81 protein-coding genes and 1 other annotated feature are annotated in these 92,067 nt (G+C 31.4%); of the genes, 54 read left to right on the top strand and 27 right to left on the bottom strand.

Features of this window, described 5'->3' with window-relative positions; all coding sequences use genetic code 11:
* Positions 1-259: 259 nt before the first annotated feature.
* From HKO22_RS08150 to ftsH, 3 genes are all read left to right on the top strand, one after another.
* A complete protein-coding gene (locus HKO22_RS08150) occupies positions 260-2,788 on the top strand; it encodes a ribonucleoside-diphosphate reductase subunit alpha (protein ID WP_169969936.1) in 2,529 nt (842 codons plus the stop codon).
* Between the two features lie 20 nt (positions 2,789-2,808).
* Positions 2,809-3,849, top strand: a complete 1,041-nt coding sequence (locus HKO22_RS08145; RefSeq protein WP_075659695.1) for a ribonucleotide-diphosphate reductase subunit beta — start codon at positions 2,809-2,811, stop codon at positions 3,847-3,849.
* Positions 3,850-3,934: 85 nt separating this feature from the next.
* A complete protein-coding gene (ftsH, locus tag HKO22_RS08140) occupies positions 3,935-5,782 on the top strand; it encodes an ATP-dependent zinc metalloprotease FtsH (RefSeq protein ID WP_169969940.1) in 1,848 nt (615 codons plus the stop codon).
* A 70-nt stretch (positions 5,783-5,852) separates the two neighbouring features.
* Here ftsH and HKO22_RS08135 read toward each other — a convergent pair whose 3' ends face one another.
* The 5 genes from HKO22_RS08135 to HKO22_RS08115 all read right to left on the bottom strand — a co-directional run bounded on the left by HKO22_RS08135 (position 5,853) and on the right by HKO22_RS08115 (position 11,559).
* Positions 5,853-7,856: a C69 family dipeptidase gene (locus tag HKO22_RS08135; RefSeq protein ID WP_169969935.1), complete on the bottom strand. Its 2,004-nt coding sequence runs from the start codon at positions 7,854-7,856 to the stop codon at positions 5,853-5,855.
* 190 nt (positions 7,857-8,046) lie between these two features.
* Entirely contained in the window at positions 8,047-8,892 is an 846-nt protein-coding gene (locus HKO22_RS08130) for a metal ABC transporter permease (protein WP_075659688.1), read from the bottom strand.
* On the bottom strand, positions 8,879-9,553 hold the full coding sequence (locus tag HKO22_RS08125) for a metal ABC transporter ATP-binding protein (protein ID WP_169969933.1): 675 nt from the start codon (positions 9,551-9,553) through the stop codon (positions 8,879-8,881). The genes HKO22_RS08130 and HKO22_RS08125 overlap by 14 nt, the downstream gene beginning before the upstream one ends.
* A gap of 3 nt (positions 9,554-9,556) precedes the next feature.
* Complete coding sequence (locus tag HKO22_RS08120; protein WP_169969931.1) at positions 9,557-10,852, bottom strand: metal ABC transporter substrate-binding protein; 1,296 nt, start codon at positions 10,850-10,852, stop codon at positions 9,557-9,559.
* A gap of 59 nt (positions 10,853-10,911) precedes the next feature.
* Positions 10,912-11,559, bottom strand: coding sequence for a ZinT/AdcA family metal-binding protein (locus tag HKO22_RS08115; RefSeq protein ID WP_169969924.1), 648 nt, complete (start codon positions 11,557-11,559; stop codon positions 10,912-10,914).
* 332 nt (positions 11,560-11,891) lie between these two features.
* Here HKO22_RS08115 and msrB point away from each other — a divergent pair, with 332 nt between their 5' ends.
* The 5 genes from msrB (at position 11,892) to HKO22_RS08090 (ending at position 16,835) form a co-directional block, all read left to right on the top strand.
* On the top strand, positions 11,892-12,833 hold the full coding sequence (msrB, locus tag HKO22_RS08110; protein ID WP_169969915.1) for a peptide-methionine (R)-S-oxide reductase MsrB: 942 nt from the start codon (positions 11,892-11,894) through the stop codon (positions 12,831-12,833).
* A 178-nt stretch (positions 12,834-13,011) separates the two neighbouring features.
* Positions 13,012-13,935, top strand: a complete 924-nt coding sequence (glsA, locus tag HKO22_RS08105; protein WP_169969905.1) for a glutaminase A — start codon at positions 13,012-13,014, stop codon at positions 13,933-13,935.
* A 385-nt stretch (positions 13,936-14,320) separates the two neighbouring features.
* Complete coding sequence (locus HKO22_RS10885; protein WP_235860797.1) at positions 14,321-14,515, top strand: helix-turn-helix domain-containing protein; 195 nt, start codon at positions 14,321-14,323, stop codon at positions 14,513-14,515.
* 563 nt (positions 14,516-15,078) lie between these two features.
* Entirely contained in the window at positions 15,079-16,401 is a 1,323-nt protein-coding gene (mgtE, locus tag HKO22_RS08095) for a magnesium transporter (protein WP_075659681.1), read from the top strand.
* A gap of 203 nt (positions 16,402-16,604) precedes the next feature.
* Entirely contained in the window at positions 16,605-16,835 is a 231-nt protein-coding gene (locus HKO22_RS08090; RefSeq protein ID WP_075659680.1) for a hypothetical protein, read from the top strand.
* 102 nt (positions 16,836-16,937) lie between these two features.
* On the opposite strand, the gene HKO22_RS08085 is transcribed toward HKO22_RS08090, so the two are convergent.
* The 8 genes from HKO22_RS08085 to HKO22_RS08050 all read right to left on the bottom strand — a co-directional run bounded on the left by HKO22_RS08085 (position 16,938) and on the right by HKO22_RS08050 (position 24,303).
* Positions 16,938-17,378 carry a DUF4825 domain-containing protein gene (locus HKO22_RS08085; protein ID WP_169969903.1) on the bottom strand — a complete coding sequence of 147 codons (441 nt, stop codon included), beginning with the start codon at positions 17,376-17,378 and terminating at the stop codon, positions 16,938-16,940.
* Positions 17,379-17,536: 158 nt separating this feature from the next.
* Positions 17,537-18,283, bottom strand: a complete 747-nt coding sequence (gene surE / locus HKO22_RS08080; RefSeq protein ID WP_169969901.1) for a 5'/3'-nucleotidase SurE — start codon at positions 18,281-18,283, stop codon at positions 17,537-17,539.
* Between the two features lie 12 nt (positions 18,284-18,295).
* Complete coding sequence (locus tag HKO22_RS08075; RefSeq protein WP_169969892.1) at positions 18,296-19,081, bottom strand: MBL fold metallo-hydrolase; 786 nt, start codon at positions 19,079-19,081, stop codon at positions 18,296-18,298.
* A gap of 47 nt (positions 19,082-19,128) precedes the next feature.
* A complete protein-coding gene (locus tag HKO22_RS08070; protein WP_169969890.1) occupies positions 19,129-19,977 on the bottom strand; it encodes a two-component system regulatory protein YycI in 849 nt (282 codons plus the stop codon).
* Between the two features lie 4 nt (positions 19,978-19,981).
* Positions 19,982-21,319 (bottom strand): hypothetical protein, encoded by a 1,338-nt coding sequence (locus HKO22_RS08065; RefSeq protein WP_083635536.1) that lies wholly within the window; start codon positions 21,317-21,319, stop codon positions 19,982-19,984.
* Positions 21,303-23,102, bottom strand: coding sequence for a HAMP domain-containing sensor histidine kinase (locus HKO22_RS08060; RefSeq protein ID WP_083635535.1), 1,800 nt, complete (start codon positions 23,100-23,102; stop codon positions 21,303-21,305). The genes HKO22_RS08065 and HKO22_RS08060 overlap by 17 nt, the downstream gene beginning before the upstream one ends.
* Complete coding sequence (locus HKO22_RS08055) at positions 23,102-23,806, bottom strand: response regulator transcription factor (protein ID WP_169969888.1); 705 nt, start codon at positions 23,804-23,806, stop codon at positions 23,102-23,104. The genes HKO22_RS08060 and HKO22_RS08055 overlap by 1 nt, the downstream gene beginning before the upstream one ends.
* 11 nt (positions 23,807-23,817) lie before the next feature.
* Positions 23,818-24,303, bottom strand: coding sequence for an Lrp/AsnC family transcriptional regulator (locus HKO22_RS08050; RefSeq protein WP_075659673.1), 486 nt, complete (start codon positions 24,301-24,303; stop codon positions 23,818-23,820).
* Between the two features lie 185 nt (positions 24,304-24,488).
* Between HKO22_RS08050 and HKO22_RS08045 the strand changes: the two genes are divergently transcribed.
* The 8 genes from HKO22_RS08045 to HKO22_RS08010 all read left to right on the top strand — a co-directional run bounded on the left by HKO22_RS08045 (position 24,489) and on the right by HKO22_RS08010 (position 32,038).
* Positions 24,489-25,061, top strand: coding sequence for a GNAT family N-acetyltransferase (locus HKO22_RS08045; RefSeq protein WP_075659672.1), 573 nt, complete (start codon positions 24,489-24,491; stop codon positions 25,059-25,061).
* A gap of 3 nt (positions 25,062-25,064) precedes the next feature.
* A complete protein-coding gene (locus HKO22_RS08040; RefSeq protein ID WP_075659671.1) occupies positions 25,065-26,075 on the top strand; it encodes a DnaD domain protein in 1,011 nt (336 codons plus the stop codon).
* A complete protein-coding gene (locus HKO22_RS08035) occupies positions 26,050-27,006 on the top strand; it encodes an ATP-binding protein (RefSeq protein ID WP_075659670.1) in 957 nt (318 codons plus the stop codon). Before HKO22_RS08040 ends, HKO22_RS08035 begins: the two co-directional genes overlap by 26 nt.
* An 11-nt stretch (positions 27,007-27,017) precedes the next feature.
* A complete protein-coding gene (locus HKO22_RS08030) occupies positions 27,018-28,214 on the top strand; it encodes a pyridoxal phosphate-dependent aminotransferase (RefSeq protein WP_075660383.1) in 1,197 nt (398 codons plus the stop codon).
* A complete protein-coding gene (locus HKO22_RS08025; protein ID WP_169969886.1) occupies positions 28,207-28,488 on the top strand; it encodes a hypothetical protein in 282 nt (93 codons plus the stop codon). Before HKO22_RS08030 ends, HKO22_RS08025 begins: the two co-directional genes overlap by 8 nt.
* A 94-nt stretch (positions 28,489-28,582) precedes the next feature.
* Positions 28,583-30,184, top strand: a complete 1,602-nt coding sequence (locus HKO22_RS08020) for a potassium/proton antiporter (protein WP_169969884.1) — start codon at positions 28,583-28,585, stop codon at positions 30,182-30,184.
* A gap of 9 nt (positions 30,185-30,193) precedes the next feature.
* Positions 30,194-30,598, top strand: coding sequence for a hypothetical protein (locus HKO22_RS08015; protein ID WP_169969882.1), 405 nt, complete (start codon positions 30,194-30,196; stop codon positions 30,596-30,598).
* A 46-nt stretch (positions 30,599-30,644) separates the two neighbouring features.
* Positions 30,645-30,862: a binding site (T-box leader), on the top strand.
* 63 nt (positions 30,863-30,925) lie between these two features.
* Entirely contained in the window at positions 30,926-32,038 is a 1,113-nt protein-coding gene (locus tag HKO22_RS08010) for a 5-methyltetrahydropteroyltriglutamate--homocysteine S-methyltransferase (RefSeq protein ID WP_169969880.1), read from the top strand.
* A 210-nt stretch (positions 32,039-32,248) separates the two neighbouring features.
* Here the strand turns inward: HKO22_RS08010 and HKO22_RS08005 are convergent, their stop codons facing one another.
* Positions 32,249-33,172 (bottom strand): LysR family transcriptional regulator, encoded by a 924-nt coding sequence (locus tag HKO22_RS08005; protein ID WP_169969878.1) that lies wholly within the window; start codon positions 33,170-33,172, stop codon positions 32,249-32,251.
* A gap of 192 nt (positions 33,173-33,364) precedes the next feature.
* On the opposite strand from HKO22_RS08005, the gene HKO22_RS08000 reads away from it, so the two are divergent.
* From HKO22_RS08000 to HKO22_RS07915, 18 genes are all read left to right on the top strand, one after another.
* Positions 33,365-34,162 (top strand): HpcH/HpaI aldolase family protein, encoded by a 798-nt coding sequence (locus HKO22_RS08000; protein WP_169969876.1) that lies wholly within the window; start codon positions 33,365-33,367, stop codon positions 34,160-34,162.
* Positions 34,163-34,196: 34 nt separating this feature from the next.
* A complete protein-coding gene (locus tag HKO22_RS07995; RefSeq protein ID WP_169969874.1) occupies positions 34,197-35,321 on the top strand; it encodes a hypothetical protein in 1,125 nt (374 codons plus the stop codon).
* 474 nt (positions 35,322-35,795) lie between these two features.
* Positions 35,796-37,232, top strand: a complete 1,437-nt coding sequence (locus HKO22_RS07990; RefSeq protein ID WP_169969872.1) for an APC family permease — start codon at positions 35,796-35,798, stop codon at positions 37,230-37,232.
* A gap of 18 nt (positions 37,233-37,250) precedes the next feature.
* Positions 37,251-38,573: a M18 family aminopeptidase gene (locus HKO22_RS07985; protein WP_169969870.1), complete on the top strand. Its 1,323-nt coding sequence runs from the start codon at positions 37,251-37,253 to the stop codon at positions 38,571-38,573.
* 198 nt (positions 38,574-38,771) lie between these two features.
* The gene (locus HKO22_RS07980) at positions 38,772-41,417 is read left to right on the top strand and encodes an S-layer homology domain-containing protein (RefSeq protein ID WP_169969868.1); all 2,646 of its coding nucleotides are present in this window, start codon (positions 38,772-38,774) and stop codon (positions 41,415-41,417) included.
* Positions 41,418-41,715: 298 nt separating this feature from the next.
* Positions 41,716-43,470 carry a urocanate hydratase gene (locus tag HKO22_RS07975; RefSeq protein WP_169969848.1) on the top strand — a complete coding sequence of 585 codons (1,755 nt, stop codon included), beginning with the start codon at positions 41,716-41,718 and terminating at the stop codon, positions 43,468-43,470.
* A gap of 255 nt (positions 43,471-43,725) precedes the next feature.
* Positions 43,726-45,015 carry a YjiH family protein gene (locus HKO22_RS07970; protein WP_169969845.1) on the top strand — a complete coding sequence of 430 codons (1,290 nt, stop codon included), beginning with the start codon at positions 43,726-43,728 and terminating at the stop codon, positions 45,013-45,015.
* 170 nt (positions 45,016-45,185) lie between these two features.
* On the top strand, positions 45,186-46,487 hold the full coding sequence (locus HKO22_RS07965) for a Na+/H+ antiporter family protein (RefSeq protein WP_169969843.1): 1,302 nt from the start codon (positions 45,186-45,188) through the stop codon (positions 46,485-46,487).
* A 9-nt stretch (positions 46,488-46,496) separates the two neighbouring features.
* A complete protein-coding gene (gene hutI / locus HKO22_RS07960) occupies positions 46,497-47,714 on the top strand; it encodes an imidazolonepropionase (RefSeq protein WP_169969841.1) in 1,218 nt (405 codons plus the stop codon).
* A gap of 24 nt (positions 47,715-47,738) precedes the next feature.
* Positions 47,739-49,121, top strand: a complete 1,383-nt coding sequence (locus tag HKO22_RS07955) for a YfcC family protein (protein ID WP_169969839.1) — start codon at positions 47,739-47,741, stop codon at positions 49,119-49,121.
* 10 nt (positions 49,122-49,131) lie between these two features.
* The gene (locus HKO22_RS07950) at positions 49,132-50,310 is read left to right on the top strand and encodes an amidohydrolase (RefSeq protein WP_169969837.1); all 1,179 of its coding nucleotides are present in this window, start codon (positions 49,132-49,134) and stop codon (positions 50,308-50,310) included.
* Positions 50,300-50,857, top strand: coding sequence for a cyclodeaminase/cyclohydrolase family protein (locus HKO22_RS07945; protein WP_169969835.1), 558 nt, complete (start codon positions 50,300-50,302; stop codon positions 50,855-50,857). The genes HKO22_RS07950 and HKO22_RS07945 overlap by 11 nt, the downstream gene beginning before the upstream one ends.
* Before the next feature lie 19 nt (positions 50,858-50,876).
* Positions 50,877-52,214: an aminotransferase class III-fold pyridoxal phosphate-dependent enzyme gene (locus tag HKO22_RS07940; protein WP_169969833.1), complete on the top strand. Its 1,338-nt coding sequence runs from the start codon at positions 50,877-50,879 to the stop codon at positions 52,212-52,214.
* 2 nt (positions 52,215-52,216) lie between these two features.
* Positions 52,217-53,752 (top strand): histidine ammonia-lyase, encoded by a 1,536-nt coding sequence (hutH, locus tag HKO22_RS07935; RefSeq protein ID WP_169969831.1) that lies wholly within the window; start codon positions 52,217-52,219, stop codon positions 53,750-53,752.
* 11 nt (positions 53,753-53,763) lie between these two features.
* Entirely contained in the window at positions 53,764-54,645 is an 882-nt protein-coding gene (gene ftcD / locus HKO22_RS07930; RefSeq protein ID WP_169969829.1) for a glutamate formimidoyltransferase, read from the top strand.
* Positions 54,646-54,669: 24 nt separating this feature from the next.
* The gene (locus HKO22_RS07925) at positions 54,670-56,349 is read left to right on the top strand and encodes a formate--tetrahydrofolate ligase (RefSeq protein WP_169969827.1); all 1,680 of its coding nucleotides are present in this window, start codon (positions 54,670-54,672) and stop codon (positions 56,347-56,349) included.
* A 750-nt stretch (positions 56,350-57,099) separates the two neighbouring features.
* Positions 57,100-58,671, top strand: coding sequence for an AbgT family transporter (locus HKO22_RS07920; RefSeq protein ID WP_169969825.1), 1,572 nt, complete (start codon positions 57,100-57,102; stop codon positions 58,669-58,671).
* Between the two features lie 12 nt (positions 58,672-58,683).
* Entirely contained in the window at positions 58,684-59,871 is a 1,188-nt protein-coding gene (locus HKO22_RS07915) for a M20 metallopeptidase family protein (protein ID WP_169969823.1), read from the top strand.
* Positions 59,872-60,167: 296 nt separating this feature from the next.
* Here HKO22_RS07915 and HKO22_RS07910 read toward each other — a convergent pair whose 3' ends face one another.
* Together HKO22_RS07910 and HKO22_RS07905 are read right to left on the bottom strand one after the other, a co-directional pair.
* Positions 60,168-62,012, bottom strand: coding sequence for an ABC transporter ATP-binding protein (locus HKO22_RS07910; protein WP_169969821.1), 1,845 nt, complete (start codon positions 62,010-62,012; stop codon positions 60,168-60,170).
* Complete coding sequence (locus HKO22_RS07905) at positions 62,002-63,735, bottom strand: ABC transporter ATP-binding protein (protein ID WP_075659767.1); 1,734 nt, start codon at positions 63,733-63,735, stop codon at positions 62,002-62,004. Before HKO22_RS07905 ends, HKO22_RS07910 begins: the two co-directional genes overlap by 11 nt.
* A gap of 144 nt (positions 63,736-63,879) precedes the next feature.
* On the opposite strand from HKO22_RS07905, the gene HKO22_RS07900 reads away from it, so the two are divergent.
* Positions 63,880-64,119, top strand: a complete 240-nt coding sequence (locus HKO22_RS07900) for a CDIF630_02480 family spore surface protein (RefSeq protein ID WP_169969819.1) — start codon at positions 63,880-63,882, stop codon at positions 64,117-64,119.
* A 41-nt stretch (positions 64,120-64,160) separates the two neighbouring features.
* Positions 64,161-64,712 carry a phosphatase PAP2 family protein gene (locus tag HKO22_RS07895; RefSeq protein ID WP_169969818.1) on the top strand — a complete coding sequence of 184 codons (552 nt, stop codon included), beginning with the start codon at positions 64,161-64,163 and terminating at the stop codon, positions 64,710-64,712.
* Here HKO22_RS07895 and HKO22_RS07890 read toward each other — a convergent pair.
* A complete protein-coding gene (locus HKO22_RS07890) occupies positions 64,686-65,123 on the bottom strand; it encodes a nucleoside deaminase (RefSeq protein ID WP_169969816.1) in 438 nt (145 codons plus the stop codon). The two genes, HKO22_RS07895 and HKO22_RS07890, sit on opposite strands and share 27 nt — an antisense overlap.
* Before the next feature lie 119 nt (positions 65,124-65,242).
* On the opposite strand from HKO22_RS07890, the gene selD reads away from it, so the two are divergent.
* The 5 genes from selD to HKO22_RS07865 are packed head-to-tail and all read left to right on the top strand — an operon-like array spanning position 65,243 to position 69,119.
* Positions 65,243-66,262: a selenide, water dikinase SelD gene (selD, locus tag HKO22_RS07885; RefSeq protein ID WP_169969814.1), complete on the top strand. Its 1,020-nt coding sequence runs from the start codon at positions 65,243-65,245 to the stop codon at positions 66,260-66,262.
* Complete coding sequence (gene yedF, locus HKO22_RS07880; protein ID WP_169969812.1) at positions 66,263-66,838, top strand: sulfurtransferase-like selenium metabolism protein YedF; 576 nt, start codon at positions 66,263-66,265, stop codon at positions 66,836-66,838. It begins immediately after the preceding gene.
* Positions 66,832-67,092 (top strand): DUF3343 domain-containing protein, encoded by a 261-nt coding sequence (locus HKO22_RS07875; RefSeq protein ID WP_169969810.1) that lies wholly within the window; start codon positions 66,832-66,834, stop codon positions 67,090-67,092. Before yedF ends, HKO22_RS07875 begins: the two co-directional genes overlap by 7 nt.
* Positions 67,089-68,231 carry an aminotransferase class V-fold PLP-dependent enzyme gene (locus HKO22_RS07870; RefSeq protein WP_169969808.1) on the top strand — a complete coding sequence of 381 codons (1,143 nt, stop codon included), beginning with the start codon at positions 67,089-67,091 and terminating at the stop codon, positions 68,229-68,231. The genes HKO22_RS07875 and HKO22_RS07870 overlap by 4 nt, the downstream gene beginning before the upstream one ends.
* 9 nt (positions 68,232-68,240) lie before the next feature.
* Positions 68,241-69,119, top strand: coding sequence for a DegV family protein (locus HKO22_RS07865; RefSeq protein WP_169969806.1), 879 nt, complete (start codon positions 68,241-68,243; stop codon positions 69,117-69,119).
* A gap of 66 nt (positions 69,120-69,185) precedes the next feature.
* On the opposite strand, the gene HKO22_RS07860 is transcribed toward HKO22_RS07865, so the two are convergent.
* Positions 69,186-70,493, bottom strand: coding sequence for an MATE family efflux transporter (locus HKO22_RS07860; RefSeq protein WP_169969804.1), 1,308 nt, complete (start codon positions 70,491-70,493; stop codon positions 69,186-69,188).
* A gap of 129 nt (positions 70,494-70,622) precedes the next feature.
* Between HKO22_RS07860 and HKO22_RS07855 the strand changes: the two genes are divergently transcribed.
* Positions 70,623-71,357, top strand: a complete 735-nt coding sequence (locus HKO22_RS07855) for a gamma-glutamyl-gamma-aminobutyrate hydrolase family protein (protein ID WP_075659777.1) — start codon at positions 70,623-70,625, stop codon at positions 71,355-71,357.
* Positions 71,358-71,404: 47 nt separating this feature from the next.
* On the opposite strand, the gene HKO22_RS07850 is transcribed toward HKO22_RS07855, so the two are convergent.
* Positions 71,405-72,499, bottom strand: a complete 1,095-nt coding sequence (locus HKO22_RS07850; RefSeq protein ID WP_169969802.1) for a hypothetical protein — start codon at positions 72,497-72,499, stop codon at positions 71,405-71,407.
* Between the two features lie 116 nt (positions 72,500-72,615).
* Between HKO22_RS07850 and HKO22_RS07845 the strand changes: the two genes are divergently transcribed.
* From HKO22_RS07845 to HKO22_RS07825, 5 genes are read left to right on the top strand one after another with little or no spacing between them, the layout of a single operon-like run.
* Positions 72,616-72,885, top strand: a complete 270-nt coding sequence (locus tag HKO22_RS07845) for an ACT domain-containing protein (RefSeq protein WP_169969800.1) — start codon at positions 72,616-72,618, stop codon at positions 72,883-72,885.
* A 10-nt stretch (positions 72,886-72,895) separates the two neighbouring features.
* Entirely contained in the window at positions 72,896-74,251 is a 1,356-nt protein-coding gene (locus tag HKO22_RS07840) for a PFL family protein (RefSeq protein ID WP_075659780.1), read from the top strand.
* A 23-nt stretch (positions 74,252-74,274) separates the two neighbouring features.
* Positions 74,275-75,669: an APC family permease gene (locus tag HKO22_RS07835; protein WP_075659781.1), complete on the top strand. Its 1,395-nt coding sequence runs from the start codon at positions 74,275-74,277 to the stop codon at positions 75,667-75,669.
* A gap of 1 nt (position 75,670) precedes the next feature.
* Positions 75,671-77,290: an amidohydrolase gene (locus tag HKO22_RS07830; protein WP_169969798.1), complete on the top strand. Its 1,620-nt coding sequence runs from the start codon at positions 75,671-75,673 to the stop codon at positions 77,288-77,290.
* Positions 77,291-77,301: 11 nt separating this feature from the next.
* Positions 77,302-77,790 carry a GAF domain-containing protein gene (locus HKO22_RS07825; protein ID WP_211660227.1) on the top strand — a complete coding sequence of 163 codons (489 nt, stop codon included), beginning with the start codon at positions 77,302-77,304 and terminating at the stop codon, positions 77,788-77,790.
* A 63-nt stretch (positions 77,791-77,853) separates the two neighbouring features.
* Here the strand turns inward: HKO22_RS07825 and HKO22_RS07820 are convergent, their stop codons facing one another.
* Positions 77,854-78,399, bottom strand: a complete 546-nt coding sequence (locus tag HKO22_RS07820; protein WP_075659784.1) for a nitroreductase family protein — start codon at positions 78,397-78,399, stop codon at positions 77,854-77,856.
* 1 nt (position 78,400) lies between these two features.
* Positions 78,401-79,090, bottom strand: a complete 690-nt coding sequence (locus HKO22_RS07815) for a DUF188 domain-containing protein (protein WP_075659785.1) — start codon at positions 79,088-79,090, stop codon at positions 78,401-78,403.
* Positions 79,091-79,187: 97 nt separating this feature from the next.
* On the opposite strand from HKO22_RS07815, the gene HKO22_RS07810 reads away from it, so the two are divergent.
* Entirely contained in the window at positions 79,188-80,300 is a 1,113-nt protein-coding gene (locus HKO22_RS07810; RefSeq protein WP_075659786.1) for an LCP family protein, read from the top strand.
* 264 nt (positions 80,301-80,564) lie between these two features.
* On the opposite strand, the gene pepT is transcribed toward HKO22_RS07810, so the two are convergent.
* Positions 80,565-81,773 (bottom strand): peptidase T, encoded by a 1,209-nt coding sequence (pepT, locus tag HKO22_RS07805; RefSeq protein ID WP_169969796.1) that lies wholly within the window; start codon positions 81,771-81,773, stop codon positions 80,565-80,567.
* A 230-nt stretch (positions 81,774-82,003) separates the two neighbouring features.
* Between pepT and HKO22_RS07800 the strand changes: the two genes are divergently transcribed.
* Both HKO22_RS07800 and HKO22_RS07795 read left to right on the top strand, forming a co-directional pair.
* Positions 82,004-83,215 (top strand): hypothetical protein, encoded by a 1,212-nt coding sequence (locus HKO22_RS07800; RefSeq protein ID WP_169969794.1) that lies wholly within the window; start codon positions 82,004-82,006, stop codon positions 83,213-83,215.
* Positions 83,216-83,246: 31 nt separating this feature from the next.
* A complete protein-coding gene (locus HKO22_RS07795; RefSeq protein ID WP_075659789.1) occupies positions 83,247-84,428 on the top strand; it encodes an amidohydrolase in 1,182 nt (393 codons plus the stop codon).
* 57 nt (positions 84,429-84,485) lie between these two features.
* On the opposite strand, the gene HKO22_RS07790 is transcribed toward HKO22_RS07795, so the two are convergent.
* Both HKO22_RS07790 and HKO22_RS07785 read right to left on the bottom strand, forming a co-directional pair.
* Positions 84,486-84,908, bottom strand: a complete 423-nt coding sequence (locus HKO22_RS07790; RefSeq protein WP_075659790.1) for a PPC domain-containing DNA-binding protein — start codon at positions 84,906-84,908, stop codon at positions 84,486-84,488.
* Positions 84,909-85,100: 192 nt separating this feature from the next.
* The gene (locus HKO22_RS07785) at positions 85,101-85,574 is read right to left on the bottom strand and encodes a methylglyoxal synthase (RefSeq protein ID WP_075659791.1); all 474 of its coding nucleotides are present in this window, start codon (positions 85,572-85,574) and stop codon (positions 85,101-85,103) included.
* A 117-nt stretch (positions 85,575-85,691) separates the two neighbouring features.
* Between HKO22_RS07785 and rpsF the strand changes: the two genes are divergently transcribed.
* From rpsF to rpsR, 3 genes are read left to right on the top strand one after another with little or no spacing between them, the layout of a single operon-like run.
* A complete protein-coding gene (rpsF, locus tag HKO22_RS07780) occupies positions 85,692-85,976 on the top strand; it encodes a 30S ribosomal protein S6 (protein ID WP_075659792.1) in 285 nt (94 codons plus the stop codon).
* A 9-nt stretch (positions 85,977-85,985) separates the two neighbouring features.
* Positions 85,986-86,501, top strand: a complete 516-nt coding sequence (locus HKO22_RS07775; protein ID WP_075659793.1) for a single-stranded DNA-binding protein — start codon at positions 85,986-85,988, stop codon at positions 86,499-86,501.
* 11 nt (positions 86,502-86,512) lie between these two features.
* Positions 86,513-86,737, top strand: a complete 225-nt coding sequence (rpsR, locus tag HKO22_RS07770) for a 30S ribosomal protein S18 (RefSeq protein ID WP_075659794.1) — start codon at positions 86,513-86,515, stop codon at positions 86,735-86,737.
* A 162-nt stretch (positions 86,738-86,899) separates the two neighbouring features.
* Here the strand turns inward: rpsR and HKO22_RS07765 are convergent, their stop codons facing one another.
* The 3 genes from HKO22_RS07765 to HKO22_RS07755 all read right to left on the bottom strand — a co-directional run bounded on the left by HKO22_RS07765 (position 86,900) and on the right by HKO22_RS07755 (position 91,106).
* Positions 86,900-88,204: a YjiH family protein gene (locus HKO22_RS07765; protein ID WP_075659795.1), complete on the bottom strand. Its 1,305-nt coding sequence runs from the start codon at positions 88,202-88,204 to the stop codon at positions 86,900-86,902.
* A gap of 266 nt (positions 88,205-88,470) precedes the next feature.
* The gene (locus tag HKO22_RS07760) at positions 88,471-90,195 is read right to left on the bottom strand and encodes a hypothetical protein (RefSeq protein ID WP_169969792.1); all 1,725 of its coding nucleotides are present in this window, start codon (positions 90,193-90,195) and stop codon (positions 88,471-88,473) included.
* 8 nt (positions 90,196-90,203) lie between these two features.
* Positions 90,204-91,106, bottom strand: a complete 903-nt coding sequence (locus tag HKO22_RS07755; protein WP_169969790.1) for an FUSC family protein — start codon at positions 91,104-91,106, stop codon at positions 90,204-90,206.
* Positions 91,107-91,254: 148 nt separating this feature from the next.
* On the opposite strand from HKO22_RS07755, the gene hpf reads away from it, so the two are divergent.
* Positions 91,255-91,779 carry a ribosome hibernation-promoting factor, HPF/YfiA family gene (gene hpf / locus HKO22_RS07750; protein ID WP_169969788.1) on the top strand — a complete coding sequence of 175 codons (525 nt, stop codon included), beginning with the start codon at positions 91,255-91,257 and terminating at the stop codon, positions 91,777-91,779.
* Positions 91,780-92,067: the final 288 nt, after the last annotated feature.

The raw sequence follows: 92,067 nt of genomic DNA, 5'->3' as shown, positions 1-92,067 counted from the left end.
GAATCACTCCTTGGTATTTGGTTGCAACTATATTTTATAGGAATGTGATTTCTATGTCTATTTTTTATACATTTCCATACAAAAATAGTGCTGATGATTTCTCACCAACACTATTTATTATAGAACCAAAAAATTTATATGAACAAAAATCTAAAGTTATTTTTATTTAATAAAGGGTCTACTTATAATATTTGGTTTGTGATAATATATAGTAGTATTTAAAAAGAAATATTAAAATAATATACTATATGGGGGATTCATGAAAATATTAAAAAGAGACAAGAGAGAGGTAACTTTCGATCATTTGAAGATTAAAAATGCAATAGAAAAAGCCTTTGATTCTGTCGGTAAAAAGTATGACGACAATGTTATAAATAATTATGCTCTTGATATTAAGGATAAACTTATAAGAAACTATGATCCAAAGAATCCACCCACTGTTGAGGAAATTCAGGATTTAGTTGAGTTAAAGCTAATTGATGAAAAGGAAATCGAAGTTGTTAAGGCATACATTCTTTATAGAAATAGACACTCTGAAGAAAGACAAATTTTAGAAAAATTTGGAAATTTCATAAAAGATGAAAAAGTCCTAAAGATTTTAAAATTCGTGAGAAAAAATTATGACCAAAAAAAATATGAACTTGAAAACTTGTACAATAAGTTCGAATCTTTTGTAAAGAAAGGCCAAAGTGAAGATGCCTATCTTTCTGAAATTATAAAAGCTGCAAGTGAGTTAACAGACAAAGATTCACCAAAGTGGGAATTTATCGCAGCCTTATTTTTAAATTACGATTTGGAAAAGAAAATAGAAAGAAATTTAAAGGATTTTAATATAAATAATTTTTACGAAAAAATTGTATTTTTAAGTGAAAAGAACCTCTATGGAAAATACATTTTAGAAAATTATACTCGGGATGAAATTTTAGAGTTAGAGAATTATATAGATAATTCTAGGAATAGGCTTTTAAATTATTCTGGTCTTGATCTTCTCATAAAGAGATATGTAATAAGAAGTCACGACGGAAGGTTTGTAGAAAGTATACAAGAAATGTTTATGGGAATTGCAATGCACCTTGCAGTACCTGAAAAAAACAAAATTTATTGGGCGAAGAAGTTTTATGACATTTATTCCACTTTAAAAGTAACAGTTGCAACTCCAACTATGTCCAATGCTAGAAAGCCTTACAATCAGCTTTCATCTTGCTTTATAGATACAGTTCCTGATACTTTAAAGGGAATTTATCGCTCAATTGATAATTTTGCACAAATTTCTAAACACGGTGGCGGAATGGGTCTTTATTTTGGAAAGGTTCGTGCAACGGGTTCTGACATAAGAGGATTTAAGGGTGTTGCTGGAGGAGTTATTAGGTGGATTAAACTTGCAAATGACACAGCTGTTGCAGTTGATCAGCTTGGTGTTCGACAAGGCTCGGTGTCATGTTATCTTGATGCTTGGCACAAAGACATCCCAGAATTTTTGCAACTTCGAACAAATAATGGCGATGATAGAATGAAGGCTCACGATATTTTCCCTGCTATCTGCTATCCAAATTTATTTTTTGAATTAGCAGAAAAAGACATTGATGCAACTTGGTATATGTTCGATCCTCACGAAATTCTTGAGAAGAAGGGTTATTCTCTCGAAGATTACTATGGAAAAGAGTGGGAAGAAAAATATAGAGAGTGCATTTCTGACAAAAATATTTCAAGACGTGAAATGAGCGTCAAGGATTTAGTTAGACTTATTATTAAATCTCTAACAGAAACAGGAACACCCTTTGCCTTTTATAGGGATAATGTAAATGAAATGAATCCAAATAAGCATGTGGGAATGATTTATTCTTCAAATCTTTGCACAGAGATTATGCAAAATATGTCAGCAATAGAAACTCTTGAAACTAAAATAGAGACTGAAGCTGGCGATGAAATAATAGTTACAAAAACTAAACCAGGAGATTTTGTGGTATGTAATCTTGCATCTCTTGTACTTGGAAATATCGACTTACAAGATGATGAAGAGTTAAAGGACATTGTAAAAACTACAGTTAGAGCACTTGATAATGTAATAGATTTAAATTATTATCCAGTTCCCTACGCAAAAGTAACAAATAGAAAGTATAGATCTATTGGACTTGGAACAAGTGGTTACCATCATGCTCTTGTAAAAGCAGGTATAGCTTTTTCTGACATTGAAGATCATTTAAAGTGGGCTGATGATGTCTATGAAAGGATAAATTATCATGCAATCACTGCTTCCATGGAACTTGCAAAGGAAAAGGGATCCTATGATTTCTTTGAAGGTTCAGATTGGCAAAATGGAAATTATTTTGATTTGAGAGGTTATAAGGACGACAAGTGGCAAAAACTTCGTAAAGATGTAAATAAAAATGGACTTAGAAATGGATATATAATGGCAATTGCACCAACGGGTTCCACTTCTATTATTTCTGCAACTACTGCAGGTGTAGATCCTGTAATGAACAGGTATTTCTTGGAGGAAAAAAAGGGTTCAATTTTACCTAGAGTTGCACCAGATTTAACGCCACAAAGTTTTTGGCTATACGAAAATGCTCATGAGCTAGATCAAAATCTTGTAATTGAAGCTGCCGCAATAAGACAAAGACATATTGACCAAGGTCAGTCAATTAATTTTTATATTACTACGGACTTTACTATGAGAAAAATTTTAAATCTTTATATCAAGGCTGCAAAGGAAAAAATAAAGTCAGTTTATTATGTTAGAAGTAAGTCTTTAGAAGTTGAAGACTGCGATTATTGTGCGTCATAATTTAAAATTAGGAGGAAATTATGAAACTTTCAAAAAGAGGTCTCTTTAACGAAAAGGGAGACATTGAAACATATAAGAGAAGAATTATTAATGGCAACACTACAAATCTAAATGATTTTAACAATTTGAAGTATAGCTGGACTAGCGACTGGTATCGCCAAGCCATGAATAATTTTTGGATTCCAGAAGAAATAAATCTTTCTCAAGATGTAAAAGATTATAGGATTTTAGATGTGCACGAAAAGACTGCCTATGACAAAATTTTGTCTTTTTTGATATATTTAGATTCTCTTCAAACTGCACAAATTCCTAAGCTTCAATCCTATGTAACTGCAAATGAAATAAATTTATGCCTTTCAATCCAAGGTTATCAAGAGTCTATTCACTCTCAATCATATTCTTATATTTTGGATACAATTTGCTCTCCAGAAGAGAGAGAGAAAATTTTGTATCAATATAAAGACGATGAAGTTCTTTTAAAGAGAAATAAATTTATTGGCGACCAATATCAAGATTTTTACGAAGATGAAAATTTAGATAATTTTATGAAAGCTCTAATTGCAAATTATATTTTGGAAGGAATTTATTTTTATTCAGGATTTTCTTTCTTTTACAATCTTGGGAGAATGGGGAAAATGCCTGGCACAGTTTCTGAAATTAGATACATCAACAGAGATGAAAATACACATCTTTGGCTCTTTAGAAGTATTATTTTGGAAATGAAAAAGGAAAATCCAGAAATATTCACTGATGAAAACATAAAAAATTATAAAGCAATGCTTAAAAAAGGTGTTGAAGAAGAAATATCTTGGGGTAAATATGTAATAGGCGATGAAATTAGAGGTCTAAATGAAAAAATGATTGAAGATTATATAATGTATCTTGGAAATTTGCGTTCAAGAAATTTAGGTTTTGGAAATCTTTTTGATGAAAACATTGAAGAACCTAAATCAATGAAGTGGGTCAGCGAATATTCAGATCCAAACCAAATAAAAACAGATTTTTTTGAAGCAAAACCATCTGCTTATTCTAAATCTTCTGTAATCGAAGATGATCTTTAATAAGAAATAAATTTTAGCCGGATCTTGTGTCCGGTTTTTTAATTAAAAATTTTCTACATATCGCAATAAATAGGAGGTTAAAATGATGAATGATAAAGACGATAAAAATAAAAGACCCCAGTATAATTTACTTAGATATTATTTAATTGCTATCCTCGCAGTTTTTGCACTTAATTGGCTGATTATTCCCATGCTTTCGCAGAATAGTATAGAGAATGCAGCTTATTCTGATTTTAGAAAAAATTTAAGCGAAGGAAAAGTAGATGAAGTTAGATTTAAACAGGACCAAATTCTTTTCACTTTAAAGGAAGATAAAAAGGTTTATAAAACTGGAAAAATGGAAGATCCAAATATAGTGAAGGATCTTGAAGAAAAAAATGTAGATTACTCTTCAGAAATTCCTGAAAAACCAAGTTTATTTATGTCCTTTATAATGACTTGGGGAATTCCAATTTTATTATTTTTCTTTTTACAGAGAGCTTTTGCAAAGAGAATACAAGGCATGGCTGGAGGAAATAGTGGAATTTTTGGGGGAGGAAAGAAAATTGAAAAGTACGAACCTAATGGCGAAACTGTAAATTTTGACGATGTTGCAGGTCAGGAAGAAGCAGAGGAATCTCTTGTAGAAATTGTGGACTACTTAAAAAATCCGGGCAAGTATACAAAGATTGGTGCAAAATGTCCTAAGGGAGCACTTTTAGTTGGGCCTCCTGGAACTGGAAAGACACTACTTGCAAGAGCAGTTGCTGGCGAAAGCCATGTACCTTTTTTCTCCATAGCAGGTTCAGAATTTGTAGAAATGTTCGTAGGTCGTGGAGCTGCAAAGGTTAGAGAACTTTTTGATGAAGCAAAGAAAAACGCACCATGTATTATTTTTATTGACGAAATCGACACAATTGGAAAAAAGAGAGATTCTGCTGGAATTTCTGGAAACGATGAAAGAGAGCAAACTCTTAACCAACTTTTGACTGAAATGGATGGTTTTGATGGCAATATTGGAATTGTAATGCTTGCTGCAACTAATAGACCTGAAATTTTAGATCCCGCACTTTTAAGACCAGGCAGATTTGATAGACAAATTCGAGTTGAACTTCCTACTCTTAAAGATAGAATTGAAATTTTAAAGGTTCACGCAAAGAGCTACCAAATGGAAGAGGATATAGACTATTCATTAATTGCTAGATCAACTGCAGGTGCATCTGGAGCTCAACTTGCAAATATTTTAAATGAAGCTGCTCTTCGTGCAGTTAGAATGGGTTGCGACAAAGTTAGACAAGAAGACATCCAAGAATCCATTGAGGTTGTAATTGCAGGTGCACAAAGAAAGCAAGATATACTGTCTCCAGAAGAAAAGAAGAGAGTATCCTATCACGAAATTGGTCACGCACTTGTAGCTGCACTTCAAACAGGATCCGAACCTGTAGAAAAAATTACAATTATTCCAAGGACATCTGGTGCACTTGGCTATACAATGCAAGTTCCAAAGGACGAGAAGAATCTTTACACGAGAGAAGATCTTATAAATCATATAACAACTTTATGTGGTGGTCGTGCGGCAGAAGAAGTAATCTTTAATGAAGTATCAACTGGTGCTGCAAATGACATTGAAAAGGCGACAGACACAGCAAGAGCAATGATCACTCAATATGGCATGGCTGAGGAATTTGGAATGGTTAAGTTCCAAGAAAATGGTTCTAGATACATGGGTGATTCAGGGAATATGAATTGTTCTGAAGAAACTCGTAAGGAAATAGACGATTTAATTGTAAAAATTGTAAAAGGTGCACAAGAAGAAGCAAGAAAACTAATTGCCGACAACAGAGATGCAATGAAGGAGCTTGCTGAGTACTTGCTTGAAGAAGAAACTATTACTGGTAAGCAGTTTATGGAAATTTTATTAAAGTATAAAAATTTTGATGAAAAGAATGAATAAATAATAAAGGTGATGTTGTAAAATAGATAATTCTATTTTGTAACATCACCTTTTTGAATTAAGTTTTAAATTATTTTGAAAGTTTAGAAATAATTTGAGCAACTTCTGCTCTTGTAAGATTTGCCTTTGGAGAGAATTTATTTTCTGAAGTTCCCATTAAAATTCCCTTATTTACTAAGAATTGAATATCTTCATAAGCCCAATCAGAAATTTCCTTTTCGTCAGCGAAATTAACTAATTTAAGAGTTGAAGTGTCGTCGCCTATTAATTTTAAATAAGATGCTAAAATATGTGCCATTTCTTCACGAGTGATTTTTTCGGAAGCTATTGCCTTTGAAGTTTTTGGAAGAAGTTTATTATAAACTGCCCAATTCATGTATTCAGTGTAGAATTTTCCTGATTCAATATTTTCATCTTTAACTTCAGCATATTTTTTTGTGTCAATTTTGCCAAATCTACCTAAAATTGTAACAAATTCTCCACGAGAAATTTTTTCATTTGGAGAGAAGTAAAGATCAGATGTACCAACCATTAATTTTTTGTTTATAGCTTCAATTATTGGTTTTCTTGCCCAGTGATCGATTAAGTCAGCCTTTGAAACTTTAGAAAGTTCACTTTGAAGTGATTTTTCAAGCTCAAACACTTCTTTTTCCCATTGCATTGTCTTTGCAGTAGAAAATTCAGCTGCTTTTTCTTTATCCTTTGCGTAAAGAGCAATCCATTCCCTTTCAACTTCTGGAAGTTCCTTTTTAACTTTTTCTTCAAATTCATTTATTTTCTTGCGAGTAGGTTCGCCAAGCTCTTCCCTATTTCCTGAAACTAAATCATTTACAGATGAGCCAACCCAGTAATATGAATTTGCATCATAAGTTGCAGAATTATTTTTAGCTTCATCAGTTGAATCATTTATGTCAGGGAAAATTGGAATCCAAGGGATATTTAAAGGGCTTCCAAGAGTCATCCACATAATTCCAGGTGCATCCTTTGGATAACCCTCCTTGATTTGGAAGATGTGAGCTTGCATTGTATTGATGCTACCAATTGGCCTCTTGTGAGTCTTTGGGTTTGCTTTCCTTTCAGCTTTATTATCTGATGGAATATAATCTGTTCCTTCAAATCTATTTCTAAATACATTTAGAGCATGATCAATCGTAATTTTTTCTGAATCTTTAGAAAGATCATTTAATAGGTCAAATCTCTTAGCATCGTAGGGAATTTTAGAGTTTGGATCTAAGTCGTGAATACCAGACCAAATTCTTGAACGGCTAGTATCAGAAATTTCCTTTGGACCATAAGATCCAGCCATGTCCATTAAACCATCTTCAGTTTCTTTATAAGTTTTTGCATCCTTTGCAACTTTTACAATATCTTTAGAAGCAATTACATTTTCCTTGTCTTTAAGGTCAACTCCACCTAGCCAAAAATCGTTAGGGAAAATGCTGAATTTGTCTTCAGGGTATTTAATTGCAACATATTGATGTCCAGAATAAATTTCCATGTACCAAACTTCATTTTGGTCACCAAAAGCAACTATATCTCCCATGGAAGCACCTTGTTTGTCAATTGTATCAGCTAAAAGTTCAATTGCTCCCTTAGCAGATTTTGCGTGTGCAAGTAAAAATGTAGTCATACTTGCTTCGTTTACGCCATTTTTAACAAAGGGATCGGCTTTTTCAATTTCTTCTGATGGATCAGCAGAAACTGTACAGAAAATGCCAACGCCAGCTTCGTTGTAACCAGCAGCATCGTATACCCCTTGTTCCATATCCTTTGGCTTAACACTTGAATCTGGAGTAGAGAAAAATTTTAATGAATCCTCAGGGTGTATGTATTCAAATCCGTTGTTTACGTCAACTAATTTGCTGCCTTTTTTAAATTCTCCACGCGGATGAGTTACAAGCCTCATAGTTCTATTTCTTTGGTAATCTTCAGTTCTACCAAAGATAAAAGATCCGTCAGCTGTAAGGTCCTTTCCTACAATAATTCCTGTACAGGCAAAAGTTGGTATTGCCATAGACATAATTAGTGTAGAGGCAAGACCTGCCACTAATAATTTTTTCTTACTATTTTTCATAGTAACCTCCTCATAAAAATTTCTCTTTATAAAATTGTTTTCCTTATGTATAAATACAAATTTAAAGAGTATTCTTAAATATAAATTAACACTAGACTGTAATAGTGTCAATGTTTTAATAAAGTACAATGATTTTGGTAAATAAAACTTAAAATCGATGCAATAAAGTTCATAAAAAATATCTGCAAAGTTAAACTTTACAGATATCACTATTTTGTATTTTTGAAAAATTTTTAGAATTATTTTTACGATTAATTTTTGAAATAAGTAGACATACTAACATTCCTAGAGATGCAATTATTACAATTGAACCACCTGGTTTCACATCAAAGTAATAAGAGAGAGTTACGCCTAAAAGTGTGTAGACAACTCCCAAGAATATAGTATTAAAAAAAGTTTTTTTGTAGCTTCTACTTATTAAAAGTGAAGATGCCACAGGCAAAACTATTAGAGATGTTACCATAAGTGCGCCAATTATCTTTGATGAAAGTGCAATAGTAATTGCAGAAAGAAAGGTGAAAATTGCATTTATTCTTTCCACATTAACTCCACTCATCTTTGCAAGTTGTTTATCTACAGCTATGCTCAAAAGTCCAAAATAATAAATAAAAGATATTGCAACTACAAAAATAAAGGTTACAAGCACTATTATTACATCAATATTAGAAACAGATGCAATGCTTCCAAATAAATAAGCATCAAAGCTATTGCCCCCTGGAGAAAAATCGGAAAGTACTGCCGCAAGGCCAAGGCCTACTGAAGTAATAATAGCGGTTGCCATATCTCCAAACTGAGGAAATTTTTTTCTTATTTTTTCAATTGAAAAGGCACCTATAATACAAGCTATTATTGCACCTATTAATGGATTAACAGAAAAAATAAGACCAATGGCAACTCCAGCTAGGGACACGTGGGAAAGGGCATCTCCGATCATGGCAGTTCCACGATTTACTATTACTATCCCAATAAGTGGTATTATTATGGAAATCATAACTGATACTAAAAGAGTTCTAATCATAAAACTATATTGAAACATTTACAAGACCTCCCTTTTTTAGTTCATAAATAGAATCCATTTTTAAATTATTCATTACCCAGTCCAACTCATGTGTTATTAAAATTATTGAAACTTCAAATTTTTCATTTAATTCTTCAATAGTTTTTGCAAACTGTGCTTTAGAATTTTCATCGACGCCAGAAGTTGGTTCGTCAAAGATCAAAATATCGGGCTCATTTACAAGAGCACGAGTGATGACTACCCTTTGTCTAAGGCCACCTGATAACTCTCTTATGGGATAGTCGGCATATTTTTCTAAGTTCATCTCTTTTAACAAAACCATAGTCTTGTGGTAATGCTCTTTTCTAGGTATTTTAAACTTGCCAAGACTGTCGTATAACTGCAAGGTGACAAGTTCCTTAACGGTAATTGGAAAAGTATATAAATTTTCCTTTTGTGATTGTGGCACATAGCCAATTTTTTTAAGTATATTTTTATTAAAATCTTCTTCAAAAATTTTAATGCTGCCACTATCAAGTTTAAGTTCACCCACAATTATTTTTATTAAAGTTGTTTTTCCAACGCCATTTCCTCCAATGATAGTGATTTTTTCTTTATTTTTAACAGTTAAATTCAAATCTCTCAAGATAGGATCTCTATCATAGGAAAAATAGGCATTTTTTATTTCGATTGCCTTCATAAATCACCTCAATGAATCGTAAATAGTTTTTAGATTGTATTCAATCATGTCAATATAATCTTTGCCAACCTGATTTTCAATATCCTTATTTATATATTCCATAGAAATAAGCCCCTTTAGATCAGCACCAATTTCTTCAGCAATAATATCCGCACCATTTTTAGGCATCCCATATTCATAGAAAATTGTATTAATATGTCTGGCCTTAGAATCTTCAATAACCTTTATAAGTTTTTTAATGCTTGGAGAATCTGTGCTTGTAAGGCCTTGTAGCGGATACTGAATTAAATCAAAGTCCTTTGCCAAGTACGCAAAGGCAAAATGACTCACTATAAATTCTTTTCTCTTTGTATTTTTAAAGAGATCTCTATACTTATAGTCTAAAGCTGTGAGCTCTCTCAGAGTTTTAGAAGCATTTTTTCTATAAATATTTTTATTTTCAGGATATAATTGGCTCATTTTGTATTCAATATCATTTACATATCTCTTTGCATTTCTAATACTCATCCATGAATGAGGATCATAGGTTATTTTGTCCTCATTAGTAGTGGAGGTATCTCGCAAAACTTTTAAATTAAGGTCATTACCATCAAGGTCAAGCATTTTATAAGAAAGCAAGTCTGTGGAAACTCTGTCACTAAACAATATCCACTTGCCTTTTTTAGGTAGCTTATAATAAATTTCACCATGTTCATGACCCATCTCCAGCTTATAGACTTTTTTATCTACGACATTAATTAAATGCTTTTGTGGAATATCTTCGCCAGTATCTTCCATTAATTTTCTTCCAATTTTAATAAGCTCCTTATTGGAATACTCTCTGTCACAATATAAAAAAGCAATTCTCATATTGTCTTCGTGAGTGTGTCCAAAATCAAAGGAGTAAGTCTCTTTGCCGAAATTACCCATAACCATGTATTGGAAGTCGCCAATTGCTGCAGCACCTTTATAAGAAATAAGATTTACACCACTTGCCAAGTTAAGAATATCTAAATTTGGAAGAGTTTTTGAAATGGCATCGGACCAATGTTCTAAATTTGCTCCATTTATTATCAAAAGATCTGCCTTTGATAATTCTTTAATTTTTTTGGGAGTAGGCTCCCACAAATGAGGATCTTGATTTTTTGGCATAAACATTCTAAGGTCAACAGTATCGCCAACTACACTTTTAGCAAGACTATAAACTGGATAAAAAGAAGTGTAGACTACAGGTTTATCTATTGTATTTTTTTCTTTTTTACAAGAAATTAAAGAAGATGCCAATAGAATTACCAACATAATTTTTATTATTTTTGACATATTACTCCTCTCAGAAAAATATCCCCGATAAAAATCGAGGATAAGAAAAAGAAAAAATATTATTCAGCAACTTCTTCGTAAACTTGATCTATTGTAACTGTTGGACTTACAAAAGTAGGATACCAATTGTCCTTTGCTAACATTTCTTCTGCAGATTCGCCTACTCTCAAGTGGAAGTGTGGCATGTGTTCTTCTCCATGGACAGGCATCATTAAAATTGTAGGATATTTTCCATCGGAAGAAAATTCATACCAATATAAAGTTTTCCCACCATGTTCCATAGGATGTTTGTCAACATATTTGAAATTAGCTTTTTCTAACTCTTCTCCACCTGGTTTAGAGAAGAATGTAATGCTATCATCATCAACTTTAATTGCACCAAAATCAACAGCAGTACGGTCGGCAAAATTTTGCTTAGCTTGCTCCGCTGTAATATTATCTCTCTTAGCAACTTCGTCGTAGGCTCCCTTTAAAGCATCGTCGTCGATAAAATTAGCAATATTATTCCATTCTCCTGACCAATCAGAAAGAGCAACATCTTGAGATTTTTCTTCAGTCTTTGCAGCTATATTTTGTTCCACCTTAGTGTGGTTTTCCTTTGAACTTGCATGATTTGTTGAATGGCTTGAATTATTTTTATTGCAAGCAACAAGTAAAGTTGAAGACATGAGAACAACTGCCAAGGACATTTTAAAATTTTTCTTCATAATTCCTCCTAATTATTAAGTTTTGCTTTTGTTTAAGATTAAAATATGAAAATAGCTAAATTTATAATTAAAAAATAGTAAAATTATATATTATAAAAGAGTTTACAAGATTTATTATTTGAAAATATGTCAAAGATTTTTATCAAAGCTTAAAATTCCATAAAATAAATAAAACAAAGCATAAATTGATATTAATTATCACTTAACACATAGTTTATCAATTTTTTTAAAAATATATTAAGGAATTTACTAAAATTTATTTAATAAACAATAATAATTATTGTTTAGAAATTGATTTTACAAAAAATGGGTATAGTATTACTGGTGATTGTATGAAAAATATTAAAGTTATATATTTAGCTGGCGGATGTTTTTGGGGAACAGAAGCCTATTTTAAAAAATTAAAGGGAATTGTTAAGACTTTAGTAGGATATGCAAATGGCGACAGCGATGAAACTAATTATGAAATTGTATCAAGGACAGATCATGCAGAAACTGTAAAAATTTATTATGATTTTTCCAAAATTTCTTTAACTGAGATCCTTCTACATTATTTTAGAATTATAAATCCAAAATCTATAAATAGACAAGGTAATGACATTGGAAGACAATATCGTACGGGAATTTATTGGGAAGAAAGGGATATTAATTCTGAAAAAATTGTGAAAGACTTTATAGAATATGAGGAAGAAAAAATAGGAAAAGTTGCTGTTGAAGTTTCTCCTATTAAAAATTTTGTTAAAGCAGAGGAATATCATCAAGATTATTTAGATAAAAATCCTAATGGATATTGTCATATAAATTTAAATTCAGCTGAAGACCCAATAATTGACGATGACAGAAAATTTGTAGAGAAAAACAAAAGAGAGTTTTTAGATGATATCTCCTACGATGTAATGGAAAGGGCAGGCACTGAAAGACCTTTTACTAGTGAACTTAATAAAGAATATAGAAGGGGAATTTATGTCGACAAACTTTCAAAGAAACCTCTTTTTTCATCAAGGGATAAATTTGACGCAGGTTGTGGCTGGCCGTCTTTTTCTCGTCCCATTGTTTCAAATTATTTAGAAGAGAGAAAAGATACTTCCCTTGGAATGCTTCGCACTGAAGTTAAATCAAAATCTTCTGATTCACATCTTGGCCATGTATTTGAAGACGGTCCAGTAGATAGGGGTGGACTTAGATATTGCATAAATGGTGCGGCACTTGAATTTATCCCCTATGAAGAAATGGATGATAGAGGATATTGCGAATATAAAATTTTTGTTAAATAAAATTTTGCAATGATTTTAGGACCTAAAGTGTATTAGGTCCTTTTAGTAGCTTTTATAAATGTAGTAGTTTGTAATTTTATGGTTATAGTTTTAGAAATAGATTGAAAAAGATTTTGTGATATGATAACCTATTATGACTGGGAAAACAATCCCAAATAAAAACAAAGGTGTGATAACAATGATTTTTACAGAAGAAGTTTTAGAGGAAGCTCTTAATATAGGCAGAAAATACCTACATGAAGGGGCTGTTGCAAATTACATTCCTGAACTCGCAAAAGTTGATCCAAATAAGATTGCAATTTCAAAAATTGAAGATGGAGATCTTTATAGTGTAGGCGATTCAAAAGTCAAATATTCAATCCAATCTATTGTAAAAGTAATTTTATACGCCCTTGCAATGAAAAACTATAGAGTATCAGAACTTAAAAGATATGTTGGCGTAAGACCATCTGCAAAACCTTTTAATTCTGTTATAGAGCTAGAGCTTTCAGAAAAAAAGATTCCCGTTAACCCCTTTATAAATGCTGGTGCAATTATTATAGTAGCTATACTATATAATGTGTATAGAGAAAAAACCTTTGATGTAATACTTGAAAAAGCAGGAGAATTTCTAGGAGAAGAAGTTGATTATAGCAGAAAAATTGCACAATCAGAAAAGGAATCTTCCTTTACAAATAGGACGCTAATTTATTTAATGTTAGCTAAGGAAATTTTGCCAAGCGATACAAAAGTCGAAGAAGTATTAGATACATATTTTAAAGCATGTTCAATTCTTGTAAGTACGGAAAACTTAGCACATATGTCTTATGTAATTTCTAACAATGGAGTAGATCTTAAAGGTAGAGAAATTATTACCAAAAAGGAATCAGAAGTTTTAAGAGCACTTATGGCAACTTGCGGAACTTATGACTATTCAGGAGATTTTGCAATAAGAGTTGGACTACCTGCTAAATCTGGGGTGGGCGGAGGTATAGTTACCGCATCAAGAAATAAAACTGGACTTGCAGTATATGCACCAAGGCTAGACAAACATGGCAACTCTTACAGTGGCGTTAGAATGTTAGAATACTTATCAGAAAAACTAGATTTGTCTATTTATTAAAATTATTAATAAAATTATAGTATTAGACCTAAGCAATTAGGTCTTTTTTGATTAAAAACAACGTGGTATTAAACAAACTAGGATTTATAATTTCTTTGCATAAAAATTAAATTATTTTCTTTCTATCTCCATTTCTCATGAGTAAAAATTTGTTTAATTACTTCAAGTTAGCACTAATTTTTTGAGTTATATTAATTTTACAAACTTTATAGAAGAGAAATTGAAAAATGCTTATGCAACCAAAAGTTGCGGCATATTTTCTTGTGATGATTTTACAATTTTGTTTTTTTGTTAAAAAACATAAATTTTTTAGGAAATTTACAGATTGAAAACTTATAATCTAGATGTAAATTTAGAAGCTAGAAAGTGAAAGTAAGTGATTTTTATGTATGGACGAAAAATTAAAGACAAAAGAAGAGAATTAAATTTATCACAAGAAGATTTAGCTAATAAGCTTTTTGTAACTAGACAAGCAATTTTAAAATGGAAAAAGACAGGCATCGCCGACTATGGAAAATTTATGGAGTTAATATGTCATATTTTATTGAGGAAGGAGAAAAAGAATCAAAAAATAAATTAAGCAATAAGAAAATAATAAAAAAAGAAGGTGCTAGTTTATTTTTTTATATAGTCTTATATTTTCTGGGAATAATATTTTTTGCAGCCTATTATTTGTTTATGAAAGAATTTTTAAAACCTGATCTAAAGATTTGCCTCAAATAAATTTGACAATTTATATGACAATTGGAACAATCGCCTTTCCTCAATCCTATAAGTTTGTGGAAAAGAAAATAGAAAACATTGAGTACAATTTATTTTCAAAGGTGGTGCTGCTTTTAGTTTATATTTTTGCTCTCATAATTGTTTTATACTTCATTCTAAAGAATAAAGAATCTAGTTTATAATATATTTTTTGTAAAAATTTCTCTAAAAATGGACTTAAAATGCCCTTTATGTTAAAATGATATCTATATGGAGGTGTTTACATGGATACCAGTCGACCCTGGAAAAATGTATTAGTCTATGCGATAAAGGAGAAATCTATAAGGCTTATAAATTCATAAGTCTATTTAATCATGCCTCTTTACCGCTTAGACAGCGGCTTTTTTTATGCAAAAAAGTCATAAAAATTAAGGAGGCTTTATGAAAAAATATAATAGAGAAGAATTATTAAAGACACAAGAGACCATTAATAGAATGGATCCAGTTGATATCGCAGAACAACTAGAGGAACTTCCAAAGGAAGATGTTGCCATTTGGATAAAGCTTTTGAACAAAGACCTCTTGGCAGATGCTTTTTCCCTTTTGCCTGGAGATAAAAAAGTTGAAATAATAGGTTCACTTTCCCAAGATAAAATATTATCTCTTATGAAAGATTTGGAAGAAGATGAACTTGTAGACACTTTGCAAGAGCTGCCAGCCAATATGGTTAGAAAGCTCATGAACCACTTTATAGAAGAAGAGAGAAGACCAGTTATAAATGAACTTTTGGGCTATCCTCAAGAATCTGTTGGTTCAATTATGTCTGTTGGATTTATTTTTGTAAAAAAGACAGCAACGCCAACTCAGACACTAGAAAAAATCATTCATTCAGACTTAGACGCAGACAGATTGGAACAAGTTTGGGTTACAAACGAGTCCCTTGTGCTAATTGGTTATGTAAACTTGGCAGACCTACTTCGCAACAAAAATAAAAATATCGAAGAATTTATGCACCCAATAAACTCCAGCGTCTATGCAACAGATGATCAAGAAGTTGTGGCAAAACTTGCACATAAATACGATCTATCAGAAATTCCAGTGACGGACTCTGAAGGAAGGCTTGTAGGTATTGTACCAGTTGAATGGGCAATTGACGTAATGCACGATGAATATGAAGAGGACTTGGGAAATATCCACGGTATTAGCGAATCATCACCAGAACATTATTGGGACAAATCTGTATTTAGGCTTGCAAAGGATAGAACTATGTGGCTTATAATTTGTCTTGTAACAGCAACTTTTACAAGTTTTATAATAAAAAGGTATGAAACACTTTTAGCATCAAGCGTAGCACTCGCAGCCTATATTCCAATGCTAATGGACTCTGGCGGAAACGCAGGAACACAATCCTCCACGACAATAATTCGTGGAATTTACACAGGCGAAGTTGAATTTAAAGAATTTTTACAGGTAATGTTTAAAGAATTTCGCATTGGAATTATTGTTGGATTAATTCTAGTAGTAGTAAATATAATTAGAATGTCAATTTTAGACACTGTGGACATTGGCGTAACTCTAACAGTATCAGCTACACTACTTACTACCATAGTTTTGTCAAAGATGATTGGCGGAATACTTCCATTAATTGCAGAGAAACTAAAAATCGATCCAACTATTATGGCGGGACCGCTTATCACAACAATAGTAGATACTTTAGTATTATTTGTATATTTTGAAATAGCAACAGTTTTAATAAGCATTTAAATTAATAGATGAAAAAGTTAGAGGAAGACTTAAAAGTTTTCCTCTTTTTAAATGGAAAATAAAAATTGACACTTGACACAAAGGAGGTAACAGTATATATTCAAAGTGAAAATATTAAGCATGAAAAAGTATGAAAAATTGTCAATTTTGTTCAGAGATTTAAAAATATTACCAGTGTTAGAATTCCATGAGGGGGTGAAATTTTGAAAAAAGGTTTAATTATTCTTCTTGTATGTCTATCATTTTTTGCAGGTTTTTTTACAAATAAGACTATTGCAAAAGAAGACCAAGGATTGACAAAAACTCAAATGGAAAAATTGCTCAATAGAAAGATTTCCGAAGATGAGTGGAAAGAAATGACTCGTGATGGAGATTTAAAAATGATTGGTGGAGCAGATGGGCCTACACAAATTTTTACAAATTCAGATAAATAAAAATTAGAAGACAAAAAATTATGTAAAAAAACTATGCCAAATATTTTGGGGCATAGCTTTGGTAAATCTTAAAGAAGGGGAAACTAATTGTAGTCTCCCCTTTTAATTATTTATAAAATTTTCTAAGTTTTCCTTGTTTTCTGATATTTTTTCTAAACTTGTATTTTCTTTTTCTAGCTTTTCTTCTACTTCTTTTCGATTATATATAAAGATTTCTTTTTCATTTTCATCTACATAATATAAATTATCTAAGTTTTTTATTAGGGAAAGAGTTGTGACTGCATTTTTAAACAAATCTTTTTTCTCTAAATTTTTATAATTTTTACAGAAGACTTTTAAACCATAGGGTTCTTTTTCTGATAAAATTTTTATTTCGCTAGTTTGAAAATTTTCTGGGTATTCTTGCTTATTAATTATTTGGGAAACTTTTGAGTTGTCGCCGACAAAATCGGTTTTAAAATCGTATAATGTCTTTTCCTTTTTTTGACAAGCTGAAAAAACAAGAATAAAAGTGATTAAAAGTACTAGGCAAAATTTTTTCATTTCAATCCACCTCTTTGTTAAAGTATAATAAAAAAAATAAAAAGTCGCAAGGACTTTTTAAGTTCAAAGTTTACATTATAGTTCTTAAAAATATTCCAAAAATTAAAATTATTAAAAATAATAGGGTAAATTTGTAGTTCACGCTTTTCTCCTCAAATTTATTTTAAAATTTCCTTTAATTCATTTATTAGAGTTAAGTTTGTAACATCGTATAAAAGTGGACTCACTGTCGCATACTTTTGTCCAAGAAAATATACATCTGAATCATTGGCACTATTTTCCTTTGGAAAGCCCCTTAGCTTCATGTTGTAACTTTCGCCGTCTTCTGATATGTCGTATATACTCATGACATCGGCACCAACTTTGCATACCTCTATCCCCTTTAATTCTTCGTAATCTAGATAGGGAACATTAATATTTAAAACTTGCAACTTTTTAAAATCTTCAAGTTTATTAAAAACATCCATGGCAACTTTTGCTGCTGTTTCAAATTTTGAATGACCCTTAACCCATTGAGCTGATACTGCAATTGATGGTATGTTAAATAGATTTGCTTCGATGGCTGCAGAAACTGTGCCAGAGTAGAGTACATTTGTGGCGGTGTTAAATCCAGAGTTAATCCCTGAGAAACAGTAGTCAAATTTTTCGTCTAAGAGATGTACTGCTGCTCTTACACAATCAGCTGGCGTGCCATATACGCAAAGGCTTCTTACATTTTCAAGACCTTCTAATTTTGTATCTTGTACAATTAAGGGGCTTTTAAAGGTTATTGCGTGAGATTTTCCCGAGTTTTCGACATTTGGTGCTGCAATTGTAATTTCGTGGCCTTCTTTAATAAGTGCCTTTGCTAGGATCTCTATGCCCTCGGCGTTAATTCCGTCATCATTAGTAACTAGTATATTCAAATTTTCCTCCCTTTAAAGTTCAAACACTTTCGATGGCAAAAATCTTGGGGCAACATCTATTGTGTAGTCTATATTATCTTCTTTATGTTCCACTGAGAGCAAATCTTTGACAGTCTTTAGTGCTACTTCTGGTAAATTGTTGTCTGATGAAAGATGTCCCAACAAAATTTTTTCCTTTTTCTTCTTTAACAGCATTGATAGGACTTCTGCTGCATTTTCATTAGAAAGATGTCCCTTTGTAGATAAAATTCTTTGCTTTGTGGGATAAGGATAACTTCCATTTATTAGCATGTCGACATCGTGATTTGATTCGAGATAAAAAAGTTCTGAATCGTCCATTTTTTCCATTGCATCTGCGTTTACCCATCCTGTGTCTGTGAGAAGTGAAATTTTTTTGTCGCCAGTTACTACAAAGCCACAACCACTTGCACAGTCGTGAAAAGTAGAAATGGGCATAATTTCTAAATCTTTAAAGGTAAAGCTCTTCCCATTTTCAAAGATAAAAGTGTTTTTTGGGTCAAGCTTTTTCACAACAGGAAGCATACCTTCAAGGGTCATCATATTAGAAAAAACTTTTATATTATGTCTTCTCGATAAAACTCCCACAGATTTTATATGGTCAATATGCTCGTGAGTTACTAAAATTGCATCGATCTCATTTGCCTTTACTCCAATTTTTTCCAAGTTGTCCTCGATTTTTTTGCCTGAAAGTCCAGCGTCTATAATGATTTTTGTATCTTTATATTCGATATATTGGCAGTTGCCACTAGAGCCACTTGCCAATGAGCAAAATTTCATAAAAAACCTCCAAGCCTATTCTAACACAGTGCCAATTTTTTGTTAAGCTAGTAATTGGATAGGACTGTGTATTCTCCGTCAGTAAATTTTACCTTCCAAGCTGGAATTGCACGACCATTTACTGCACGAGTTATGTCTTCGATATAACCCTGGTCTTCGGGATTAAAATAAAAACAGGGCATGATTTTTTCAATGGTCTTGTTATAGTAATCTGTTTTGTCTAATAGTGTCAAGAGTGCACGTGACGCAGGTACTAGGTATATTTTTTGGTCGGACTTCTCCATGACATTTAGCCAAAGCCTATCCATTGACATTACGCCTCTTGAGTCAATGACAAAATTTGTGTAAGAACTTTCTACTGGTGTGCTATCGAAAATTTTTGTGTAGTTTAAAATGTATTTATCGCCATCAATTTTGTAATAACTTAGATAAATATCCCTTGTGTCGTATTTCTTATCTAATAAAAACTTTTGGGCAATGTTTTGTGCTTCTTCTAAACTGTCAATTTTATATTTATTTTCCTTAATTCTATTTTCGTAAAAGGCTCGCCTTCCATTAACAAGGTTTATATATTCGCTGCCGCAAGAAATCTCTGCAAGGTCAGTGCTAGGTCTTTCAATTTGACCCTTTCCCTTAAAGTATCTGTCGTTTATATCTTCTTCTGTTGAAGTTTCAAAGGAAACTAAAACAGAGGGAAGTTTTTTAATTTTTCTTGGAATTTTTGTGTCTAATTTAATATTTTTTTCAGATAAGAGTTCTGTTACTTTATTTACAAAATCCCTTGTCGTAGATTCATTTCTGAGTCTGAAGTTAGTGTAATTTGTGTAGAAAAATAAAATTGCATTGGCAACTAATAATGCTATTATTAAAATTTTTTTAATTTTTTTCCAATCCATAATACTACCTTACCATCATTAAGTTTCCAGTTTCTGTGTCAAAATAATAAATATTACCCATGTAGAGAATTTCGTAGGCAAGCGTTGGTTCAGCTGCCTTGACATCGCTAAAGATTAGATAGACTAAATTTAAATTTTCTATTGAATTTAAAATATCCATGGTTGAATTATTTTTAAATAAATCTTTATTTTTATTTATAATTTTGTGAATTTTTTTAAGATAAATTTTTTCTTTTTTGTAAATTGGGTTGTCGTCTTTCCTAATGTAATATTCCCTATAATTTTTTACAAATTCAGAATACACATCAATTTCGATAAAACTATGTTCCTTTGAAGGAAGTACAAGGGGAATTTGTCCATCTTTTAGGTTAAAATAAAACCTATAGCCAAGATTTTCGTTGTAATTGCAGGGTTCAATTTTTTCAAGATAAATTCCACTGCTAATTCCAGTTTTTTGTGCAATAAATTCCACTGCTCTATTGAGGGATTTATTTAAATCTCTCGCTTTTACATCAAAAAGTGATTCTAGAGAATATTCTATCATACCATCGTAGGAAAGTGATAGGTACTCATTTTCATAGATATAAGTATTTTTACCATCTACGGTGATTTCTCTAATGTAATCGATGGGAACGTTTAAAAATCTTTCGGCAAGAGTAGACTTTTTATCTTCTTCAAGATTATAAAGTCCAGATATATAAGAAACTTTTTGAAGAGAAATATAGTCTTCGTCAGGAATGTAAATATCCTTTTTAATCCCATAGGCTTCATAAAAATTTATGGAGCGAATCCCCTTCTCCTTTACTTCATCTATTATATCGTCAATGGGAAAATCAACTTTAATGTCCATTAGTTTATAAAAATTTTTGATCCCAGATATGTAGATTTCTCCAAGATCAGATATATATATGGAGTCTACACTAAGATTTATATCGTTGCTATTTCTATTGTCGCCAATTAAATTTACAAAAACTGATCCTGATAATGGCGAACTAAATTTAAATACAATGGATTTTTTCTTTTGTAGATTCAAATATTCTTCAGTGTCAATTAATTTTAAATTATCAGAAGTTGCTTTTTGTAGTTTTTCAGAAATATCTTGGGCAGTTTTTTTCCAATATTCAGAAAGATCTGTAGTCATATAATGCTCTCTATCGCCTAAATTTGCGACAATTCTTTGAGGAGTTAAAATTTCCTTTAAAAATTCATTTACATCTTCAACTGTTTTTGTATTTTTGTCTTTTGTGTCAAAGGAGAGCCAAAGATTTTTTGATTGGAAAACTAATAGGAGTATTAAAAATATTATTGACAAAGTAGATAAATATCTACGAAATTTTTTCATCTTTATCACCTGTTTTAAAGAGTAGAGTAATTGTTGTGCCTTCTCCTAAAACTGAATCTACCTTTAAATTTCCACCAAGGGATTTTATCATTTCGTTGGCAATAGAAAGGCCAAGTCCTGTGCCGCCCATTTCTCTACTTCTACCCTTTTCCACGCGGTAAAATCTCTCGGTAATTCGTGGAAGATCTTCTCTTGGTATACCAATACCATTGTCGGAAACTTTTATTTCAACAAAATCTCCAACATTTTTTGCAAATATTGAAATTTTTCCAAAGTCTGGGGTGTACTTGCAGGCGTTGGAAATAATATTTGTAAGAATTTGGTCAGCACCATTTCTGTCAGCGTAAATGTCCTTTATATCCATTGCAATGTCAAATTCGATTTTGTGATTTTTTTGCATGATAAGTAATGATTGAGATTCAATAGCCTCGTCAATAAATTCATAGGTATCAAATTTTACAAAATTAAAATTGTCCTTGTTGTAATCTATATTTGATAGAGACAAGAGATCTGTAACAATCCTAGACATCCTCGAATTTTCTCTGTCGATTACTTTTAAAAACTTCCTTTCAGAATCAGTGTCTAGGTCGCTATCTAAAAGAGTTTCTGTGTAAGATTTAATTGTAGTAATGGGAGTTTTTAGTTCATGACTTACATTTGCCACAAATTCCTTGCGCATAATATCGAGCAAGTGTTCCTTATTTACATCTTGAAGCACAATTATTAGTCCAGAATTTATAAAGGCATCGGATTTATAAGGGGCATACTTAATTTTGTAGAAAGTGTCGGAAATTTTTGTAAGCTCTTCTCCCTTTAAAGTATCTTCGTTTTTGTAGTCGATATTGTAAAGATTTATACTTTTTAAATTTATTTCACGGTTGAAGTCCTTCTCAGAAATATTTAAAATTTTCTTGGCAATGGAGTTTGCGTGGATTAATTTATTATTTCTGTCAATGGCAATTACACCTTCAGCCATGTAATTAAAAATTGTGTTTAGCTTTGACTTTTCAAGGTCCATTTTTTCTATAGTCTCGCGAAGTTCCTTTGTTAAAAAGTTAAACATCAAACCTAATTCACCAATTTCATCGTCGCTTTTTACTTCAACGCTTTGGTTAAAATTACCCTTTGCCATGGCACTTGCCTTTTTTGTAAGGGCACGAATTGGGTTTGTAATGGAATTTGCTATAAAATATCCCAAAATTGATGTAGTAACAAGAGAAATAATAGTTGCATAAGTAATTATTACTTTTGAGTCCTCTATTACAGAATAAATAGAATTTAAATTTCTAGTCATATAAATAATTGCAAGAATTTTTCCGTCGCCAGATAAAATTGGTCTTGCAATATGTTTTTCAATGCTGCCTTCGTTTTTATATTCAACTATTTTTTCACGAGTTTTGCCTCTTAATGCATCCATTACAAGTTTTGGCTCAATGAGTTTAAGGGTATAGGCATCCCTAAAATTTTCTGATGAAATATTTTTTGTGCTTGCAAGTATCCTTGGAGCTTTTTCTGGGGAAATGATGTAAGCGGATTCCTCACTGGAAATACCCCAGTCTTTTAGAGTCGCATCAAGCTGGGGTAGTGTTTCATAATTATTATCTTTAAAAAAAGCTGAAGTTGTTGTTGCAAGTGTGTCCATGGTTTTTACCATGGAAGTAGTTGCAGTTTCTATCTGCACATTTTCAAGTCTATCTATTATAAATGTAGAGGCGATGAACATGGAGATTAAAACAAGTACTACGTAAATTAAAATAAATCTCGATTTAATAGAATGGCTCATTAGGATTCTCCACTATCTGATGAAAATAAATATCCAACTCCTCTTTTAGTTTTGATGTATTTAAAATCTTTGTTTTCATCCTCAATTTTTTCACGGAGTCTTCTTACAGTTACATCAACTGTTCTTATATCGCCATAATATTCATATTCCCAAACTTCTTCAAGGAGTTCTTCTCTTGAAAAAACTATACCAGGGTGTGAAGCTAAATATTTTAAAAGTTCAAACTCACGGAGAGTGAGTTTGATGTTTTCGCCCTTTCTCTTAACTTGATATTTATTTAAGTCGATTTCAAGATCCATAACCTTTAAGACTTTTGTATCTTCTTCCTTTTTTTCCTGTGAATCAAAGCGTCTTAGGACTGCCTTTACTCTTGCAAGGAGCTCTCTCATAGAAAAGGGTTTGACCACATAATCATCTGCACCAAGCTCAAGTCCAAGGACTTTATCAACTTCGTCTTCTCTAGCTGTTAGCATAATAACAGGTACATCAGAAAATTTTCTTATTTCTCTAAGGGCTTCAAAACCATTTAACTTTGGCATCATAATGTCTAGTAGAATTAAACCATAATTGTTTTCGCCTGCAAGTTCAATTGCACTTTTGCCGTTGTCGGCAGTGTCAATTACATATCCCTCTTTTTCAAAATTAAATTTTATAATTTCAGAAATTGCAGATTCGTCGTCTACTACGAGTATCTTCTCTTCCATAAAACCATCCTTTATTTTTTATCAATTTTTGTGAAAATTTCGTCATTTCCCTTTTCTGAATATAGAATTAACAGAGTTTTTGTGTCGATTACTCCTTCTATTTTTAAAATAATATCATAAAACCTTGTAAGGTCTGAAGTGTTTACAGTTTTTATTCTCAACATAATGCAGTGTTCACCTGTAACTCTAAAACATTCAAAAATTTTAAATTTTTCATCCTTTATTTCCATGATTTTAGAAATTAGATTTTCAAAATTATTTGTATTAACTTTTACAAGGACATAAGTATCTATATTGTAGCCGATTTTTTGCCAATCAACTAAGACTTTATAGCCCTTGATAAACCCAGCATCTTCCATTTTGTATATTCTTCTATGGATAGCAGGTCTTGTAAGATTTAACTGCTTTGAAATATCTTCATGACTCATTCTTCCATTTTTTCTCAAAAGCTCTAAAATTTCGATATCTATTTCATCTAAATTTTCATTTTTCCGCATAAAGACTCTCCTCGTTACGAATTGTATAATTTTTTACTATCCTACTTTATTTTAACATAAATTAAAAAAAATTATATATATTTAAACTTCGTAGAATTATATAAACTCCAAAAATATTATTTAATAAATGATAAATCTTTATAGAGATTATAAAATAGTATATAATAATTTATACGGAGGAGTTTATGGAAAATTTTTCAGCTCTTAGTTTTAGAAAAATGGAAGTAGAGGATGTTTTTACTTTTAGAAACTGGGGTAAACATAATTCAATTTTATTTTTAGAATACAATTTTATTGAAGAGGGAGAAGAAAATATTATAGATTGGTACAATTGGAAGACCAAGCGACCCTTTTCAGAGTATTATGTAATTCTTTTAGAAGAGAAAATAATTGGCTACCTATCCTTAAAAAACATCAATATTTTTTTAAAAAGAGGAGAACTTGGAATAGTGCTTGATCCAAATTATATAAATAAGGGCATTGGCAAAAAAATCCTAAAAATTTTTTTAGATTATCTAAAAAATAGAAATTTTAAAAAGATAATTTTACTTGTAGCAGATTACAATAAAAGAGCAAGAAAAGTTTACAAAAGCCTTGGGTTTACAAAAAAGTATAAGTTTCTTATGCGCTTTACCAATGGAGAATATGACGAAAATAATTTGGATTTTAAAAATAATAGTGAATCTTTTAAAATTATTTTTAATAAAACTTTTTATTACTCCGTAAAAATGGAACTAGACCTTGAAAGGGATTGGTGATATATGTTTTTACTTGAAAAAAATAAATACGACCTTGGAGAGACTTCCATAGAAAATATTTTTATAAATGATTTTATGCCTGGAGCCAATGGTGAATTTGTTAAAGTCTATATACTAGGCTACAAATTTGCAAAGGAAAATAGAGAAGACTTGACTAATGAAAAGCTCGCCGACTACCTTGGCATACTGGAATCTGATGTCAATAGAGCGTGGCAATATTGGCAAAAGATGGGCATAGTTGAAATAGAAAATGAAAAGATAAAGTTTGTGAATTTAAAAGAACTCTACATCAACAATGTTTACAACTTGAAAGAAGAGAAGAAGAAGGAAAAGGGTTATTCAGAAATCGTAGAGAATCCAACTTATGCGAATTTACTCACTAGAGTAGAATTTTTGATGAGAGAGCCCATTGCTCCAATGAAAAAAATTGATATTATTAATTGGATTACATCTTACAATATGCCAGCTGATTTAATCGAAGAGGCATTTTTTTATACAACGGAAATTAAGGGAATTTACAATATTTCCTATGCTGAGCAAGTCGTAAGAAATTGGTCTCGCGATAATATTAGGACCATGGAGGATGTTGAAAAATCTTATATTGAACACGATGTAAAATATTATAGATATAAAAAGGTCATGCGATATATTGGAGTGGACAAAAAATTCTCACAAGTTGATTTTAATATTATTAATTCATGGTTTGATGAATTTAATTTTTCCAAGGACTTGATCCTAGCTGCTTGCAACAGGACTTCAAAAATTTCTAAGCCCAATGTAAATTATGTCGATGCTATTTTGAGGAAATGGAAGGAACTTAATATTAATTCAGTTGAAGAAATTGAAGAAAAGGACCAGAAGAAAAAGAAAAGAAAACCAACGGCTTTCCATAATTTTAAGCAAATTACAGATAAATATTCAGAAGATGAATTAGTTGATGTTGCAATGCGAAAACAGCGTGAAGGTTTTAAAAAATTAGGTGTTGATTATGGAACTCACGGCAAAGATAAGTAATTATTACGAAAACTTGAGAAAGAAAAACATTGAGACTCATGAAAAAAGAGTGGAAGAAATTTACAAAAAAATCCCAGAAGTAAGGGAAATCGATGGGCTTATTAGAGATATTGCTCTAAGGGCTTCCATTGAACAGATAAAAAATCCAAATCAAGATAAATCCATAGAGCAGTCGGAAAAAATTTATACATTAAAACTTAAAAAGATGGAATTTTTAGAAAAGGAAGGTTATCCTAGAGATTATCTTGAAGAGATATATACTTGCAAAGATTGTCTAGATACAGGGATCAATGAAGATAACGAGAAATGCCACTGTTTAAAGAAACTAATTGTATCTGAATTATACGACATGAGCTCAATTTCCTATATGCTTGACAAAGAAAATTTCGATAAATTTGATTTAAATGTTTTTTCTGAAAAAGTTTATGAAGAATTCAATATGTCGCCAAGGGAAAATATGAAAAACATCCTTGCAATTTCAAAAAGCTTTATAAATAATTTCGATGAAAAAAATGATGTGAATTTACTTTTATGGGGACCAACAGGACAGGGCAAGACCTTTTTACTTAATTGCATAGCCTCTGAACTCATAAAAAAAGACATAATAGTTATTTATCAGACTGCCTATGAAATTCTAAAGACAATTGAAGATAGAAAGTTTAAGAATATAGATGACGATAAGTACAATTTGTACTTTGAGTCCGATCTTTTAATCGTAGATGACCTTGGGATTGAACTTGTAAACTCTTTTACAACTTCAGAGATTTTTAACATTATTAACACAAGACTTTTGCGAGGGAAAAAAACTTTAATTTCTACAAATTTATCGCCTAAAGAACTTTCGGAAACCTATACTGATAGAGTTTTTTCACGAGTTTTTCAAAAATTTGTGCCAATTAGGTTTTTTGGACCAGACCTTAGATGGCAATGAAGGGAGAAAAGATGAAATTATCAAAGAGAATTGAAGGTGTAGAGTATTCTGCAATAAGGAAGCTTACACCCTATGTTGATAGGGCTAAAAAAGATGGAAAAAAACTTTATGAACTTAATATTGGCGCACCAGATATTGACGTGCCAGATATTTATTATGACACTTTTCAAAAAATTAAAAAGGGTCCGCTCCCTTACGCTTATGCACAGGGAATTAGCGAATTAAGAGAGGCAACTGCAAATTATTATAAAAAAAGAAATATAAATTTTGATGCAGATGATATTTACATCACAAATGGAGCAAGTGAAGCTATTTTATTTACATTTCAAGTTATTGCCGATGAAGGAGATGCAGTTCTCACAACGGATCCCTTCTATACAAATTACATGACAGTATTCGAGCAACTTGGAGTTGAATTAAATGTTTTTAAAACTGATCCAGATAAGGGTTTTGCCCTTCCTGAGGAGAAAGAAATTGAAAAGCATATTACAGACAAGACAGTTGCAATTTTACTTTCAAACCCAACTAATCCAACAGGAGCACTTTATTCTGAAGGAGAAATTATTAGAATAGTCAATCTCGCAAAAAAATACGACTTATTCATTATAGCAGATGAAGTGTATAGAGAATTTGTCTACGATGGCAACAATTATAAATCCTTTGGAGAGGTGGGAGGAATCGAAGAAAACTTAATTTTAATCGATTCAATTTCAAAGAGATTTGGTGCTTGTGGTGCAAGAATTGGCTCAGTTGCATCAAAAAACAAAGCCTTTAATGATGGAATAAATAAACTTTGCAATTGTAGACTTGCTGCACCAACTATTGAACAAATGGCTGCTGCAAAACTGTATGAAATAGACAAAAGTTATTTTGAAGAGGTAAACAAAGAATATCAAAAAAGACGCGATGTAATTTATGAAGAATTAATTAGCATTCCAGGCGTGAAAGTAAAAAAACCAAAGGGAGCTTTTTATGTAATGCCAAAACTTCCTGTCGACGATACAGAAAAATTTGCAATATGGATGATTGAAAACTTTGATATTGACGGAGAAACTCTTGTATTTGCACCAGCAAAGGGATTTTTTAAAAACAAAGAAGAAGGAAAGCAAATGATAAGACTTGCTTTTATATTAAATACAGATGCTCTTAAAAAAAGCATGAAAATTTTAAAAGAAGGAATTAAGGCTTATGTGAGTGAAAATGAATAGAGATAAGATTTTAAAAATTTTAGAAAAAATTTTAATTTTTATAGCAACACTTATAATGATTTCAGTTTTAGCAAATCAATATATAAAGACAAGTGCAGGTGCAATAAATGAGACTCTAAGAAGGGTACAAATTATTCTAGCAATTGTCATAGTATTACTAACTCTTTTAATGGCAGCGATAAATAAAAATAGGGCATTGTTTTTTATTTTAATTGGATTTTACGCTTTGACGGGAATTTTGTTCTATGTATTTAAATCTGCAAATAAAATTTAAATTTGATTATTTTGCAACTTTAATTAATTAAATATGTTATAATTAAAATATATGGAACTGTCATAGGCAGTTCCTTTTAAAAAATAGGAGAATTATGAATCTATTACTTATAACATTAGTATTATTATTGGCGATTATCGCCACAAAAATTTCAAACAGATCAGGCCTTCCCGCACTGCTTTTGTTCTTGGCACTGGGAGTTTTATTTTCAGCACTAGGGTATGATTTTAATAATTATAAAGTTGCAGAAAACATTGCCTCAATTTCACTTATGATAATAATTTTTTACGGTGGATTTGGAACGAACTGGACAATGGGTCGTCCTACTGCCAAAGAGTCTATAAGTCTTGCTACTTTAGGTGTTTTTGCAACTGCAATATTAACTGGACTTTTTTGCCATTACATTTTAAAAATTAATTTTTTGGAATCAATGCTACTTGGCTCAGTTGTTGCTTCAACAGATTATGCTTCTGTATCCAATATTTTAGTTTCAAAAAACTTAAACTTAAAATATTCCACAGCATCACTTCTTGAAATCGAAAGCGGTTCTAATGACCCTACGGCATATACAATGACAATGGTGTTTTTGTCAATTTTATCTGGTTATAGTGTTTCAGTTCCAGTAATTATTTTGCAACAAGTTGTCCTTGGAGTTCTCGGTGGATTTTTACTTGGATTTATTTTTATAAAAATTATAAAGATATTATCCCTTGACGAAGAAGGACTCTTCTCAGTTTTTATAGCAACGATGATGTTGGGAACTTATTCTCTAACATCACTTGTTGGTGGCAACGGATATTTAGCATTATATATCCTTGGAATTTACATTGGAAATCACGAGTTTAGAAAAAAAAGAGATGTAGTATTTTTCTATGACGGGCTTTCAACAATTTTTCAGATTGCAATGTTTTTCTTATTGGGACTTTTGTCTGACATACACTTGATAATAAAGGCAATTCCAATTGGATTTATAATTACAATATTTATGTTAATTATAGCAAGACCACTTTCGGTTTTTGGATTAATGGCACCCTTTAAGATGAAAAAAAATCAGTTGACATTAATTTCCATTGCAGGACTTAGAGGAGCAGCAGCCATTGCCTTCGCTATAATGGTTGTAAACTCTGGAGTAAACATCTCCATTGATATTTTCCACATAGTTTTTGTAATTTGTATATTTTCACTGTTAATACAGGGAACAGCACTGCCCTTTGCCACAAAAAAGTTGGACATGTATGACCCCGATGACTCAGTTTTAAGGACCTTTAACTATTATTCAGACAAGACAGATCTTGAATTTATAAAAACTTATGTTGCAAAAAATTCTCCGTGGGTAAATAAAAAAATATCTGAGATAGAATTAGCCTTTAATATAATAATTGCAAAAATCGAAAGAGATAAAAAGAGCATCGTACCAAGGGGCAACACCTACCTTAAAGACGGAGATATAGTTGTACTAGGTGGCGAAGCTTACTTCGATTCAACAGGTCAAGATCTATTAGAAATAAAAATTTCCGATACTCACAAATGGGCAGGCAAAAAAGTAAAAGACCTTCACATTGATAAACATGAACTTATAATTATGGTGCAAACTCCAAGTGGAGACATAATTGTGCCAAGGGGCGATACTGTTTTAAATCCTGGGGATAGAGCAGTTATTTCAAAAGAAGCAAATGAAATAGAAGACCCAGAATAGGAGTAAAATATGCTAGATTCTAAAGAAGTAAGGGAAGCAAAGGATGCCCTTTTAGATTTAAGAAATGAAATTGATGAAGTTATAAAAAACACAGAGAGTGCACGCAATTGGAGCATAGCTGACATTTTTGCAGGCTCTAGCATAGTGGGATTTGTAAAAAGATCGAAAATAAAGGACATCAATAAAGATTTAGAAGTTATTCGAGAAAAATTAGCAATTGCCAAAAAAGAACTTGGCGATTTGAAGTTAAATTTAGACGAGGAAATAAGCAACACAAATTACGATTTTTTTGTAGATGTAATTTTTGACAACATATTCACAGACCTTCGAGTGGATAGAGAAATAAAAGATGTAAGAGAAAATTTATACAATCTTCGCAAAAGAGTTGAAGAAATTTTAAAAAAATTAAATTAAATCTTGACAGAAAAAATTAAAGATGTTAACATAGTTAAAAATAAAATTAAACCATTTGAAGAGAAGAGTAATCTTACTTGGAATTTTACAGAGAACCCCGTTTGGTGAAAGGGGCAAAGGAAAAGAAAGATGAACATGGCCTCTGATGGGATTAGTCGATATTAGACTTTTACGGGAGCTCCCGTTACAGAGATAGAGTATGTTGGTACTTGAGAGTGGCATTTATGCAAAATAGGTGGTAACGCGGAAAATTTCGTCCTTATTGTTTTTAAAACAGTAAGGACTTTTTTTATACATTCTCAAGATGAATTGAAAAGGAGAAAGAAAATGACAAAAATTTTAGCACCAAGTAAGTATGACGTAGTAGGATCTTTTTTAAGACCTGTGGAACTTAAAATTGCGAGAGAGAAATTTAAAAAGGGAGAAATAGACTCCAAAGAACTTAAAGAAGTTGAAGACAGAGAAATTGAAAAATTAGTTAAAAAAGAAAAAGAAGCAGGATTAAAAATCATATCTGATGGAGAATTTAGAAGAAGCTGGTGGCACTACGACTTTTTTTGGGGACTAGAAGGAATTGAAAAATATATTTTAAAAGAAGATGAACTAATTCACTTCCATGGTGAAACATTAAGACCTGAAGGAGTAAAAATTGTAGGGAAAATTGGCGGAAAAAATCACCCCTTTTTAGAGCACTATAAATTCATAAAAAAGTTTGAAGATGAAAATACTGTAGCAAAACAAACAATTCCATCACCAGCACAACTTTTAAGAACTGTCTATAAGCAAATAGGCAGCGGAGAAGTTTACCAAGATGAAAATAAGTTTATAGAAGATGTGGCAGGAGCTTATGGAGAATTTTTTCACGAAATTTATGAATTGGGCTGCAGAAATTTACAAATTGACGATTGTACATGGGGAGCATTAGTAGACGAAGATGCCACGAAAATTTATGAATCTGACGGCAAGAATATTGAAGACTTAAAGAAAATTTATCTAGAAATAAATAATAGAGCAATAGAAAAGGCACCAGATGGATTAAATATCACAACACATATTTGCAAGGGAAATTACAAATCATCCTATCACTTTAAAGGAGCCTATGATGCAGTAGCTGATTATGTATTTGCAAAAGAAAAGGTATCGGCTTTCTACCTTGAATACGATGACGAAAGAAGTGGCGATTTCAAAGCACTTTCTAAAATTCCAGAGGGCAAGAAGGTAGTCCTTGGCATAATAACAAGCAAAAGGCCAGAACTTGAAGATAAGGAAAAACTAAAGGAAAGAATAAAAGAAGCCTCACAATATATCTCTCTAGAAAATATATGCATCTCACCACAATGTGGATTTTCATCAACAGAAGAAGGAAATACATTGACAGAAGAAGATCAATGGAAAAAAATTGCATTACTAAAAGAGGTCGCAGAAGAAGTTTTAGAATAAATAAAAAATAAAAACAATCCTCATATTATTTCAAAGACCAAAATTTTGAATATATTTTGGTATTAAATAATTGAGGATTATTTTTGTTTGATTTATGAATGTGTGAATATATTACTTAATAGATATTTGAAATATAAATTTATAAAATTAAGATAGTTCAAAAACTTAAAAAAAGAATAGTCAATTGTTTTGAATATTAAAACAACAAAATTAGACAATTTTATTAGATAGAGCCATTACCATTGAATAATAAAATTTATTAATTAATTCTGCATTAAAGTCCTTATGGTATATAAACCCAATTGACATTAAATCTTGATAATTTTTGACTTTAAAAAAGACTATATCTTTTTTTATAGGTACATAAAATAGAGAGGATTCAGTAATAAAAGTTGCTGAACTTTGATCAAGCATAGAAACTGATGATAATATATTAGGAACATATTTTATCGACTTAGGTGTAAAATTATTTTGAATTAATATATCCTTTGATATTTTACCAATATTTTCTAAAGGATCTACTAAATAAAAAGTTTTATTTCTGAAGTCTTCGAAATCTATAGGTATTGGATTTTTAATTGAATTATTCTTTAAATTATATTTGAAATTTATAGCATTATTTGATTTACAAATTATATAAATATTATCTTTATTTACAAATTTATAAAGTAAATTCTTATGTTTTGGTTTAGAATTAGTTATAAAAATATCTATTAAATTATTTAATATTAGATATTCATTATTTTTCTCATTATAGTCAGTTATATTTAGTGTAATATTAGGATTATTGTCTATAAAGATAGGGATGAAATTAGGGTAAATATAAGAACTCAAGAAAGGTAAGCTTGATATTCTAATTTCTTCTTTTTTATCATCGATAGCTCTTATTTCATTATGCATTTTGGAGTCTAAATCTATAAACATTTCTAAATATTTAGAATATATTTCGCCCTCCTTGGTTAGCTTAAATGGAGAAGAACTTCTATCAAAAATTTGAAAACCTAATTCAGACTCAATCATTTTTAAGTATCTGCTCAAAGATGGTTGAGATGTAAAAAGAACTTCACTAGCTTTTGAAATATTTTTATATTTTATCAAAACACTAAGGTACTTTATTTGTTTTTTATCTAGCATTTTAAAACCTCTAAACTTTATCACACAAACGTTATATCTTAATAAAAATTCAGTCATAGCGATAATTAAATATTTATGTTATCTTAAACATAAGAAAAGGATTGAATTAATCACATTATAACATGAGTTTATGTATCGATACAATAATGCCTAATAATTATGTGAAGTATTGTCATTAAAGGAGGAAATAAAATGACTTTTTATCCAGTTGAAAATAAGATTTTAAAAAACTTAAAAAAAGGGGAAATTTCTATAGGATTAGAGCTATATACAGGGAGTGAAGCTTTAGTTGAAATTCTGGGTTATACTGGTTTTGATTTTTATATGTTAGATATGGAACATGCTCCAGTTTCTATAGAAAACATGAGACATCTTATAAGGGCAGCAGATGCGGCTAACATAAGTACAATTGTTAGAGTTGCAGAAAACGATTATTCTTTAATTGCAAGAGGAGTTGAGGAAGGAGCTCAAGGTATAATTGTACCTCATATAAGTAGTGCTCAAGACGCAAGAAAAGCGATTGATTCAATGAGATATCCACCTGAAGGTAAAAAAGGAAGTTGCTCCTCTATTAGAGCTTCAAGTTATTCAACTTCTGATTGGGATGATTATCTTGATTATCACAGTAATAACGTAATGTTTATACCTCTAATTGAGGATATTGATGGTGTTAATAATGCGGAATATATCTTTAGAGAATTAAAACCAGGTCTAGACGCTGTATTATTTGGAAGAGGCGATTTAGCACAACAACTAGTAAAAAAGGGAGAAAAAGTTAATTGGGATCATCCCTTTGTTTTGGAAGCTTATGATAAGATTTTGGAATTATCTAAAAAATATGATATTCCAACTGTTGCTGTTTCATGGCCAAAAGTTTCAATAAAGACAGCGAGAGAAGTATTAGATAGCGGATCAAAAATATTATTATACTCAATAGATGAAATTATGTTTTACGATCAATGTAAAAAAATTATCAAAGAGTTGAAATAATGCAATAATATTTGGATTTTAACGAGGTGATAATGTGAATGAAGAATTAAGATTTAGAGATAAGTTTGGAATAGCATCAACACATTTTGGAGGTTTATTAGGAGCAGGGACTGCTTCTGGAGTTTCAATAGCGGGATTCTTTATTACTAAAGGAGGATGGATGTCTATATTCTTTCCTTGGGTAACAATTATATTGATGTTTGTTATATATTATTTTGGTCTTCAAGTAGCGAGGATGAAAAACTTTGAAAAGTATAATGAAGTTTTATCCTTTGCTTATGGAGATTTCAAAAAGTATTTTACGCTTTTAGGTGAATTAGCGGTAATTTATAATTTGATGTTTTCTTTAGCACTTGCGTTTAGTGGCGGGGGCGTTTTATTAAACCAATTTATAGGAACACCTGTGTTGTTTGGAGTAATAATAATTTCTGTGGTATGTATATTTATTTCATTTTATGGATTAGATTTTTTAAATAAGATTCAAAGTATTATGACATTTGGAATGTTAGCAATATTATTTTTAACTTACATACCAGCTTTAATAAAAGGATTTCCAAATCTAATAGAAATAGTTAAGAGTGGTTGGATGCCGAAAGGTGCCAATTTTGGCAGAGGTTTTTATTGGGCTTTTGCGGATACTGCATCATTTGCATCTTTTCTGGCAATTTATATGCTTAATGTGAAGAAATTTAATAATGATAAAGATCTAAAAAGTACATTAACCTTAGGTGCTTTGATGTGTTCGACAGCATTATGGCTTCCAGCTTTAGTTTTGTTATCATACACAGAAGCAGTATCTCAGGAAATTCCAACTTTATACATTATGCAGAATGTAATTAGTTTTAAGGGTACTACTGTTGCATACGCTTTATTGTTGATGTTAGCTTTTATATCAACTGGAGCATCATGTTTAACTGCTGTATCAGATAGATTTTCAGTGTTTGTACCAAAATCAATAAATAATAATAATTTGAAAATTTTAACTGTATGTATTTTTGTTAGCGTAATTTCAATATTTATAGCTCAATCTGGAATAAGAAATGTATTTAATTTATTTACTCCTATTGGAAATATATTATCATTGACTTTACTTGCAATTCCATTATTATTTATCCTACCTTTTAAATATTTTAGATGTAAAAAGCAAAAAACACTTTAATTTGTTAAAATGCTTTGAACTGGCCTACAAAAGTTAGACCTAAGACTAACTTTTGCAGGTCAGTTTTTTAATGACAAAGTTATAGAAAAATTATTTTATTCTATTACTTATAATATATTTAGTATATAAAAAAAGTTCTTTGTTTTAATTATTATCATACAATATAGTAAAAAAACTATATTAATTTAAAAACATTTATAAACTATGAAATATTTAAAAATAAAATTGTATTTTTTAAATTAAAAATGTTAAAAACCAATTTTAAAACAAAAGGATTAACTCAATACTATAAATCAAAAGAATTATGTATTTAATGGGAGCCTAAACTTTATATGAGAATTGATTTAAACAGATATAAAAAATTTATTTGAATGTAAAAATGTTTTTAATATTCTTCAAATAGACTAGACTACATATTTCTTTTTTGATATTATTAATTTGATAGCATAATTATAATATGAGAGGAGATAAAAAATGCAAGATTCACAAAAGAAAATAAAGTGGTATATGCTGTCATTTATGGCATTCTCTACTTTATGGGGCTTTGGAAATGTTGTAAATGGATTCGTGTTCTTTAACGGAATTCAAGTAATATTTTCATGGATTCTAATGTTCGCACTTTACTTTATACCCAATGCTTTAATGGTAGGAGAACTTGGTTCGGCCTTCAAGGACGAGGGTGGCGGAGTTACTTCATGGATTAGAGCAACTTCAAGCGATAAATTAGCTTATTACGCTGGATGGACTTATTGGGCATGTCATATCACATACATTGCTTCTAAGGGTTCTGGTGGACTAAAGGCAATGAGTTGGATGTTTTTCCAAAATGCAGAAGTTTATGACTCATTACCTACTGTGTATGTTCAACTTGCAACTTTAGCGGTGTTTTTAATATTTTGTTGGGTAGCTAGTAGGGGACTTAATCCACTTAAAAACTTGGCAACTATTGCTGGTTCTAGTATGTTTGTAATGGGAATTCTTTACATATTGATGATGTTCGCTGCACCAAAAATAAATCCTAATGGTGGTTACCAAGCTATGGACTGGTCACTTGACAATTTAATTCCAACATTTGATATGAAGTATTTTACAAGTTTATCAATACTTGTATTTGCCGTTGGTGGAATTGAAAAAATGAGTCCTTATGTAAATCATATGGATGGAAATTCTTCAACTGAGTTTCCTAAATCAATGATTTTTGCAGCGGTAATGGTAGTTATTTCGGCTATATTTGGTACTATTGCAATGGGCATGATGTTTGACCCTGCTATAATTAATTCGGACCCAGCAACTTTTGACTCTTATGCAGCAAATGGTGCTTATTGGGCTTTCCAAAAATTAGGAGAATATTATGGTGTTGGCAATGCAATTATGATTATTTACGCATTATGTAACATGATCGGTCAATTCTCTACGCTTGTTGTAAGTATTGATGCACCATTAAGAATGTTACTTGACGACGACAGGACAAATAAATATATACCGAGAAAGCTTCTCAAGAAAAATAAATATGGAGCTTATATCAATGGAATTAAACTTATTATAGTTCTTGCAGGTTCTATTATTCTTGCACAAATTCTTGTGCCTGGTGCGGCAACTGTATTAAGACAACTTACAAAACTTAATTCAATTACAATGCCACTTCGTTACCTATGGGTATTTTTAGCATATATTTACTTGAGAAAGAATAGAAAAGATGTAAAAAGAGATTTCTTCTTTACTCGAAATCAGGGAATTGCACTATTTTTTGGATTCTGGTGCTTTATAGTAACATTAGCTTGTTGTATACTAGGTATGATTTCAGATGATCCAATGCAAATGGCACTTAATGTAATTACACCTCTTGTACTTGTTGCACTTGGAGTAATTTTACCAAAGCTTAGAGCAAAGGAAGATAGAAAACTTAACTAAATTCTTAAAGGAGGAAGCATGAATTATTTAGAAACTTCAAAGGAATTGTTAGAATTTATTAGAAAAAGTGCAAGTATGTTCCACACAATTGACACTGTGAAATCTTATCTTGACGCAGAAAACTTTATTGAAATAAGAGAAGGTGAAAGTTGGAATATTGAAAAGGGCAAAAATTATTACACAACTAGAAATGATTCTAGTGTAATTGCTTTTAAAGTAGGTAAGGATCTTTCGGACTATCACTACCAACTAGTAGCTTCCCACTCTGATTCTCCAACATTTAAAATTAAGAGTATTCCAGAACTTGAAGGACCTGGAGATTATATAAAGTTAAATGTTGAAGTATATGGAGGACCAATTGACTCCGTTTGGTTTGACAAACCTCTTACAATAGCAGGAAGAGTGCTAGTTGAAGAAAAAGATGAGATTGTATCTAAACTTTTATATATAGACAAAGATATTTTAATTATTCCAAATGTAGCAATCCATATGAATAGAGATGTAAATAAGGGCTATAATTATAATAGACAAGTGGATTTGCTTCCATTATTTACTACAGGAGCAATGAAAAAAGGTGATTATGATAAAATGATCGCTGATGAACTTGGAATAAAGGTTGATCAAATTATTTCTAAAGATTTATTCTTAGTAAATAGACAGGAAGGAAAAATTTGGGGATACAAGGATGAATTCATATCTTCACCTAAACTTGACGACTTAGAATGTGCTTTTACTTCACTTAAAGCCTTTATTCAAGGGTCAAATGATAAGGCAGTAAATGTCTACTGTTGCTTTGACAACGAAGAAGTTGGTTCAAATACAAAACAAGGTGCAATGAGTACATTACTTCACGATACATTAAAAAGACTTAATGCATCTCTTGGCTTTGAGGAAGAAGAATACCACAAGGCTGTGGCAAAATCCTTCTTAATAAGTGCAGACAATGCCCACGCAGTTCATCCAAATCATAAAGAATTAACTGATGATGAAAATAAAACTTTCATGAACAAGGGAATTGTTATAAAAGAAGCGGCAAATCAAAAATATACATCAGATGCTTTTTCACAAGCAGTATTTAAAAAGATTTGTGCTTTAGCAGATGTACCAGTTCAACACTTTGCAAATAGAAGTAATATGCAAGGAGGTTCAACTCTTGGAAACCTATCTAACACACAAGTTTCACTTCACGCAGTTGACATTGGACTTCCACAACTTGCAATGCACTCAAATTATGAAACAGCTGGCGTAAAGGATCCAGTTTATATGATTAAAGCACTTACAAAATATTATGACTTAAATATTAAAATTAATGGAGCATCAAAAATTTCTATTGAAGAATAATTTTTGCTTACTAATTAAAAAATTATTTTAATAAAAATTAAATAGTACTTTTAAAGAGCAGACATGTAAAGTTTGCTCTTTTTTCTTGCAAAAAATAATGAAACAAATTTTGATTTACCTATTTTTTACCTTTTCTTATCTTAGATTAGACAAAATTAATCTATATTAGCAGTGAAAAATAATCATGGAGGTATAAAAGTGAAAAATAATTTAAAAGTAAAAGCATGCTCATTATTTTTATTTGTGGCAATGTGGATTTTTTTAATGCCAAATTCTATTTTTGCAGAGAAAAATGTTATAGCAGAGTGGAATTTTAATAGGGATAATTCGACAGGATCTATATCTGAGGGTGATCTTATAATTAAAGATGCAAGTGGAAATAATAATGACTTAATAATGCAAACTTATACAGGTGGACATTTAACTAATGACAAGAATGCAGAAAAATGGGAAGATTATCTTAAATTTTCAGATGAATCCACTAATGGAAAGGGTTCAATTGAATTTTCTGGTGTAGCAAAGGATAAGGGGGCAGATTTTATTACAGTTAAGGAAGCACCAATAAATAGCGAAACTTTTAGAGATGGTTACACAATTGAAATTTTATATTATTTGCCAAAGGACTGGACTAATAATGACAAATGGATGGGCATTCTTGCAAGACAAGTAGCAGATACTAAAAATGTAAAGACAATGGATGAACCACAGCTTGGTTCAACTTCTATTGCAGTTTCAAATTGTAAAGAAGTTCAATATTTAACAGCAAATGCTGATGACTCACATATGATGGATTCTTCCGTTTGGTCAATTGCCATGGATAAGGGTGGTCAATGGTATCATGTTGCAATAACTTGCGACAACGAAGGAAATATTAAGTCTTATTTAAATGGAGCTGAATCCTTTAGAAATTATGATTCAACAGATAAGGGTGCTATGAAGGGAATTTTTGCAGATTCAAACGATGGAAGATTTAGAGTGGGTTCATCTTGGTGGAAAGAAGGATTTCAAACTCTAGACAAATTTTTAAACGGGAATATTCAGACTATTAAAATTTCTAGGGGAGCATTAGATAAAAGCAAATGGATAATACCTAATCCTGAAAAACTTGCTGGTGATTTTGGTTCAAACAAAGAGTTTTCCTTAGAAAACAAAAATAATTACAACTTTGTATTTTTACCTGACACACAAAACACAATTAAATTTAAAAAAGATGTAATGAATAAAGCTATTGAAGGACTAATAAAGGATGCTGATAAGGGAAATATTAAGGCTGTTTCACATCTTGGAGATATAGTTGAAGATTATGATTCTAAAGAACAATTTGAAGATTCTAAAAATATTTTTTACAAACTTGCTGATTCAAAAATCAAAACGATGATAATTCCAGGAAATCACGATTATTTACCTGAAGTTGGATTTGGATATGATAATAAGGCCTTTTATCTAAATCCAAAAAATAGACCACGAGATTTATTTTATAAAGAATATTATGGAAAAGATTCAGAGTTTCTGGAAAAAGCAAATTATGTTGTAAACGACTCTCCCTCTGGTAGGTCCTCTTATATGAAAGTTAGAGCTGGATCCTATGAATATTTAATAATTGGACTTTCTTGGTATGACCTTGGTCGTGACAGAGAGTGGTTTGAAAATCTTTTAAAGAACAATAAAGAAAATCCAACAATAATTGTATCACATAACATAGTAGATTGTTCAGATACAGAACCATCTTCAGTAGAGTTCTCTGGAGTTGGAGAAGAAATTTGGAAGATAATTAAAAAATATGACCAAGTGTTTATGACGGTTTCTGGTCATTACCATGGCGCAGGAAATAAGATTTATATGAACGACAATAAAAAGCCAGTATTAACAGTTTTAGCTGATTATCAATTCTCTTATAATGGTGGAAATGGATTTTTTAAATATGCTGAATTTGACGAAGATGCAAATAAAATTTTTCTAAAAACTTATTCACCATATGCAGCAACTTTATCTGAAGGTGAAAAGACTTTTTTTGATGTAAATTATATGATGGGCAAGGGAAATGACGATGTAATATCTTTAAACTTTAATGAAAGATTTGATTTTGCAAAAAAATTTGAAAGAGAAAACAATGCAGATGACAAAAAAGATGATAGAATAGAAATTCCTTGGACTGAAATAAAGGACAATGCTGAAATTATTACAGATAAATCAAAGGAAAATTTGCAAGATAATTTATTTATAAGGAGCCATCATGAAAAAACTTATCCAGTAAAGGTAACTTCAATATTAACTGAAAATAATAAAGAAACAAAAAATGAAATAAAAAAAGATGATGAAGAAGATTATAAAAATCATTGGGCAGAAGAATTTATTAGTAAGGTTTTAGATAAAAATCTCATGGATTTATATAACGGAAAGTTCTATCCAAATAGAAAATCGACTAGGATGGAACTTGTAAAAGCACTTGCTAAAATGCAAAATGTAAATCCAAAAGATTATAGCGAAGAAGTATTTAAAGACATGGACAAAAATTCTGATGAAAATGGCTATGTAATTTGGGCAAATAAAAAAGGAATTATATATGGTTACGAAGACAATGAATTTAAACCAAATCGTGAAATAACGAGAGAAGAAGTTGCAGCTATATTAAATAGATATTTTGAAAAATTTGGAATTGAAAGAAAAGAATTTAAAAAAATAGAATTTAAAGATAAATCTAAAATTTCAGATTGGGCAAAGGACGAAGTTGAAAAAGCTGTGAGCAGGGGATTGTTTGAAGGAAGAGATGATGGAAACTTTGCTCCAAAGGATTATATTACTAGAGCTGAAATATCAAGGGTTATAGTAAATTTGCTTTCATAATCTGACATTTAATTTAATAATTTTCTTAAAGGTGCTGTGAAGCATCTTTTCAGACTTATGACAAGGTGATGTTGCAGAGTAGATGATTCTACTCTGCAACATCACCTTTAATTTTTATAAAAACAAACAACATTTGTAAAAACGAGCAATTAAGTAAAGTTTTTTTTATATATTTAGCGTTAATAAATAAGAAAAAATTTTTAAAAAATAATTAAAAAAATTACAAATATAAACTTTACATTAACGCAGCAACTGTATACTTACGTTGTAAGATAAATTAAAAAATAGGAGGAATAATATGAATGGTAAAAATGGATTATATTACAGAGAAAATCCTGAGATACTTTATAAAGTTATAGCTCAAGGTGGGGGACTTAAAGACAAAGACACTCTAAGATGTAAAGGTTGGAGACAAGAAACTATCTTAAGAATGTTGGAATTCAACATGGAAAATGCTGAAATTCCTGAGTTGTTAGTAATATATGGTGGAAATGGTAAAGCGGCTAGAAACTGGGAATCTTATTGGGCAATAGTTGATGCCCTCAAGAATTTAGAAGATGACGAGACATTAGTTGTGCAATCTGGTATGCCAGTTGCAATATTTAAAACTCATAAAGAAGCTCCTACAGTTGTTATGGCAACTACAAATATTATGAAAGCTACTTGGGAAAGATTTTATGATTTACAAGATAAAAACTTGACAATTTTTGCACAATACACAGCAGCTCCTTGGGAATACATAGGAACTCAAGGTGTAATTGAAGGAACATTTGAGACACTATCTGCAATAGCAATGAAAGAATTTAATGACGACTTAACAGGAAAAATTTACATGACTGCTGGAGCAGGAGGAATGGGAGCAAATCAAACTTGGGCAATGAAGATGCACGGAGGAGTTTGTTTAATAATTGACGCAAATAGAAAAACTCTCGAAAAGAGAATAGAAAAAGATTATCTAGATGTAATAGTAGACTCTCTTGAAGAAGCAATTGAAATGGCAAAAGACTATGCAGCACGTAAAGAACCAAAGTCAATAGGTTTTGTAGGAAATGCAGCAGATGTATATGAAAAAGTTCTAAATAGTAGCTTTAGACCAGATATCCTTTCTGAAATGTGTCCATGTCATGATCCAATTTCTTATATACCATCAGGTTATACACCAGAAGAAGCAGATCAACTTAGAATAAATGATAGAGAAAAATATCTACAAATGGCAAGAGAAACAATGAAACGTCAATTAGCTGCAATGGTTGCATTAAAGGAAGATGGAGTTGAAGTATTTGAATATGGTACTTCTATTAGAAAAGAATGTATGGATGCAGGATTTCCTAGAGAAGAAGCAATGAAGATAGAAGGATTTGTAGCGGCCTATATAAGACCACTTTTCTGCGAGGGTCGAGGACCTTTTAGATGGACTTGTCTATCAAGAGATCCAGAAGATTTAAAAGTCACAGATGATATCGCACTGGAAATTTGCAAAGGCGACAATCTTGTAGAAAGATGGATTAAATTAGCAAGGAAGAATTTACCTATAGAAGGAATGCCAGCAAGAGTTTGTTATATGGGATTTGGACAAAGAAAGAGGTTTGGATTAGCAATTAATAAGGCTATTAAAGAAGGAAGAATTAAAGGAACTGTAGCATTTTCAAGAGATAACCTTGACTCTGGATCAATAGTTAATCCAACATTTGAATCAGAAAACATGCCTGATGGTGGAGATTATATTTCTGACTGGCCATATCTAAATGGTTTATTAAATGCAGCGGCGGGATGCGATTTAATTGCAATACAAAGCAACTATTCCATGGGAGAGGCAGTACACACAGGAGTAACGATGATTGCTGATGGTACAGAAGAAGCAGATAGAAGACTTTCAGCAGCTCTAACAGTTGATTCTGGAATTGGAGTTGTACGTCATGCTCAAGCAGGATATGAAACAGCTAAAGATGTTGCTAATGGAAAAGGAAAATATACAGAGGATTCAATTAAAATCCCACTATGGTGGAAACCGGCTAAAGAAGTTACATTTGGACCAGAAGGAATGTATCGTTAATATTTAAATAATATATCCAAGGAAAAAATTAAATAGATTATTATTTTATAACTCTAGGGCAAGTTGCTAAGGAAACTAATTAAAAAGTTTTGTCCTAGAGTTATATATAAAATTCACTTCACCTAAATAACAGCTGTACTGAACATATATTCACAAAAATAATGAAAATGAATTCAGGTTTAAACACACTTTATAAAATCCAACAACCTTAACAAAATAGCGAATTAATATGATTAGAAAATTGGAGGTGGTTGAATGAGAAAAAACAATAATCTAATCAAATTTATAATTTATGCACTTTTCGGTTCATTCATGTTCTTTATTCCAATAACTATAGGAGATAGAAATACTATTCCTGTCGATCATATTGTTAAATGGATACTATCCATACCCTATGTTGTACCTGTTGTTGGTGGAAGCATGATTTTATTTGGCTCAGTGCTTCCATTTATAAAGGGAGATTGGAAGAATGGAATGTTCAAATTTATAATGTCTATTCTAGGAATTTGTGGAGCAATTTTTACAGTTATGGTACTTTTAAAAACAGGACCAGATTTAATAATACAAGAAAACATGGCGCCTTATGTATTTAAAGCAGTTGTAGTACCTGTAATTGTAATTGTCCCTATTGGTTCTGTTTTTCTAGCATTTTTAATAGATTATGGGTTGATGGAATTTATTGGTGTTTTTGCAAGACCATTTATGAACAAGATATTTAAAGTTCCTGGCAGGGCTGCTGTAGATGCAGTTTCATCGTTTGTTGGTTCATATTCTATAGCGTTACTTATAACAAATCAAGCTTATATAGATGGGAAATACACAAAAAGAGAAGCAGCAATAATAGCGACAGGATTTTCAACAGTTTCTGCAACCTTTATGATAATAACGGCAAATACTTTAGGGATAATGGAACATTGGCTTTTATTTTTCTTTATATGTTTAATAGTAACATTTATAGTAACGGCCTTAACAGTAAGACTTTATCCACTAAATAAATTTTCAGATTCTTACTATGAAGGTGCAGAGCCTGACGTAGAATTAGAAATCAGAGGAAATTATATTAGAAGAGCTTTTAAGGAAGGTATTGAAGTTTTTGAAAAGGCAGCCCCTATCTCCAAAAATATAATTAAAAATTTTAAAGCTGGATTAAAACTAGGGTTGGAAATAGGACCTAATATTATGAGTATAGGAGTTATTTCTCTATTAGTTGCTAACTATACTAAAGTATTTGACATTTTAGGATATATATTTTATCCACTTATAAAGATTTTACAAATACCAGAACCAATGCTTGCAGCTAAGGGAGTTGCAGTTTCATTAGCAGACATGTATGTACCAGCGATTATAAACGCAAACTCGGGCTTGGTTAACAGATTTACTATAGGGGTTTTATGTATTTCTGAAATATTGTTTTTTTCAGCTTCAATACCATGCATAATGGCAACAAAAATACCATTAAAAATAAAGGATATTTTTGTAATATGGTTATGGAGAGTAATATTAACCTTAATATTAACAGCTCCTATAGCACATTTATTGTTTTAAAATATCTCCATAATTAATTTAATTAAAGAGGTGCGTGCCACTTAACTAAGATACAAGTTTCAAGAAGGTGAATACGACCTCTATTTATATAAATATTATCTTAGGATGAGTGTGGGATAGAAAAGAAATGTAGTTTTTAACTAAAAAACTATTATACTAGGAGGAGATTTATGATTTTATTTAATCCGATAGTTATATCGGTAATAGTTTTATCGGTTTTATGTTTATTGAAACTTCCAGTTATGGCAGCACTTCTTATTTCAGCATTAACAGCGGGTTTATCTGCAGGAATGGGATTTTCAAATACTATGGAAGTTTTTGTAGCAGGTATGGGAGGAAATGCTAACACAGCTCTTTCTTACATACTTCTTGGGGCTTTGGCATTTACAATAAATAAAACAGGAGCAGCAGATATTTTAGCGAAAAAAATATCACAAGTTGTTCGAGGTAATAAATTCACGCTGGCTATAATCGTAATATTGGTTTCAATGGCATCAGGAACTATAATTCCTGTGCATATTGCATTTATTCCGATTTTAATTCCACCACTTTTAATTGTGATGAATAAAATGAAAATGGATAGGCGAATGGCAGCCATATGTTTTGGATTTGGATTAAAGGCACCTTATATAACAATACCAATTGCCTATGGAGCAATTTTTCAAGGATTGATAAAAGACTCTGTAAATCAAGCTGGGTTGAATATAATAGGTGATTTAATATGGAAAAACACTTGGATGGCAGGAGTTGCTATGTTTATTGGTTTAGTTTTTGGATTAATTTATTACTCTAGAGATAGAGAGTATGAAGAAAGAAACCTTGATGTAGTAGATAGTTCTAAGGAAGTAATCAAGGTTGAGACAAAACATTGGCTTACTCTTATAGCTGGAATTATTGCCTTGGTAATTCAATTAAAAACTGAATCACTTCCATTAGGTGCTCTAGCAGCATTGATTTTCTTAATAATTACAAGAGTCGTAAAATGGAATGATATTCAAGAAGTATTAGATGGTGGAATTAATTTGATGGGATTTATTGCTTTTGTAATGCTTATAGCAGCTGGATATGCAAATGTAATTAACACATCTGGAGCAGTCACTGAACTTGTAGATGCAGCATTTAAAATACTTGGTGGTTCAAAATTAGCAGGATCATTTACAATGACTATATTGGGACTGTTGATTACCATGGGAATAGGAACAAGCTTCGGTACAGTTCCTGTAGTGGCAGCAATATATGTTCCTTTAGCTACAAAACTTGGATTTTCACCAGCAGCAATTGTATTTATGATAGCGGTAGCAGCAGCATTAGGAGATGCGGGTTCTCCTGCATCAGATACTACATTGGGACCAACAGCAGGTTTGAATTTTGATGGACAACATGATCATATTTGGGATACATGTGTACCACAGTTTATTTGTTATGACATTCCTCTTATGATTGTGGGGATATTCTGGCCGCTATTTATATAGGAGAAGAATATGTTAATATTAAAAAATTGTAGAGAACTTTTAACTGTTAAGGAAGATGCAAAGGATTTAATAGGACTGATGGAGAATGCATCAGTCCTAATTAAAGGTGAAAGGATAGAAAAGATTGGATCCTATGAGGATTTAATAAAATTTATAGACGGTGAAGATTTTGAAGAAATTGATTGTAGTGGGAAGGTTGTAATGCCTGGCTATGTAGATTCACACACTCATCTTTTGTTTGGAAAATCTAGAGTAGATGAATATGTAGCCTCACTTACAAATTCAAGTGTAGACGTAAAAAAAATAGTTAAACTAGTTGGATTAGAAGCATCTATTTATTATACAAAAAAGGCAACGAATGAAGAACTTTTGAGTTCAAGTTTAGAAAAATTAAATAGGATGCTATTATCTGGAACAACTACTGTAGAAATAAAATCGGGATATGGTATTGATAAGGATACTGAATTGAGACAGCTCCGATTAATAAATAAATTAAAAGAAAAAACACCTCAAACAATTTTATCAACTTATTTAGGAGCACATTTCTTTGATGTAAATATGGGAAAAGAAAAATACATAGATTTTATGGTTTCTGAGGTTTTGCCTATTATATATGAAGAAAAATTAGCTAACTTTTCTGACATATGGGTTGATGATGGATACTACACAGCAGAAGATGCAGATAGGTTTTTAGGTTCTTGTTTAGACTTTGGTCTTGTTCCAACACTTCACTCTGAATGTTACTCAGCAATAGGAGGAGCAAAAGTTGCAGCTAAACTGAAGGCAGCTAATATAGGACATTTAAATTATTTGACGAGAGAAAACGCTAGCATTCTAGCAAAGAATAATGTAGTAGGAATTGTTATTCCAACTACTGATTTTAGTGTAAAGCATCCAAAACCTTTTGATCCGTCATATATGATTGAAGAAGGAATGACTTTAGCAATTGCTACAAATTTAAATCCAGGAAATTGGTTTGAATCAATGGATTTAGCTATGGCACTCGCTTGTAGAAATCATAAAATGTCGGAAAAATATGCGATTAGAGCAGCAACATTAAATGGTGCGAAAGCTTTAAGGATAGAAAAGGATTTCGGATCTATAGAAGTAGGAAAGTATGCTGATATTCAAATAAGAGATTCAGATTCTTATAAAAACGTTGTTTATAAGATTGGAGTAAATGAAGTTGTTCAAGTTATAAAAAAGGGAAAAAAACTTTTTAAGTAGGGAATACAGAAAGTGGTGGTTAATATGAAAAAGAAATTTGAGCTCCCTCATATATATGTATTATTAGGTTTAATAATAGTTATATGCGCTATTTTAACGTGGATTCTTCCAACGGGAGAATTTATAAGAGAAGCAAATGAAGCAGGTATTGAAGTGGCAGTTCCAGGGACATACCATATAGTTGAGAAATCACCTGTTGGTTTTTTCGCAACCCTTCAATCCTTTTATAAGGGAATGGTAGATGCAGGACCGGTAATTTTCTTTGTTTTTATATCATACTCAGCAATAGGGCTTATATTAGAAACGGGAGCGATTAATGGCTTAATAGCAAATATTTTAAGAAACTCTAAAGATAAAACGCAAATTATGATAGTTCCAATTTTTATTACATTGATTGGAATTATATCTTCAACTATAGGTGTTTTTGAGGAAATGATGCCATTTATACCCGTTTTTGCTGGAATATGTGTGGCAATGGGATATGATACTATAGTTGGAATGGCAATTGTAGCATTAGGAACGGCTGTGGGATACAGTGGTGCTGTTGTTAATCCTTTTACTGTTGGAATGGCTCAAAGCATTGCAGAACTTCCACAGTTATCAGGGGCTTGGTATAGAATTATTTGTCACATTGTTATGATTATTGTTACTTCATTATATGTTGTGAAATATGCGAGAAAAATTAGACTAGATCCCACTAAGAGCTTAATATATGGCGATGATAGTAAACATATTATAACAAATGAAGAAATGATGAATTATAAATTTGAAATTCGAGAAAAAATTGTCTTACTTATATTAGCTATTGGAATAGCTACAATAGTTTACGGATCATATAATTTCGGTTGGTATTTTAATGAAACGAATGCAGTGTTTTTACTAATGGGTATATTGAGTGCAATTGTAATGGGATGGAATTTCAATAAAATAGCTGAAAGCATTGCAAAGAATTTCACAGATATAGCAATGGCGTGTATGATGATAGGTATTGCTAGGGGGATTTTGATTGTTTTAAAAGATGGAAATATTATTGATACTATAGTTTATGGACTTTCTATTCCTCTATCATATCTTCCTAAGGTATTAATGGGACCAGCTATGTTGATATTCCAAACACTTTTAAATTTTTTCATTCCATCTGGGTCAGGGCAAGCGGTTACGAGTATGCCTATTATGGCTCCATTATCTGATTTACTTGGAATATCAAGACAAATTGCTGTCTTAGCTTTTCAATTTGGAGACGGATTTTCAAATATAGTGTGGCCGACAGCGTTTGCCCCGATAATATGTGGAATTGCTGGAGTTAAATTAGAAAAATGGTGGAAATTTATTGTTCCATTATTTGGACTTGTTTTTCTAACTCAATCCATACTATTAATAATTGCTATAATAATTAATTATGTTTAAGGAGGATTATATGAAAATAGAAGATAAACTTATTGAATCTATTGAGTCTTTAAAAGAGGAAGCTTTTCAATTAAACAGGTGTCTATTTGATAATCCAGAATTGTCGGGAAAAGAATATAATTCTGTAAAAAAAATTGTAGAGGTTTTAAATAAGTATGGAATAAAAACTAGGTTGAATTATTGTGATTTAGAGACCTCTTTTTTAGGCAAAGTTATTGAAAATAAGGATTCTAATGTAAAAATAGGGATTTTAACAGAATACGATGCCTTGCCTGGAGTCGGACATGCTTGCGGTCATTCAGCTTCTTGTGCAATATCGGTTCTATCTGCACTTGCAATAAAGAAAAATGAAGAAGATATAAAAGTTAATGTTGATATAATTGGGACGCCTGATGAAGAAAACGAAGGCTTAAAAATTCCAATGGCTGAAAAAGGTGCCTTTGATGATTATGATTATGTAATTATGGTTCATCTTGATACAAAGAATAGACCAAATTGGAAATTACTTGCTTTTGAAACTTATAAAATAGAGTTTTTTGGGAAACCTGCCCATGCTGCAGCGTCTCCTTGGGAGGGTAATTCAGCTTTAGATGGCTTGATGCTTGCTATTCATGGATTCGATATGATGAGAAAATGTACAAAACCTGGGACTATTATAGAAGGATATATAACAGAAGGAGGTGTTGCTACAAATATAATAACTGATTATGCTAGTGGAATGTATACGTTTAGATCAAATGATTTTAATTATATTAAAAGTACTTTAATTCCATGGATGGAGAATATTGTTTATGGTTGTGCTAAAGCAACTAGAACTAAAGCAAAAATAACAAAACATGGGTATCCATTTATGGATATGAAGTATAACAATATTGGAACAAAAATAATTTCAGATATAATGAAAAAATATCAGATGGAAAATTATGAACAGGAAAAAGCAGTAGGTTCATCAGACATAGGCAATGTTAGTTATAGATGCCCTTCTTTTCATCCATCTGTGGCAATAACTAATGAAGATATAAGTTTACACACAAAAGAATTTGCAGAATTAGTTGGGTCTGATGCATCAAAAATGGCCATTGAAAATGGGGCGAAAACAATCCTCGGTTTTATTGGTAGGACAATAGATGATAAAGACTTAATAAAAAAAATAAAATTAGAATTTAATGGAGATAAAAATGGATTATAAAAAAATACTAGATATGATGTTAGATGAAAATGATTTTACAGTAGGAGGTGGATGTGCATCTGCTCTTGCTGGCGCAATGGCATGTGGATTAATGGGAATGGTTGCAAATCTTTCTAAAGGTAAAAATTATGGATATGAAGATGAAAAATACGATGCAATTATTAAAGAACTAAACGACATGAAAGGAAAATTTTTGGAAGGAAGTGTTAATGATAATAAAGCTTACCTTTTAATTGTAAATGCTTATAAATTACCAAAGTTAACTGATGAAGAAAAACAAGAGAGAAGAAAAGCTATACAAAATGCTGGAGTTGAGGCAGCTAATGTTCCTCTATCAAATGCTCTTTTAAACAAGAGAACTTATGACATTGGAAGAGATCTTTTAGAAAAATCAAATCCAGCAGCTATTACAGATTTGCAAGCAGGAATTGACTTAGCTAAAGTTGGTATTGATGCAGGACGTGCAAATGTACTTGCAAATATTTCCCTTATAAAAGACGAAAAAGTTGTAGAAGATTTGAAGAAACAACTTAAAAATTTAGATTAATATTATTATTTAATAGTTTATGAAAAAAAATAAAAGATTAATTTCTATTGATGAAAAGTATATTGGCAAGTCCACTAGAGCTATATATTTTCCACTAGTTGCAAAGAAAGCTGAGGGAGTAAAGGTAACTGACTTAGATGGAAATGAATTTATTGATATGATAAGTTCAGCTTGCGTTGTTAATACTGGATATAATCACACAGAGATAGTTGAAACTATAAAAAAACAAATAGACAATTACATTCACTTCACAAATGATTATTTTTACACTGAACCTCAAGTTAACCTTGCCAAAGAACTTGTAAGGATAACTCCTGGAGATTTCGATAAAAAGGTTATATTTGGATTTTCAGGTTCTGATGCCATTGACTCTTCAATAAAAATTGCAAGAGCTTATACAGGAAGGTCAAAGTTAGTTTCCTTCGTTGGGGCATATCATGGATCTACTTATGGAGCTATATCTTTAAGTGCAATAGACACTAATATGAAAAGAAAAATTGGACCATTGTTACCAGAAGTGTTTCACTTGGATTATCCTAATATTTTAAATAAAGATAAAAACATCACCGAGGATGAGTTTGCAGATATTGAATTTAACAAATTTTTAGATAATTTCAATTATTATATACCTAGAGAAGAAGTAGCGGCAATATTTATTGAACCAATAATTGGTGATTTAGGTTTAATCAAAGCTCCTAAAAAATTCATGAAAAGACTTAGAAAATTTTGTGATGATAACAAGATTTTATTAGTCGTTGATGAAATCCAACAGGGTTTTGGAAGGACGGGAAAGTGGTTTAGTATAGAACACTTTGATATAATTCCAGATGTTGTGGTAATGGGAAAGGCTATGGCGTCAGGATTGCCAATGAGTGCTGTACTTAGCAAAAGAGAAGTTATAGATTCAATAGATATGCCAGCTCAGCTTTTTACTCTGCAAGGCAACGCTTTATCTTCAGTAGCAGCACTTAAAACTATAGAGATAATTGAAAGAGATAATCTTCTTGATAGAGCAACTGTATTAGGAGAATATATAAAAAGTAGATTTAAAAAGATTAAAGTAAAATCTTCTTATATAGGAAATATTAGAGGTACTGGTCTTAGTATTGGAGTTGATTTAGAAGATAAAAAAGAAAAATATTCTTCTAACGATTTAGTAAAAAAAGTATCTTATAGATGTTTTGAAAAAGGAGTTATCCTCATTTATTTAGTAGGAAAGACATTAAGAATACAACCACCTCTTATTATTAGCGATGAAGAGATAAAAGAAGCTATGGATATTATAGAAGAGGTTTTTGAAGAACTTGAACAAGACAAAATAGAAGATAAAGTATTGAAAAAAATAAAAGGATGGTAATTATGGAGAAAATTATAAAAATTAATGGCAGTAGTTTAACAATTGAAGACGTAGTAAATGTTGCTAGATTTAATGCTAAGGTAGAACTTGACGAAGCACAAAAAGAAAAAATTTTAAGATCAAGGGAGTTTGTTGAAAAAGCTTTAGAAGAAGGAGAAGCGATATATGGAATCAACACAGGCTTTGGAAAATTTTCAACTGTTTCAATATCAGAAGAAGAATTAGATTTATTACAGAAAAATCTAATTTATTCTGATGCTTGCGGAGTTGGAGAGCCTTTTGATACAGAAATAGTTAGAGCTATGATGTTACTTAGATTAAATTCTATTTGCAGCGGATATTCAGGTGTTTTGATGAGTACAATAGAATGTTTAATCAATATGATAAATAAAGGAGTTCATCCAATTATTAGAGAAAAGGGTTCAGTAGGAGCTTCTGGGGATTTGTGTCCTCTTGCTCATATGGTTTTACCTATGATTGGTGAAGGTGAAGCTGAATATAAGGGAAAGGTAATGTCAGGGAAAGATGCTATGAATAAAGCTGGCATCAGTACTATAGTATTAAAGGCAAAAGAAGGACTCGCTCTTATTAATGGTACACAAGCTATGACAGCGAACGCTGTGCTTGCAGTATATGATACAGAAAAGCTATTAAAAGAAGCAGATATTACAGCTTCTCTTAGTATAGATTCACTTGAAGGTATCATTGATGCTTTTGATGAGAGAGTTCATTTAGTTAGACCACACAAAGGACAAATTGATGTAGCAGAAAACCTCAGAAATCTTTTAAAGAATTCAAAGAGAGTTACAAAGCAAGGTGAAAAGAGAATGCAAGATTCTTATTCACTAAGATGTATTCCTCAAGTACATGGAGGTTCAAGACTTGCTTTTGATTATGTAAAGAAAACTGTAGAAACCGAAATAAATTCAGTTACAGATAATCCTTTAATTTTTTCAGGAGAAAATGGAGCATGCATATCTGGAGGTAACTTCCATGGACAACCAATAGCAATTGCTATGGATACACTAGGAATTCTTGTGGCAGAAATTGCTAATATTTCTGAAAGAAGAATAGAAAAAATGGTAAATCCAGCTCTTTCTCATGGGCTTCCTGCATTTTTAGTTAAACATGGAGGGATTAATGATGGATTTATGATTCCGCAATATGTTGCTGCAGCACTTGTATCTGAAAATAAAGTACTTGCACATCCTGCATGTGTGGATTCAATTCCAACATCAGCAAATCAAGAAGATCATGTAAGCATGGGGACAATTGGGGCAAGAAAGGCAAGGACAATAGTCAACCATGCACAACATGTAGTTAGTATAGAGCTTCTTTGTGCAGCTCAAGCAGCAGATTTTGGGGATATAGATAAATTAGGTAAGGGTTCAAGAGTTGCCTATGATGTTTTAAGAGAAGAAGTAGGTTTTATGGAAAATGATGTTATTTTTTATCCTGACATGGATAAATCTTTTGAAATAATTAAATCTGGAAAATTATTAGAAGAAGTTGAGAAAGCAGTTGGAAAAATAAAATGAGGGAGTTAAAAATGGATAAAGTTTTAATGGCAGAAGTTAATATTAGCGAAGGTACAAATATTGATCTTGTAAATGAAGTTAAAGAAGCACTTTTAAGTGTAGATAGTATTGAAGTTATAGATATTGATTCTAACGGAGATCACAATAGAACAGTTTTTACTTATAAAGGTAATCCAGAGCTTGTTTTAGAAGCGACAAAAAGACTTGCTAAAAAAGCGATTGAATTAATTGATATGACAAAACACAAGGGTCAACATCCAAGAATGGGTGCTGTGGATGTAGTTCCATTTATTCCAGTAAAGAACTATACAACAGAAGAAGCTGTGGAAATTGCAAAGAGATTCGGTAAATTCTTAGGTGAATTAGGAGTTCCTGTATATTATTATGAAGATGCACAAGAAAAAGAATATAGAAAATCCCTTCCAAAAATTAGAAAAGGTCAATATGAAGCTTTGGAGGAAAAGATGAAAGATGAAAAATGGCAACCTGATGAAGGACCAAAAGATTTTAATGCAAAATCAGGAGCGACTGTTACTGGAGCTAGATTTCCACTTGTTGCATTTAATATTAATTTAGAAACAGATAATTTAGAAATTGGAAAGAAAATTGTAAAATCAGTAAGGGCTGCAACTGGAGGATTCACTTATATAAGAGCAATAGCATTAAAACTTGAAGATAAAAACCAAGTTCAAGTATCAATGAATATGGTTAACTACGAAAAAACTCCAATTCATGGAGTGTATGAAACAATTAAATCAGAAGCTAATAGATATAATGTCCATATACATGACACAGAACTTGTTGGACCTGTTCCACTTTATGCACTTAGAGATGTATTAGATTTTTATATTAAAATTAGTAATACTTTCTCTATGGACCAAATTTATTCTTAATTTCATAAAAAAAGGAGGATTAAAATGATCTTTAAGACGGATATACAAATTGCTGACGAAGCTAAGATGCTACCAATTGAAGAAGTAGCAGCTATAGTTGGAATATCAAATAGTGACCTTGAGTACTATGGAAAATATAAAGCAAAAATTAGCTGGGATGCTATAAAAAGAATTGAAGAAAAAAACAAAGATGGAAAGTTGGTTTTAGTTTCGGCAATTTCACCTACTCCAGCAGGAGAAGGAAAATCAACTGTATCTATAGGTCTTGCACAGGGATTTAATAGAATAGGGAAAAAATCTGCAGTAGCACTTCGTGAACCTTCATTAGGACCAGTATTTGGTGTTAAAGGGGGAGCTGCAGGTGGAGGATATTCACAGGTTGTACCTATGGAAGATATCAACTTGCATTTTACGGGAGATTTTCATGCAATAACATCAGCAAATAATTTAATCTCAGCATGTATAGATAATCATATTCATCAAGGGAATGAGCTGAAAATAGATATAAGACAAATAATTTGGAAAAGAGTTATAGATATGAATGATAGAGCTCTTAGAAATGTTGTAGTTTCATTAGGCAAAAAAGCAGATGGATTTCCAAGGGAAGATCATTTTATGATAACTGTAGCTTCAGAAATAATGGCTGTACTTTGTCTTTCAGAAAGTTTAATCGATCTTAAAGAAAGAATAGGAAAAATGATAGTTGCCTATAGTCTTGATGGGGATGCAGTAAAAGTTTCTGACCTTGGAATAGAAGGTGCAGTAGCAATGCTTCTTAAAGATGCTTTAAAACCAAATTTAGTACAAACTTTAGAAAACACGCCTGCCTTTATCCATGGAGGACCCTTTGCTAATATAGCTCATGGATGCAACTCAATCCTTGCAACAAAACTAGCCTTGAAAACTAGTGAATATGCAGTAACAGAAGCTGGATTTGGCGCAGACCTTGGGGCAGAAAAATTTATGGATATAAAATGTAGAGTAGCTGGATTAAAACCGGATGCTATTGTAATAGTAGCTACAATAAAAGCATTAAAAATGCATGGAGGAGTAGATAAAAAGAATTTAAAACCAGAAAATGTTGAGGCATTAGAAAAAGGTTTTGAGAATTTAAAACGACATGTAGAAAATGTTAAAAAGTTTGGAGTGCCTGCAATAATTGCAATAAACAGATTTGAATCTGACACAGAAAAAGAAATTACTAAGCTAAAAGAACTTTGTGAACAATTAAATGTTAGAATTTCACTATGTGAGTGTTTTGCAAAAGGAGGAGAAGGTGCAGAAGATCTTGCTTCTCAAATAGTAGAATTAACTGAAAGGGAGAAGTCTAATTTTAAATATATATATGATATAAATGACTCAATTACTGAAAAAGTAAACACAATAGTTAGAGAATTATATAGAGGTAGACAAGCTAATTTTACAAAAGCAGCACAAAATCAAATTAAAAAATTGGAATCTTTAGGGCTTGATAAATTACCAATTTGTATAGCAAAGACACAGTTTTCTTTCACAGATGATCAAAAAATAATGGGAGCACCTACTGATTTTGATATTGAAGTTCAAGATATAAGAGTTTCAGCAGGAGCTGGTTTTATTGTTGTACAAACTTCTAATATAATGGTTATGCCGGGTCTTCCAAAAACACCAGCAGCAAATAAAATGGATATTGATAATAATGGGATTATTACTGGATTATTTTAATATTCTAAAAACTATAGTTTACCTTTCTTTATATAATTATAAACATGAAGACAATAGTGATGTTGCAGAATAGATAACTCTATTCTGATCATCACTTTTTTTATTAAACATTTGAATCTAGAAATTATCTTTTTTGATTGAAAAAATTTTTTTAAGTTGCTTTGTATTTTATTATTTTTTGATGGTATTTTATTTAGATTTAAGAATATTGATAATAGATTTATTTTACTTACTGCATCTGGCTTTACTTTATGATGGAATTTATATGATAATCTTGATTTTATTTTAGAAAATGCTATTTCTGATTTAATTGTTTTATTAACTTATTTTACATAAGTTAATAAAACAATTAATGAATAAACTTTAACACAGAAATATATGTATAGAAGTCAAACGTTTGTGATAAAAACCCTAACATAGATTCTTTTATTCCATCTCATTAAAGATGCTTTAGAAATTTTGTAGCTCCTTATTACAAAGGCAACAGAATGTCCACTTTTACAATTTTGACAGTATGATATCATGCATCTAATATGTAGTAAATATCTTTGGTTTTTTATATTCATAGAGAGTATCCTTTCTTTTTATATTTCGTTAATTTAACTATACAGGATATCTCTCTATTTTTCTTTTATTTGATCTCACATCAATTGTAACGCTGCGTTTAAAAGAAACACATTTATAAAAAAGTTGATTATCACATTCAATTCTTTTATAATTTAATCAAATAATAAATTAAGGAGGAAAATCATGAAGAATTCAAATTCTAGAAATAAAAGTAGCTCTAAATTAGGTAGTTTTATCAGTATAATTGAAAAGGTTGGAAATAAATTACCACATCCATTTTGGTTATTTGCAATTTTTTCGGCAATTACATTGATTTCATCTTTTTTACTTTCAAAATCAGGTATATCAGTAAATTACTTGACATCAGTCGAAGGTAGTTTAGAGACGACAGAAGTTACAGTAAATAATTTATTAAGTTATTCATATATGAGAGAATTTTTGTCGAACTTAGTAAAAAACTACATAACATTTCCACCTTTAGGTGTTGTTTTAGTAATGATGATGGGAGTTGCTCTTATTGAGCAAACAGGATTATTAAATGCTTTCATAAAAAGATTAGTTCTTGGTTCTCCAGCCTATTTAGTTACAGCTATATTAGTTTTTATTGGTATAAATTCTAGCATAGCTTCAGATGCTGGAATTTTGTTCACTCCAGCAATAGGAGCTGTAGTTTTTAGCAGTTTAGGAAGAAATCCGTGGATAGGGATAATAGCTGGTTATGCTGCTGCTTCTGGAGGGTTAAGTGCAAGTTTATTCATAAGCAACTCAGATGTTCTCCTTGCTGGTATTACTGAAAGTGTAGTTACGAGTATGAACTTAGAGGGTTCAACAACACCAGTTATAAATTATTATTTTATGGCTACTATGACAATATTACTTACAATTTTTATAACTCTGGTCGCAGAGAAATTTTTAGTTAAATATCTAGGAGATCATAAATCTTCTATAAAAAACAATAGTAGCATAGATACTAATTTAAGTGATTTAGAAAAAAGAGGATTGAAATTTGCTGCATTTGGATTAATTTTATCTGTTTTTATAATATTATTTTTAACTTTACCCGATAATGCTTTTTTTAAGAATGAAAAAGGAGGCTTCCTTCCAAAATCTCCTTTAATAAGCTCAGTTATGCCTATAATATTTTTTATATTTTTTATGATAGGTACTTTTTATGGAATTGGAGCAAAAACAATTACAAAAGCAAGTGATATTCCAAGACATATACAAGAAGAATTGAAAGGAATGACATCTATTTTCCCAACAATGTTTACAGCATCTATGTTTGTAACTTTGTTTAATGCTAGCAAAATAGCAACCATAATTGCAGTTAAGGGATCTAATTTTTTACAATCATTAAATATAGCTTCAACATTATTGATAGTTTTATTAATTTTATTGTGTACAGTATTGAATTTATTTATAGGAAGCGCATCAGCAAAATGGTTAATTTTAGCACCTGTATTTGTTCCTATGTTTGCACTTATGGGATTTTCACCAGCTTTAACACAAGTTGCTTATAGGATAGGAGATGGAGCCACTAATATAATTTCACCTATAGCTGGTGCCGTACCTGTAATATTAGGATTATTAGAGGATTATAAACCAGTTGATTATGAAAAAGAAGTTGGTTTAGGTACTATGATATCTCTTGAATTACCTTTTACATTTACACTTTTAATTGTTCAAACAATTAGCTTGATAATCTGGTTTATATTTGATATTCCTCTTGGGCCTGGTGCTGGTGTTGGTATATAAAAAGGGGAGAAAATGATGAAATTATATCAAATAAAAAAAGAAATAGAATTAAATATTAATAAATTCATTGAAATTAGAAGATACCTTCATAGAAATCCTGAATTATCTATGAAGGAATACAACACTACAGATTATATAATAAAAAAATTACAAGAGTTCGGATTAACTGAAATAAAAAAAATTAATTCTACTGGTGTAGTTGCTGTAATTCGTGGAAAAAGTAAAAAATGTGTAGCAGTGAGAGCTGATATTGATGCTTTACCAATGAAAGAAGAAAATGATCTTGACTTTAAATCAGTTAATACTGGTGTTATGCATGCATGTGGGCACGACGTTCACATAACTTCTTTATTAGGCTGTGCATATATCCTAAATAAATTTAAAGAAGATTTAGACGGAAGTGTTAAATTAATATTTCAACCTGCAGAGGAAATCGGACAAGGTGCAAAGTATATGATTGAAAATGGTGCATTAAGCAACGAACCTATCCCTAAAGCCATATTTGGATTGCATGTATGGCCAAAAATAGAAGCTGGGAAAATCTATCATAGACATGGGAAAATGTGTGCGTGCTCTGATACTTTTGATATTGTCATAAGAGGAAAATCAGGACATGCAGCACATCCAGAAAATTCTGTTGATCCTATAATGATTTTAGGTAATCTTATTTGTGCTATTCAGAATATTTTATCCAGAGAAACTGATCCTCTAGAACAAGGTGTAATAACAGTTTCGGCAATACACGCAGGAGATGCATATAATACAATACCAGATGAAGTTTCAATTAAGGGTGCAATTAGAGCTTTATCTGAAGATACCAGAATATTTTTACATGATAGATTAAGAGAAATAGCGAAGGGTGTTTGTGAAACATTCAGGGCGTCGTGTGAAGTTAATATACATTTTGGAACTCCTGTATCTTTTAACGAAGATTTTGTTTCAAACATTATAGAAGAGTCAATTATTAAATATTTAGGTGATGAAAATTATATTTATAACCCTAATCCTTCTATGGGATCAGAAGATTTTGCATATTATGGACAAGTAATTCCTGCTGCTATGTATAGATTAGGGACGGGGTTTAAAAATACAAATAATGCACCTTTGCACTCCTCAAAATTATTAATAAATGAGGATGCATTATTTAATGGTGTTTTATCAATGGTAGTTATAGCCTTTAATTTATTAGAAAAACTTTAAATTTTATTAAAGTTTATTGATTGAAGAAAGAAATTAACTAAGCGTAGTTTTAATCTTATGCTTTTAAAACGAGGATAATAAAAACGGCTCTATAACATCTATTGGTAAGTAAAATCTCTATAGATATTATAGAGCCGTTTTTTTGACTTTTGCAACAGCTCCTTTTTTGTACATATATTTATAGCTATAATATTATTTAAAAAAGGATAATGTCTTAAATTTTATTACATATTAGTCTTAAATTCTAATTTTAGGTCAGTTCAAAATCCAGAATCCCTTTATGTCTATGAATAGGTTTATTCGTCGAAGCCACCTGTGTAGAGGTTGTAATAAATTCCTTTTTGTTCAAGTAAATCTTTATGGTCTCCTCTTTCTACAATTTCTCCATTTTGTAAAACTATTATTACATTGGAATTCATAATAGTTGAAAGTCTATGGGCGATTACAAAAGTTGTTCTGCCTTTCATAATTTCGTCCATTCCACTTTGTACAATTTTTTCTGTATGAGAATCTATGGAGGATGTTGCTTCATCGAGAATCATAACTGATGGATTAAAAATTTCTGCTCGGGCTATGGATAATAGTTGCATTTGACCTTCAGATAATTCGCTGCCTGCTCCAGTGATAATTGTGTCGTAACCATCCTTTAGATTTTTTATGAAATTATGAGCGTTAGTTCTCTTGGCAGCTGCAATAGTTTTTTCCATGTCAACTTCATCTACAGAATAATTTATATTTTCTGCAATTGTTCCGGTAAATAGATGCGTATCTTGAAGGACCATACCAAGTGATGAGCGAAGATCTTTCTTTTTTATTCTCTTTATATCGAAGCCATCGAAGGTAATTTCACCACTGTCAATGTCGTAAAATCTATTTATTAAGTTTGTGATAGTGGTTTTTCCTGCTCCAGTTGCGCCAACGAAGGCAACTTTTTGCCCTGGTTTTGCATAGAGATTTAGATTTTTAAGAATTTTATTCTTGCCGTCATAGGAGAAAGATACGTCATTAAATCTAATATTGCCCAAAAGTTCTCTGTATTCATCTGTTACAAGGTCATGCCAAAAATATTTTTCTTTTCCATTAACTTCACGTACAACTTTTTCTACGTCACCAGAATAGTCTTCTGGACTGACTTCTAAGAAGTCAAAAATTCTTCTTGCACCTGCAATTGCAAGCACAACGGAATTTATATTGCCACCTATTTGACTCATGGGCCCAGTAATGGTTCTTGATAGCTGCAAGAAAGATGCAACTACGCCAACAGTAATACCAAAGCCGCCATGTACTGCCATTAGTCCGCCAATTACTGCAAATAAAATGTATTGAAAGTTCCCAATTCCAAAGATCATTGGAAAAAGGAAAAGTCCTAATCTATTTGCGATCATGGTGTTTTCCATAAGTTCATCGTTTATAATTTTGAAGTCTTTTTTTGCAGCTTCTTCGTGATTAAAAACTTTTATGACTTTTAGTCCGTCAGTCATTTCTTCGATGTATCCATTGGTTTTTGCGAGAGAATTTTGTTGACTCATAAAATAATGGGAGGATTTTCCACCAATTACATTCATGACAAAAATCATAAGTCCAACTGTAAGGATTATTATAAGAGACAACAATACAGATTGAGAAAACATGGCGATTAAAACCATTGTTATTGTCATAAGTGAGGATACAAAGGAAGGAAAAGATTGGGAAATCATATCTCCAAGTGCCCTTACGTCATTTGTGTAGTAACTCATAATGTCGCCGTGACTTTTGCTGTCGAAGTAAGATACTGGAAAAGACTGCATCTTTTTGAACATCATCTTTCTAATGTCTCCGAGAGTGTTTTCGGAAATGTAAACCATTAGCCTTGAATATGCAAAGGATGCAAGTACACCTATTGCTAAGAATAAAGACATTTTAATTAGCAATGCCAAGAGATTTGAAAAATCGGGAACGTCAGTATTTAAAAGTGGAAGTACATAGTCGTCGATTAAAAATCTCATGAAAAGTGAGACGGAAATCGTGGCAAAGGATGAAATTATTACAAATAAAGAAACTGCAAGGAGTTTATATTTATGCCTCTTAAAGATAAAGGAAAATAATTTTTTTGCTGCAGTTTTATTTTCTAGAGATGTAATTTTTGTTTTATTATTGCGCATCAAAATCACCGTCGCTTTCTTGAGTTTCATTAATTTCTTTATAAATTTTACTGTTTTTGATTAAATTTTCGTGTGTTCCAATGTTCTCTATTTCACCAGAATCCATGACGATGGTATAATCAGTATTTTTTAGTGATTTAATTTTTTGTGAAATCAAAATTTTTGTCATATCGGGTCTTAAATTGTTTAGAGAATTAATTATTTTTTCTTCGGTATTATTGTCTAGGGCTGAAGTTGAGTCATCCATAATTAAAATTTTCGGGTTTTTTAAAATAGACCTTGCAATAGAAATTCTCTGTTTTTGTCCACCAGAAAAGTTAGTGCCACCTCTTTGTACAACCATGTCGAGATCTTTTTCTGGGTCTATAAAGTCGTCGCATGACGCAATATAAAGTGCCTCTTTTAACTCTTCGTCAGATAAATTTTCATTAGCCCATTTTAAATTTTCACGAAGTGTGCCAGTAAATAGTTGGTTTTTTTGTAAAACGACAGAAACTTGATCTCTAAGAGCTACAAGATCATAATCTCTAACATTTTTTCCACCAACATATACTTCTCCACTTGTAGTGTCAAAAAGTCTTGCTATTAGACTTATGAGAGTAGATTTACCAGAGCCTGTTGGACCAATTATTCCAACATAGTCCCCAGAGTTTATCTTTAAATTTATATTTTCTAAAACTGATTTTTTTAGGTCACCTGAATAAGAAAAATAGACATCATCAAAAACAATTTCTCCATTTTTCACTTCACTTACAGCATTTTCAGGACTAAATATAGATGGTTTTGTAGCAATTACTTCGTTTATACGTACAATGGAATTTCTCGCTATAGTGATTTGTACGATAATCATTGAAAGCGTCATGAGCGAAATTTGAATTTGAATTGCATAAGTCACAAGACCTGTTAGTGCACCGGTGCTCATGTTTCCAGCCACAATGAAGTGACTACCAAGCCATGCAATTAAAATCGTCATAAGGTATGTGGAAAAATTCATAAGTGGATTTGTAAAGGCGAGAAGTTTTTCTGCCTTGATGTAATTATTTTGAAGATCGTCAGAAACATTATTAAACTTTTTTATTTCCTTATCTTCTTTTACAAAGGATTTAACAACTCTAATTGCAGACAAGTTTTCTGACACATCTGTGTTTAATTTGTCTGTTATTTCAAAAACTCTTTCAAAAATTGGATAGGCTCCCTTGATTATAATCCCCATTCCAATTGCAATTAGTGGAATTATAATTATAAAGGTTGGAGCAAGTTCTTTGGAGAGTTTAAAACTCATGATAAAACAAAAGAACATTGTAAGTGGAGATCTTATCGCCATTCTAGTAGTCATTTGGAATGCCATTTGTACCATTTGTACATCGGTAGTCATCCTAGTGATGAGAGTTCCTCTCTTGAATTTGTCCATGTTTTCAAAGGAAAAATTTGTAATATTCTCAAACATGGAGTAACGCATATTTTTTGCAAGGCCACTTGATGCCTTTGTGGCAAGATAACCTGAAATTATGCCTGTTGCAAGAGAAATTGCTGCACATATAAATAATATAATGCCAAAATGAATTATATTTTCACTTGAATTTTTTAGTATGCCTTGATCAATAATTTTTGTCATGTAAAAGGGAATAGATGTATTCGTTAAAACTTCTAACAAAACAAAAAAAGGCGAGAGTACTGCATACTTTTTGTACTCGCCTAAATTATTAAAAATAATTTTTAACATATAACACTTCCTAAATTTATTTAATTATAACATATATATACCCAAAATAATTTAATAAAACACTTTAATAAAAATATTATATACCTTATTTAAAGGAATTGTATTTAAACCGCATTTGTAATAATATATATATGGAGGGATATTATGGTAGACAATAAAAAAGAAAAAGATTTAATTGAAAACTCTAAGACTCTTTCTGATTCAAAAAAGAAAGAAATGAAAGCAAACATTGATCAACAAAGGGAAATAAAATCAGAAGATAGACCAGATTCTGATATATACGCTAAAACTAAAGAAAAAGATCATGAAACGGGAATTAAAATCCCAACAGATGCAGAAGTTGAAGAAGCTAAAGAATGGGTTGACAAAGAAAATAGAATGTAAAATATGGCCTAGTGATGGGCCTTTTTTCATAAGAGGTGCAAATGGACAAGAAATTTTTAGATTGGCTTCTTAGCATAAGGACTGAGACATTAAATAGATACATGATTGCAATTACACATCTCGGGACAGGTGGTGCTATTTGGCTATTTACAACATTTATTCTCTTTTATCTCGGATTTCGAATTGAGAGCATAAACATAGCTCTAGCACTAATTTTTAACGGGATAGTGTGCAATTTACTTTTAAAGAATATTTTGAAAAGGAAAAGGCCTTCTTGGATTTCAAAGGTTGAACTTTTGATAAAGAATCCAACAGACTTTTCTTTTCCATCGGGTCACGCATCTTCATCCTTTGCTGCTGCACTAACTATTTATTTTTACTTTAAAGGAATGGGGATATTTTTTCTAGTTGTTGCAACATTAATTTCACTATCAAGAATTTATCATTTTGTGCATTATCCCAGTGATGTAATAATCGGGGCAATACTCGGAATAATAATTGCTCTTTTAACAAAAAATAATTATGATAAATATATATTAGAATTTTTGCAAAGTAATGCTATATTTTTATTTAGACCTCTTCCTAAGCTCTAAGAAAAATTTGGTAATTAGATTTGCACATTCTTTTTCGCAAATACCAGACTCATAACTAATATTGTGATTAGTTATGAGTTTTTCTATTTTCTGATGAGAAACAACTGCACCAAATCTTTTGTTTCTAGCACCAAAATATAAATTTCTAATTCTAGAATTTAAAATTGCACCAACACACATTAGACAAGGTTCTAAAGTTACATAAATGTCTGAACCTTCTAGATGATAGGAATTTAAATTTTTAGATGCCATATTTATCGCCATAATTTCTGCGTGAGCAATGGGAGAGTGAAGTTTCTCTTTTTTATTGTATCCATATCCAATTATTTTATTGTTTTTTACTATGACACATCCAATGGGCACATCATCTGATAAAAGTGATTTCTTTGCGTAATGGATTGCCTCTTTCATATACTTAATTTCCATAAAATTATTATATCAAATAAATTTTTTTAATGTGTTGGATTTTTGTTTCTATAAAAGTTTATATGAAAAACCCTCTCTGTGATATAATATTTAAAGGTGATAAAATGTCAGAATTAAATTTAGAACTTGAAGTTTGTGGCGGATGCAATGAAAAAATTGACGTTAAAGATTTAACCAGCATTCTAAAAGATTTAAATCCTTATAAAAGAGAAGAAATAACTGTGGGTTTTGATAAAAGAGATGATGCTTGTGTTTACAAAATAAACGAGGACATCTCACTTGTTGAGAGTTTAGATTTTTTTTCTACAATGGTAAAAAATCCCTATGACTTTGGAAGAATTGCTGCAACAAATGCGATTTCTGATATTTATGCAATGGGTGGAGAGCCAAAATTTGCACTAAATATAGTTTGTTTTCCCGAGGGAGAGAATCTCGAAATTTTGAGGGAGATTCTCCGAGGTGCAAGTGATGTATGTAGGGAAGCAGAGGTTTCAATAACTGGTGGGCATTCCATTCACGATAGTAAAATAAAGTTTGGTCAATGTGTGACAGGAATTGTTAAAAATAGAGAAATTTGGAAAAACAATGGTGCAAAAGTGGGAGATTATTTTATTTTGACAAAACCAATTGGAGTGAGTCTTGTTATGAGTGCCTATTCCGTAGGCATGACATCAGAAAACAATTACATAGAAGCAATTAAAAAAATGACTACATTAAATAAAGATGCAGCAGAAATTTTAAAAAAATATGAAGTTTCCTCTGTTACAGATGTAACGGGATTTGGTTTGATAGGTCATTTAGACGAATGTACTGAAAATTCTGTGGAAATTTATGCGGATAAAATAAGTTTTTTGCCAGGAAGTTATGAAGCTGCTAGTGAATTTTTATTTACTGCAGGAGGGCAGAGAAATAGAAGGGCACTAGAAGATGAAGTTGACTTTACTTTTGATGATTTTGCACTAGAAGAAGTTCTCTTTGATCCACAAACTTCGGGAGGTCTTTTATTTTCAGCAAAAAAAGAAGAAGCAGATAAAATTTTAGATGAAATGAAAAAAAGGGGAATACCTGCCTTTTTTGTTGGTCGTGTAATTCCAAGGGAAAATAAAAAATTTAAGGTGATATAAATGGAAATTGATGCAAGGGGATACGTTTGTCCAAAGCCAGTCATCATGGCAAAAAGGGCAATTAGCGAAAATAATACAGAGCAACTATTAATAAAAGTTGACAACGAGATTGCAACAGAAAATTTGAGAAAAATGGCAGACCAATTGGGGTATAAATCAACTGTAATTGAAAATTCTAAAAATGATTATGAAGTACATCTTAAAAAAATAGGAGATGTTAAAAAATTTGAAGATATTGACGACGAGTATGTAGTGATTTTTTCTTCAGACAAACTTGGCATTGGCGAAGAAGAATTTTCGAAGAAGCTAATGGAATCTTTCACTTACGCCCTTTCAGAAGAAGACAGTCATCCAAAATATATTTTGTGTTACAATTATGGAGTTCATCTAACTACAATAAATGAAAAAATTGTAGAAGATTTAAAAAAACTAGAGGAAAAAGGCACAGAAATTTTATCATGTGGACTTTGCCTTGAAAATTATAAATTAAAAGATAAATTAAAAATTGGCGAGATAACAAATATGTATAGAATTTGTGAAATAATGACAAAATATAGAGTTGTAAAGCCATGCTAGAATACTATATCTTGACCTTTGATTCTTCAAATAAATCAATTAAGGCGGAGAGGGTCCTTCGTAAAAACAAATTAAAGGCGAGGGTAATTCCTATTCCTGAAGAACTTTCAAGGGGTTGTGGATTTTCTGTAAAGCTGGAGGGCGAGCTAGAAATTGCCAAGGATTTTTTAAAAGAAAAAAATATTTATTCAAGGGGAATATATAAATTCAAAGAAGATTCTGGAAGGAAAATTATAAAGATTGGTGAAAAATGATTTATTTAGACAATTCATCTACTACTCTTATAAAACCAGATGTGGTTTCAAAGACTTTATATGAAGCTATTGCAAGCCAAAAATACTCCAATCCATCTCGTGGATTTTACCAAGAGGCGATAAATTCCAGTGAAGCAGTTTACGATGTAAGAGAAATCATAGCAGAATTTTTTGGAGTAGAAGACCCACTAAATGTTGCCTTCACGGCAAATATTACTACTTCACTAAACTTAGTTTTAAATTCGATTTTTAAAAAGGGAGACCACATAATTACAAGTGTAACGGAGCATAATTCGGTCCTAAGACCGCTATACCAACTTGAAGATAGAGGTGTGGAGCTTTCCTTTATAGACATTGATGAAAATTATAACTTAAAATTAGAGGAACTTGAAAATTATTTAAAAGACAATACTAGGGCAATAGTTATAACTGCCGAGTCTAATGTAAGTGGAGTTAGGACTGATTTAGAATATATTTACGAATTTGCCATTGCTCATGATCTTTTAGTAATCATTGATGGAGCACAAGTTGCAGGAACTGCAAAAATAAAATTTAATGAGAGAAAATATCCAAGGCTAATTTTTTGCATAACAGGACACAAAGCTCTTTTTGGGCCGACGGGGACTGGAGCGATAATAGATATGTCGGGGGAAAAATTTAAAAATGTATTCACTGGCGGTAGTGGGGTAAATAGCTTTCATAGATTTAATTCAGTTGAGATGCCCGATGTATTTGAATATGGTACAATTAATTTTCACTCAATACTGGCACTTGGTGCAGGAGTAAAATTTATTGACGGGATTGGAATAGAAAGAGTTTCAGAAAAAATTCACTCATTGCGACAAAGACTTTTTTATGGTATAAGGGAAATTCCAGGGATAAAATTATTTTCAAATGAAAGGGACTCAAGCATAGTTTCCTTTAACTACAGAGAATATCCGTCATCTGAAATTTGTAAGAAAATGTATAAAATAAATAAAATTGCCTCTAGGGGAGGAATACACTGTGCACCACTTTTCCACGAGAAAGTCGGAACAAAGACAAGGGGCATAGTGAGGTTATCACTTTCCTATTTTAACAACAAGGACGAAATAAATAAGACAATAGATACGATAAAACTGATAGCAGAAACTAGCTAGGAGGAAAAAATGACTTTTAAAATAATATCTGACTCTTCATGCGATTTAGATAAATTGACGCTGGAGAAACTGAGTGTAGATGTTTTAAAAATAAAAAGTACAGACGAAAATGGTGAAGATTTGCCAGAAGAAATAACCAATAAAGAAATTTACCGAGAAATGAGAGAGGGAAAATTTTTTAAGACAAGTCAAATTACTTATTATGAGTACTTAAAAAAATTCGAAGAACTTGCAAGTGAGGGACTTGACATTATTTGCATGACACTTTCGTCTGGACTTAGCGGAACTTTTCAAAATGCTTACATGGCAAAAAAAGAAGTTGAAGAAAAATATAATGTAAAAATAGAAGTCTATGACTCTCTTGCAGCATCAGTTGGATTTGGTCAAATAACATATTTTGCAGGACTCGCCGCAAAAAATGGTGCAAGTTTCGAAGAGATTTCAAGGCTTATAGAATTCTTAATTGCAAACACAAAACATGTTTTTACAGTTTTCGATTTAAAATATCTTTACGAAGGGGGAAGAGTTTCAAGGGCAAAGGCAAGAATTTCAAATGTCCTAAATATTCTTCCAATACTAGAGGTCGATAAAGAGGGAAAACTTTATGTTTCCGATGTAGTTCGTGGGAAAAACAAATCCTATAAAAGAATGGTAGAAATTATTTCTGAAAAATCCACATCAGATGGAAGCGACAGAATCTTTCCAGTTTATGCAGATGATAGAGAAATTTTAAATCCTCTAATTGATAGATTAAAAGATAAAGGTTATGAAAAATTTTTATGCCTAGAGATAGGTCATGTAATTGCAGCTCACGTTGGCCCAGACATATGTGGTCTAGGTTATTTAACAGAAAATATTCCAGAAGAATTTAAAAAGTACTTAGATTAAAATAATAAATCTAAAGGGGAAGTCAAAACTATGACTTCTTTTTTGTTTAAATTCGATTTTTTGAGGTTAAGGTTTTTTAGTCATCTTCTTTAATGAATAAAGGGAGATTAAAAATACTATAAATTCAGATACAAAGGCTCCAAGGAATAAATATCTTGTTCCAAAAAGTTTTACACATAGATAAATAGAGATAAATAGAGAAATAGATCCTCTAACAAGATTTATTAATATTGAATATTTTGGCTTTCCAATTGCTGAAGAAAGTGATGCTATGAACAAATTACTTCCTGATAATAAAAACATCAAAGCGTAAAGCCTCATCGGTCTAATGGAAGATGAAATCATGGTCTTGTTTTCTAAAAACATATTAAATAATTTTTCTGCTCCAAAATAAGATATTGCATACATTGTAATTGCAATTATAGATATAAAAACAAAACTCATTTTAATAATTTTCAAGCTTTTTTCCCTTTCCTGTGATCCGTGGTAATAGGATAGAAGAGGAAGAGTACCATGACAGACTCCCTGGAAAGTTGAGTTTGCAAAAAGCGACATATAATTTATAACTGCGTAGGCAGATAAAAATTCTGGTGAGATGTATTTAATTATAAATAGATTGAAAATAAAGACGAAGGTTGCTGTGTTTAGTTCTGATATAAATTCGCCAAAGCCATAAGATGCTGTGGTTTTTAAATAATCAAAAATTTCTCTAGAGCTCATTTTTATTTTTATAAAGCGAAGATAGCCCTTTGTAGATCTAAAGTGAATAAAAAATATGAGGCAAGATAGAAATTGAGCAATACCAGTAGCAAAGGCAGCACCTTTTACTCCCATTTGAAATTTGTCGATTAAAATATAATCTAAAACAATATTTGTAACGCAAGCGGAAATTGCACCGAATATAGCAGTTCTAGGATATCCATCTACCTTTACCAAAACTTCAAAGGCATAAGAAATTATATAAAAGGGAGAGAAAAATACGATTATAGATAAATATTGGTGTGACAGAGGAAATAAATTAGAGTCAGCACCCAAAAATAAAAGGATTTTATCCATAAAAATTAGTGCAAAAGCAGCAAGAAGAACTGCAAAGGCAAGTATAAAAACAATTATAAAAGTAAAGACTTTATTTGCTTCATCTCTATTTCCCTTGCCAAGTTTAATACCAATTATTGTTTGAGATCCGACTCCCGTTATAATTGCAATGGCAAAGAGAAAGTTCACATATGGAATTACTATTGTTACAGCAGATAATTCTAATTCACCAGCAAAATTTGCTACAAAAAAGCCATCGACAATTGTGTAAATTGAAAAGACCCACATGGCAATAATTGATGGGATTACAAATTTAAAAAACTGTCTTTTTAAGTTCATAAAACACCTCTATTTATTTAATTATATATCAGCATAAATTTTGAATCAATAAAACAAAAAAGTCATATATATTACCAATTTTCTCATCTCTTTGATATAATAAAGATATAAAATTATGGGAGGAAGATTATGAAACCAATTATAGGAATTTCTGTGAACTCACTTAGAGATATTTCCCAAAATGATGTTGGACAAATTGGGGTGGAAGGTCAAGATTGGCAACTTATTGCAGCCGATTATATTAGAGCTATCGAGAGAAATGGCGGCGTGCCAATATTAATACCAAATATAAAGAGTTTGGAAGATATGAGAATTGTACTAGACAAAATTGACGGATTGCTTTTATCTGGTGGTCACGATGTAAACCCAAGGATTTATAACGAAAGGAACAGTGGAAAAGCTGGAAAATTTGACAACCTTAGAGATCATGAAGAAATTTTTATGACACAATATGCACTTGAAAAGGACATACCCTTTCTTGGAATATGTAGAGGTCTTCAAATTTTAAATATCACTTTAGGAGGAACTATTTATCAAGACTTGCCGTCAGCAGGTTTTCCTGCACATTCGATGAGCAATTCACTTAGAAATGAACCATCTCATTCAATAAAGATTATAAAGGACTCTCCACTTTATGAAATTTTTGAAAGGGACGAAATTTGGACAAATTCCTACCACCATCAAGGTATAAACGAACTTGGCAAAGATTTAAAAAAAGCGGCACTTTCAGAAGAAGGACTTGTGGAAGCGGTATATCTTGATGACAAAAAGTTTGCCTTAGCAGTACAATGGCATCCTGAAATGATGTATGATGATAAAGGTATGAATAAAATTTTTGAAAAATTCATTGAAACCTGCAAATAAAAGGCAAAAGAAGCCCTTGTTTAGAATTCTAATCAAGAGCTTTTTTATTACTCAAAATAATCTATAAAAGTTTTCACTGCGATACCCGTCCTTTTGTTGTAAAGTATACCTTCACAGTGAGGCCAGCTATCTTTGCCTACTGTTTTTTTCGCTTCTTCGTAGTCCTTTTTCTTTGCGATTTCTATATTGCCTTCAAGTAGTCTTGGCCCCTTTTCAATGTAGACTACATCATTTTCATATCCAGGAATATCTTTTAGTTTGTGGGAAAAATTATCTAGCCCCCTTTTTTGAGCTAAATAAAACAAATCATCCATTAACTCATCATATTCCTCTTTATTGGCCCCTTGCATTAAATAATCAAAAGTTTTTTTATCGTCACGAGCCATTTTTTTAACAGAAGGGGCATACATAGATCCATCTTGTGGATAAATTTCCCTGTCAAAGGAAAAATTATTATCTTTATTTAAAACATATTGAAATTCCATAGGCCTTCGATAACCAGATTCTTTTTCAAAAATTCCATCTTTAAAGAAATAATTTTGATTATATACATTAGAAAGTAAAATTAATTTTCCATCTTCAAAAAAATCCTTTACAAAATAAGTACTATAAGCCCCAAGTTCATCTGGAAATTTTGGATTATCAATTTCTCGCAATTTATTTGAAAGTAAATATGAAAAAGCCTTATCTCTTAGAGAAACTTTAGACTCGATTATTTTTGAGTCACTTTTTCCGATTTCTTCATTTTCAAAAATATTATTTTTAGCTTTTTTTGCAAATTTAATTTTTCTATCATTTGATGAAATTATTACATCGCCTACATTGTTTTTGCTGCTTTCTACTTTTTTGTCAGTAAAGCTTGCATTATTAAAAAGTTTTTCATATTGATCTAAATTTATTTCGCCAATAATTTGTGAAAGAGGAAATTTTTCCTTGGACTCTCCAAGATTTTCTCTAGCAATATAAAAATTTATTTCTGGTTTCTTTGCCACATTTTTTTCTTTATCCTCTATTTTATTTTTTGCCTCAACTATTTTCTTTTCAACAATATTTTTTTCTTGATTAGAATTTCTATTTTTTCCACAAGCTGCAAATAACAAAATTGCAATCAAAGAAATTAATAAAATTTTAAAGATTTTCATACTTTCCTCCTTTTATATTATAGTATAATAAATTAAAACAAAACACAATTATAAAGGTACTATTAATGCTTTAAATGTATGATATAATAGTTGTAATTTTAATCAAGGGGGATGCTATGAAAGCTGTTATAACTGTCATCGGCAGTGACAAAATTGGTATTGTATATGAAGTAGTAAGGAAGATGGTGGAGTTTGACCTAAATATTGTAGACATCACTCAAACAATTTTAGACGGTTACTTCACAATGATTGTAATAGTTGATTTAACTAAGATGAATGTTGAATTCCAAGAAGTTGTTGATGCTTACGAAAAACTTGGCGAAGAACTAAATCTTTCTATTAGAGTTCAACATCAAGGTATCTTCGACAAGATGCACCAAATTTAAGGAGTGCCCTATGGATAAAAAAAGAATTTTGGAGACAGTTAGGATGCTTGACCAAGAAAACCTAGATATTAGGGCAGTAACTCTTGGCATATCACTTTTAGACTGCATAGATAAAGATGGCGATGTTGCACGCAAAAAAATTTATAACAAAATAATAAATTACGGAAAACATTTAGTTAAATACGCAAATGAAATTGGCAAAAAATATGGTGTTGAAATTGTAAACAAAAGAGTTTCTGTAACGCCTATTGCCCTTATTGCAGGTGCAACTGATGAAAAAGACTACACAGAATTTGCAAAGACTTTAGATAAGGCTGCAAAGGAAATTGGAGTAGACTTTATCGGTGGATTTTCTGCATTAGTTCATGGAGAAATGACTCCAGCTGATGAAATTTTAATAAATTCCATTCCTCGTGCACTTTCCGAAACAGAAAAAGTTTGCTCTTCAATAAATGTTGGAACTACAAAAAAAGGTCTAAATATGGACGCAGTTAAGCTTATGGGAGATATAATTCTCGAAACTGCGATAAATACTAAGGATGCAGATTCTATTGGTTGCGCAAAATTAGTTGTATTTGCAAATGCAGTTGAAGACAATCCCTTTATGGCAGGAGCTTTCCACGGCGTTGGAATGGGAGATGTAGTTCTTCACGTTGGAGTATCTGGACCGGGTGTAGTTAAATACGCACTAGAAAAAGTTAGAGGTAAAAGTTTTGATGTAGTTTCTGAAACTATTAAGAAAACGGCATTTAAAATAACGAGATTGGGCGAACTTATAGGCACAGAAGTTGCAAATAAAGTGGGAGTTCCCTTTGGAACAATTGACTTATCTCTTGCACCAACGCCAGCTATTGGCGATTCCGTTGCACGAATTTTAGAAGAAATCGGCGTAGAGTTTGCAGGAGGACATGGAACTACTGCGGCACTTGCAATGTTAAATGATGCGGTGAAAAAGGGCGGAATTATGGCATCAGATCACGTTGGAGGACTTAGTGGAGCTTTTATTCCAGTAAGTGAGGATGAAGGAATGATTGAAGCTGCAAGGAAGGGTTACATTGGGCTTGATAAACTTGAAGCCATGACTTGTGTATGTTCTGTAGGTTTAGACATGATTGCAATTCCAGGGGATACAAAAGCATCAACATTAGCTGCAATAATAGCAGATGAAGCAATGATTGGAATTATAAATCAAAAGACTACTGCAGTTAGAATTATCCCAGTAATTGGAAAGGGCGTTGGAGAAGAAGCTACCTTTGGTGGACTTCTAGGTTCTGCACCAATAATTCCTGTTCATCGAGGAAGCAGTGAAAGATTTGCAAGTCGTGGAGGATTTATACCTGCTCCAGTTCACAGCTTTAAAAATTAATATATAAAAAAGGAAGGTATCCTATGAATAGTAATTCAAAGAATATTGAAAAATTAACTACCGAAAACACCGAGTTTAAAAGAGAAATTGGCGTCTTTGGTGGCGTAAGTATTATTGGCGGCATTATGATAGGTTCTGGTATTTTTTATCTTGGATCCTATGTACTTCAAAGGACAAATATGAATTCAGGTCTAGCTCTTATTTGCTGGATAATTGGAGGACTTATTACACTTTTTGGAGGGCTTTGTTATGCAGAGCTTGGAACAGCAATGCCAAAAGCAGGTGGAAGAATTGTTTACTTAAATGAAGCCTATCATCCAATAGCTGGATTTATATCTGGATTTACTGATTGGATAGTGGGAGGACCAGGTTCAGTTGCCGCAGTTTCTATTGCCCTTATGAGTGTATTTAAAAGCTTTTTTGAAATTTCTGACTTTGGAATAAAAATTGCAGCAATATTTTTAATTATTGCACTTACAATATACAATTTATTTGGAGTAAAGGCATCGTCAATTCTTCAAAATTTATCCATGGTTGCAAAACTTGTTCCCATAGGAATTGTAATGGTATCTGCACTTTTTGTTGGAAGGGTAAGTCCTGATTTAAGCCTTGGAAGTGCCATAGAATATTCAAAGACAAGTGACACAAATATCTTTGGCATCATTGCCATAGCTGTTGTTGCAACTTTGTGGGCATATGAAGGATGGACAAATTTAAATACAGTTGCAGAAGAAATAAAAGAACCACACAAAAATTTGCCCCTTGCACTAATAATAGGGATTGGCGGCATAACAGTTTTATATACATTATTTAACTTTGCAATTATGAAAGTAATACCTCATGATGAAATTGTATCCATGATAAATGGCGGCGATCTCTATCTAGGGACAGAAGTTGCAAAAAGAGTATTTGGTCATGCTGGCGTAATTATAGTAAGTGCAGGAATGATACTAGCAATGTTTGGGACATTAAATGGACTTATCCTCGCACAACCAAGGATGTACTATGCAATGGCAGTGGAAGGTCACTTCTTTAAATCATTTGCAAAGCTTCATCCAAAGTATAAAGTTCCAACGGCACCGATTATTGTACAATGTATTTTTTCTTGTATACTTGTAATGGCATCAAACTTAGACCAACTTACTAATATGGTAGTAATCACAGGAATGATTTTCTCAGTGCTCACAATTTTAAGTGTTCCAATACTTAGAAAAAAATATCCAAATATAGAAAGACCTTATAAAGTTTGGTTTTATCCAGTTTCCGTAATAATAACAGCTCTAATTTTTGCAGGGCTTGTAGTTCAAGGTGCAATAGAAGATCCAATTACAGGATTAACTGGACTTGTAGTGCCAGCTCTTGGTGCAATCACTTATATGATTTTTGACGCAAAATTAAAAAAGGAAAAAGGAGTATAAGATGAAAAAATTATTTTACAATGGAAAAGTTTATGTCAATAGAGATGAATTTCAAGAAGCAATTTATACTGAAGATGAATTTATAAAAGAAGTTGGGAAAAGCGAAGACCTTTTAGAAAAATATTCTGATTCTGCGATAGAAAAAATTGACTGCAATGGAAAAACTGTAATACCAGGACTAAATGATTCACATTTACACTTTATGCAATTTGGAGAAAGCAGAAACCAAGTTGATATAGAAGCTGTAAAGTCCATTGAAGAAATGATAGAAAGATGCAAAATCTTTATGAAAAAAAATCCCAAGAGATGTGAAAAGGGGATCCATGCAATTGGATGGAATCAAGATTTATTTGTTGAAGATAAGAGAATTCCAAATAGATTTGATTTAGATAAAATTTCAACAGAAATTCCAATTGTACTAGAAAGAGTTTGTGGTCATATAGTTTCATCTAATACAAAGGTAATTGAAATCCTTGGACTAACTAAGGACAGTCCACAATACCCTGATGGAGAATTTTTAATAGGAGAAGACGGCTATCCAAGTGGAGTTTACACAGCCAATGCTTGCAACTTTGCAAAGGATGTAATACCCGATTTTACATTAGAAGAAAGGCGAGAGATGCTAATCGAGACTATGGATTATGCAATATCTTGTGGACTTACATCTGTTCAATCAAATGATGTGGGCACAACTTTCATGAATGGACCCGTTGCCTTTGCACTTTTAAAGGACATTTATAAAGAAAATAAAAAAATTAGATATAGACATCAAGTTTGTTTCAATGATTTTTCTGAATTTGAAAAATACTTAACTGTTGGAGAATTTAAGTCAGAAGATTACAAGGACAATTATCTAAAACTTGGACCCCTTAAATTATTTAAGGACGGCTCACTTGGCGCAAGGACAGCTTTAATGCGCAAAGGCTACAATGATGACAAAGAAAATTACGGACTTCCTTGGATAAAGGATGAAGAGATGAGAAAATATGTGAACCTTGCAAGTGAAAATAATCTCCAAGTCATCACTCACACAATTGGCGATAAGGCAATCGAAGATACAGTAAAATGTTATGAAGAATCTTTTAAAAATGGCAAAAACAACCTTCGCCATACTTTAGTCCATTGCCAAATAACAGATAGAGAACTTGTAGAAAGAATTGCAAAAGACGATATTTGCGTAATGGCACAACCGATTTTTTTAGATTATGACATGAAAATAGTTGAAGATAGATGTGGAAGGGACCTCGCAAGTACGTCCTATGCCTTTAAATCTTTAAAAGACCTTGGTGCTCATGTTGCCTATGGAACTGATGCACCAGTAGAAAATTTAAATCCTTTCCCAAATATTTACATGGCAGTAACTAGGAAGGACAAATTAGGAAAGCCTGAAGGTGGATTTTATCCAAAGGAATGTGTAGACGTATATGAAGCAATTGACGCTTACACAGTTGAATCTGCTTATGTAGAATTTGAAGAAGACATAAAGGGAAGAATAAAAAAAGATTTCTTGGCAGATTTTGTAGTTTTAGACAGAGATATATTCACTATTGACCCAATGGAAATTAAGGAAATTAAGCCTTTAATGACCATTGTCGGTGGTAAAATTGTTTATAAAAGATAGCTAGTGATAGAATGACTTTAGAAATTAAGGGAATAAAAAATTTAAATAACGAGGAAAGACTGGAGTACATGGTGGACTTTGGAAAAGCCACGATAAAAACAGAAAAAGATGCAATCGCCATGATGGCAAATCTTTCCTCTGTAATTTTTAATGTAGTAGAGGATTTGAATTGGGCAGGTTTTTATCTCGTGCGAGGGGATGAACTTGTCCTTGGACCTTTTCAAGGTTTGCCAGCTTGCACTAGACTAAAAGACCAAGGAGTTTGCGTCGCAGCTTGGAAAAATCAAAAAATTATGCGAATAGAAAATGTCCACGAATTTAAAGGACATGTGGCATGCGACAGTGCATCAAATTCAGAACTTGTCTTGCCAATAAAAATAAATTGCGAGGTAATTGCAGTTTTAGATTTGGACTCGCCAAAGGTAGGTCGCTTCACAAACTTAGAAGAAGAAAAATTTTCTGAACTTGTAGAATTTATGGAAAAGGAACTTAATAAATAAAAAAGGTGATTTTGTAAAATAGAATTTTCTACTTTACAAAATCACCTTAATAGATTATTAAACCTAAAGATCTTCTGGAATTATTTTATATAATGCATCAGAGGTCTTTCTTTTTTTCTCGCGGATCTCTTCATTTTTTGCGTATCCAATTGCTATTACAAGTCGAATTCTACTTTTAGTATTTAAGAATTTTTGAATTTTTTCCTCGTCAAACCAACCTATTACGCAAGTTGAGAGCCCAAGTGTTGTTGCCTCTGCAGTAAAATAAGCCGTAGATATTCCAATATCAACTGATTTAAAATCTTGATTCTTTACTTGGGAGCTAATTTTTGCAGTCAAATTGTAGTTTTCTTCTGTAACAATGGCAAAGGCATTTACATCTTTTGTGAAAGAATTCATCTTGCCAAGCTGAAGAAATTTTGAAATATTTTTTGCATTTTCGCCATGAACAATGTAATAGTAATAAGGTTGAGCATTGCAAGCTGAAGGTGCAAGCTTCATTGTGTCAAGGCAAGTTTGCAATTTCTCTATTTCAACCTCTCTATCTGGATCGTAATCTCTACAAGATTGTCTTATTTTTGCTAATTCTTTAAAATCTCTAAATTCCATATTATCTCCTTAAAAATTCATCTAAGTTTCCATCAAAGAAGTAAAAATCTTCATCACGCATAAGTACAGGAACGCCAACTTTACCTTCTTTTACAATTTCATCAAATGCTTCGGAGAAATCTCTCTCCTTTAAAAACCTCTTCAAGTTTGCCATTGATGCTGTGATATCTACAATTTCGCAGTCTAAATTTTTTTCTTTAATTTCTGCGATTGCAGGTGGACAATCGGGGCAGAGACTTGAAATGAATAATGTAAGCATATTTATATCCTCCAAAAACTTATTTAATGATTGGTAAAAATCTTGGTCATCGCATTTTTTTCTTTTTGCAATATTAAAATAAATTTCTCTATTGCGCATCTTCCGGTTAAAATGACGGCTTTCTAACAATTCCATAATATTATCATCGTCTATAAAATTACCTTGAAAGTCTATTACATTTGCACCCTTTGAAAGAGCAAGAGAAGACAGTCCCCTGTCATTTGTAATCACTAGGTCGCCCTTATTTGCGTGATTTGCAATGTAGATGTCAGCAGCTTCCTTTGATATATCAACGCTAATGACATCTCCGTAGGTTGTGCTAAATTCCTGTGTATAATTTTTTACCAACAAGAGCTTCGCACAATATTTTTTTGATAGCTTTTCTGTTATTTCACGGACAGGGGATCCGTCTGCATCTAATAATATCTTCATAATTATTATCTACCCAAAAATAAATTTAAAATATCAGATAATTAAAAAGTATTGAAAAATTATAAGATTTTATATAGACTTAATTAAGGAGGTCAATATGAAATATATTTACAGAATATTTGTATTCCTTACAGTTATACTTCTCCTTGGGGCGTTGGGACTTACATTTATGTTTATGCCAAGGGGGAAAAAATTAAATAACAATAAAATTATAAATAAAGAAGAAATTGCTGAACCAGAAAAAATCACTGTCTTTAATGAAAATGAGGATATTGTAAATATTTTATTAATTGGAATAGATTCTAGTGAAGTTACCTATGAAAAGGATAAAGATTCTAAGAGAGCTGATACGATTATGCTCTTATCAATTGATCCAAAATACGATAAAGTTAGGTTATTGTCAATACCAAGAGATACATATTATAAGTTAAAGGGCTACGACAATTATAGGATGAATGCAGCTTATTCTCGTGGAGGGATTGACCTACAAGTATCAAGTGTTGAAGATTTTCTTAATGTAAAGTTAGACCATTATGTAACGGTAAATTATGAAGCAGTAAAGGAACTAGTTGACGCAATAGGTGGAGTTGAAGTTTACACTCCTGAATACAAGTACACAGATCCATCAACTATACCACCCCTTGAAATTGATTTTAAAGAGGGACTTCACCTATTAAAGGGCGATGATGCGGTAAAATATCTTAGAATAAGAAAAATTTACAAGGATCAAGACCTCGATAGAATTAAGGCGCAACAAGATTTCATAATGAAGATTTTTGAAAAGATGAAGTCTCCAAAAATGCTTCTAAAACTTCCAAAACTCGTATCTATTGCCAATAAGCATATTGAAACAGACATGAATTATGGACAGCTCTCCTATCTAGCATACTATGGCGTAACTCTTGATAAAGAAAATATAGGAATGAAAACTGTTAGCGGAAGGACGAAAAAGGGCTCTCCTCTATATTTTGTTGACAAAGAAAGTGCAAGGTATGAGGCATCAGAACTTGAAAGATTGAGAAAAAATGCAGCAGAAAGTGAAGGCGCAGAGGATAACTTTACAGAAGAAGATTTACAAAATATGACAGAAGAAGAAAGAGCAGCAGCTGAACAAAAAATTAGAAATAGAGAACTTAGAGAAAAGTTAAAGGAAGAAGCTGTAAGAGAAGAAGATTCCTCATATAATTCTAAAAAAGAAAATAATTTATAAAAAGGACCTTAGGGTTCTTTTTTTGTAAATTTTTGCAATAAAAATTTCACAAAGTTGATTTATCTCAGAAAAACCATTATTGAAGAATATCTCATTTAAAAATTAATATTTCTAAATCGAAAGCTTATAAAATTGCAAGCTTGATTTACAAAAACAACTTGACTACAAAGGAAGTTTTTCAATTTAAAAGCTACAATTTACAAGGAGATATTCTCAGTAAGAGGGTTAAAATAGATTTAATTTAATGTAGTGATTATTAGAATTTTATTGAGCTAATAATTTTACAATATTTTTAACAACTTCCTTAGATTTTTTCATTTGATCAAGGCTAACAAGCTCGTATCTTCCATGATAATTATAGCCACCAGTGAAAATATTTGGAGTAGGAAGGCCCATAAAGGATAATTTAGAACCATCAGTTCCACCTCTAACTGGTCCAATTTTTGGGACTACACCTGCACTATCAAAGGCAGCCTTTGCAAGGTCAATTATCTCCATGTGCTCTTCAATTTTTTCTTTCATATTGTAATATTGGTCTTTAATATCAACTTTAATCTTGTCATCATACTTTTTATTTAAAAACTTTGCTATATCTTCAAATAAATTTTTCCTTTTTTCAAATTTTTCTCTTGAGTGATCTCTTATGATGTAATTCATTTTTGTAAACTCGACGCTTCCCTCCATATTAGTTAAAAGGGAAAAGCCTTCGTAGCCTTCAGTGTATTCAGGTCTTTCGTTAACAGGGAGCATGGAATTAAATTCCATGGCAATTAGTTGAGAATTTATCATTACGTCCTTTGCAGATCCTGGATGCACATTTTTCCCTTGGATTTCAATTTTGCAAGAAGCTGCATTAAAAGTTTCATACTCAAGTTCGCCAATTGGTCCGCCGTCCACAGTAAAGGCAAAATCAGCACCAAATTTTTTCACGTCAAATTTATCTGCGCCTCTTCCAATTTCTTCATCGGGTGTGAAGGCTATTTTTATGTCACCATACTTGGCGTCTTTGTCCTTTAAAAGTTCTTCAATAGCAGAAATAATTATGGCAATGCCAGCTTTGTCGTCTGCACCAAGGAGGGTGTTTCCATCAGTTGTAATAATAGTTTCGCCCTTTAAATCTTTTAAAAAAGGAAAATCAGAGACAGTTGTCGTGAACTCGTCATTTAATTTTATGTCGCAACCCGTGTAGTTTTTTATTATATTTGTCCTAACATTTTTGCCAGACATATCTGGAGAAGTGTCCATGTGCGCAATAAAACCAACAGTATTTTTAGTCTTTGTGTTGCCGACGATATTGCCATATACATAGCCGTTTTCATCAATTATTGAGTCAATGCCAAGGCTTTTTAATTCTTCCACTAAAAAATTTCCAAATTCTACTTGACCTTTTGTTGAAGGACAAGTTTTAGAATTTTCATCGCTAGTAGTTTCGAAAGAAATATAATTTAAAAATCTATTTAAAATCTTTTCCATAATAACCTCCAATTCTAAAAGTATTTTATCACAGATAATAGTTTTGTAGAAATTTAAAATTATTTTAAGGTAATAGTTTCAAGGCGAAATTAAAAATCAAAGTATTCTTTTATTTTGGCGGAATTTTACAATGATGAAAAGATAATTATTGACAAAAATTTTATAAAAGAATATAATGATTCTTAAAACAATTTGCTTTACTGATTAAAAGCGATAAAAAGGAGGAAAATATGGATACACTTCAAGCATTATTATTTATTTTTATAGTTTATGCAATTGGCGATGTAGTAGCAACTGCCACAAAAAGTATTGTTCCGTCGTTATTTGTCTGTTCTGTAATATTTTTAGTTGGTTTCTGGTTAGGCATACCTGAAACACTTTTCAAGGATTCTCTTTTATATGACATTGGAGCAGTAATGATTACAACACTTTTAGTTCACATGGGTTCAATGTTAAATTTGGGTCAACTAATTGCGCAATGGAAAACTGTTCTTATTGCGGCAGGTGGAATTGTAGGTATAGTTATTTTATTATTACTTTTAGGTAGCCCAATTGTAGGGAAAGAAACTGCAATAGTAGCAGCACCACCTATTTCTGGCGGAATCATTGCTGGATTGCAAATGGCAGAAGCTGCAGCAGCTATAGGAAGAAATGATTTAAAGCTAATGGCAACATTATTAGTTGTATTGCAGGGTTTTGTTGGCTATCCTTTAGCATCATTTTGTCTTAGACGAGAGGCAAATAGAATTTTAAAATTGAAGGCAGAAGGTTACGCTTTTCAAGAAGATGAAGTAGTAGAACAAAGAGAATTAAAGACAATTTTCCAACTACCAGAAAAATATACTTCTCCAAATTATTTTTTGGCAAAGGCAATTTTAATAGCATTTATTGCTACCTTTGTTTCAAGTTTATTGAAGCGAATTGATACGGGGGTATTTATTCTAAATGTTTTAATTAGAATAGATAAAAATGTTTTAGCACTTATTCTAGGTATAGTTTTTGCTGAAATTGGATTTTTGGAGAGAGAACCACTTAATAAAGGAAACTCCTTTGGATTTTTAATGGCAGCACTTATGGCAGTAATATATGGAGGCCTTGCAGGTGCAAGTCCAAAAGATATACTTGAAATTTTACTTCCAATTGTAATTTGCCTTGCATTGGGAACTGTAGGTATAGGTATTATGTCTATAATAGTTGGAAAGGTTTTGAAAATCGGAGCATGGATGGCATTTGCAATAGGAACATCAGCACTTTTTGGATTTCCAGGAACTTATGTAGTTTCACAAGAAGTTGCAAGTGGTGTAGCAAAGTCTGAAGAGGAAAAAGAAATAATACTATCACAAATTTTGCCTAAGATGCTAGTTGCAGGTTTTGTAACAGTTTCAATAGGTTCAGTAGTATTAGCAGGAATTTTAGCACCAATGCTAACGCCTGCAATGTAATTGCTAATTTTTTAGTATGAAGGGAGAAAAAATGAACGTAAAAAATTTAATCGAAAAAAATAAAGACTATATAGTTGAAATGAGAAGATATTTTCATATGCACCCTGAACTTTCTTTTGAAGAATTTGAAACCACAAAGAAAATTGCAGAGGAACTAGAAAAGATGGGAATACCTTATGAAATACCAACTGAAGAACCAAAGACAGGAGTAATAGGTGTAATTAAGGGTGGAAAACCAGGAAAGACTGTTGCACTTAGAGCAGATATTGACGCACTAAATGTTACAGAAAAAAATGACGTAGAATACAAATCACAAAATGTTGGCAAGATGCATGCTTGCGGGCATGACACTCATATGGCAATGTTACTAGGTGCAGCAAAGATGCTAAAAGAAGTACAAGAGGATCTTTGCGGAAAAGTTTATTTAATTTTTCAACCAGCAGAAGAAGTTGGACTTGGCGCAAAGTATATGATAAGACAAGGTAATTGGTTTGAAGAAACAGATAATATCTATGGTTCGCATATTTGGTCTGGAGTTGAAGCAGGAAAAATTTCTGTAGAAGCTGGCGATAGAATGGCAGCAGCAGACATGTTCAAGATAAAAATCAAGGGAAAATCTGGCCACGGATCATTGCCTAATGAAACAGTAGATGCAGTAGTAGTTGGTTCAGCAGTAGTCCAAGCACTACAACAATTAGTTTCAAGGAATTATTCTCCACTTGACTCAGTAACTGTTACAGTTGGATCTTTTCACAGTGGAAATAGATTTAATATTATTGCAGGAGAAGCCGAGATGGAAGGCACAAATAGATATTTCTCAAGAGAAATTGGTGAAAGAATAGAAAGCGATATGAGAAGAGTAATAAAGGGAGTATGTGATGCCTATGGTGCAACTTATGAACTTGAATACAAATATATTCTAGGACCAACTATTAATGAAGAAAAATCTTCTAAAATTGCAGAAAAAGCTGTTGAAAAAGTAGCAGGAAAAGACGCAGTTGCCTCAATGCAAAAGACAACTGGTGGCGAAGATTTTTCCTTTTACCTTGAAAAGAAACCAGGATGTTTTGGCTTTGTAGGATGTAGAAATTCAAAAATTGGTGCAGACTACCCACATCACAACGAAAGATTTAATGTAGATGAATCTGTACTTGCAAAGGGTGCAGCAACTTATGCACAATATGCAATTGACTTTTTAAATGGAGAAAACTAAAATTAATAAAAGTAGGGCGAGATCAATAAATACTCGCCCTTTATTTTTAAAATTTAATCAATCAAACTTATAAATATTTATACCTGTGTATTCGTCTTTTTGTCTTTCAACTATGCCGTCAATTATATTTATTGTCAGCTCACAAGTTACACTTATCTTTGAACTCTTTAAATGACCACCAAAGACATTTCCCTCTTCATCAGAAGCAGAGATGTGAAGGTGTGGGTAGTATTCGCCATCTAATGTCGAGATACTTCCTATTATTGATAAAATTTCAAATTCTCCCTTGAAATTTTTTTCTTTGTAATCTTTTTTTGAAACGCTATAAAGTCCAATAGTAAAGTCATCTGTTGCGCCAATACCATAGATGCTTGCAAGCTTAATATTTTCCCTTAAAGCGAGTTCCTTTAATTTTTCTTGAACTTCCTCAGTTCTGTCAATTCTTGCGATTATTTTGTCGCCAAATCTTTTGTAATCCATAAATCCTCCTATTTTTTATATTCATACAATATCATGCCAATATAATTCCAAAGATTATGCAAAACTCTAGCTATAAAAAAGAATAGAAAATGCTCCTTCTGCCCTTTAGGTTCTTTTTCCTTACTATTATTTATTGTCATTATCTTGCAATTAAAAGTTCTTATAAATTAATTTTACCACTTAACTTTAATGTCAATCAAAATCATTTTTTGAAATCCTATCTTCCACAGAATATTCATTATCCAAAATTTCAACATCGTACTCCTCGTTAAACATTGGCGAAGATAAAATATAATCAGCCGTAGTAGGAGATGTGGCAAGGGCAATATTATATAGAGTAGAAATCCTAAGTAAGGCCTTTACATCGGGGTCATGAGGTTGTGCCTCAAGGGGATCCCAGAAAAAAATTAAAATATCAATTTTTGAATCAGAAATTTTTGCACCAAGCTGCTGGTCGCCACCAAGAGGACCAGAAACAAGTCTCTTAACATCGAGAGAAGTCTCACGAGAAATTAGTGCAGCAGTAGTTCCAGTTCCAATAAAATTGTGATGTGAAAGTTTTTTTTCGTGTTTTTTCACCCAATTTAAGAGTTCTTTTTTCTTGTGGTCGTGTGCAACAAGTGCAATATTTTTCTTTTTGTTAACTTTGATTTTTTTGACTTGCATAATTACCTCAATTTTTAAAAAATCTTGACTAAGTTTCTTCTTTAATATATAATATCAAAGATTGAAATCCTTGCATAGTTTTTTTAACTATGCCGAAGACCATGAGGAGGTGAAAGTATGAATAAATACGAAGCGGTGATTATGTTTTATCCTGAAGTGGAAGAAGAAAAGAGAAATGCTTCTTTCGACAGACTTAAAAAAGTAATCGAAAAAGATGGTAAAATTAATAATGTTGATGAGTGGGGCATGAGAAAATTAGCTTACGAAATTGAATACAAAAAAGAAGCTTATTATATTTTCCTTGAATTCGAAACAAAACCAGAAGATATTGCTGAAATCAACAGAGTCGCAAAGATTATGGACCCAGTTATGAGACAAATGATTATTAAAGTTGAAGACTAAGGAGTTTTTATGAATTGTGTTAACTTAATAGGAAGACTAGCAAGAGATCCAGAACTTCGTTATGCGCAAACAGGAACTGCAATGTGCCGTTTCACAATTGCTGTAGATAGAAGAATGTCTAAGCAAAAGAGACAAGAAGCTCAAGCAAATAATCAACCAACAGCTGATTTTATTTCTTGCACAGCTTTTGGAGCAACAGCAGAACTTATTGCAAATTACCATAAAAAGGGCAGTCAAATTGGAATTGAAGGTAGAATTCAAACAGGAAGCTACGAAAAAGATGGAAGAACTATTTACACAACTGATGTAATTGTAAATAATTTAACTTTTATTAGCTCAAACCAAGGTGGATTTAACCAAAGCCAAGGTGGATTCAATCAAAACCAAGGCGGGTTCAATCAAAGTCAAGGCGGATTTAGCAATCAACAACCAGTAAATTCTGCTTATGGAAATGATTTTTCAAACAATGACAGTGACGATGAAGATGGATTTTTCCCTGTTGACAATGACCAAATACCATTTTAAGGAGGGTAAAAATGCAAAGAAGATTTGGCAGAAGGAAAAAAGTAGATCCTTTTGAAAAAGATAAAACTAAAAAAATCGATTATAAAGATGTTGAAATGCTAAGAAATTATATTTCTGACCGTGGCAAAATTCTTCCAAGAAGAATCACTGGTTTAACAGCAAAACATCAAAGAGAAATGACAGTTGCTATTAAAAGAGCAAGACAAATTGCACTTATTCCATATAGCGCTGATTAATAAAAATTGTTGGTAATAATATGTACCCTCTCTACTGGACAAACTAGTAGAGAGGGTATTTTTATAAAATATAGTTAGGATTCAAAAAATTAAACTGCATTTTAAATAAAAAAATAAAAATGACAACAAAAAAGCCTAGCTATTAATATTATATTTAATTATCTAGAAAAATAGATAAAGTATTGGCATTGAGATAACAATACTTAAAATTATTCTTTCAACCCAAATTATAATGTAATCTGAGAATTTTAAAGGTATTTCCGTTCCCATCATTACAGGGATTGATGCTGAGAAGAAAAGTATTTCTGATACTGATACTATTGCTACAAGCATTTTTGCTATTAGTCCAAGTCCTGCATTTGCTACTATTGGTGCCGGTAGAAGCATTTCTGCAATACTCATACCAAGTGCTTGAGCCACCATAAGTGGTTCTTCCACTTTAGTTATTAGTGTGAAAGGATAGAATATATATCCAATTATGTGGAAAATTGGAGTGTATTCTGCAAGTAAAAGTCCAATCATACCTACGCCAAGTAGTGAAGGTGCAATGTTAAGTGCCATTTTAAATCCATCGATAAAGTTTTCTTTTATTACAGAAAGCAATGATCCAGAATTTTTAAAAGCTGTCATTCCAGCGTCCACTGCGTCAGAAAAAGTAATTTTTTTCTTTTCTTCAGGAACATATTTTTTACCTGAATAATATTCTTGAGGTTTTTTATTTAAAGGGAAAATTCTAGCAGTTATTGCTGTTACTAAAAATGTTACGAATAATGTAATCCAGAAATAAGCTAGCCAATAATCCATTATATCCAAAGTTTTTGCTACGATAATCATAAATGTCGCAGATACTGTTGAGAATCCAGTTGCTATAATTGCAGCTTCTTTTTTTGTGTAAGTATCTTCCAAATAAACTCTATTAGTTATTAAAAGTGCAAGAGAATAAGAGCCTACGAAAGATGCAACGGCATCGACTGCTGATCTACCAGGAGTTTTAAAAACTGGTCGCATAACAGGTTCCATGAATACACCAATGAATTCCATAAGTCCAAATCCTGTTAAAAAGGCTAAAAAAACCGAACCTATTGGCACGATTGTAGTTACTGATACCATGATTCCATTCCAAATAAGAGGAAGCATATCACCGTCAAAAATTCTTGCAGGTCCCTTGTTTGTTACATACATAAACACAAATATTAAACTCACGAGTTTTAGAACAAAGAAAACTGAGTGAAGTTTACTTTTTTGCCATGATTTTGTCTTAATTGCATAAGCAATTCCTGCAAGCACCATAAATATACCAAATACAAAATTATAATTTGGAATCTTTTTCACAAGATTGGTAATGTGGTCAATAGGTATTGTATTTGCATCCCCTATTTTCACTGGCACAAAAAACATAAAAATACCAAAAAGTGCATAAATAATGAATAATATGATATCCATCGAGTTAAATTTTTTCTTTTCCATAATAATCCTCCTTTATTTTTTAATTATACCACATTATAAATAAATGAAAACGTAATGCATAAAAATTTCGGCTTTTTGTAAAACAGGTTTATTATATTCTCAAGTTTGACACTTTGAAATTAAAAAAGCTCCAAAATACATTGCAAATAGTATATTTCAGAGCTTTTAATGTTTTTAAAAATGTAGTATTGTTTATCCTTTTTTTATCTTTTTTAATAATTTTTCATACTTTTTTCTAGAGTCTATTTTAGGACAATATTTTATTTTCAATTGAAGTCGACTTTTATAATATTATTGTAATTTACTTCTTCTGTATTATAATAATTGAAAATGTCTTTTCCAAGATTTGTAATTTTTATTTCGGAGAAATCTTTTTTGGACTCTATAAGCCCTAAGTCCTCTAAAATGCTTAATAGAGAAGATTCTTCTTCGTCAAATTTTTCATCCTTAATACAATTTTTTTCATTTAACTTTTTTAAAAAATCAATTACAAAACTCGTGTATTTATCATAATTTTTGCCAAAGGAAGATTTTAAGAACTTTTTATTAGTGAGAGATTCTGTCCAAATGGAAAGCTTTGTAGCATCGTCAAAGGTCTGGTAATTGTCGGCATAATCTGTTAGATAAAGTTCTTCTGGTGCATCTTCTCGTGTAATAAAAGTCAAATATTTTTTTACCATAAAGGTAAAGTACAATTCGATAAGTGGAAAATGTGTATTTTTAAAAGTTTTAACAACCTTTGTTGGAACTAAATTAATTGATTCTGTAAATTTTTTTAGCATAGCAGGAGACAAGTCGCCAGATTTTAATTTATTCACATAATTCATGTCTAAAAAAGTAAGAAAGCTATCAAAATTTTCCAGAAACTTATTCCCAAATACAAATTTTTTATTATTTAAAAGTATGGGTAAAATATCGTCATCAAAATAAAAACCACTCTCGCTATTTTTTAAAAGATCTAAATAATAAAAAATGTTTTCTTTAATTTCATTTAAGTCTTTCAAGATATTTTTCACGTTGCGACCCATTGTAAGAAGTTTTCCATAAAAGATAATTAAAAAGTCTAAAGAACAAGCTAGTTCCTTGCGATTTAAAAACTCACCAGATTCAGATAGGTACTCAAATATCTTTTTATAGTCTAGGTCATAGTCCTTAAAAGTTTTATTTTCTTCAAATAGACAGTTGGAGTAGATTTTAGAAAACAAATTTATAGAAAATTCAATAATAAACTCAGTATCGGCGTTTGAAAAAATCTTCTTAAAGAGATCCTTATTTTGCAAAACTAAAAAATCCTCTTCGTAAAACTTATCTAGCAAATATTCAAAATAATTTATTTCATTGTCATTTTCTGCGTTAATTGAATCTAAAATCTCATTATACATTGACTCAAAAGTAACTTCAAAGACAGAAATTATATTTAAAAATTCTCTCTTTAAAAAGTCCTTGTTTATTGTTACTGGACCGTAATTTTCTTCAATGTGATAAAACAAATTAGAAAGATTGTTGGAAAAAGTGATGAATACCTCTTCAACCATTAATTGAGTAACATGAAGAATTACTTTTCTCTTGTCATTTCCAAAAATTCTACATAGACCAAAGTCAACTTCTGCAAATTCAATACTTGTGTAATTTTCCACTTCAATATATTCATCAAGGAGGACATCGAAAAACAGAAAGTAATCGCCTTTTTTTTCTATCCTAAATAGAGAAACATAGGATTCTCTTAAAATTTTTATAAAGGACTCTAAGTCCTTTACTTCACAATTAAGTTCCTTTAGCATATTTTTTATTGTAGCATTGGCACTTTCTTCATATTCTTTAAAGTCAAAGAGAAGAAATGCCATGATTTCGTCACTTGTTCTCATATTTATATAGGGGTTTTCTAATATGGGAGCAAAATCTTTTTTATTATAAAATTCTTTAAAAGCTAAAGTCTTTTCTGTGAAGAGTTTTTTAGCTATTTCATAGATTTTCCTTGTTTTTAAATTCATTTTTTCACCTATTCTTTTGCAACTTCAACTAATCCTTTTAGCTGGTCCATATATCTTAAAATATATTCAATGTGATAATTGTATACACTATCTACTTCTGTTAAATCTTTTGAAGTAGGTTCATTTAGATCGTATCGCTTCTCTATTTCTTTTGAAAGATTTTCTTTTAAATAATTTGCATCCATATTATTTATAACTTGAAGTCGAAGGGATATATTGTCAAGGAGAAAAACTATTTGAGATTCCTTTGATATTGAGTGACCATGGTGAAAAGGAGTCTTAACTTCTTCCTCCAAAAGCTTATATAGCGTGTTTACACTAGCAAAGTCTGCATTAAAAGAGGACAAGTCAGTTTTTTTGTCGTAAATAATTTCTCTTAGAGCTTTATTCGCAGAATTATAGCATTTTTTTGAAGCATCGATAAAAGCTTCCCAGATATTTGGAGAAGATATAAAATAATTTACTAGCACGCCTACAACGACACCTATAATTGTACCTATAATTCTATTTAATGCATAAAAAGCTTTATCTGAATTAGAGCAAAAACTTGCCACAAATACTATACAAGATAATTGTGTCATTTCACGCATCTTCACAATTGAAAGTATATAAATTATTATTAAAATTCCAATGCCACCAATAAGTGGTTCTGCTAGATATGGCACAGATATAATTGAACTGAGATAACCAATTATTACACCAACTATGCAAGTAAAGAGTCTTTTTTTCGTGTCTGCTAAGGATTCTGACATAGATGGCTTAATGGAAGAAATTGTAGCGATGGATACAAATATTGGAGAGTTCAAATTTAAAAGTTGGGAGATGTAAAGACCAATGACAACAGCAATTGCTGTTTTAATTGCACGCATCCCAATTTTATATTTATAATCTATTTTATTTTTTATTGCCATTTAATCATCTCCTTTAAATTATATATTTAATATACAGAATAATTATACCAATAATAGGCTTAAAAGTACATTTTGAGAAGTTATGAAAGCTTTGATATAAATTGTAAAAAATGGGTAAAATTATAATAAGAAAAGGAGAGTGACCTTTATGTTATTGAACTTTGTTGGAAAGAACATTGAACTTACAGAATCTTTGAAGAATGTGGCAGAGAAAAAATTCTCCAAATTGGATAAATATTTTTCAAAAGAAGTTGAAGCAAGGGTTGTATTCTCAACAATAAGAGAAGAACAAACTGTGGAAGTTACAATATTTTTACCAAAGACAATTATTAGAGCAGAAGAAACTACAGACGATATGTACTCTTCAATGGACAACGCTGTGGATGCACTTGCTAGGCAAATTAGAAAACATAAGACTAAATTAAAGAGAAGATACCAAAACAACGAAACTATTAGGTTCGACGAAATTGTTGAAAAAGAGAAAGTAGAAGAACCAGAAAATAAAATTGTTAAGAGAAAAAATTTCGAACTTAGTCCAATGAACGAAGAAGAGGCAATTCTTCAAATGGAACTTTTAAATCATAATTTCTATGTATTTTTAGATGCAGATACTGACGGAGTTTCTGTAATTTACAAGAGAAAAGATGGAAATTATGGAAAAATTGAAGTTTAAAATAATATCAGGACGCTTAAGGGATTTTAATTAGTGATTTAGTCCCTTAAATTTAAGGTTCTATAATAAATAGTGTTGGTGAGAAATCATCAGCACTATTTTTGTATGGAAATGTATAAAAAATAGACATAGAAATCACATTCCTATAAAATATAGTTGCTACCAAATACCAAGGAGTGATTCTATGTCTATTAATAATTATATAAAAGATTTGTTGAACATTAAAGATAAAAATATAGTAATTGATACTGAAAATATTATTGTCAAAAAAGTTAAGTACATAGACAC

This window comes from Peptoniphilus faecalis (assembly GCF_012976305.1).
Taxonomy (GTDB): domain Bacteria; phylum Bacillota; class Clostridia; order Tissierellales; family Peptoniphilaceae; genus Peptoniphilus_A; species Peptoniphilus_A faecalis.
The sequence above is the reverse complement of the archived record's forward strand: the minus strand, read 5'-3'. Positions and strand labels throughout refer to the sequence as shown.

Excerpts from the sequence above, each read along its gene's own strand:
- HKO22_RS07785 (WP_075659791.1), bottom strand. The coding sequence starts at position 85,574 with ATGCAAGTCAAAAAAATCAAAGTTAACAAAAAGAAAAATATTGCACTT.
- HKO22_RS07890 (WP_169969816.1), bottom strand. The coding sequence starts at position 65,123 with ATGAAAGAGGCAATCCATTACGCAAAGAAATCACTTTTATCAGATGAT.
- HKO22_RS08125 (WP_169969933.1), bottom strand. The coding sequence starts at position 9,553 with ATGAAGGCAATCGAAATAAAAAATGCCTATTTTTCCTATGATAGAGAT.
- HKO22_RS07790 (WP_075659790.1), bottom strand. The coding sequence starts at position 84,908 with ATGGATTACAAAAGATTTGGCGACAAAATAATCGCAAGAATTGACAGA.
- HKO22_RS07950 (WP_169969837.1), top strand. The coding sequence starts at position 49,132 with ATGAAAATAGAAGATAAACTTATTGAATCTATTGAGTCTTTAAAAGAG.
- HKO22_RS07905 (WP_075659767.1), bottom strand. The coding sequence starts at position 63,735 with ATGTTAAAAATTATTTTTAATAATTTAGGCGAGTACAAAAAGTATGCA.
- HKO22_RS08065 (WP_083635536.1), bottom strand. The coding sequence starts at position 21,319 with ATGAAAAAATTTCGTAGATATTTATCTACTTTGTCAATAATATTTTTA.
- HKO22_RS08115 (WP_169969924.1), bottom strand. The coding sequence starts at position 11,559 with ATGAAGAAAAATTTTAAAATGTCCTTGGCAGTTGTTCTCATGTCTTCA.
- HKO22_RS08030 (WP_075660383.1), top strand. The coding sequence starts at position 27,018 with ATGAAATTATCAAAGAGAATTGAAGGTGTAGAGTATTCTGCAATAAGG.
- HKO22_RS08120 (WP_169969931.1), bottom strand. The coding sequence starts at position 10,852 with ATGTCAAAAATAATAAAAATTATGTTGGTAATTCTATTGGCATCTTCT.
- rpsF (WP_075659792.1), top strand. The coding sequence starts at position 85,692 with ATGAATAAATACGAAGCGGTGATTATGTTTTATCCTGAAGTGGAAGAA.
- HKO22_RS08085 (WP_169969903.1), bottom strand. The coding sequence starts at position 17,378 with ATGAAAAAATTTTGCCTAGTACTTTTAATCACTTTTATTCTTGTTTTT.
- HKO22_RS07855 (WP_075659777.1), top strand. The coding sequence starts at position 70,623 with ATGAAACCAATTATAGGAATTTCTGTGAACTCACTTAGAGATATTTCC.
- HKO22_RS07920 (WP_169969825.1), top strand. The coding sequence starts at position 57,100 with ATGAAGAATTCAAATTCTAGAAATAAAAGTAGCTCTAAATTAGGTAGT.
- HKO22_RS07775 (WP_075659793.1), top strand. The coding sequence starts at position 85,986 with ATGAATTGTGTTAACTTAATAGGAAGACTAGCAAGAGATCCAGAACTT.
- HKO22_RS07925 (WP_169969827.1), top strand. The coding sequence starts at position 54,670 with ATGATCTTTAAGACGGATATACAAATTGCTGACGAAGCTAAGATGCTA.
- HKO22_RS07895 (WP_169969818.1), top strand. The coding sequence starts at position 64,161 with ATGGACAAGAAATTTTTAGATTGGCTTCTTAGCATAAGGACTGAGACA.
- HKO22_RS08150 (WP_169969936.1), top strand. The coding sequence starts at position 260 with ATGAAAATATTAAAAAGAGACAAGAGAGAGGTAACTTTCGATCATTTG.
- HKO22_RS07975 (WP_169969848.1), top strand. The coding sequence starts at position 41,716 with ATGAATGGTAAAAATGGATTATATTACAGAGAAAATCCTGAGATACTT.
- HKO22_RS08040 (WP_075659671.1), top strand. The coding sequence starts at position 25,065 with ATGTTTTTACTTGAAAAAAATAAATACGACCTTGGAGAGACTTCCATA.
- HKO22_RS07970 (WP_169969845.1), top strand. The coding sequence starts at position 43,726 with ATGAGAAAAAACAATAATCTAATCAAATTTATAATTTATGCACTTTTC.
- HKO22_RS07860 (WP_169969804.1), bottom strand. The coding sequence starts at position 70,493 with ATGAACTTAAAAAGACAGTTTTTTAAATTTGTAATCCCATCAATTATT.
- HKO22_RS07985 (WP_169969870.1), top strand. The coding sequence starts at position 37,251 with ATGAATTATTTAGAAACTTCAAAGGAATTGTTAGAATTTATTAGAAAA.
- HKO22_RS07815 (WP_075659785.1), bottom strand. The coding sequence starts at position 79,090 with ATGAAGATATTATTAGATGCAGACGGATCCCCTGTCCGTGAAATAACA.
- hutI (WP_169969841.1), top strand. The coding sequence starts at position 46,497 with ATGTTAATATTAAAAAATTGTAGAGAACTTTTAACTGTTAAGGAAGAT.
- HKO22_RS07800 (WP_169969794.1), top strand. The coding sequence starts at position 82,004 with ATGGATACACTTCAAGCATTATTATTTATTTTTATAGTTTATGCAATT.
- HKO22_RS08015 (WP_169969882.1), top strand. The coding sequence starts at position 30,194 with ATGCTAGATTCTAAAGAAGTAAGGGAAGCAAAGGATGCCCTTTTAGAT.
- HKO22_RS08035 (WP_075659670.1), top strand. The coding sequence starts at position 26,050 with ATGGAACTCACGGCAAAGATAAGTAATTATTACGAAAACTTGAGAAAG.
- hpf (WP_169969788.1), top strand. The coding sequence starts at position 91,255 with ATGTTATTGAACTTTGTTGGAAAGAACATTGAACTTACAGAATCTTTG.
- HKO22_RS07795 (WP_075659789.1), top strand. The coding sequence starts at position 83,247 with ATGAACGTAAAAAATTTAATCGAAAAAAATAAAGACTATATAGTTGAA.
- HKO22_RS07810 (WP_075659786.1), top strand. The coding sequence starts at position 79,188 with ATGAAATATATTTACAGAATATTTGTATTCCTTACAGTTATACTTCTC.
- ftsH (WP_169969940.1), top strand. The coding sequence starts at position 3,935 with ATGAATGATAAAGACGATAAAAATAAAAGACCCCAGTATAATTTACTT.
- HKO22_RS07940 (WP_169969833.1), top strand. The coding sequence starts at position 50,877 with ATGAAAAAAAATAAAAGATTAATTTCTATTGATGAAAAGTATATTGGC.
- HKO22_RS08000 (WP_169969876.1), top strand. The coding sequence starts at position 33,365 with ATGACTTTTTATCCAGTTGAAAATAAGATTTTAAAAAACTTAAAAAAA.
- HKO22_RS08055 (WP_169969888.1), bottom strand. The coding sequence starts at position 23,806 with ATGGAAGAGAAGATACTCGTAGTAGACGACGAATCTGCAATTTCTGAA.
- msrB (WP_169969915.1), top strand. The coding sequence starts at position 11,892 with ATGAAAAATATTAAAGTTATATATTTAGCTGGCGGATGTTTTTGGGGA.
- HKO22_RS07755 (WP_169969790.1), bottom strand. The coding sequence starts at position 91,106 with ATGGCAATAAAAAATAAAATAGATTATAAATATAAAATTGGGATGCGT.
- HKO22_RS08050 (WP_075659673.1), bottom strand. The coding sequence starts at position 24,303 with ATGCGGAAAAATGAAAATTTAGATGAAATAGATATCGAAATTTTAGAG.
- HKO22_RS07830 (WP_169969798.1), top strand. The coding sequence starts at position 75,671 with ATGAAAAAATTATTTTACAATGGAAAAGTTTATGTCAATAGAGATGAA.
- HKO22_RS07760 (WP_169969792.1), bottom strand. The coding sequence starts at position 90,195 with ATGAATTTAAAAACAAGGAAAATCTATGAAATAGCTAAAAAACTCTTC.
- HKO22_RS08135 (WP_169969935.1), bottom strand. The coding sequence starts at position 7,856 with ATGAAAAATAGTAAGAAAAAATTATTAGTGGCAGGTCTTGCCTCTACA.
- HKO22_RS08020 (WP_169969884.1), top strand. The coding sequence starts at position 28,583 with ATGAATCTATTACTTATAACATTAGTATTATTATTGGCGATTATCGCC.
- HKO22_RS07875 (WP_169969810.1), top strand. The coding sequence starts at position 66,832 with ATGCTAGAATACTATATCTTGACCTTTGATTCTTCAAATAAATCAATT.
- HKO22_RS08005 (WP_169969878.1), bottom strand. The coding sequence starts at position 33,172 with ATGCTAGATAAAAAACAAATAAAGTACCTTAGTGTTTTGATAAAATAT.
- glsA (WP_169969905.1), top strand. The coding sequence starts at position 13,012 with ATGATTTTTACAGAAGAAGTTTTAGAGGAAGCTCTTAATATAGGCAGA.
- mgtE (WP_075659681.1), top strand. The coding sequence starts at position 15,079 with ATGAAAAAATATAATAGAGAAGAATTATTAAAGACACAAGAGACCATT.
- HKO22_RS07845 (WP_169969800.1), top strand. The coding sequence starts at position 72,616 with ATGAAAGCTGTTATAACTGTCATCGGCAGTGACAAAATTGGTATTGTA.
- yedF (WP_169969812.1), top strand. The coding sequence starts at position 66,263 with ATGGAAATTGATGCAAGGGGATACGTTTGTCCAAAGCCAGTCATCATG.
- HKO22_RS08045 (WP_075659672.1), top strand. The coding sequence starts at position 24,489 with ATGGAAAATTTTTCAGCTCTTAGTTTTAGAAAAATGGAAGTAGAGGAT.
- HKO22_RS10885 (WP_235860797.1), top strand. The coding sequence starts at position 14,321 with ATGTATGGACGAAAAATTAAAGACAAAAGAAGAGAATTAAATTTATCA.
- rpsR (WP_075659794.1), top strand. The coding sequence starts at position 86,513 with ATGCAAAGAAGATTTGGCAGAAGGAAAAAAGTAGATCCTTTTGAAAAA.
- HKO22_RS07945 (WP_169969835.1), top strand. The coding sequence starts at position 50,300 with ATGGATTATAAAAAAATACTAGATATGATGTTAGATGAAAATGATTTT.
- HKO22_RS07955 (WP_169969839.1), top strand. The coding sequence starts at position 47,739 with ATGAAAAAGAAATTTGAGCTCCCTCATATATATGTATTATTAGGTTTA.
- HKO22_RS08145 (WP_075659695.1), top strand. The coding sequence starts at position 2,809 with ATGAAACTTTCAAAAAGAGGTCTCTTTAACGAAAAGGGAGACATTGAA.
- HKO22_RS07990 (WP_169969872.1), top strand. The coding sequence starts at position 35,796 with ATGCAAGATTCACAAAAGAAAATAAAGTGGTATATGCTGTCATTTATG.
- HKO22_RS07900 (WP_169969819.1), top strand. The coding sequence starts at position 63,880 with ATGGTAGACAATAAAAAAGAAAAAGATTTAATTGAAAACTCTAAGACT.
- hutH (WP_169969831.1), top strand. The coding sequence starts at position 52,217 with ATGGAGAAAATTATAAAAATTAATGGCAGTAGTTTAACAATTGAAGAC.
- HKO22_RS08010 (WP_169969880.1), top strand. The coding sequence starts at position 30,926 with ATGACAAAAATTTTAGCACCAAGTAAGTATGACGTAGTAGGATCTTTT.
- HKO22_RS07870 (WP_169969808.1), top strand. The coding sequence starts at position 67,089 with ATGATTTATTTAGACAATTCATCTACTACTCTTATAAAACCAGATGTG.
- HKO22_RS07840 (WP_075659780.1), top strand. The coding sequence starts at position 72,896 with ATGGATAAAAAAAGAATTTTGGAGACAGTTAGGATGCTTGACCAAGAA.
- HKO22_RS07820 (WP_075659784.1), bottom strand. The coding sequence starts at position 78,399 with ATGGAATTTAGAGATTTTAAAGAATTAGCAAAAATAAGACAATCTTGT.
- HKO22_RS07850 (WP_169969802.1), bottom strand. The coding sequence starts at position 72,499 with ATGAAAATCTTTAAAATTTTATTAATTTCTTTGATTGCAATTTTGTTA.
- HKO22_RS08130 (WP_075659688.1), bottom strand. The coding sequence starts at position 8,892 with ATGTTTCAATATAGTTTTATGATTAGAACTCTTTTAGTATCAGTTATG.
- HKO22_RS08070 (WP_169969890.1), bottom strand. The coding sequence starts at position 19,977 with ATGGATTGGAAAAAAATTAAAAAAATTTTAATAATAGCATTATTAGTT.
- ftcD (WP_169969829.1), top strand. The coding sequence starts at position 53,764 with ATGGATAAAGTTTTAATGGCAGAAGTTAATATTAGCGAAGGTACAAAT.
- HKO22_RS08025 (WP_169969886.1), top strand. The coding sequence starts at position 28,207 with ATGAATAGAGATAAGATTTTAAAAATTTTAGAAAAAATTTTAATTTTT.
- HKO22_RS07915 (WP_169969823.1), top strand. The coding sequence starts at position 58,684 with ATGATGAAATTATATCAAATAAAAAAAGAAATAGAATTAAATATTAAT.
- HKO22_RS07910 (WP_169969821.1), bottom strand. The coding sequence starts at position 62,012 with ATGCGCAATAATAAAACAAAAATTACATCTCTAGAAAATAAAACTGCA.
- HKO22_RS08075 (WP_169969892.1), bottom strand. The coding sequence starts at position 19,081 with ATGAAATTTTGCTCATTGGCAAGTGGCTCTAGTGGCAACTGCCAATAT.
- HKO22_RS07965 (WP_169969843.1), top strand. The coding sequence starts at position 45,186 with ATGATTTTATTTAATCCGATAGTTATATCGGTAATAGTTTTATCGGTT.
- HKO22_RS08060 (WP_083635535.1), bottom strand. The coding sequence starts at position 23,102 with ATGAGCCATTCTATTAAATCGAGATTTATTTTAATTTACGTAGTACTT.
- HKO22_RS07835 (WP_075659781.1), top strand. The coding sequence starts at position 74,275 with ATGAATAGTAATTCAAAGAATATTGAAAAATTAACTACCGAAAACACC.
- selD (WP_169969814.1), top strand. The coding sequence starts at position 65,243 with ATGTCAGAATTAAATTTAGAACTTGAAGTTTGTGGCGGATGCAATGAA.
- HKO22_RS07765 (WP_075659795.1), bottom strand. The coding sequence starts at position 88,204 with ATGGAAAAGAAAAAATTTAACTCGATGGATATCATATTATTCATTATT.
- pepT (WP_169969796.1), bottom strand. The coding sequence starts at position 81,773 with ATGGAAAAGATTTTAAATAGATTTTTAAATTATATTTCTTTCGAAACT.
- HKO22_RS07865 (WP_169969806.1), top strand. The coding sequence starts at position 68,241 with ATGACTTTTAAAATAATATCTGACTCTTCATGCGATTTAGATAAATTG.
- HKO22_RS07825 (WP_211660227.1), top strand. The coding sequence starts at position 77,302 with ATGACTTTAGAAATTAAGGGAATAAAAAATTTAAATAACGAGGAAAGA.